Origin of the sequence: Pelomonas sp. Root1444, from assembly GCF_001426885.1 — a bacterium.
In the GTDB taxonomy this organism is placed as follows: Bacteria; Pseudomonadota; Gammaproteobacteria; order Burkholderiales; family Burkholderiaceae_C; genus Pelomonas.
On the sequence record NZ_LMFP01000003.1, the window covers coordinates 280035 to 379129 of the forward strand.

At 69.0% G+C, this 99095-nt stretch carries 94 protein-coding genes and 1 riboswitch (1 of these 95 only partly in view); of the genes, 38 read left to right on the top strand and 56 right to left on the bottom strand.

All coding sequences use genetic code 11. The annotated features are described in order from the left end of the window. From ASD35_RS04095 to ureE, 3 genes are all read right to left on the bottom strand, one after another. Nucleotides 1-587: the 5' portion of an urease accessory protein UreF gene (locus tag ASD35_RS04095; protein WP_056873628.1), read on the bottom strand. Its footprint begins 100 nt before the window's first position; the window shows 587 of its 687 coding nt (coding positions 1-587); it begins with the start codon at nucleotides 585-587; its stop codon lies beyond the left edge, outside the window. Next, nucleotides 587-1180 carry an outer membrane beta-barrel protein gene (locus ASD35_RS04100; RefSeq protein ID WP_056873629.1) on the bottom strand — a complete coding sequence of 198 codons (594 nt, stop codon included), beginning with the start codon at nucleotides 1178-1180 and terminating at the stop codon, nucleotides 587-589. Before ASD35_RS04100 ends, ASD35_RS04095 begins: the two co-directional genes overlap by 1 nt. Before the next feature lie 124 nt (nucleotides 1181-1304). After that, nucleotides 1305-1931 (bottom strand): urease accessory protein UreE, encoded by a 627-nt coding sequence (gene ureE, locus ASD35_RS04105; protein ID WP_056873630.1) that lies wholly within the window; start codon nucleotides 1929-1931, stop codon nucleotides 1305-1307. A gap of 60 nt (nucleotides 1932-1991) precedes the next feature. On the opposite strand from ureE, the gene ASD35_RS04110 reads away from it, so the two are divergent. The 3 genes from ASD35_RS04110 (at nucleotide 1992) to ASD35_RS04120 (ending at nucleotide 3606) form a co-directional block, all read left to right on the top strand. Then, a complete protein-coding gene (locus ASD35_RS04110; RefSeq protein WP_056873631.1) occupies nucleotides 1992-2804 on the top strand; it encodes a crotonase/enoyl-CoA hydratase family protein in 813 nt (270 codons plus the stop codon). Nucleotides 2805-2877: 73 nt separating this feature from the next. Then, nucleotides 2878-3213, top strand: coding sequence for a GFA family protein (locus ASD35_RS04115; protein WP_056873632.1), 336 nt, complete (start codon nucleotides 2878-2880; stop codon nucleotides 3211-3213). A gap of 63 nt (nucleotides 3214-3276) precedes the next feature. Next, nucleotides 3277-3606, top strand: a complete 330-nt coding sequence (locus ASD35_RS04120) for a thioredoxin family protein (protein ID WP_056873633.1) — start codon at nucleotides 3277-3279, stop codon at nucleotides 3604-3606. 100 nt (nucleotides 3607-3706) lie between these two features. On the opposite strand, the gene ASD35_RS04125 is transcribed toward ASD35_RS04120, so the two are convergent. From ASD35_RS04125 to ASD35_RS04140, 4 genes are all read right to left on the bottom strand, one after another. Then, nucleotides 3707-5575 carry a hypothetical protein gene (locus ASD35_RS04125; RefSeq protein ID WP_056873634.1) on the bottom strand — a complete coding sequence of 623 codons (1869 nt, stop codon included), beginning with the start codon at nucleotides 5573-5575 and terminating at the stop codon, nucleotides 3707-3709. Nucleotides 5576-5667: 92 nt separating this feature from the next. Next, nucleotides 5668-7977 (bottom strand): molybdopterin cofactor-binding domain-containing protein, encoded by a 2310-nt coding sequence (locus ASD35_RS04130; protein WP_082579903.1) that lies wholly within the window; start codon nucleotides 7975-7977, stop codon nucleotides 5668-5670. After that, nucleotides 7974-8453 (bottom strand): (2Fe-2S)-binding protein, encoded by a 480-nt coding sequence (locus ASD35_RS04135; RefSeq protein WP_056873636.1) that lies wholly within the window; start codon nucleotides 8451-8453, stop codon nucleotides 7974-7976. The genes ASD35_RS04130 and ASD35_RS04135 overlap by 4 nt, the downstream gene beginning before the upstream one ends. A gap of 165 nt (nucleotides 8454-8618) precedes the next feature. After that, complete coding sequence (locus ASD35_RS04140; protein ID WP_056874587.1) at nucleotides 8619-9839, bottom strand: CaiB/BaiF CoA-transferase family protein; 1221 nt, start codon at nucleotides 9837-9839, stop codon at nucleotides 8619-8621. A gap of 243 nt (nucleotides 9840-10082) precedes the next feature. Here ASD35_RS04140 and ASD35_RS04145 point away from each other — a divergent pair, with 243 nt between their 5' ends. Together ASD35_RS04145 and ASD35_RS04150 are read left to right on the top strand one after the other, a co-directional pair. Beyond that, nucleotides 10083-13178, top strand: coding sequence for a sensor histidine kinase (locus ASD35_RS04145; RefSeq protein ID WP_157275366.1), 3096 nt, complete (start codon nucleotides 10083-10085; stop codon nucleotides 13176-13178). A 563-nt stretch (nucleotides 13179-13741) separates the two neighbouring features. After that, nucleotides 13742-14575: a spondin domain-containing protein gene (locus ASD35_RS04150; protein ID WP_056873638.1), complete on the top strand. Its 834-nt coding sequence runs from the start codon at nucleotides 13742-13744 to the stop codon at nucleotides 14573-14575. A 69-nt stretch (nucleotides 14576-14644) separates the two neighbouring features. On the opposite strand, the gene ASD35_RS04155 is transcribed toward ASD35_RS04150, so the two are convergent. From ASD35_RS04155 to ASD35_RS04165, 3 genes are all read right to left on the bottom strand, one after another. Then, a complete protein-coding gene (locus tag ASD35_RS04155) occupies nucleotides 14645-15547 on the bottom strand; it encodes a PEP-CTERM sorting domain-containing protein (RefSeq protein ID WP_157275367.1) in 903 nt (300 codons plus the stop codon). Between the two features lie 36 nt (nucleotides 15548-15583). Continuing rightward, the gene (locus ASD35_RS04160) at nucleotides 15584-16483 is read right to left on the bottom strand and encodes a PEP-CTERM sorting domain-containing protein (RefSeq protein ID WP_056873640.1); all 900 of its coding nucleotides are present in this window, start codon (nucleotides 16481-16483) and stop codon (nucleotides 15584-15586) included. A gap of 160 nt (nucleotides 16484-16643) precedes the next feature. After that, nucleotides 16644-16976: a hypothetical protein gene (locus ASD35_RS04165; RefSeq protein WP_056873641.1), complete on the bottom strand. Its 333-nt coding sequence runs from the start codon at nucleotides 16974-16976 to the stop codon at nucleotides 16644-16646. A 24-nt stretch (nucleotides 16977-17000) separates the two neighbouring features. On the opposite strand from ASD35_RS04165, the gene ASD35_RS04170 reads away from it, so the two are divergent. Next, nucleotides 17001-17834 carry a PEP-CTERM sorting domain-containing protein gene (locus tag ASD35_RS04170; RefSeq protein ID WP_056873642.1) on the top strand — a complete coding sequence of 278 codons (834 nt, stop codon included), beginning with the start codon at nucleotides 17001-17003 and terminating at the stop codon, nucleotides 17832-17834. 153 nt (nucleotides 17835-17987) lie between these two features. Further along, on the top strand, nucleotides 17988-18551 hold the full coding sequence (locus ASD35_RS04175) for a DUF1439 domain-containing protein (RefSeq protein WP_056873643.1): 564 nt from the start codon (nucleotides 17988-17990) through the stop codon (nucleotides 18549-18551). 20 nt (nucleotides 18552-18571) lie between these two features. Here the strand turns inward: ASD35_RS04175 and ASD35_RS04180 are convergent, their stop codons facing one another. From ASD35_RS04180 to apbC, 9 genes are all read right to left on the bottom strand, one after another. Next, on the bottom strand, nucleotides 18572-19096 hold the full coding sequence (locus ASD35_RS04180) for a transposase (RefSeq protein ID WP_056873644.1): 525 nt from the start codon (nucleotides 19094-19096) through the stop codon (nucleotides 18572-18574). A gap of 282 nt (nucleotides 19097-19378) precedes the next feature. Further along, nucleotides 19379-20599 (bottom strand): ATP-dependent Clp protease proteolytic subunit, encoded by a 1221-nt coding sequence (locus ASD35_RS26440; RefSeq protein WP_082579906.1) that lies wholly within the window; start codon nucleotides 20597-20599, stop codon nucleotides 19379-19381. Nucleotides 20600-20704: 105 nt separating this feature from the next. Further along, a complete protein-coding gene (ureC, locus tag ASD35_RS04185) occupies nucleotides 20705-22423 on the bottom strand; it encodes an urease subunit alpha (protein ID WP_056873645.1) in 1719 nt (572 codons plus the stop codon). After that, on the bottom strand, nucleotides 22420-22725 hold the full coding sequence (locus ASD35_RS04190; protein WP_056873646.1) for an urease subunit beta: 306 nt from the start codon (nucleotides 22723-22725) through the stop codon (nucleotides 22420-22422). The genes ureC and ASD35_RS04190 overlap by 4 nt, the downstream gene beginning before the upstream one ends. Then, nucleotides 22725-22886, bottom strand: coding sequence for a hypothetical protein (locus ASD35_RS27715; protein ID WP_164488624.1), 162 nt, complete (start codon nucleotides 22884-22886; stop codon nucleotides 22725-22727). Before ASD35_RS27715 ends, ASD35_RS04190 begins: the two co-directional genes overlap by 1 nt. 14 nt (nucleotides 22887-22900) lie before the next feature. After that, nucleotides 22901-23203: an urease subunit gamma gene (locus ASD35_RS04195; protein WP_056873647.1), complete on the bottom strand. Its 303-nt coding sequence runs from the start codon at nucleotides 23201-23203 to the stop codon at nucleotides 22901-22903. A 31-nt stretch (nucleotides 23204-23234) separates the two neighbouring features. Beyond that, a complete protein-coding gene (locus ASD35_RS04200) occupies nucleotides 23235-23903 on the bottom strand; it encodes a nitroreductase family protein (RefSeq protein ID WP_235538237.1) in 669 nt (222 codons plus the stop codon). A gap of 47 nt (nucleotides 23904-23950) precedes the next feature. Beyond that, nucleotides 23951-24802, bottom strand: a complete 852-nt coding sequence (locus tag ASD35_RS04205) for a putative selenate ABC transporter substrate-binding protein (RefSeq protein ID WP_056873648.1) — start codon at nucleotides 24800-24802, stop codon at nucleotides 23951-23953. A 6-nt stretch (nucleotides 24803-24808) separates the two neighbouring features. Next, entirely contained in the window at nucleotides 24809-25903 is a 1095-nt protein-coding gene (apbC, locus tag ASD35_RS04210; protein ID WP_056873649.1) for an iron-sulfur cluster carrier protein ApbC, read from the bottom strand. A gap of 112 nt (nucleotides 25904-26015) precedes the next feature. On the opposite strand from apbC, the gene ASD35_RS04215 reads away from it, so the two are divergent. Beyond that, a complete protein-coding gene (locus tag ASD35_RS04215) occupies nucleotides 26016-28310 on the top strand; it encodes a TonB-dependent siderophore receptor (protein ID WP_056873650.1) in 2295 nt (764 codons plus the stop codon). A gap of 4 nt (nucleotides 28311-28314) precedes the next feature. Here the strand turns inward: ASD35_RS04215 and ASD35_RS04220 are convergent, their stop codons facing one another. The 4 genes from ASD35_RS04220 to ASD35_RS04235 form a co-directional block, all read right to left on the bottom strand. Then, entirely contained in the window at nucleotides 28315-30237 is a 1923-nt protein-coding gene (locus ASD35_RS04220; RefSeq protein ID WP_056873651.1) for a LapD/MoxY N-terminal periplasmic domain-containing protein, read from the bottom strand. Nucleotides 30238-30247: 10 nt separating this feature from the next. Continuing rightward, nucleotides 30248-30922 carry a transglutaminase-like cysteine peptidase gene (locus ASD35_RS04225; protein ID WP_235538238.1) on the bottom strand — a complete coding sequence of 225 codons (675 nt, stop codon included), beginning with the start codon at nucleotides 30920-30922 and terminating at the stop codon, nucleotides 30248-30250. 82 nt (nucleotides 30923-31004) lie between these two features. Continuing rightward, on the bottom strand, nucleotides 31005-31472 hold the full coding sequence (locus ASD35_RS04230) for a DUF6152 family protein (RefSeq protein ID WP_369819190.1): 468 nt from the start codon (nucleotides 31470-31472) through the stop codon (nucleotides 31005-31007). Nucleotides 31473-31489: 17 nt separating this feature from the next. After that, a complete protein-coding gene (locus tag ASD35_RS04235; RefSeq protein ID WP_056873653.1) occupies nucleotides 31490-31909 on the bottom strand; it encodes a hypothetical protein in 420 nt (139 codons plus the stop codon). A 101-nt stretch (nucleotides 31910-32010) separates the two neighbouring features. On the opposite strand from ASD35_RS04235, the gene ASD35_RS04240 reads away from it, so the two are divergent. Both ASD35_RS04240 and ASD35_RS04245 read left to right on the top strand, forming a co-directional pair. Next, nucleotides 32011-32901, top strand: a complete 891-nt coding sequence (locus tag ASD35_RS04240) for an HDOD domain-containing protein (RefSeq protein WP_056873654.1) — start codon at nucleotides 32011-32013, stop codon at nucleotides 32899-32901. A 16-nt stretch (nucleotides 32902-32917) separates the two neighbouring features. Continuing rightward, nucleotides 32918-33463 (top strand): hypothetical protein, encoded by a 546-nt coding sequence (locus ASD35_RS04245; protein ID WP_056873655.1) that lies wholly within the window; start codon nucleotides 32918-32920, stop codon nucleotides 33461-33463. Between the two features lie 5 nt (nucleotides 33464-33468). On the opposite strand, the gene ASD35_RS04250 is transcribed toward ASD35_RS04245, so the two are convergent. The 5 genes from ASD35_RS04250 to aceE all read right to left on the bottom strand — a co-directional run bounded on the left by ASD35_RS04250 (nucleotide 33469) and on the right by aceE (nucleotide 40831). Continuing rightward, complete coding sequence (locus ASD35_RS04250; RefSeq protein WP_056873656.1) at nucleotides 33469-33681, bottom strand: hypothetical protein; 213 nt, start codon at nucleotides 33679-33681, stop codon at nucleotides 33469-33471. A gap of 72 nt (nucleotides 33682-33753) precedes the next feature. Further along, on the bottom strand, nucleotides 33754-34614 hold the full coding sequence (locus tag ASD35_RS04255; protein ID WP_056873657.1) for a hypothetical protein: 861 nt from the start codon (nucleotides 34612-34614) through the stop codon (nucleotides 33754-33756). A gap of 6 nt (nucleotides 34615-34620) precedes the next feature. After that, nucleotides 34621-36420: a dihydrolipoyl dehydrogenase gene (gene lpdA, locus ASD35_RS04260; protein ID WP_056873658.1), complete on the bottom strand. Its 1800-nt coding sequence runs from the start codon at nucleotides 36418-36420 to the stop codon at nucleotides 34621-34623. 15 nt (nucleotides 36421-36435) lie between these two features. Beyond that, nucleotides 36436-38103, bottom strand: coding sequence for a dihydrolipoyllysine-residue acetyltransferase (aceF, locus tag ASD35_RS04265; protein ID WP_056873659.1), 1668 nt, complete (start codon nucleotides 38101-38103; stop codon nucleotides 36436-36438). 19 nt (nucleotides 38104-38122) lie between these two features. Beyond that, a complete protein-coding gene (gene aceE / locus ASD35_RS04270) occupies nucleotides 38123-40831 on the bottom strand; it encodes a pyruvate dehydrogenase (acetyl-transferring), homodimeric type (protein ID WP_056873660.1) in 2709 nt (902 codons plus the stop codon). Nucleotides 40832-41014: 183 nt separating this feature from the next. Here aceE and ASD35_RS04275 point away from each other — a divergent pair, with 183 nt between their 5' ends. From ASD35_RS04275 to ASD35_RS04295, 5 genes are all read left to right on the top strand, one after another. After that, nucleotides 41015-43618 carry a PAS domain S-box protein gene (locus ASD35_RS04275; RefSeq protein ID WP_082579908.1) on the top strand — a complete coding sequence of 868 codons (2604 nt, stop codon included), beginning with the start codon at nucleotides 41015-41017 and terminating at the stop codon, nucleotides 43616-43618. Then, on the top strand, nucleotides 43615-44238 hold the full coding sequence (locus tag ASD35_RS04280; protein ID WP_056195018.1) for a response regulator transcription factor: 624 nt from the start codon (nucleotides 43615-43617) through the stop codon (nucleotides 44236-44238). Before ASD35_RS04275 ends, ASD35_RS04280 begins: the two co-directional genes overlap by 4 nt. A 79-nt stretch (nucleotides 44239-44317) precedes the next feature. Then, nucleotides 44318-45178, top strand: a complete 861-nt coding sequence (folD, locus tag ASD35_RS04285; RefSeq protein WP_056873661.1) for a bifunctional methylenetetrahydrofolate dehydrogenase/methenyltetrahydrofolate cyclohydrolase FolD — start codon at nucleotides 44318-44320, stop codon at nucleotides 45176-45178. A gap of 1 nt (nucleotide 45179) precedes the next feature. Beyond that, a complete protein-coding gene (locus ASD35_RS04290; protein WP_056873662.1) occupies nucleotides 45180-47180 on the top strand; it encodes a M3 family metallopeptidase in 2001 nt (666 codons plus the stop codon). Continuing rightward, nucleotides 47180-47698 carry a DUF1697 domain-containing protein gene (locus ASD35_RS04295; RefSeq protein WP_056873663.1) on the top strand — a complete coding sequence of 173 codons (519 nt, stop codon included), beginning with the start codon at nucleotides 47180-47182 and terminating at the stop codon, nucleotides 47696-47698. Before ASD35_RS04290 ends, ASD35_RS04295 begins: the two co-directional genes overlap by 1 nt. A 1-nt stretch (nucleotide 47699) precedes the next feature. On the opposite strand, the gene ASD35_RS04300 is transcribed toward ASD35_RS04295, so the two are convergent. From ASD35_RS04300 to ASD35_RS28295, 11 genes are all read right to left on the bottom strand, one after another. Next, entirely contained in the window at nucleotides 47700-48815 is a 1116-nt protein-coding gene (locus ASD35_RS04300) for a patatin-like phospholipase family protein (RefSeq protein ID WP_056873664.1), read from the bottom strand. 1 nt (nucleotide 48816) lies between these two features. Beyond that, nucleotides 48817-49458 carry a glutathione S-transferase family protein gene (locus ASD35_RS04305; RefSeq protein WP_056873665.1) on the bottom strand — a complete coding sequence of 214 codons (642 nt, stop codon included), beginning with the start codon at nucleotides 49456-49458 and terminating at the stop codon, nucleotides 48817-48819. Beyond that, nucleotides 49455-49949 carry a hypothetical protein gene (locus ASD35_RS04310; RefSeq protein WP_157275369.1) on the bottom strand — a complete coding sequence of 165 codons (495 nt, stop codon included), beginning with the start codon at nucleotides 49947-49949 and terminating at the stop codon, nucleotides 49455-49457. Before ASD35_RS04310 ends, ASD35_RS04305 begins: the two co-directional genes overlap by 4 nt. Then, a complete protein-coding gene (locus tag ASD35_RS04315) occupies nucleotides 49939-50229 on the bottom strand; it encodes a putative quinol monooxygenase (RefSeq protein WP_056873667.1) in 291 nt (96 codons plus the stop codon). The genes ASD35_RS04310 and ASD35_RS04315 overlap by 11 nt, the downstream gene beginning before the upstream one ends. A 4-nt stretch (nucleotides 50230-50233) precedes the next feature. Next, on the bottom strand, nucleotides 50234-50785 hold the full coding sequence (locus ASD35_RS04320) for a hypothetical protein (protein ID WP_157275370.1): 552 nt from the start codon (nucleotides 50783-50785) through the stop codon (nucleotides 50234-50236). Next, nucleotides 50782-51204, bottom strand: coding sequence for a VOC family protein (locus tag ASD35_RS04325; RefSeq protein ID WP_056873669.1), 423 nt, complete (start codon nucleotides 51202-51204; stop codon nucleotides 50782-50784). The genes ASD35_RS04320 and ASD35_RS04325 overlap by 4 nt, the downstream gene beginning before the upstream one ends. Before the next feature lie 33 nt (nucleotides 51205-51237). Then, complete coding sequence (locus ASD35_RS04330) at nucleotides 51238-54069, bottom strand: pitrilysin family protein (protein ID WP_056873670.1); 2832 nt, start codon at nucleotides 54067-54069, stop codon at nucleotides 51238-51240. Nucleotides 54070-54165: 96 nt separating this feature from the next. Beyond that, nucleotides 54166-55725 carry an ATP-binding protein gene (locus ASD35_RS04335; RefSeq protein WP_056874590.1) on the bottom strand — a complete coding sequence of 520 codons (1560 nt, stop codon included), beginning with the start codon at nucleotides 55723-55725 and terminating at the stop codon, nucleotides 54166-54168. After that, nucleotides 55706-57208, bottom strand: a complete 1503-nt coding sequence (locus ASD35_RS04340) for an ATPase domain-containing protein (RefSeq protein ID WP_056873671.1) — start codon at nucleotides 57206-57208, stop codon at nucleotides 55706-55708. The genes ASD35_RS04335 and ASD35_RS04340 overlap by 20 nt, the downstream gene beginning before the upstream one ends. Before the next feature lie 82 nt (nucleotides 57209-57290). Continuing rightward, complete coding sequence (locus ASD35_RS04345) at nucleotides 57291-58076, bottom strand: HAMP domain-containing sensor histidine kinase (RefSeq protein ID WP_162254421.1); 786 nt, start codon at nucleotides 58074-58076, stop codon at nucleotides 57291-57293. Between the two features lie 77 nt (nucleotides 58077-58153). Then, complete coding sequence (locus ASD35_RS28295; protein ID WP_255354493.1) at nucleotides 58154-58288, bottom strand: hypothetical protein; 135 nt, start codon at nucleotides 58286-58288, stop codon at nucleotides 58154-58156. Nucleotides 58289-58590: 302 nt separating this feature from the next. Between ASD35_RS28295 and ASD35_RS04350 the strand changes: the two genes are divergently transcribed. From ASD35_RS04350 to ASD35_RS04365, 4 genes are read left to right on the top strand one after another with little or no spacing between them, the layout of a single operon-like run. After that, nucleotides 58591-59256: a hypothetical protein gene (locus ASD35_RS04350; protein ID WP_157275372.1), complete on the top strand. Its 666-nt coding sequence runs from the start codon at nucleotides 58591-58593 to the stop codon at nucleotides 59254-59256. Between the two features lie 48 nt (nucleotides 59257-59304). Continuing rightward, on the top strand, nucleotides 59305-59994 hold the full coding sequence (locus ASD35_RS04355) for a hypothetical protein (protein ID WP_056873674.1): 690 nt from the start codon (nucleotides 59305-59307) through the stop codon (nucleotides 59992-59994). Between the two features lie 8 nt (nucleotides 59995-60002). Next, entirely contained in the window at nucleotides 60003-61019 is a 1017-nt protein-coding gene (locus ASD35_RS04360; RefSeq protein ID WP_056873675.1) for a sensor histidine kinase, read from the top strand. Continuing rightward, complete coding sequence (locus ASD35_RS04365; RefSeq protein WP_056873676.1) at nucleotides 61016-61780, top strand: LytTR family DNA-binding domain-containing protein; 765 nt, start codon at nucleotides 61016-61018, stop codon at nucleotides 61778-61780. The genes ASD35_RS04360 and ASD35_RS04365 overlap by 4 nt, the downstream gene beginning before the upstream one ends. A gap of 7 nt (nucleotides 61781-61787) precedes the next feature. Here the strand turns inward: ASD35_RS04365 and ASD35_RS04370 are convergent, their stop codons facing one another. From ASD35_RS04370 to ASD35_RS04410, 9 genes are all read right to left on the bottom strand, one after another. Next, nucleotides 61788-62969, bottom strand: coding sequence for an MFS transporter (locus ASD35_RS04370; protein WP_082579911.1), 1182 nt, complete (start codon nucleotides 62967-62969; stop codon nucleotides 61788-61790). Further along, nucleotides 62966-64342: a DNA recombination protein RmuC gene (locus ASD35_RS04375; RefSeq protein WP_056873677.1), complete on the bottom strand. Its 1377-nt coding sequence runs from the start codon at nucleotides 64340-64342 to the stop codon at nucleotides 62966-62968. The genes ASD35_RS04370 and ASD35_RS04375 overlap by 4 nt, the downstream gene beginning before the upstream one ends. Nucleotides 64343-64395: 53 nt before the next feature. Continuing rightward, complete coding sequence (locus ASD35_RS04380; RefSeq protein ID WP_056873678.1) at nucleotides 64396-65109, bottom strand: LytTR family DNA-binding domain-containing protein; 714 nt, start codon at nucleotides 65107-65109, stop codon at nucleotides 64396-64398. Then, a complete protein-coding gene (locus ASD35_RS04385) occupies nucleotides 65106-66383 on the bottom strand; it encodes a sensor histidine kinase (RefSeq protein ID WP_162254422.1) in 1278 nt (425 codons plus the stop codon). The genes ASD35_RS04380 and ASD35_RS04385 overlap by 4 nt, the downstream gene beginning before the upstream one ends. Before the next feature lie 112 nt (nucleotides 66384-66495). Then, entirely contained in the window at nucleotides 66496-67290 is a 795-nt protein-coding gene (locus ASD35_RS04390; RefSeq protein ID WP_056873680.1) for a hypothetical protein, read from the bottom strand. Continuing rightward, nucleotides 67287-68276, bottom strand: a complete 990-nt coding sequence (locus ASD35_RS04395) for a D-glycerate dehydrogenase (RefSeq protein WP_235538239.1) — start codon at nucleotides 68274-68276, stop codon at nucleotides 67287-67289. Before ASD35_RS04395 ends, ASD35_RS04390 begins: the two co-directional genes overlap by 4 nt. Continuing rightward, complete coding sequence (locus ASD35_RS04400; RefSeq protein ID WP_056873682.1) at nucleotides 68273-69613, bottom strand: sodium:proton antiporter; 1341 nt, start codon at nucleotides 69611-69613, stop codon at nucleotides 68273-68275. The genes ASD35_RS04395 and ASD35_RS04400 overlap by 4 nt, the downstream gene beginning before the upstream one ends. Then, nucleotides 69613-70326 (bottom strand): nitroreductase, encoded by a 714-nt coding sequence (locus ASD35_RS04405; RefSeq protein ID WP_056873683.1) that lies wholly within the window; start codon nucleotides 70324-70326, stop codon nucleotides 69613-69615. Before ASD35_RS04405 ends, ASD35_RS04400 begins: the two co-directional genes overlap by 1 nt. Further along, nucleotides 70323-70763, bottom strand: coding sequence for a thioesterase family protein (locus ASD35_RS04410; RefSeq protein WP_056873684.1), 441 nt, complete (start codon nucleotides 70761-70763; stop codon nucleotides 70323-70325). The genes ASD35_RS04405 and ASD35_RS04410 overlap by 4 nt, the downstream gene beginning before the upstream one ends. Nucleotides 70764-70915: 152 nt before the next feature. On the opposite strand from ASD35_RS04410, the gene ASD35_RS04415 reads away from it, so the two are divergent. Next, nucleotides 70916-71377, top strand: coding sequence for a cache domain-containing protein (locus ASD35_RS04415; protein WP_056873685.1), 462 nt, complete (start codon nucleotides 70916-70918; stop codon nucleotides 71375-71377). A gap of 73 nt (nucleotides 71378-71450) precedes the next feature. Continuing rightward, the gene (locus ASD35_RS28370; RefSeq protein ID WP_082580030.1) at nucleotides 71451-72986 is read left to right on the top strand and encodes a methyl-accepting chemotaxis protein; all 1536 of its coding nucleotides are present in this window, start codon (nucleotides 71451-71453) and stop codon (nucleotides 72984-72986) included. Here the strand turns inward: ASD35_RS28370 and ASD35_RS04425 are convergent. Next, nucleotides 72964-73899 (bottom strand): histone deacetylase, encoded by a 936-nt coding sequence (locus tag ASD35_RS04425; protein ID WP_056873686.1) that lies wholly within the window; start codon nucleotides 73897-73899, stop codon nucleotides 72964-72966. The two genes, ASD35_RS28370 and ASD35_RS04425, sit on opposite strands and share 23 nt — an antisense overlap. 166 nt (nucleotides 73900-74065) lie before the next feature. Between ASD35_RS04425 and ASD35_RS04430 the strand changes: the two genes are divergently transcribed. From ASD35_RS04430 to ASD35_RS04440, 3 genes are all read left to right on the top strand, one after another. Further along, nucleotides 74066-74620 carry a phasin family protein gene (locus tag ASD35_RS04430; protein ID WP_056873687.1) on the top strand — a complete coding sequence of 185 codons (555 nt, stop codon included), beginning with the start codon at nucleotides 74066-74068 and terminating at the stop codon, nucleotides 74618-74620. Nucleotides 74621-74754: 134 nt separating this feature from the next. Beyond that, nucleotides 74755-75678: a YihY/virulence factor BrkB family protein gene (locus ASD35_RS04435; protein ID WP_082579913.1), complete on the top strand. Its 924-nt coding sequence runs from the start codon at nucleotides 74755-74757 to the stop codon at nucleotides 75676-75678. Next, on the top strand, nucleotides 75675-76499 hold the full coding sequence (locus ASD35_RS04440) for an alpha/beta hydrolase (RefSeq protein WP_056873688.1): 825 nt from the start codon (nucleotides 75675-75677) through the stop codon (nucleotides 76497-76499). Before ASD35_RS04435 ends, ASD35_RS04440 begins: the two co-directional genes overlap by 4 nt. 21 nt (nucleotides 76500-76520) lie before the next feature. Here ASD35_RS04440 and ASD35_RS04445 read toward each other — a convergent pair whose 3' ends face one another. From ASD35_RS04445 to ASD35_RS04455, 3 genes are all read right to left on the bottom strand, one after another. Then, nucleotides 76521-77150: an LON peptidase substrate-binding domain-containing protein gene (locus ASD35_RS04445; RefSeq protein ID WP_056873689.1), complete on the bottom strand. Its 630-nt coding sequence runs from the start codon at nucleotides 77148-77150 to the stop codon at nucleotides 76521-76523. A gap of 7 nt (nucleotides 77151-77157) precedes the next feature. Continuing rightward, nucleotides 77158-78063: a patatin-like phospholipase family protein gene (locus ASD35_RS04450; RefSeq protein WP_157275373.1), complete on the bottom strand. Its 906-nt coding sequence runs from the start codon at nucleotides 78061-78063 to the stop codon at nucleotides 77158-77160. 182 nt (nucleotides 78064-78245) lie between these two features. After that, nucleotides 78246-78671 (bottom strand): Lrp/AsnC family transcriptional regulator, encoded by a 426-nt coding sequence (locus ASD35_RS04455; protein ID WP_056873691.1) that lies wholly within the window; start codon nucleotides 78669-78671, stop codon nucleotides 78246-78248. A gap of 118 nt (nucleotides 78672-78789) precedes the next feature. Between ASD35_RS04455 and ASD35_RS04460 the strand changes: the two genes are divergently transcribed. Further along, complete coding sequence (locus tag ASD35_RS04460; protein ID WP_235538240.1) at nucleotides 78790-79830, top strand: ornithine cyclodeaminase; 1041 nt, start codon at nucleotides 78790-78792, stop codon at nucleotides 79828-79830. A 9-nt stretch (nucleotides 79831-79839) separates the two neighbouring features. On the opposite strand, the gene ASD35_RS04465 is transcribed toward ASD35_RS04460, so the two are convergent. From ASD35_RS04465 to ASD35_RS04480, 4 genes are read right to left on the bottom strand one after another with little or no spacing between them, the layout of a single operon-like run. Beyond that, complete coding sequence (locus tag ASD35_RS04465; RefSeq protein ID WP_056873693.1) at nucleotides 79840-81312, bottom strand: hypothetical protein; 1473 nt, start codon at nucleotides 81310-81312, stop codon at nucleotides 79840-79842. Continuing rightward, nucleotides 81309-81731 (bottom strand): biopolymer transporter ExbD, encoded by a 423-nt coding sequence (locus tag ASD35_RS04470; protein WP_056873694.1) that lies wholly within the window; start codon nucleotides 81729-81731, stop codon nucleotides 81309-81311. Before ASD35_RS04470 ends, ASD35_RS04465 begins: the two co-directional genes overlap by 4 nt. Then, nucleotides 81721-82437 carry a MotA/TolQ/ExbB proton channel family protein gene (locus ASD35_RS04475; RefSeq protein WP_157275374.1) on the bottom strand — a complete coding sequence of 239 codons (717 nt, stop codon included), beginning with the start codon at nucleotides 82435-82437 and terminating at the stop codon, nucleotides 81721-81723. Before ASD35_RS04475 ends, ASD35_RS04470 begins: the two co-directional genes overlap by 11 nt. A 47-nt stretch (nucleotides 82438-82484) precedes the next feature. Then, nucleotides 82485-85313, bottom strand: coding sequence for a pitrilysin family protein (locus ASD35_RS04480; protein WP_056873696.1), 2829 nt, complete (start codon nucleotides 85311-85313; stop codon nucleotides 82485-82487). A gap of 498 nt (nucleotides 85314-85811) precedes the next feature. Between ASD35_RS04480 and ASD35_RS04485 the strand changes: the two genes are divergently transcribed. From ASD35_RS04485 to ASD35_RS04545, 13 genes are all read left to right on the top strand, one after another. Further along, the gene (locus ASD35_RS04485; protein WP_056873697.1) at nucleotides 85812-86360 is read left to right on the top strand and encodes an outer membrane beta-barrel protein; all 549 of its coding nucleotides are present in this window, start codon (nucleotides 85812-85814) and stop codon (nucleotides 86358-86360) included. Nucleotides 86361-86422: 62 nt separating this feature from the next. After that, nucleotides 86423-87346 carry a DNA-binding protein YbiB gene (gene ybiB, locus ASD35_RS04490; RefSeq protein ID WP_056873698.1) on the top strand — a complete coding sequence of 308 codons (924 nt, stop codon included), beginning with the start codon at nucleotides 86423-86425 and terminating at the stop codon, nucleotides 87344-87346. 83 nt (nucleotides 87347-87429) lie between these two features. Continuing rightward, nucleotides 87430-88416, top strand: coding sequence for a sulfite exporter TauE/SafE family protein (locus ASD35_RS04495; RefSeq protein WP_056873699.1), 987 nt, complete (start codon nucleotides 87430-87432; stop codon nucleotides 88414-88416). Nucleotides 88417-88428: 12 nt separating this feature from the next. Continuing rightward, nucleotides 88429-90144, top strand: a complete 1716-nt coding sequence (locus tag ASD35_RS04500) for a nitrite/sulfite reductase (protein ID WP_056873700.1) — start codon at nucleotides 88429-88431, stop codon at nucleotides 90142-90144. 6 nt (nucleotides 90145-90150) lie between these two features. Continuing rightward, nucleotides 90151-90645, top strand: a complete 495-nt coding sequence (locus tag ASD35_RS04505; RefSeq protein WP_056873701.1) for a DUF934 domain-containing protein — start codon at nucleotides 90151-90153, stop codon at nucleotides 90643-90645. Further along, nucleotides 90642-91397 carry a phosphoadenylyl-sulfate reductase gene (locus ASD35_RS04510; RefSeq protein WP_056873702.1) on the top strand — a complete coding sequence of 252 codons (756 nt, stop codon included), beginning with the start codon at nucleotides 90642-90644 and terminating at the stop codon, nucleotides 91395-91397. The genes ASD35_RS04505 and ASD35_RS04510 overlap by 4 nt, the downstream gene beginning before the upstream one ends. Continuing rightward, on the top strand, nucleotides 91394-92359 hold the full coding sequence (gene cysD, locus ASD35_RS04515) for a sulfate adenylyltransferase subunit CysD (RefSeq protein ID WP_056873703.1): 966 nt from the start codon (nucleotides 91394-91396) through the stop codon (nucleotides 92357-92359). The genes ASD35_RS04510 and cysD overlap by 4 nt, the downstream gene beginning before the upstream one ends. After that, nucleotides 92359-93645 (top strand): sulfate adenylyltransferase subunit 1, encoded by a 1287-nt coding sequence (locus ASD35_RS04520; protein WP_056873704.1) that lies wholly within the window; start codon nucleotides 92359-92361, stop codon nucleotides 93643-93645. The genes cysD and ASD35_RS04520 overlap by 1 nt, the downstream gene beginning before the upstream one ends. Beyond that, on the top strand, nucleotides 93645-94397 hold the full coding sequence (gene cobA / locus ASD35_RS04525) for a uroporphyrinogen-III C-methyltransferase (protein WP_056873705.1): 753 nt from the start codon (nucleotides 93645-93647) through the stop codon (nucleotides 94395-94397). Before ASD35_RS04520 ends, cobA begins: the two co-directional genes overlap by 1 nt. Further along, entirely contained in the window at nucleotides 94394-94717 is a 324-nt protein-coding gene (fdxA, locus tag ASD35_RS04530; RefSeq protein ID WP_056873706.1) for a ferredoxin FdxA, read from the top strand. Before cobA ends, fdxA begins: the two co-directional genes overlap by 4 nt. Before the next feature lie 28 nt (nucleotides 94718-94745). Continuing rightward, nucleotides 94746-95837 carry an NAD(P)/FAD-dependent oxidoreductase gene (locus ASD35_RS04535; RefSeq protein ID WP_056873707.1) on the top strand — a complete coding sequence of 364 codons (1092 nt, stop codon included), beginning with the start codon at nucleotides 94746-94748 and terminating at the stop codon, nucleotides 95835-95837. Nucleotides 95838-96034: 197 nt separating this feature from the next. Next, nucleotides 96035-96610, top strand: a complete 576-nt coding sequence (locus ASD35_RS04540; protein ID WP_056873708.1) for a hypothetical protein — start codon at nucleotides 96035-96037, stop codon at nucleotides 96608-96610. 72 nt (nucleotides 96611-96682) lie between these two features. After that, a riboswitch (TPP riboswitch) is annotated at nucleotides 96683-96788 on the top strand. Nucleotides 96789-96858: 70 nt separating this feature from the next. Then, the gene (locus ASD35_RS04545; RefSeq protein ID WP_056873709.1) at nucleotides 96859-98997 is read left to right on the top strand and encodes a TonB-dependent siderophore receptor; all 2139 of its coding nucleotides are present in this window, start codon (nucleotides 96859-96861) and stop codon (nucleotides 98995-98997) included. Nucleotides 98998-99095 lie beyond the last annotated feature (98 nt).

The following is a 99095-nucleotide window of genomic DNA, read 5'->3' on the forward strand; positions in this document are numbered from 1 at the left end:
GCCACGGCTGGCGGGATGGCGTGCACGAGGCGTGCCAGCAGGCGCTGGCCGGCCGTCTGGCCGAGCGGCACGCAGCGCACGGCAGCCTGCATCAGATTCTCGGCCCAGCCGAAGGCGATGGCCGTCAGCGCAGGATTCAGTGCGGCGCCCCGTGACGCAGCCACGGCTCCCATCACCACGGGCCAGGTGGGCGCGGGCTTGAGCTGCTGCAGCAGCGGCAGCACCGGCGCATCGGGCACCAGCCCCTGCATCCAGACCACCAGGCTGCGGCCCATCTGCTGGGCCTGCTGCAGGCTCTCGCTGGTCTCGCGGGTCTGCAGCACCCAGGCGTTGAGCGCCGTGAGCCGCGCACCGTCCAGCGCCAGCGTGGCAGCATGCGCGGCGGCGGCCACGGGCAGTTCGGCGCGGGCCTGCACGAGTTCGAGCTGGTTCAGCAGCCAGTCGCCGGCGCTGGTCTCGTCGTGCACGAGGCCCGCGTCGACCGCCGCCTCCAGGCCCTCGGAATAGCTGAAGCCGCCGACCGGCAACGCCGGGCTGGCGAGCCACAGCAGGTGCAGCAGCGTGCTGTCGGCCGGCGGCGGTTGCATCAGAAGTTGAAGGCGATGCCAGCACCCAGCGTGCGCACGGTGACCGTCTGCTTGGGGCCGCCGGAGGTTTCGCGCAGGTCGGCGCGCGTCCAATCCGCATTCAGGCTGGTGCTCCAGTGGCGCGCGAACTGCCAGGAGAGCCCGAAGCCGAGATAGGGCTTCACGGCAGTGGTCGAGATGGTCCCCGGGTTCTGGTCCAGCAGCCCGACGGCCGGCTGCAGCTTCAGCCCGTTCGACGCCCCGCCGAACCGGACCAGGGCGCCCACGCTGCCCGACAACGGCAAGGTGTAGGCCGCGCCGAGACCGAAGCTCGTGAGCTCTGCGGAATAGCTGCGCAGGAAACCCCAGTCAGCGTCGATGTGGCGGTAGGTCACCTCGAACGCCCACGACGGGTCGAACCGGTGTCCGGCACGCACGACATGGCTCACGTCCACGCGGCTGCAATCGGTGTTGGCGGGGCAGTTCAGGCTGACCTTGCCGGTGCCGCGTTCCACGCCGATGTAGTTGGCGGCCGCCAGGTTGGGCGCCTGTGCGAAGGCGTTGCTGGCCAGGCCGAGCGCGAGGCCGGCCAGCGCCGTACGGATGGTTGTCATGTCACTCCCTTGTGCAATGGATGTCGTCGATGCGCCGCGGTGCGGTCGATGACAACGCCGAACCGCAGCGGGCCGCATGCTAACCGTGGCAATCGGCGGCATCCGGCGCACGCGCCGATGCCTGTCAGTGGTCGTGGTCGTGCCCGTGGTTGCAGCCGGGGCCGTGCACATGCCCCGCGTCATGCGCCTTGACGGGGATGGGCAGCGGCTTGCGCGCCGGCGCCGCGGCGTGTTCATGCGCATGGCCGTGATCGTGGTCGTGGTGCTCATGGCCATGGTGGTGGCCGTGGCCGGCGCCCTCGCCATAGGCCCCGCCCTCGGGCTCGAAAGCCGCCTGCGCCTCGGTCACGATGAGGTGCTGGCGGCGCAGCATGTCGGCCAGCACCGGGTCGGGTTCGAACTGCAGCAGGTCGGGCTGCAGTTCGAGCGGCACATGGCGGTTGCCGAGGTGGTAGGCGGCGCGCAACAGGTCGAACGGGCTGCCATGTTCGGTGCAGTGCCGCACCTGCAGCACCGGCTGGGGCGAGGCGACGACGCGCAGCAACGAGCCGTCCTCTCCGACCAGCACGTCACCGCCGCGCAGCGCTGTCCCGCGCGGCAGCACCACGGCCACCTCTCGGCCGGTGCTGTCGGTCGCGCCGAAGCGGCTCTTGCTGCGCGTGTCCCAGTCGAGCTCCAGCGCCGGCGCGCGTTTGAGCAGTACAGCGGCAAGGCCGCCGCCCTGGGGCAGGCGTTTGGAATAGGTATTCATTGGTGGGTTCCCGAACAAGCCGGCTAGTATTACTCGACACCGCTCAACAGCGCTGACCCCATGCAACTCGAAACCCTCACCCTCTCCATCCAGAGCCACATCGCCACCGTCCGCCTGAACCGGCCGGACAAGGCCAACGCGATGAATGCGGTCATGTGGCAGGACATCCGCCGCGCCTTCGATTGGATCGACACCCAGCCCGAGGCCCGCGTGGCGGTGCTGGAGGGCGAAGGCAAGCATTTCACGGCCGGCATCGACCTGCAGATGATGATGGGCCTCGCCCCGCAGATCGAGGACCCCTGCGACGGCCGCACCCGCGAGGGCCTGCGCCGCGTCATCCTCGACATGCAGGACACGCTCACCAGCCTGGAGCGCTGCCGCAAGCCGGTGCTCGCGGCCATCCACGGCGCCTGCGTGGGCGGCGGCATCGACCTGATCTGCGCCGCCGACATGCGCTATTGCAGCGCGGACGCCTACTTCTCCATCAAGGAGATCGACATCGGCATGGTGGCCGACGTGGGCACCCTGCAGCGCCTGCCCAAGCTGATCGGCGGCCAGGGCCTGGTGCGCGAGCTGGCCTACACGGGCCGGCGCGTGGAGGCGGCCGAGGCGCGCGACATCGGCCTCGTCAACCGCGTGTTCGACAGCCGGGAGGCGCTGCAGGCCGGCGTGCGCGAGATCGCCGCCACCATCGCGGCCAAGTCGCCGCTGTCCATCCGCGGCACCAAGGAACAGCTGAACTACGCGCGCGACCACACGGTGGCCGACGGCTTGAACTACATCGCGACGTGGAACGCCGCGATGTTGATGAGCGAAGACCTGACCAAGGCCATGATGGCCGGCAAGGGCGCGGCGCCGGTGTTCCGTGATTGATCGCCGCAGCCTGATGCCGGTGTCACCCTTGACCCCAGGACCCATTGCGCGCGGCTCGTGCTATTGCGGTGACGTGTCCGTCACCGTGCCCGCACCGCTGCGCCGCCCGGTCAACTGCCATTGCGGCGAGTGCCGCCGCCTGAGCGGCGCGGCGTTCACCACCTGGATCACTGCGCTGCGCGAGCAGGTCGTCGTCGGCAACCCGGCAGGCCTGTCCACGTTCAGCCCCACGCCCAACCTGCAACGCTCGTTCTGCAAGACCTGCGGCTCGCACGTCCTCACGGCGGACGTCCGCCTGCCCAAGGTATACGGCTTCCCGGCCGGCCTCTTCGAGGGCGAAGCCATCGAGCCGCCCGCGACGGACTACTTCATCGGCGACAAGGCCAGTTGGTACGACACGCCGGTTTGAGCACCGGCACGACACAGGCACGGGGTTTGCCGCGACCGCAGACCTTGTCGACAGGAGACCCCGATGAGCGCCCCCACACCCTACACGAGCAACGAACCGACCCGCGCCGAGGTCGAGGCGATGGCGGGCAGCACCGTGCTTGAGTTCGGCGCCAACTGGTGCGGCATCTGCCAGGCGGCACAGCAGACCATCGGCAATGCGCTGGCAGCGCACGCGCCGCTGCGCCACCTGAAAGTCGAGGATGGCCGCGGACGCCCCCTCGGCCGCTCTTTCGGCATCAAGCTGTGGCCGACGCTGGTCATGCTGCAGGACGGCCGGGAGGTCGCGCGCGTGGTGCGGCCTGGCAGCACGCAGGAGATCGCTGACGCGCTGGCCCAGCTCGGCGGCGCGTAGCGCAGCATGACGATGTCCGGGCCGGCGAGGCAGCGTTGCTCGATCGGCGTCAGCGGCGCGGGCAGCCTGCTCGAAGCAGCACCCCGCTGAAGCCGCGCGGCTATTCCCGTTTCGTGTTGTCCGGCGCGGACTTGCGCCGCATCGTGGCTTCCATGCGCAACCCCTGCGCGGCAGCAGCCAGCTCGGCCCGCCGCCGCGGGTCTGACGTGTTCAGCGCCATTGTCTCGATGGCAGCGGCCCCGGCTTCCGCGTTGGAGATGAACGCCACGCTTTGCAACACGTCCTTCTTGTCCAGGGTCCACTCCTTGAACGGCGCGTCGGACGCGGGGTTGCGGCGCATCTCGGCCAGGATGTCGCCGCGGCTCACGCCCGCTTCGAGGCGGCCCTGCCACTGCCTGGCCCATCGGGCCGCGGGCTCGTCGCGCACGTTCTGCGCCAGCGAGACAAGCGTCCGGTGCGCCTCGTCCGCGTTGCCTGCATAGGCGTAGGCCAGCGCTGCGGAGCGGGCGAGCGCATCGACTTCGCGCGCGGTCTGCCATGCCGAGATGACCCCCTCCAAGGCGGCGCTGTCGGGGGCATCCGTGGCGGCAACTTCGGCCTTGAAGACCGCGAGGGCTGCTTCCGGCGATTGCGGGTTCAGGCCGCGCGCGCTTCGCAGGTGACCCAGGGCGGCCTGCAGATGGGCGCGCCGGGCATCACCCGCGGTGCGCTCGGCCAGGCGCAGGTTCGCCATGCCGAGCAGATACCGGGCTTCGAAGTTGGCGTCCTCCTCTCGCAGGACCGCATTCAGCGCTGGCATGGCGTCCTGCGGGTTGCCCCAGTCGATCTGCGCCCGGCTCAAGGTGAGGCGGGCCAGATCGTCGTTCGGAAACTGCGCCGCCAGGCCGGCGACTTTCTTCAGCAGGGCCTCCCCGCCCGGCCGGCCCGGGCAGGCCTTCAAGGCGGCATCCGCCAGCACGAATTCGCCCGCCGCGCGCGGCAGCGCCCGGAACCTCACCGAGGTGGCGGGTAGCGATGGGAGTGCCACACGCAGCGCGTCGGTGCCCTGCAGGCCATACCGCCACATCACCTGGTTGATCTCGGCCGCCTTCAGGCCGTAGGCGCTTTCGAAGGCGGTCGTCGGGGAGGTGCCCCGGTCGACGAGCCCGAGATAGCGGTTCAGGCGTTGTCGGCGGTCTTCCGACGACAGCATGTAGTGTGTCAACAGCCAGGACTTGGCCTCGAACTCCAGGCGCACGCCGCCCGGTCCGGCGTAGTTGTGCGCGTTGGCAAGGTTCTCCTGCAGGACGTCGCCATACTCCAGGCTGGACATCCGGCTGTGCGTGAGAAGCCGCAGGTAGCCGGCGATTTCCTTCGGCATCCGGCCCACCACCATCTGACTTTGCGAGAACCGCACGGCGGAGAAGTACTGCGCGAAGCCGTCGATGAACGAGGTCGGGATGCGGATGTCGGTATGGCGATAGAGGAAGTGCCGCGTATACGCCTCGAAGACATAGGACAGCGTGTCGTTCAGCGGTGACTTGTCGAGCTGCTCGTCGGCAAGGCTGGGGATGCGCTCCAGATGCACGCCGAATCCCTGAACGCCGGAAGCGCAGCTGCTGTACAGGCCGACCGCATCGATCGGCATGCTGGCGTCGATCTCGCGCAGCTGCGAAGCCCGGCTGTGGTAGTACAGCGTCAGCTTCGGCTCCTGCCGCCCAGCCTCGCGCAGGGACCGGGTGTACAGGCGCAGCACATGGTCGAGCTTCTCAAGGTTGTCGAGCAGCAGGCTGACATCTTCTTCCCGGGCGTCGGAGTAAACAACGAAGCGCTGGCTCTCGGCCCGGAACCACTTGGAGACCTCGCTCTTCCTGCCGACCACCTCCACGCGCTCCAGGTTTGCCGGGCCGACTTGCTCGGCGCTGCTCGAGAAGGCAGACAACAAACAGAAAGTGGCGGCGAGAGCGTTCACGCAGGGCACTTTGCGCATGGTGATCCTTCTTGGCGTGGCTTGGTGCGCGGTTGCGCGAGCTTCCATCCTAACGGCCAGTCACTGCCGCCTCAGAGCCGATCACGCGGCTGCTAACCCAGCGCGAACGGCAGGCTGCGCAGCCGCCTGCCGGTGGCCGCGAACACTGCATTCGCGACGGCCGCCGCCGTGCAGTGCGACGCCGGCTCGCCGATGCCGGTGGGCCGCTCCGCGCTGTCGAGCAGCAAGGTCTCGATGACCGGCATCTCGTCGATACGCAGCAGCGGGTGGTCGTGGAAATTGCTTTGCTGCACGCGGCCGTCCTCCACCGTGACGGCCGGCTTCAGCGCGGCGTTGAGCGCGAAGACGATGCTGCCCTCCACCTGCGCCCGCACAAGCTGCGGATTGACGACCAGGCCGCAGTCCACCGCGGTGATGACGCGCGCCACACGCAACCCCGTGCCCGACGGCACCACCTCGACCACCTGCGCCACGTAGGTGTCGGTGCAGGTGCTGGCCAGCCCGCGCCCGCTGCCTGGCGGCAACGGCGTGCCCCAGCCGGCGGCGCTGCATGCCGCGCGCTGCACCGCGGCCAGGCGGCCGGTGTGGATGCGCTCCACATCGCCATCGTTGTCCCAGCGCAGCTCGCGCGCCGGCGCCAGCAGCCGCTGCCGGTAGGCCAGCGGGTCCTCGCCGACGGCATGCGCGCATTCGTCCAGCAGCGTCTCGTTGACCAGCGTGTGGTTGGGCGTGTAGCCGCGCCGCCACCACAGCACGCGGATCGTCTGCTCGACCAGGCGGTGCCGCACGTGAAGCTGCGCAGCCCCGTACGGGAACTTCTCCGCGTCGATGGTCACCGTGCGGTCCAGGCCGGCGGCACCGATCGAGTCCCGCTCGATTTGCAGCCGCACGGACAGCGCGGCCACCGAATGCTCCAGCGCCGCGATGCGCCCGTCCGGCCCCAGCGCCACGCGCACGCGGTGGCGGCTGGGCGGCGAGAAGAAGCCCATGCGCAGGTCGTCCTCGCGCGTCCACAGCAGTTGCACGGGGCGCTGCACATCGCGCGACAGCAGCGCGGCCTCGATGGCGTAGTCCGGCTCCAGCCGGCGCCCGAAGCTGCCGCCGATCAGCGGCGTGTGCACCACCACGCGGTCGGCCGGCAGCCCGGTCAACAGCCGCAATTGCGCGTGCAACTTGCTCTGGAAATGGCAGCCCGTCCAGACCTCGCAGCGCTCGGCGGTCCAATGCGCCAGCGCGTTCACCGGTTCCATCGGCGCGTGCGCCAACAGCGGCAGCTCGTAGGCCAGCTCCAGCTTGTGCGCGGCGCCGGCCAGCGCCTCGTCCTTCTGCCGGGCATCGCCCTCGCGCAGCGTCGTCACCCAGCCGCGCAGGCCGTCGCGGGGGTTGTCCGGCGTGCCGTCGGCCAGGGCCTGCGCCATCTGCCCCGAAAGCGCCGTGCTCGACGCCAGCCTGCCGCCGCGCGGCCGCCGGTCCGAGCCCTGCTCGTTCCATGTCACCTCCAGCGCCTTGCGGCCCTGCATGGCCGCCCAGGTGGACGTCGCGACGACGGCGACGCCGTCCCGCACGTACAGCTGCGCGTCGGGAAAGGTGTTGCCGCGCACCGGCAGCACGGCCACCACGCCTGGCACCGCACGCGCCTTGGCGGCATCGAAGCGCGCCAGGCGGCCATTGACGACCGGGCTGCGCTCGATCACGGCGAACAGCATGTCGGGCACGCGCATGTCGATGCCGTAGCGTGCCTCGCCCCTGACGATGGCGGCCAGGTTCTTGGCCGGCAGGGGCTGGCCCACCATGCGCTGCGCCTTGCCGTCCTTCAACGGCGGCTTCTCGGGCACCGCCAGCCCGGCGGCGGCAGCCACCAGCTCGCCATAGGGCAGGCGCCGGCCGCTGTCCGTGTGCACCACCGCGTGCGCCTCGGTGCGGCAGGCCTCGGGCGCCACGCCCATGGCGGCCGCGCCGGCCTGGATCAACATCGCGCGCGCCTGGGCACCGGCCTTGCGCGCCGGCTCCCAGGCCGTGCTGATGCTGTAGGAGCCGCCGGTGATCATGAAGCGCTTGCCGTCCGGCACGACGGTCGACACGGTGACGCGCGACCAGTCGGCATCCAGCTCGTCCGCAACGATCATTGCGACGCCGGTTTCCGTGCCCTGGCCCATCTCCGTGAAGACGATGCTCACGTGCACCGCACCGTCCGGCCGGATCGCCAGCCAGGCATTGGGCTGCCATGGCGCGGCGGCGGCCGGCTGCGACGCCGCGGCGCCGCCGATGCGAAAGGCCACGACGAGCGCCGCGCCGCCCTTCAGCGCAAGCCGGCGCGCCTGCGACTGCAGGCCGCCATCGCCGCTCACGGGCACACCTTCCGCCGCGCTGGCCCCAGCGCGCGGCCGGGCGGGCGCGCTCACGCGCCCTCCAGGATCTGCGCCGCACGGTGCACCGCGGCGCGGATGCGCGCATATGTGCCGCAGCGGCAGAGGTTGCCGCGCATCGCCTCGTCGACCTGCGCGTCACTCGGGCGCGGATGGCGGCGCAGCAGCGCGGCGGCCGACATCATCTGCCCGGCCTGGCAATAGCCGCACTGCGGCACGTTCAGCTCCGTCCACGCCTGCTGCACCGGATGCAGCCCCGGCCCCGCCCAGGCGAGGCCCTCGAGCGTCGTCACGCGCTTGCCGCGCAAGCTGCCCACCGGCACCGAGCAAGCCCGCTGCGCCTCACCGTCCACATGCACCGTGCAAGCGCCACAGGCACCGATGCCGCAGCCGTACTTCGTGCTGACCAGCCCGAGCTTGTCGCGCAACACCCAGAGCAGCGGTTCGTTCGCGTCGCCGAGGTGCCGGCGCTGGGTGCCGTTGACGACAAGGGGCAGTGAGGTGGGCTTCATGCGCGGCGTGCGTTCGTTGCAGTGCGCCGCATGCTCGGGCCGGCGCCCCGGCGTCCGCCACCGCGCTGCGACGGAACCGGCTTTTCGCACCGCGAAGTCGGGCCGCCGGCCCACCGGCACCTGCCAAACCCGCTCTTGAACCGGAGCCGGCCACCCTCCGGTTCGTCACTTGACGATGCCGCGCTCCCGCAGCTGCCCGATCTGCTCGCCGGTCAGCCCCAGCTCCCGCAGCACTGCATCGGAATGCTCGCCCAGCGCCGGCGCATTGCGGCGGTGACCGCCCGGCGTGGCCGACAGCTTGGGGCAGATGCCCGGCATGTCCAGCGCGCGGCCGTCCGGCAACTGCACCTGCTGCAGCATGCCGCGCGCGCGGTAGTGCGGGTCGGCCGCGATGTCGGCCACCGTGTAGATGCGCCCGGCCGGCACGTCGGCGCCTTCCAGCGCCTGCAGCACCTCGTCCACCGGCCGCTGCGCGGCCCAGCTGCCGATGGCCGCGTCGATTTCGGCCACACGGGCCACGCGGCCGGCGTTGTCCGCCAGCGCCGGGTCGCGGCCGAGGTCGTCGCGTTGGATCAGCGCCATCAGCCGGCGGAAGATGCTGTCGCCGTTGCCGGCGATCAGCGCATAGCCGCCATCGGCGCAGCGGTAAGCGTTGCTCGGCGCGATGCCCGGCATGGCGCTGCCGGCCGCCTCGCGCACCACGCCGAAGGCGCTGTACTCGGGCAGCAGGCTCTCCATGCAGTTGAAGACGGCCTCGTACAGCGCCACGTCGATCACCTGCCCCTGGCCAGTGGCATGCCGATGCTGCAGCGCCAGCAGGATGCCGATGACGCCGTGCAACGCGGCCAGCGTGTCGCCGATGCTCACCCCCACGCGCACCGGCACGCGGCCGGGCTCTGCGGTCAGGTGGCGCAGCCCGCCCATGGCCTCGGCCACGGCAGCGAAACCGGGCCGGTTGCGATAGGGCCCGGTCTGCCCGTAGCCGCTGACGCGCAGCACGATGAGCCGCGGATTGGCGGCCAGCAACTCGTCGGGCCCCAGGCCCCAGGCCTCCATCGCGCCGGGGCGGAAGTTCTCGATCAACACATCGGCCTCGGCGCTGAGCCGGCGCACGATGTCCTGCCCCTCGGGCGTGCGCAGGTCCAGCGCCAGCGAGCGCTTGTTGCGCGACTGCACCTGCCACCACACCGACGTGCCGTCCAGCAGCAGCCGCCACTTGCGCAGCGGGTCGCCGGTGCCGGGTGGCTCGATCTTGATGACCTCGGCGCCGAAATCCGCCAGCGTCTTGGCCGCGAACGGCCCGGCGATCAGCTGGCCCAGCTCGACGACCTTGAGGCCGGCCAGCGCGGCGGGGGTGGCGGGAGGCGTGGAAGTGACGGCAGTCATGCCGTGCAGTGTCCGGCGGCTGGCCTGCGGGAGCATCCGGATCTGGCGCGTGAAGGCTTGGTTGGCGGCGAAGACCGCCTGCCTGCCGGGTCGGGCACAGACCCATGGTTGCTGCAAGCGGCCCGGGCCGGGCTTGATCCAGCACGGCCGGCGGCCCGCCTCGGGCCCGGACGCAAGCGGTTCACCCGCTGGTCATTTCGCGCTACGCTGGCCGCTTGCCGCAAGTGGCAAAGGATGCTCCCCGTGAGTCGACTGGACGGCCAAGGTCAAGGGCGGCGCCTACCCGGCCTGCTGCTGGCGGCAGCGCTGTGGGCATGCCCGCCACCCGCCGTGGCGCTCGATCTGCCCCTGCAGGTCGCCCAGTACGCCCGCACGTCCTGGACAGCCCGCGACGGAGCCGTGCAAGGCTTGGTCTTCGCGATGGCGCAGACACCCGACGGCTACCTGTGGATCGCCGGGTCGTCGGGCCTGTTCCGCTTCGACGGCCTCCGGTTCGAACGCTGGCAGCCTCCGGGCGGCCAAGCGCTGCCCAGCGGCCCGTACAGCCTGCTGGTGTCGCGCGACGGCACGCTGTGGATCGGCACCTTCAGCGGGCTGTCAAGCTGGAATGGCCGGGAGTTCGTCTACCGGCATCCGGGCATCGGCCTGGGGCGGTTCGTCACGTCGCTGCTCGAGGACCGCGACGGCACCGTCTGGGTGGGCGTGCTCGGCGAGCGCGGCGAGCTTTGCGCCATCCGCGCGGGCAAGGTCCAGTGCGACGTGCCCGAAGGCGGCTTCGGCTCGTTCGTCTGGAGCCTGGCGCAGGACCGCTCGGGCGCCCTGTGGGTCGGGGCCGAATCCGGCCTCTGGCGCTGGCGACCCGGGGAACCGCGGCGCTATGCGATACCCGGCTCGCGCGTGGGCGACCTGACCCTGACCGCCGACGGCGAAGTCCTGGCCGGCATGCAGGGCGCCGGGTTGCACCAGTTGGACGGCGACCGGCTCGTGGCCCATCGGTTCCGGCGCGCCGGCAAGCCCCACGATTGGCTCGCCGACGCTGACATCAAGTCGAACAAGCTGCTGCGCGACCGCGATGGCGGGCTGTGGATCGGCACTGCCAGCCAGGGCATCATCCATGTGAAAGACGGTCGGGCCGACACGTTCACGCGGGCGGACGGCCTGTCCGGCAGCATCACCTGCAGTCTGTTCGAGGACCGCGAAGGCAACATCTGGTTCGGCAGCGACAAGGGACTGGACCGCTTTCGCAAGCTGCCGGTCTCCACGCTGTCGACGCGGCAGGGCTTGCCTCACGAAGTCACGAGATCCGTCGTCGCCACCCGCGACGGCAGCGTCTGGGTGGCCACCAATGATGGCCTGGCGCGGTGGAAGGCCGATGGCTCGCTGCGGGTCTACAGGCAGCGCGATGGCCTGCCCGATTCGCAGGTGCACTCCCAGTACGAAGATGCCGACGGGCGGCTCTGGGCGAGCACGGCACGCGGCCTCGCCTACTTCGCGAATGACCGCTTCGTGGCGGTCGACGACGGGCCCGACGGCGACGTCCACGCCATCACGGGCGACGCGCAGGGCAACCTCTGGCTGTTGGGCAGCAAGGGCCTGACCCGTTTGCACCGTGGCCGGCGCGTCGAGCATGTACCGTGGCCTGCCCTCGGCATCCCGAAGACGCCGCAGGGCATCGTGGCCCATCAAGGCGGGTTGTGGCTGTCCTTCTGGGACGGCGGCGTCTCGCTGCTCAAGGACGGCAGGATCCAGACCACCTACACCGCCGCCCAGGGGCTGGGCAAGGGCCAGGTCACCGGGGTGCGGTTCGACGCCGCAGGGGCGCTGTGGGCGGCGACCGGGGCCGGCGGCCTCAGCCGCATCCAGGATGGCCGCGTCACGACGCTGTCGGTCGCGAACGGCCTGCCCTGCAAAGCCGTCCACTGGTCGTTGCAGGACGACAGCGGGTCGCTCTGGATGTACGCGGAATGCGGCCTGATGCGCGTCGCTCATGACGACCTGGCCGCCTGGATCGCCGACCCGAGCCACCGGGTGGCGCCCAAGCTCTGGGGGGCCGCCGATGGCGTCACGCTCACCGTCGCACCGCCCGCCTACTACAACCCGGCCGTGGCCAAGGGGCCGGACGGCAAGCTCTGGATCGTGGGGGCGGGCGAGGTCCAGCTCGTCGACCCCCTGCATGTGCCGCACAACCCCGTGCCCCCGCCGGTTCACATCGAGCGCCTCGTCGCCGACCAGCAGTCCTACGCCGTGGCCGACGGCCTGCGCCTGCCGGCGCTGGCCCGCGACATCACGATCTCCTTCGCCGCCCTGACCCTGACCGACCCGAAGAGCACGCGCTTTCGCTACCGGCTTGAAGGGCACGACACCGATTGGCAGGAAGCCGTCGACCGGCGCCTGGCCATCTACACCAACCTGCCGCCGGGCAACTACCGCTTCCACGTGACGGCCGCCAACAACAGCGGCGTGTGGAACGAGGAAGGCGCGCAGCTCGAGTTCTCGATCCTGCCGGCGTTCTACCAGACGACCTGGTTCCGACTTGCGTGCGCCGCGGTGCTGTTCGGCCTGGCATGGGCCGGCTTCCAGTTGCGGCTGCACATGCGCATGCGCCGCCTGCAGCGCCAGTTCGAGGCGACGCTGGACGCCCGCGTGGCGGAACGCACGCGCATCGCGCGCGACCTGCACGACACCCTGCTGCAGCGCTTCCACGGGCTGCTGCTGGAGTTCCAGGCGGCATTGAACCTGCTGCCCGGCCGCCCGCACGAGTCGAAGGAGATCCTCACGCGGGCCGTCGACCACGTCGCCGAGGCCATCACCGAGGGCCGGGACACGGTGCAGGCGTTGCGGGCCTCGGTCGTCGAGACGAACAACCTGCCGGCTGCCTTGCGAGCGCTCGCGAAGGATCTCGCCAGCGAGAGCGGCCATGTGGCATCGGCGGATGTGCAAGTGCACGACACGCCGCAGCTGCTGCATCCGCTCGTGCGCGACGAGACCTTCCGCATCGCCGGCGAGGCGCTGCGCAACGCCTTCCGCCACGCCGACGCGAAGCGCATCGACGTCGAGGTCCGCTATGAACCGCAGCAGCTTTGCGTGCGGGTGCGCGACGACGGCAAGGGGATAGACCCGGAGGTGCTGAGCCGAGGCGAGAAGCAAGGGCATTTCGGCCTGGGCGGCATGCACGAGCGCGCCGCGGTGGCCGGCGGCACGCTCGCGATCCGCAACGCCGCCGGCGGTGGCACGGAAGTCGAGTTCAGTGTTCCCGGCTCGCGGGCCTATGGCAGCGCGCCACCAGCGCGTTCGCGAAGGCTGCAGCGGTGGTTCGCGCCCGGTACGGCCGAGAAATGACCTGCGGGGCTCGGCCCGTTCAACCGCGCCGCCGCAGCGCCAGCAGGCCGCCACCCAGCAGCGATCGGGAAGGCGCCACTGGCCATGCCGGCACAGCTCGACACGAGAGCGCCTGTGGCGCCAAGGTCCCGCTGGCTCAGTTCGGCCGCGAACGTGGGCGGGCTTGCCAGGCGAGGGGCGGCACTGTGAGGCAGGTGCGCATGTCGGTCTCCTTGTGGGGTGGCCGGCCATGCCTCCACCCCGGGCCCGTCAGCCCCTATAACCGGCTGATCCGCGACACCTCGGAATACGTCTGTCCACCGCAGGTGTTGCGTTCAGGGTCGCCCTCAATGTCGGTGTTCGAGGTCTCTTGTCAGCGATCGTGCCGGCACGGCCGGCGGTCGTTCTTCTGCCCCAGCTTGCGGCTTTGCCGCGGGCGCTTTGGTCGACCTTCAGCGCTGTTCCTTACAGGCGCACCCTCATCCGGGTGGTCCCTACGAAGCTAGGGAGTAATGGCAGCGGCCGAGCGACGACTGCAGCACGCAGGGTGTTGCCCTGCTGCCAACCTACAGGAGATCTCTCTTATGAACACCGCCCCTCACGCCGCCCCCGCTTCCCAACGAACAGCCCTCGCGCCGCATCGCCTCGCCGCCCTCGGGCTGGCGCTTGCAGCCGCCCTCTCGCTGCCTCAACTGGCCGCCGCGCAGGCGCCGGCTTACCAGATCACGTTCAAGAACCTCACCAGCGATGCCGCGACGACGGGCGCCGCTACGGCACAGACCGGCCAGCGTCTGTCGCCACCGGTGTTCATCACCCACAGCGCGGACTACACGGCCTTCACCGTGGGCCAGGCCGCACCGGAGACGATCTGGCGCATTGCAGAGAGCGGCAACCGCAGCTTCCTGCTCGACCAAGCCAACGCGCTGATCGGCACGAGCGTGCTCAGCGTTGCGGCGCCACTGTCGGCACCCCTGCCTCAACAGAATTCCGTGACGGTGATGGTGAATGCCGACCCGTCCCATCGCCTGCTGTCCTTTGCCAGCATGCTGGGCTGGACGAATGACGGCTTCGTCGGCGTCAGCGGCCTGGACCTGTCTGCCATCACCGGCACCGTCACGATCAACCTGTACGGCTACGACGCTGGCTCGGAGAAGAACAACGAGGCCAATGGCTTTCTCGGCGCCCTCGGGCTGGGCAACGCGCGCGACCCCGAAGGCGGCTTGATCACCACCCATCTGGGCATCCGCGGCGACGCGAACGCGCCCGCGGCCTGGAACTGGCTGCCAGGCCCCGCGGCCAGCCTGACCATCAGCGCCGTGCCCGAGCCGGGCAGTTGGGCTTTGATGCTGGCGGGCGGGCTGCCGCTGCTGCACCTGCTGCGCAGGCGTGCAGGCGCCGGGTCCGCGCGCAAGGTCTGAGAGGTCCGAGAGAGGAGAGGCCTGAGCGCGGCCGCGCAGGCCGCCAGGCCCTACCTCCTCGACAGCCCGTCAACCCGCCGACGTACCTTGACGGCGGCGAGCCCGCCACGCCAGCAGCGGCAACCCGGTCAGCAGCAGCCATGCCGCGCCCGGCTCGGGCACGGCTGAGGTGGCATAGGTGAAGCCGTTGTCGTTCTGCAGCGTGACGCCCAACGACGGGTCCAGGCCGCCCATGTAGAGGTAGACCGAGTTGCCGTAATCGGAACTGTTGTTGCGCCCATTGAGCACGTCGATGGGGCCCCAGCCGCTTGAAAACATTCGCGTGTAGGCCGTCAGCCCGTAAACGACCTGGAACTTGTCGCCCACCTTGGCGTCGTAGGTGATCTCGAAATCCTCCAGCGCGTCGCCGCCGACCGGGAAATCGTCCGACACCCCGGCCCGCTGGGCCACCCCGTTGATGCCGAAACTCATCCGCCCGCCGCCGGTCCCGCTCACGTCCATCTTCACCTTGACCGTCACGGGGCTGCCGACCGGCAACACGGACGAATGGACGGTCACCGAATCGGTCAAGTTCGCGACGGCGCGACCACCGATGGTGACGTCGTTGCCCCCGGCGCCCTGGATCTGAACGAAGGTGGAAGCATGAAGCTGGCCGAAATCGGCAAACGCGCGCGCACGGCCGTTCAGCACGAAGTTCGGCACCTGTGAGCCGTTGCCGTCGTCAAACGTTGACCGCAGGTGGGTCACCGTGCCGGTGTCGGCCGTGGGCAAGCCGTGGCCGATGAACTGTGTGAAGGACACGCACTCCGTCGTCAGGGTACTGCCCGGTGTGCAGATCGTGGAATTGGTGACGACGTTGTCCGCGTTCGTACTGACGATGAACGCCTCCACCTGGACGGCGGCTGCGATGGCTGAAAGCGAGGTTGTCAGCCACAACGCGGCCACACCCACTCGAAGGTATTTGGAAGGCATGGTGTCTCCTGCCAATGGACCAAGGAACCGATGACGTCAGGCGCGCCGACGCAGCGCCAGCGCGAGCAGGCCGCCACTCAGCAGCAGCGCCATCGAAGGCTCGGGCACCGGCGCGGAGGCCACGGTCCAGTCGGTGCCGCTCTGGCTCGTCAGCGAGTAGCTGATCGCATTGCCGTCCAGGGTCACACCGCTGATGCCCTGCCATGTCAGCGTGCTCGCAAAGTCGCTGCTGGCCTCGCTGAACCAGTTCGGCCCGGCGCCGGCGGTGCCCGCGGACGCCCGCGAGAAGACACCCAGCTCGAACGGCGTGCCCAGCGCGACCGTGACGCTGAAGGCGACGTCCTGGGCTATCACCTGGTGAAACGGAAAGCCGCCCTGCCCCTGACCCTGGGCGCGGAAGGCCTGCCCGGCCACCGGCGCGTTGTTGAGCCAGACCTGGCTGCCGATGCGGGTGTAGCTGTTGCCGATGGGCAGGCCATCGAGCACGCCGTCGAGATGGACGCTGAAGCTCACCACGGCGTTCTGCCCGATCTGCGCCGGATCGGCCGGAATCAGCGTCCACGTATCCGTCCAGCCTGCGGTGCTTTCGGCGGCTGCGAAACCGGCGCTGGCGTTGGCGCGGAAATGCGCGTACATGCCGACCGCGCCGTAGGTCGCGCTGCCGTGCGAGCTGGCCTGAACAGAAGGCGCCGCCTGCGTGTAGGCGCCACTGGCCGTCAACTGCTGCCCCGGCGTGGTGGTCATGGCGGCGTTGCAGTTGGACAGGCCCGGCTGCCAGTCGAACAGGCTGCCTTCGACCGGGAAGGAACCAGAGGCCATGCCGGCACAGCTCGACACGAGGGCGCCCGTGGCGCCGAGGTCCTGCTGGCTCAGTTCGGCCGCGAAGCTGGGCAGGCTGGCCAGGGCCAGAGGCAACACTTTGAGGCAGTTGCGCATGACGCTCTCCTTGTTTGGTGACCGAAGGCTATGCCTGCGCCCGGGCGCCGTCAGCCCCTATAACCGGCTGATCCCTGGCGGGCTCGAAATACGTCTGTACACCGCAGGTGTCGCGTTCAAGGTGCCGGGGGTGAAGCCTCTGGTCGCTTCGCCCTTGCCGCTACGTCGGCAGCCTCAGTTGCACGCCCAGCGACCCGCACAGCGATTGAACACCCGCCGCCTGCGGCGCCGCCACAGCGAACGCGAACACGCTGTCATCCACGCCGAAGCTGCAAAGCACGAGGCCAATGCCATGGAGCGCCTGCGCGAGGGATTTCAATGGCGTATCGACCGGCGCCTCATCCCGAGCCTGCCAGCCCTGCCAGACGGTGCCGGCCTCCAGGCCGTAGCCCCAGGCCAGCCCGACGCCATGCGCGGCGGCCAGGTTTCGAGCCTGCCAAGCGCGCAGATGGCGTCCCGTGCGAACGCGCGCTAGGGATCGATCGTCAAGCACGCCGAACGTATCCTGCCGAGCATCATGTTGAACACCCGATTGAGGAAGAGCGGTTTGCAAATCAACAAGTGGAGCCTTCGGGTCGCCGTTGCGGCATTGGTGGGGTTCGCGGGGTCAGGTCATGCCCAGCAAAGCCAGGTGGTGGGCGTCGTGCAGGTGGACGGCGAAGTCCGCAACTACGTGGACACGGGCCCGCAACAGGCCAGCGGGTCACTGCTGCTCGGTGGTTTCGAACTGCGCTCCTCTGCCGATCTCGCGACGGGTGCCCTGAAGGCCTATGCAGCAGGCAACAGGCCGGGCGACGGCATGGCCACCGGCTCGGCCGGGGCAACGTTCACTGACTCGCTCTGGTTCAACGGAGCGGCCGTCGGCACCTATGTCGGAGAGTTGCGGATCGCTTTTGACGCGACCCTCACATCCGATGCGTCCTACGAAGCCACGTGGGATGGAATTTCCGCGACGACGAACGTGGCTGTCAGCACCGCGCCGGGCAACACGCAAATCCGATTCGCGGCGACCGACTGCAGCAGCATCGCCCTCTCTTGCAGAGAAGGCGGCTCGGTTCAGGAGGCCTTCTCAATGCCATTGGTCATTGCCTCGACCGACTTGCAAGGTCGCGGTTCCGTCCTGTTCACTGCCAGCGTCCAGGCGACCGCAGTTGGCGGCGGCATCGCCGATGCGGGACACACCGTGCGCCTGTCCCTCGCGCTGCTTCCTGAGTACCAGGCCTATTCGTCGGCCTCGGGCGTGTTCCTGTCGGCGGTACCGGAGCCATCGACCGTGGTGATGCTGCTCGGTGGATTGCTTGTCGTCGGCGTCTTGCGCAAGGGTGGCTGCACCCCGCGAAAGCAGGCCTGACTCATCCTGGGTGGGCCGGCCAGCCGTAGGTTGGGGTGAGCCCAGCGAACCCCAACGCTCATTCGCCCGCCTTGACGCCCGTGTCACGGACGCTTGCGCATGATGCGTCGATGACGCCGTCGCGAATGAGTGGCACTCGTGTAGCCTCCTCGCATGCACCGCCGCCTCGCCCTGGTCGCCACAGCGCTCATTGCCAGCGCCGCCCTCGCCACCTGCGCCGTCGTCAGCAGCGCGCTCGCCGGTCATCTCGACATCGAGCAGTCCGAGATGCAAGCACGCATCGCGCCGCGCTTCCCGACCCACCATTGCAAGCTGCTCGTCGCCTGCCTGGACGTGTCCAATCCCATCGTCGTGTTGACCGACGGCGACGACCGCATCGGCATCACGGCCGATGCCAAGGTGACGCTGGGCACACGTGAACGCATCGGCCGGGTCGGCCTGTCGGCCCGGCCTCGCTACATGCCGGCCGAGGGCCAGCTCTTCCTGGAAGACCTGCAGGTCACGACGCTGGAGCTCAGCGGCCAGCCCGCCGAGTACGCAGAGGTGGTGAAGCTCTATGCCCCGCAACTCGCCAAGGACGCGCTGCAACGCCATCCCGTCTACACGCTGGATACCAGCACCGCCAAGGGCGCGCTGGCCAGGCTGGCGGTGCGGGACGTGAAGGTGGTGGGGGGCAAGCTGAGGGTGAGCTTCACCGAGAGCGGTAGGTTGAGGTGAGCGCAGCGAACCCCAACGCGCTATTCGCCCACATCCATCTCCGCGCCGCTCACACTTGCCCACCCTGACTCGATGACGCCTTCGCGAATGAAGCGGTGGATGCTGGAGTGCGGCCAGTCCGCCGCCCGTTCGGCCCAGCCATGCTTCACCGGATTGAAATGGATGTAGTCCACATGCCGCTCGAAGTCGACGTCGTCGCGGATGAGGTGCTCCCAGTAGCGCCGCTGCCAAAGCCCCCGCTCGCCCTTTGAGGCACGGCTGGCGCTGATGCGTTCGCCCTGAGGGACCCGCCGCGAGAACCCTTGTTTGATGAGCATGATGCGAGTGGCGAAGTCCGCGTCCTCGCGCGGCAAGGTCATCAGCACGTGCAGGTGGTCGGGCAGCACGCAAATCGCGTCCATGACGAACGGGCGTGACTTGCGTACGGTGCGGAAGCTGTCCCGCAGTGCGTCGATGTGGTTCGTCAGCAGTTGACCGCTGCGGTCGGCCGCGTTCAGCGTCAAGAAGTACGTGGCACCCGGCGTATCGGCGCGGCGATAGCGCATCGTGTTTCCGTAGGTTGGGGTGAACGCAGTGAACCCCAACGAGCTATGGCGGTCAAACGTTGGGGTTCGCAGGCTCACCCCAACCTACGGGCTGACGTCACCCCAACCTACCGGGCTGGCCCTCGCGGTCGGCTGCATTCAGCGTGAAGAAGTAGGTGGCACCCGGCGTGTTGGCGCGGCGGTAGCGCATCGCGTTTTGCGTAGGTTGGGGTGAACGCAGTGAACCCCAACGACTCGCGGCGGTCAAACGTTGGGGTTCGCAGGCTCACCCCAACCTACGGGCTACGCGCCCGCAGCGTTGAGGCTGAATTGGCGTCGACTCTCGAAAGGTGCGTCTCCTGGCACCTCGTCAACCAAACCAAGCACCATTGCCTCGGTCGGCGTTAGCTTGTGTTCCCCAGTAAAGAGCTCTCGCGCAACTTGCACACATAGCAGCCACAGCACCCGCACAATAGGTTTGGATTCCTCAGTAATTTCGCTTCGATCTTGCTCCGAAAGGCTGTCCCACTTGGACGCTACGGCATATGTAAAGAACGAAAATTTGTGCTGCAACATTAGCTTCATTGCCTCGCGCCAATGACGCTCGTCGTTCATTGAACTGAATAGTGTCATCTCGCGGGAGGCAAGAGCAATGGCATCTTTGGCGCTTCGATCAGACACCGAAGCTGCAAGCACAGTCATAAACAGATCTAAGTCACGTTCGTTTCTCTCGCCACCGAGCATTTTGGCGTCTGGCGCGAACTCTTTGAACAATTGAGCCAGTGAATCCAAAGAGCCTAGCCTCCTAGACCTAGCGCGTCGATATAGTGATCTCTTCTTGCTCCAATTTGTCACCACGCCCCATCTCACCATTCTATTGAGTGCATTCTCGAGAATGCATTCATTCGATTTGCGCAGATGCCCGGAGATAAAAAGAAGAAGCGCAACAAGGTCAAGGCGAACATGCTCGCAGGACGGCAAATGAAGCCGGCCCAGAGAAGTTTCGAACATTGTCGTCCGTTCTTGGGAGCGCTCTCGTAGAGGAGTTGCCTGCGAATGGATGTCCAAATACATCCACATCCATCGGCCATACATCTGGGCTGCGATCTCCAATGCGGCACGATCATTGCCGGCCTCAAGAGTTTCTGCAGCCTTCAACGCTGTAGTTGGTGTAACGTCCCGGACCGCTCCATAACGAACGTCGTGGAAAAGGATCTCCGAATGCGGCAGTGCAACAGCGCAATCGCCCAACGCTAGCAACATTGCTGCTGCACTATAAGCCTTGTTGGTAGCGACGGTGATGAGCTGACACCCATCCCCGTCTTGGTTCGAACTTTGCACGAGCGATTTAATGGTGGAGATTAATCCAACCATTCCGCCTGGACTATTGAGTGCGAGCGTAATAGGATCATTCGACTCTTGCCGAAATTCCAGAATTTTCGGTATCAGCTCTTTAAGCAAATCATCGTCAATCGCGCGATTGATATGCACACAGCGCTTCCAGTTAATAGTGTCTTCTTTCATAGATCCTCCCTAGTGGAACGGTAAAGCCGTTCTCAGATGTCAAAACAATGGCGAAACGAGCGCCTGTCTCAATAACGGCTTGGTTAATCGCCGTCAACTGCGCGCTCAAAACAAGAAATACCTCTGCGCCATCGGCAACTCCTTCGCCGGCTCACAGGTCAGCAGCACGCCGTCTGCCCTCACCTCATACGTCTGCGCGTCGATCTCCATCACTGGCAGGTAGTTGTTGAGCAGCATGTCGGCCTTCTTGACCGAGCGGCAGCCCTTCACCGGCACGAGCGTCTTGGCCAGGCCCAGCTTCTCGACATTGCCTTGCCCGGCCTGGCTGACGAAGGTCAGCGAGCCCTGCTGCAACGCCGCGCCGAACGAGCCGAACATCGGCCGGTAGTGCACCGGCTGCGGCGTGGGGATGGAGGCATTCGCGTCGCCCATTGCGGCGGCGGCGATGAAACCGCCTTTCAGGATCAGTGCCGGCTTCACGCCGAAGAAGGCGGGCTTCCACAGCACGAGGTCGGCCCACTTGCCGACTTCGATGCTGCCCACCTCGTGGCTGATGCCGTGGGCCAGCGCGGGGTTGATGGCGAGCTTGGCGAGGTAGCGCTTCACGCGGGCGTTGTCGTTGCCGGCACCATCTCCCGGCAAGGCGCCGCGCTGCACCTTCATCTTGTGCGCGGTCTGCCAGCAGCGCAGGCTCACCTCACCCACGCGGCCCATGGCCTGCGAGTCGGACGAGAACATGCTGATGGCGCCGAGGTCGTGCAGGATGTCTTCGGCGGCGATGGTCTCGCGGCGGATGCGGCTCTCGGCAAAGGCCAGGTCTTCGGCGATGCCGGCGTCCAGGTGGTGGCACACCATCAGCATGTCGAGGTGCTCGTCCAGCGTGTTGACGGTGAACGGGCGCGTCGGGTTGGTGGAGCTGGGCAGCACGTTGGCTTCGCCCACCACACGCATGATGTCCGGCGCATGGCCGCCGCCCGCGCCTTCGGTGTGGAAGCTGTGGATGGTGCGGCCCTTGAAAGCGGCAATCGTGTCCTCGACGAAGCCGCTTTCGTTCAGCGTGTCGGTGTGGATGGCGACCTGGGTGTCGGTCAGCTCGGCCACGTTCAGGCAGTTGTCGATGGCCGCGGGCGTGGTGCCCCAGTCCTCGTGCAGCTTCAGGCCGATGGCGCCGGCGTCGATCTGCTGCATCAGCGCCTCGGGGCGGCTGGCGTTGCCCTTGCCCATGAAGCCGAGGTTCATCGGGAAGGCCTCGGCCGCCTTCAGCATCGTGGCGATGTGGTGGGGCCCCGGCGTGCAGGTGGTGGCCAGCGTGCCGGTGGCGGGGCCGGTGCCGCCGCCGATCATGGTGGTCACGCCGCTCATCAGCGCCTCTTCGATCTGCTGCGGGCAGATGAAGTGGATGTGGGTGTCGATGGCGCCGGGCGTGACGATGAAGCCCTCGCCCGCGATGATCTCGGTGCCGGGGCCGATGACGATGTCCACGCCGGGCTGCACGTCGGGGTTGCCGGCCTTGCCGATGGCCGCGATGCGGCAGCCGCGCAGGCCGATGTCGGCCTTGACGATGCCCCAGTGGTCGACGATGACGACGTTGGTGATGACGGTGTCGACGGCGTCACCCGGGCCCGGGCCGTTGGTGCGCTGGGACTGGCCCATGCCGTCACGCACGGTCTTGCCGCCGCCGAACTTGACCTCTTCGCCGTAGCCGCCGGCACGCAGCGTCAGGTCCTGCTCGATCTCGATGACGAGGGCGGTGTCGGCGAGGCGCAGCTTGTCGCCGACGGTGGGGCCGAGCATCTCGGCATAGGCGCGTCTGCTGATCTTCATAGCTTGCCTTGAACCAAACCGCGGAAGCCGTAGACCGTGCGGTCGCCGGCCAGGTCGACCAACTCGACGGTGCGCGTTTGCCCGGGCTCGAAGCGAACGGCCGTGCCGCTGCAGATGTTCAGGCGCATGCCGCGCGCGGCCTCGCGGTCGAAGGCGAGTGCGGCGTTGGTCTCGGCGAAGTGGTAGTGCGAGCCCACCTGGATGGGGCGCTCGCCGCTGTTGGCGACCTTCAGCGTCAGCGTGCGACGGCCGGGGTTGAGTTCATGCTCGCCCTCGGCGGTGATCAGTTCGCCGGGGATCATCACTTGCGGCCCTTGGTGAACCACCAGACGGCCACGCCGGCCGCGGCCACCAGGGCCAGCGTGGCGGTGCCGTCCCAGCCGTGCATGTGCGGGCCGGCGGGGCCGTGGCCTTCATGGGCGAACGCGGGGGCGGCGATCAGGAGCAGGGCAAGTGCGCGCATGGTGGGCAGGCCGTTCAGGCAATGGGTTGGTGGACGGTGACGAGCTTGGTGCCGTCCGGGAAGGTGGCTTCGACCTGGATCTCCGGGATCATCTCGGCGATGCCGTCCATGACGTCGTCGCGGGTCAGGACCTCGCGGCCCTCGCTCATCAGCTGGGCGACGGTCTTGCCGTCACGCGCGCCTTCGAGGATGGCGGCGCTGATGAAGGCGACGGCCTCGGGGTAGTTGAGCTTCAGGCCACGGGCCTTGCGCCGTTCGGCGAGCAGCGCCGCAGTGAACAAAAGGAGTTTGTCCTTCTCACGTGGAGTTAATTCCATCTCGCTTCGCTCCTCGTTCAGCTCGGTTTGACTATGGCTTGCAAGGCGGGTGCCAGTCGATCAGCACCTGCCCGGGGTCGGGCTTGCGGGCCGGGCCGGCGGGTTGGCGGGCTGGCGTGCCCAGCGCGATCCAGCCCAGCAGCGTCTCGCCCGGCTCGCAGAAGGCCGCGGCGATGGCCGGGTTGCGCACCTTGGCGCCGCTGAGCATCATGCCGCCGAAGCCCAGCGCATGCGCCGCGGTCAGGAAGCTGCCGATGGCGCCGCCGACGGCCGCCCATTGCTCGTGGGCCGGCACCTGCGGGTGGCCGGGGTCGATGCGGGCGACGACGGCGACGGTCATCGGCGGCTTCAGCGCGCGCTCGGCATCGAGCGCCGCGCCCTCCTCGCCCTTGCCGGCCGCACGGGCCGCGTCGGCAAACAGGGCGGCCATGCCTTGCTTGGCGGCACCGCGCACCAGCTTGAACCGGTAGGGCACCAGCTCGGCGTGGTCCGGCGCCCGCAGCGCGGCCTGGGCCATCAGCGCCAGCTGCGTGTCGCTGGGGCCGGGTTCGACGAGGTGCTTGGGGCCGACCGAATAGCGCGTCAGCAGCGCGGCAAGGCTGGTCGGCGTGGCCTGCATCGGCTCTTGCGGGCCGAGCGCCGGGCCGCTCCCAAGCCGGCCCGCGCTGGCGATGTGCTTGCCGGTCGATCCGGCAAGCATCGCCGTCCCCTCGGGGGACCGGCCAAGGTGCTCCTTGGACGAGGGGCTCACTTCAACAGGCCAGCGTTCTCTGCAGCGGCCTTGATGCCGTTGTAGTTCTCGGGCTTGCTGGGGATGAAGCGCGTGGCGCGCTGCAGGCCCAGGATCTCCTTGCCCTGCGGCGTGTTCAGGTCCAGCGCCAGGAAGGCGGCCTTGATCTTGTCTTGCAGCGCCTGCGGCATGTCGGCATGGACCGACCAGTTGTAGTCGTAGTAGGCCGGCGTCGTGTAGAAGACCTTGACCGCCGCCGGGTCCACCTTCTTCTCGGCGACGAACTTCTCCCAGACGGAGATGTTCAGCGCGCCGGCATCGACCTTGCCGCTGGCCACCGCGGCGATGGTGGCGTCATGCGCGCCGCTGAAGGCCACGCGCTTGAGGTCGGCGTCCGGGTTGATCTTGGCGCCCAGCAGGAAGCTGCGCGGCATCAGATGCCCCGACGTGCTGCTCTGCGAGCCGAAGCTCAGCGTCTTGCCCTTGAGGTCTTCGAGCTTGTTGATGCCGCTTTTCGCATCGGTGATGAAGACGGAGCGGAACTTTTCGTCCTCCTCGCGCTGCACCAGCGGGATGATCTTGCCGCCCGAGCGCACGTTGGCCTGCACGAAGGTGAAGCCGCCGAACCAGGCCAGGTCGATCTTCTTGTTGACGACCGTCTCCACCGCGGCGGCGTAGTCGGTCACCGGCGTCCACTCGACCTTCATGCCCAGCTTGCTCTCCAGGTACTGGCCCAGCGGCGCGAACTTGCGGGACAGCTCGGTGGGCGACTCGTCGGGGATGGCGGTCACGCGCAGCACCTGCTGGGCGTGGGCGGCAGCGCCGACGAGTGCGAGGCTGGCGACGAGAAGGCGGGCAAGTCGGTTCATGAGGACTCAGCTGTTCTTGGAGATGGAGATGGTCGGGAACTTGGACGAGTAGTCCTTGCTCTGGGCGGCGAGCTTGGACGCGACCTTGCGGGCGAGCGCCTTGTACAGGGCCGCCACGTCGCCGTCGGGCTCGGCCGCGACGGTGGGCGTGCCCGCGTCGGCCTGCGCGCGGATGCTCATCGCCAGCGGCAGAGAGGCCAGCAGCTCGGTGCCGTACTGCGCCGCCATCTTGGCGCCGCCCTCCGAGCCGAAGATGTGCTCGGCGTGGCCGCAGTTCGAGCAGATGTGCACGGCCATGTTCTCGACGATGCCGAGGATGGGGATGCCGACCTTCTCGAACATCTTCAGGCCCTTCTTGGCATCGATGAGGGCGATGTCCTGCGGCGTGGTGACGATGACGGCGCCGGTGACCGGCACGCGCTGCGAGAGCGTCAGCTGGATATCGCCGGTGCCGGGCGGCAGGTCGATGACGAGGTAGTCCAGGTCCTTCCAGTTCGTCTGGCGCAGCAGCTGCTCCAGCGCCTGGGTGGCCATGGGGCCGCGCCAGATCATGGCCTGGTCGTCGTCAACGAGGAAGCCGATGGAGTTGACCTGCAGGCCGTGCGCGACGTGCGGCTCCATGGTCTGGCCGTCGGCGCTTTCGGGGCGGCCTCGGGCGCCCAGCATCAGCGGCTGGCTGGGGCCGTAGACGTCGGCGTCCAGCACACCGACGCGGGCGCCTTCGGCATGCAGCGCCAGGGCCAGGTTGGCGGCCGTCGTGCTCTTGCCGACGCCGCCCTTGCCGGAGGCCACGGCGATGATGTTCTTGACGCCCGACAGCAGCTGCACGCCGCGCTGCACCGCATGGGCGACGACTTGCGTCGTGATGGCGACGTCGACGGTGCCGACGCCAGGCAGTTGGCGGGCCGCGGCGGTGATGGCATCGCGCAGCGCCGGGTGCTGGCTGGCGGCGGGGTAGCCCAGCTCGATCTGGACGGCCACCTTGGCGCCGTCCACGCGCACCGACTTCAGTGCCCGGGACTCGCCCAGCGAGCGGCCGCTGCCGGGGTCGAGCACGGCTTGCAGCAGGGGTTGAAGCTGGGCTTCGGTGATCGCGGTCATGGCAGGAAACAGTTCACGGGAGACAGGGCTGGCAGTCTAGGGCCTGTAAAGAAGTCTTGCGTTAACCGACCCGCCACAAGCCTTTGCGGGCCGCATGGGAAGCTACCGCCCCATGCAGCTACTTCGCATCCCGACCGCCGCCTTGGTGGCCTGTGCCGGCCTGCCAGCCGCCTTCGCGCAGACCAGCCCGACGCCGCCCGCGGCGGCCGCATCCGCGCCCGCGCGGCCGCCGGCCAAGCCCGCCGACGCCGCCAAGGCCCAGCTCGATCGCGTCGAGGTCAGCGGCACGGCCAGCGACGAGTCCGTCCGCCGGGCCTCGACGGCCAGCAAGATCGTCATCGGCCGGGAGGAGATCGACCGGTTCGGCGACTCCACCGTCGGCGAGGTGCTCAAGCGCCTGCCCGGCGTGACGACCGGCGGCCGCCCGGGCCGCGGCGGCGACATCCGCATGCGCGGCATGGGCGGCGGCTACACGCAGATCCTCGTCAACGGCGAACGCATGCCGCCCGGGTTCTCGCTGGACCAGCTGCCGCCCGACCAGGTCGAGCGCATCGAGGTGCTGCGCGCGCCGACGGCCGAGTACGGCGCGCGCGCCATCGCCGGCACCATCAACATCGTGCTGCGCGAGGCGCTGCAAAAGCGCATCAACGACCTGCGGCTGCAGCTGACCGAGGAGCGCGGCAAGCTGCGCCCCAACCTCGGCTGGACACGCAACGACAAGCTCGGCCAGACGGGCACCTACAACATCACGCTGAACGCGACGCGCAACGAGCGCATCGACGACTTCAACAACACGACCACGACGCACCTGCCCGCCACGGGCCAGGACAGCACGGTGGTGAACCAGGGCCGCAGCAACTCGGCCAACGAATCGCTCAACCTCAACGCCCGCGTGCAGTGGCGCGAGGCGAATGGCGACAGCTTCTCGCTGCAGCCCTTCATCGTCGTCAACCGCAGCAGCGGCGCCAACGTGTTCGACCAGACGCAAAGCCTGTGCAGCAGCGACCCGGCGAGCCAGATCCGCTGCCTGAACTACGACCACGCCGACACCGAGAGCCGCAACCGCTCGACGATGGCCCGGTTGCACGGGCAGTGGCAGCACCGCCTGGGCGAGAGCACGCGGCTGGAGCTGCGCGGCGCCGTGGGCGGCATGAACGCCCACGGCCACAGCGACCGCGAGGAGCGCCTGGGCGGCGCGCTGTTCCGCACGCAGGACGACACCACCGACAGCCACCACGGCTCCTGGAGCCTGGCGGCCAAGCTGTCGCACCAGATGGCCAGCGAGCACAGCCTGGTGGCCGGCCTGGAGGCCGAAGGACAGAACCTGGACCAGACGCGCCTGACGCTGCAGAACGGCCTGCCGCTGCCGGCGCTGCAGGACTTCGGCGACAACCTGTCGGCGTCGACGCGGCGCTATGCCTACTACGCGCAGGACGAGTGGAGCGTGGGCAAGCAATGGGGCTTCTACGCCGGCCTGCGCGGCGAGGCCATCACCACCGGCAGCGGCAGCGAGAGCAACCCGGTGCGCAACCGCTCGTCGGTCTGGACCCCGCTGCTGCACGCGGTCTGGAAGTTCGACGAGAAGGGCCGCGACCAGATCCGCGCCAGCCTCACCCGCTCGTACCGCAGCCCCAACCTGCAGGACATGATCGCGCGGCCCAGCATCAACTCGCAGTACGCCTGCCCCGACAACGCGCCGTGCGGCGCCAACGTCATCAACGACCCCGACCGCATGGGCAACCCCGACCTCAAGCCCGAGGTGGCGCGCGGGCTGGAGATCGCCTACGAGAACTACCTGAGCGGGGGCGGCATCGTCAGCGTCAACGCCTTCTACCGCCGCATCCAGGACCTGATCCGCGTGGAGCCGCAGCTGGAGACCGTGTCCTGGGCCAGCGTGCCGCGCTGGGTCGCCCGACCGCGCAACATCGGCGACGCGACGACCTACGGCGTGGAGCTGGAGGCCAAGTTCCGGCTCGACCAGTTCGTCAAGGACGCACTGCCCGTCAACATCCGCTCCAACCTGAGCCTGTTCCGCTCGCACGTCGACCAGCTCCCCGGCCCGCACAACACGCTGGACCAGCAGCCCCGCGGCACGGCCAACCTCGGCTTCGACTACCGCCTGCGCAGCCTGCCGCTGACGCTGGGCGGCAACATGAACTACACGCCGGCCTACCAGATCCAGCAGACCGAGCTGCAGCTGACCGACCTGGACAAGAAGCGCGTGGCGGACGCGTTCGCGCTGTGGACGTTCAACCCGTCGCTGGGCCTGCGCGTGTCCGCCGCCAACCTGGCGCCGCTGGACTACTTCACCGGCAGCGTCATCACCACCGACAAGGCCGTCATCACGTCACGCAGCGGCGGGCCCAGCTACACGCAGTGGCAGCTGCGCCTGGAGATGAAGCTGTGACGGCTCACGCGCCGGACGTACCCGTCACCCACGGCCCCGTCAGCCCGTCCAGTTCGCAGTCCCACAGCGCCTGCGCGTCCATCTCGTCGACGACGCCTTCGCCATAGACCTTGAGCGCCAGGCTGCGCAGCATGATGACCATGCCGCGCACGAACGCCGCCCGGCCCGCCTCGCCGGCCACGCCCAGCAGCACGGACGCGTCGAGCTTCACGTAGTCCAGGCCCGCCTGGTACAGCCGGTCGACCTGCGCCAGGCCCGCGCCGGCATGCTCCAGGCCGAGCTTGACACCCAGCGGGCGCAGCTGCCGGCCCAGCTCCAGCAGGCGCTCGAAGTGCTCGGTCGCGGCGGCTTCGGCCAGGTCGAACAGCAGGGCCCGCGCCGCCTGCGGCCATTGGCTCAGCAGTTCGCGCAGTTGCGGCAGGAAGCTGGTGTCGGCCAGCGAAGCCGGCGCGATGTTGATGCAGCGGGCCTGGCCGTCGGCGGCGATGGCCTTGAGGGCCAGGCTGACGGCGAAGAGGTCCACCGCGGCGGTCATGCGGGCGCGCAGCGCCAGCGGCAGCCAGGCCGAGGCGGGCAGGTCGTCGGCCTCCAGCCGCAGCTGCAGCGGGCACTCCAGGTGCAGCAAGCGGCCGGTACGGTCGCGGACCGGGAACTCGACCAGACGGCCCTGCTCCTGGCTGACGGCCTGGCGCAGCTGCTGGCGCCACTGGCCTTCACCCTGCTCGCGGCCGATGCCGGGGTCGGCGACGATCTCGACGACGAAGCCGCCGCGCGCCTCGCCCAGGTGCTCCGCGCGCGCCAGCGCCGCGTCGGCCTCCCCCAGCCAGACGCCGCTCGGCCGCTCGCGCGGCAGCTCGATGGCGCCCAGCACCACCTGCACGCCGGGGCCGAAGGCCGGCAGGCTGGCGCGCAGCGCGTCGGCCAGCGCATGCGCGGTCTCGGCGGCCACGCCCTCGACGGGCAGCCACAGCGCGAAGTCGCCGCCGTTGAGGCGGCCGACGCGGCAGCCGGCAACCGATTCGGGATAGGCCTGCAGCGCGGTCACGACCGTCAGCAGCACGTCGTCGACGGCACCGCGGCCCAGCCGCGCGTTCAGGCCTGGCAGGTCGCGCAGGCGCACGAGCACCAGGCCGGCGCTGGCCGGGCCGTCGTCGCGCTGCAGCGCGGCGTCCAGCTCGGCAAGGAAATGCTGGCGCGTGGACACGCCCGTCAACGGGTCATGGTGCACCTGCTCGCGCAGCACCAGCAGCTGGCCGGCCTGGGCCTCGAACAGGTCGCGCACGCGCTGCACCATCGCGTTCATCGCACGCGTCAGGCGCTGCAGCTCGGGCACGCGCGGCTCGGTGACCTGGCCGTAGCTGCCGGCCAGCACGCCCTCGGCCTGGGCCACGGCGGCGTCCAGCGGGCGGCGGATGCGCTGCAGGCCCGCCCAGGCCAGCACGGCCGCGACGATGCCGACGCCCAGCAGCCAGGCCAGCAGCCGGCGCGAGGCCAGCCATAGCTCGTCATGCGCATAGCCGGCATGGCTCTTCAGCTCCACCGCACCGATGGCGTTCCAGCCACTGGACAGCTGGGCCACGCCGGGCGCGGCCTCGATGGGCACGAGGCTGCGGAACCACGCGGGCGACTGCCCCGGCCTGGCCGCGCCGGTGCGCTCGAACAGCGTCTCACCCTGTGGGCCGCGCCAACGCACGAACTCATAGGAGCCGGTGTCGAACTGGGCCGACACCAGCAGCTTGATCAGCTCCGCATCGCCCTTTTGCTGCGACAGCGCGAGCGCCAGTGACTGCGCATTGTCGGCGTTCTTCAGCGCCAGCTGCGTCTGCATCAATTGACGCAGCGACAGCGTGGACAGACCGACCGCGCCCACCAGCGCCGCCAGCACCACGCCCAGCACCAGCCAGGCGATCTGCCGCATCAAGGACATGTCTCTCCCCTCATAAGAATCCCTCTGCCCTCACCTTCGCCACCAGCTCGCGCCACAAGGACAGCCGCGCCATCGGGTCGCCCTGGGTCACCTGGCCGACGCCCTGCCACAGCCCCTCCGTGTTGAAGCTGAACACGGGGGTGAGGTCGGCGCGGGCGGAGGCCGGCAGCACTTCGGGGCGGAGGTTGTCCAAGATCAGCGGCTCGCCATCCGGCTGGGCATAGTAGGCCAGCACCATGTGGGCCAGCGACTGGCCCTGCATGCGCGCCCGCACGTAGACCATGCGCAGCTTGGCCGTCGGCACGCCGGCGGCGGCCAGGCTGAAGTACTTGGCGATCGCATAGTCCTCGCAGTCGCCGGCGCGGCGCTCCAGGCTTTCCAGCGGCGAGGCCCAATAGTCCGGCAGGCCCCAGGTCGCGGCGTCCTCGCGGAAAGCCAGGCGCTGGTTGAAGAAATCGTTGATGTCCTTGAGGCGCTGCAGCTCGTCCTGCCGGCTGCTGCGCTCGATCTGCTGCAGCAGCGACTGGGCCTGCTCGGCCACGCGCGGGCCGCGCTGGGCGGCCGCTTCCATCACCCGTGCCGCGTCATAGGCCGCCGCCACCAGGCCCGGCAAGGCCAGCAATGCGGCCAGCCACCACCTGCAAAGGCCAGAACGGAAGGCGGCGCTGGCGGTGTGGATGGACAAGGGTGGGCGACGGGCGGCGGTTGATTTCACTGTACCCGCCGTCCCGCCGATGGTCCCGACGGGCCGGGGCCGCGGCGTGAACTCAGGCCGGCGACGAGCGCAAGCCGTAGGCCTTGTCGCCCACGAACAGGTACTCCGCGCGCAGCACCGCCTCGCCCTGCTCGCCCGTGAAGGTGAAGCCCAGCACGGCCACCTCGGCCCCGGGCTTGATCTCCTCGACGCCCCAGGCCTGCATGCGCGTCAGCGGCGCCAGCTCGACCTCCCAGCGCCGGTCGCGGCGCGTGGGCAACCTCGCCTTGGCCAGCAGCGCCGCGCCGTCGACGGCCGCGCTCTGCCGGGGCAGGCTGCGCTTGGCCAGGTCGGCGGGCAGGGTCGGGTTCTCAGGCAGCTCCAGCTGCAGCTCGGCATGCGGGTTGCGCCAGGCCACCTGCGTGACACGGCCACTCAGGTAGATCGGGCGCTCCTGGTCGAAGCTGCTCCAGCCGTGGTGGGCCAAGGCCGGCACGCCAGCAAGGGCCGGCAGCGCGGCCAACAGGGAACGTCGTTGCATCATCGACAACTCCTCGGTCAGATGTAGGCGATCCAGCGGCCGCAGATGATGACAGCGATCCAAATCCACAGCGAGAGCAGGCCCTGCACGCGGGCCGCGCGGTCGGCCAGCGCCAGGCCGCCACGAGCGTGGAACCACGCGGCGTTCGCGCCGGCCAGCATCAACAGCAGCAGCTTGATGCGAAAGGCCGGGTTGGCCAGCAGCTCCTGCGGCTGGGTCGAGAACATGGCCAGGCCGGTCAGCAGGCACAGCGCAAAGCCCAGCAGCGCCATCGGCAGCACCAGCCGCCCTAGTGCGGCCAGGTCCAGCCTGCGGGCCAGGCCCAGCAGGCGCAGCTCGAACACCAGCAGGCCGCCGAACAGCAGCGCGATGCCCAGCAGGTGCACGGTTTCCAGCGCCGGGTAGGCCCAGGGGTGCGAGGCGAGACCGGTCCACATGGCTGGGCGCGATTCAGAACTGCGGCGAAGTCGGCAAGATTGACGCCGGGCGGGGATGTCTTCACTGTAGCGGTGGCCGCGCCGCCTATGATTTTTGGGTGATGCCCATCCCCACCACCGCCGCCGGCGGCAAGACGCAGCAGATCCGCGACGACCTCGACCAGTCGCGCCGCCGCGGCCCCTTGCAGCAGATCCAGATTCCGCCCTGCCCTGAGCTGCTGGCGCAGCTGCAGCAGGCGATGAGCCACGCCGAGCCGGACCTCAACCTCGTCGCCCGCATCGCCTCCAGCGACGTGGCCATGGCTGCGACGCTGCTGCGCACCGCCAACAGCCCGCTGTTCAAGCCGGTCGGCCTGCCCTGCAGCACCGTCGGGCAGGCAATGACGCGGCTGGGCCTGCGCGAAAGCGTCGCGGTGATGACGGGCTTCCTGGTGCGGCACGCCATCCCCGTCAATGCACCGCAGCTGGCCCGCTTCTGGGAACGCAGCACCAAGCGCGCCGTCGCGATGGCCACCATCGCCCGCGAGCTGCCCGGGCTGTCACCCGACCTGGCACACAGCTTCGGGCTGTTCCTGCATGTCGGCATGCCGGTGCTGCTGCAGAGCGTGCGCGGCTATGGCGCGACGATGGTCGAGGCCGGCGCGCGCATCGACCGCCCCTTCATCGCCACCGAGAACGCCAACCACCGCACCGACCACGCCGTCGTCGGCGCGCTCGTCATCCGTGCCTGGAACCTGCCGGCGCCGCTGATGGCCGGCATACGCCTGCACCACGACTATGCCGCGCTGGGCCATGGCGATATCGAGCCGGAGACCCACACGCTGATCGCCGCCGGCCTGATCGCCGAGCACCTGATGCGCCGCCACGAGGGCCTGCCCGAGGACGCCGACTGGGCGGGCCACCATGGCGATGCGATGCGATGGCTGCACATCGGCTGGGACGAGCTGGCACTGTGGGAAGAGGCGGTCAACGCGCAGTTCGATGCGGCCTAGGCTTCCCCGCCTGAGGGTGGTCGTGCTCGCCGTCATGGTGGTGGCGACGCTGGCCACGCTCGGCTGGTGGATCTTCGGGCCTGCCGGCGTTGCGGTGGAGCTGACGCGGCGCAGCTGGCGCATGGAGATCGTCGTCGAGCGGCTGCGCGCCGAGTCCGGCTCGGACTGGTGCGACGAGCTGCCGGCCGATGTGCGCGACGTGTCGCGCCGCGTGATGGCCGACCCGACCGGCAAGCACGCCGAGCCGAGCGAGCATTGCCGCTACACCCAGCTCGCCTGGCGCCGCAGCTGGATCGCCAAGACCGAGGGCGGCCCCGCCGACCGCCCGGACTGGCCGCGCCCGCCGCTGCGCGTGGCCGCGCCCGGCGAGGCCGGCAGCGAACGGCTGGGCAAGCGTGAGGCCTACTTCGAGATCGAGCTGCGCGACCGCGAGGACCATGGCTGGATCTGCCGCGTGGACCGCGAGCGCTGGGAGCAACTGCGCGTGGGCATGCGCTTTCGCATCCCGGTGGACCGCTTCGGCACGGCAGACTGCCCGCGCATGTACGCCTCGCGGCTCTGACCCTCTCAGCGCGCCAGCTCCCACAAGCCGACGACGACGTGGCCCCACAGCGTCAGGTTGAAGAACAGCAGCGTGAAGACGCGCAGGAAGTTCCAGAACTTGCGCGCCCGCTGCAGGGCTTCATCCGCACCGGTGAAAACGTAGATGCCCATGTAGAGCGCCGAGGGCAGCAAGGTGGCCACCATCACAAGCGCCATGAACCAGTAGAAAAACGTCATGCCGCGATTGTGGCCACGTGGGGCGCGGCCGAAGCTGGGCGTTAGCCCGCAGGTGCGGCGCCCGCGGGGCCGTCAGGGCGGCCGCGTCGCGTCCAGCATCTGCCGCCACAGCGGCGCATAGGCCGGGTTGCCGATGCCCTCGGCGTGCGGCGAACGCCTGATGACGGGCAGGTCGAGTGCATGCATCTGCGCCTTGGGAATACCCAGCGTCGCATACACGTTGGCCATCACATCGGCCTGTGGCTCCCGCACGTGGTAGGTCGCGTGCCAGCGCTCCGGCGGCGTCGCGCCCGGCCGCCGGTACCAGCGCGCCACGTCGCCGTCGGCATCCTTGTCCCAGCCGCCCGAGAACATCAGCACGCCGGCCACCGCGCGGGTCTTGTCCAGGTAGGCCGCCATGCCGCCGCCCTGCGACTGGCCCGCCAGCACGATGCGGTACCAGCGCGGCTCGCCGCCGTCGAGGTAGTCGGCCCATTGGCCGGCCGGGTCTTGCTCGGCGAGGTATCTCAGCAGCCGCACGAGACGGGGAACGATGGCGTCCTCGGGCCGGTCGGCAATGGGTGCACCGACGACATCGCCCCAGACGCGCTGCTGGCGGAACGTCGCCGCGCAAGTCGGATGTGCCCGCAGCCGCGGGCCGATGCAGACCTGGGACACCGCGACATCGTCCAGATAGGACAGGCCGATGAGCCGGTAGCCGTTGTCGCGCACCGCCTGGAACAGCGCCCTGGGGCCATTCGCCGGCTGGCCGTTCGTGCCCGGCAGCCAGACGAGCAGCGGCTCGGCCGCGGTGGGGTCGTAGGCCACCCAGTGAGGCGGCTCATCGGCCGCCAGGCGCGCATCGGTGGCCTGGGGCGCGATGCGCAGCGCGCGCTCCTGGGCCTGCGCGGCCAACGCCAACAGCAGCGCCGCGAGACCCAGGAGGCGGCGCATGGGCGCCTACTTCTTGCGCACCGGCGGCACGTCCGTGCAGGAGCCGTGCGCCACTTCCGCGGCCATGCCGAGCGATTCGCCCAGCGTCGGGTGCGGGTGGATGGTCTTGCCGATGTCCACCGCGTCCGCGCCCATCTCGATGGCCAGTGCAATCTCGCCAATCATGTCGCCGGCATGCGTGCCGACGATGCCGCCGCCGATGATGCGGTGGCTTTCCTCGTCGAACAGCAGCTTGGTGAAGCCCTCGTCGCGGCCGTTGGCGATCGCACGGCCCGAGGCCGTCCACGGGAACAGGCCCTTGGTGACCTTGATGCCCTTGGCCTTGGCCTCATCTTCCGTGATGCCGACCCAGGCCACCTCGGGGTCGGTGTAGGCCACGCTCGGGATCACGCGGGCGTCGAACTGGCTCTTCTTGAGCTTCTCGTCGCCCAGCAGTTCGCCGGCGATGACTTCCGCCGCGACGTGGCCTTCGTGCACCGCCTTGTGGGCCAGCATGGGCTGGCCGACGATGTCGCCGATGGCGAAGACGCTGGGCACATTGGTGCGCATCTGCACGTCGACCGGGATGAAGCCGCGGTCGGTCACGACGACACCGGCGTTCTCTGCACCGATCTTCTTGCCGTTGGGCGTGCGGCCCACGGCCTGCAGCACGAGGTCGTAGCGCTGCGGCTCCTTGGGCGCCCCCTCGCCTTCGAACGTGACCCAGATGCCGTCGGGCTTGGCTTCCGCGCCCACCGTCTTCGTGTTCAACATGATGTTGTCGAAGCGGTAAGCGTTGAACTTCTGCCAGACCTTGACGAGGTCGCGGTCCGCGCCCGTCATCAGCGTGGGCAGCATTTCGACCACGTCGAGGCGCGAACCCAGCGTGGAGTAGACCGTGCCCATTTCCAGGCCGATGATGCCGCCGCCGACGATGAGCATCTTCTCGGCTTCGACCTGCATCTCCAGCGCGCCGGTCGAGTCGACGATGCGCGGGTCGTCCGGCAGGAAGGGCAGGCGCACGGCCTGCGATCCAGCGGCGATGACGATGCGCTTGAACGCCACGGTCTGCACCGCGCCGGTCTTTGCCTGGCCCACAGCACCTTCGGTCGCTTCGACCTTGAGGTTCTGGGCGTCCAGCAGCGTGCCCACGCCGCGCAGCACCGTCACCTTGCGCATCTTGGCCATGGCGGCCAGGCCGCCGGTCAGCTTGCCGGTGACCTTGTTCTTGTGCGCGCGCAGCTTGTCGATGTCGACCTCGGGCTCGCCGAACTTCACGCCCAGATCGGCCATGTGGTTGACCTCGTCCATGACGGCCGCGACGTGCAGCAGCGCCTTGGACGGGATGCAGCCGACGTTCAGGCAGACGCCGCCGAGCGTCGCGTAGCGCTCGACGAGGGCGACCTTGAGGCCCAGGTCGGCGGCGCGGAACGCGGCCGAGTAGCCACCTGGGCCGCCGCCGAGGACGACGAGGTCGAAGGCCTGGTCGGCATTGCCGCTGTAGGTCGCGGCGGCCGGGGCTTGCACGGGCGCTGCAGCGGCCGGCACGGGCGCGGGAGCAGCCGGTGCCGGCGCCGGCGCCGTGGCGCCTTCGGACTCCAGCGACAGGATCACCGAGCCCTTGGCGACCTTGTCGCCCAGCTTGACCTTGATCTCCTTGACGACGCCCGCAGCGGACGACGGGATCTCCATCGAGGCCTTGTCGCTCTCGACGGTGATCAGGCTCTGCTCGACCTTGACGGTGTCGCCGGCCTTGACCAGCACTTCGATGACGCCGACTTCGTCGAAGTCGCCGATGTCGGGAACTTGAACTTCCACGATTGCCATGTGTTCAGCTCCCGATCAGAGTGCGATCCGACGGAAGTCGGACAGCAGGCTCGCGAAGTAGACGTTGAAGCGAGCCGCGGCCGCACCATCGATGACGCGGTGGTCCCAGCTCAGCGACAGCGGCAGCATCAGGCGCGGCTGGAAGGCCTTGCCGTCCCACACCGGCTCGATCGAGCTCTTGCAGACGCCCATGATGGCCACTTCCGGCGCGTTGATGATGGGCGTGAAGTACTTGCCGCCGATGCCGCCCAGCGACGAGATCGAGAAACAGCCGCCACTCATGTCGGCCGGGCCCAGCTTGCCGTCGCGGGCCTTCTTGGCCAGCTCGCCCATTTCCTGGGTGATCTGGAAGATGCCCTTCTTGTCGGCGTCCTTGATGACGGGCACGACCAGGCCATTGGGCGTGTCGGCCGCGAAGCCGATGTGGAAGTAGTTCTTCAGGACCAGCGTGTCGCCGTCCAGGGAGCTGTTGAACTCGGGGAACTTCTTCAGCGCCGCGACGGCCGCCTTGATCATGAAGGCGAGCATCGTGACCTTGATGCCGGCCTTCTCGTTTTCCTTGTTCAGCTGGACGCGGAAGGCTTCGAGCTCGGTGATGTCCGCGTCGTCGTGGTTCGTCACATGCGGGATGACAACCCAGTTGCGGTGCAGGTTGGCGCCCGAGATCTTCTTGATGCGGGACAGTTCCTTGCGCTCGACCGGGCCGAACTTCTCGAAGTCGACCTTGGGCCAGGCGAGCACGTTCAAGCCCGTGCCACCGCCGGCGGACGCGGCGGGCGCCGCAGCCTTTTGCGCTGCGGTCTGCACCGCGCCGGACATGACGGCCTTGACGAAGCCCTGCACGTCGGCCTCGACGATGCGGCCCTTGGCACCGCTGCCCTTCACCTCCGCCAACGGCACGCCCAACTCGCGGGCGAGCTTGCGGATGCTGGGCGACGCGTGCGGCAGCTTGCCGGTCGGCGCGGTCGGCTGGTGCGGCGGCAGCGCGGCCGTGGGGACGGCCTTGGCTTCGGCGGGGGCCGGCGCGGCAGCGGCCTGAGCCGGCGCGGCAGCCGGTGTCGCAGCAGCCGGCGCGGGCGCTGCGGCGGCGCCACCGCCCGCAGCCTTCACGCGAGCCAGGGCCGAGCCCTTGCTGACCTTGTCGCCGATCTTGACCAGCAGTTCCTCGACGAGGCCGGCGGTCGACGACGGAATCTCCATCGAGGCCTTGTCGCTCTCGACGGTGATGAGGCTCTGCTCGACCTTGACGGTGTCGCCGACCTTGACGAGCAGCTCGATGACGGCCACCTCGTCGAAGTCGCCGATGTCCGGCACTTCGACGGTGACCGAGCCGCCCGCGGCAGCAGGTGCCAGTGCAGCGGGCTCGGCGGCGGGGGCCGGTGCGGGGGCTGAGGGCGCCGGCGCCGGGGCGGCAGCTGGGGCGGCCGGCGCAGGCGCCGCAGCACCCTCGCCTTCGACCAGCACCAGCACGCTGCCTTCCTTGACCTTGTCGCCCACGGCGACCTTGATCTCCTTGACGACGCCGGCCTGCGACGACGGGATCTCCATCGACGCCTTGTCGCTCTCGACGGTCACGAGGCTCTGCTCCACCTTGACGGTGTCGCCGACCTTGACCAGCACCTCGATGACGCCGACCTCGTCGAAATCGCCGATGTCGGGAACCTTGACTTCAACCAATGCCATGCTCTTGTCTCCCTCGGCTTTACGCGTAGAGCGGGTTGATCTTGTTCGCGTCGATGCCGTACTTGGCGATGGCCTCGGCGACGCGCTCGACAGGGATCGCGCCGTCATCGGCCAGCGCCTTCAGCGCGGCAACGACGATGTAGTGGCGGTTGACCTCGAAGTGCGCACGCAGCTTGGAGCGGAAGTCCGAACGGCCGAAGCCGTCGGTGCCCAGCACCTTGTACGAGCGGCCCTTGGGGATGAAGGCGCGGATCTGCTCCGCATAGTTCTTCATGTAGTCGGTCGACGCGATGACCGGGCCTTGCGTGCGGCCGAGCTGCTGCGTCACGAAGGGCACGCAGGCGAGTTCGGTCGGGTGCAGCAGGTTCCAGCGCTCGGCGTTCTGGCCGTCGCGGGCCAGTTCGTTGAAGCTCGGGCAGCTCCACACGTTGGCGCCGACGCCCCACTCTTCCTCCAGCAGCATCTTGGCGACCTGGCTCTCGCGCAGGATGGTGCCCGAGCCCAGCAGGTTGACGCTGACGGTCTTGCTGGCATCGGCCTCTTCCAGCAGGTACATGCCCTTGAGGATCTGGTCCTCGGTGCCGGGCTTCAGGCCGGGCATCGGGTAGTTCTCGTTCAGCAGGGTGATGTAGTAGAAGACGTTTTCCTGGTCCTCCACCATGCGCTTCAAGCCGCGCTGCATGATGACCGCGACTTCGTGTGCGAAGGTCGGGTCATAGGACACGCAGTTGGGGATGGTGCCGGCCAGGATGTGGCTGTGGCCGTCCTCGTGCTGCAGGCCTTCGCCGTTCAGCGTCGTGCGGCCGGACGTGCCGCCCAGCAGGAAGCCTCTCGCCTGCATGTCACCGGCGGCCCAGGCCAGGTCGCCGATGCGCTGGAAGCCAAACATCGAGTAGTAGACGTAGAACGGGATCATCACGCGGTTGTTCGTCGAGTACGACGTCGCCGCAGCGATCCACGAGGCCATGCCGCCCGCTTCGTTGATGCCTTCCTGCAGGATCTGGCCGGCCTTGTCCTCGCGGTAGTACATCACCTGGTCCTTGTCGACCGGGGTGTAGAGCTGACCCTTGGGGTTGTAGATGCCGATCTGGCGGAACAGGCCTTCCATGCCGAAGGTGCGCGCCTCGTCGACGAGGATGGGCACCGTGCGCGGGCCCAGTTCCTTGTCGCGCAGCAGCGTGGTCAAGAAGCGGACATAGGCCTGGGTCGTCGAGATCTCGCGGCCTTCGGCGGTCGGGTCCAGCACGGCCTGGAAAGTGGCCAGGTCGGGCACCTTCAGCGACTCATCGGTCTTGGGGCGGCGCTTGGGCAGGTAGCCGCCCAGAGCCTGGCGGCGCTCGTGCAGGTACTTCAGCTCCTGCGAGCCTTCCGGCGGCTGATAGAACGGAATCTTGGGCAGGTCTTCATCCGACACCGGGATGTTGAAGCGGTCGCGCATCGCACGGATGTCGTCGTCCTGCAGCTTCTTGGTCTGGTGGGCGGTGTTCTTGCCTTCACCGATCTTGCCCATGCCGAAGCCCTTGACGGTCTTCACCAGCAGCACGCTGGGCTGGCCGACGGTGTTGACGGCCTTGTGATAAGCCGCGTAGACCTTCTGCGGATCATGGCCGCCGCGCTGCAGGCGCCAGATGTCCTCGTCGCTCATCTTCGCGACGAGCTCCAGCAGCTTGGGGTGCTTGCCGAAGAAGTTCTTGCGCACGAAGGCGCCGTCGTTGGCCTTCATGGCCTGGTAGTCGCCGTCGACGGTCTCCATCATGACCTTGCGCAGCAACTCGTCCTTGTCGCGCGCCAGCAGCGGGTCCCAGTAGCCGCCCCAGATCAGCTTGATGACGTTCCAGCCCGCGCCGCGGAACTCGCCTTCGAGCTCCTGGATGATCTTGCCGTTGCCGCGCACCGGGCCGTCCAGGCGCTGCAGGTTGCAGTTGACGACGAAGATCAGGTTGTCCAGCTTCTCGCGAGCGGCCAGGCCGATGGCGCCCAGGCTTTCCGGCTCGTCCATCTCGCCGTCGCCCAGGAACACCCAGACCTTGCGCTTGCTCGTGTCGGCAATGCCGCGCGCGTGCAGGTACTTCAGGAAGCGGGCCTGGTAGATGGCCATCAAGGGGCCCAGGCCCATCGACACCGTCGGGAACTGCCAGAACTCGGGCATCAGCTTCGGGTGCGGATAGCTGGACAGACCCTTGCCGTCGACTTCCTGGCGGAAGTTGATCAGCTGCTCCTCAGAGATGCGGCCTTCCATGAAGGCGCGGGCGTAGATGCCGGGGGCGCTGTGGCCCTGGATGTAGAGCAGGTCGCCACCATGCACGCCGTCGTCGGCATGCCAGAAGTGGTTGAAGCCGCAGCCCAGCATGGTCGCCAGCGACGCGAAGGAGCTGATGTGACCGCCCAGGTCGCCGCCGTCCTCGGGGTTGTGCTTGTTGGCACGCACCACCATGGCCATCGCGTTCCAGCGCATGTAGGCGCGCAGGCGCTCTTCGATCTCGATGTTGCCGGGGAAGCGCTCTTCCTGGTCCGTCGGGATGGTGTTGACGTAGGCCGTCGTGGCCGAGAACGGCACGTCGATGCCGGCCTGGCGGGCGTGGTCGATCAGGGTCTCGAGCAGGAAGTGGGCGCGGTCGCCGCCCTCCTCGCCAATGACGGCCGAGAGGGCATCCAGCCACTCACGGGTTTCCGTCGGATCGTTGTCGTTCGCGGCGGCGCCGAGAAACTCTTGCGGCTGGGCGGACATGGCCGGTCTCCTTCATGAGCCACCTCTGCGGGCGGCGGTGGGGGGTGTTCTGAAAGGGCGAGCAGGCGCCAGGCGCCGCGAGCGGGGCGGAGTGTCTCACAAGCTTTTGCATTTCCCAAATGGCGCGAGCACGTTTCATATTGCGGAACAAACGCAACCTTGACCGCCCCGGATAATTTGCCGATGTCCCTAGATTCGCACGCTTCCGAGACCCGTACACGCCGACAGCGCCTGTTGGCGCCCTGGCGCCGCTTGGTCGCCACCTGGTGGTTCCGGCAGTCGCCGTCGCGCCAGGACCGGCTGGCCACGCTGGGCCCGCTGATTTCGGTGCTGCTGTTCCTGGCGGCCATCATTTCGGCCTTCTGGTACCTGCGCAACGAGGAAATCGAGCGCGAGACGGAATCGGTCAAGCGCGACACCGAGATCGCCCAGCAGCAGATCCGCCTGCGCCTGATCGAGAACCAGGAGCAGCTGGTGCGCATCGCGCGCGAGGTCGTCACGCGGCAGATCGATGCCCATGAGTTCGCGGCCCAGGCGCAGGCCTTTGCGCGCGAGCGGCCGGAGCTGACCCATGTGACCTGGCTGAGCGCCAAGCGCGAGCGGCGCAGCAGCGTCGGCGCCGCGGGCTTCCAGGCCGATGGCCTGATGACATCGGACGGCACCGACCCGTCCATGCCGCTGCCCAACCAGACCAACGCCGCGTCGCAGGCTTTCGAGGCGGCCAAGGGGGCCCGCCAGCCGGTCTATTCGCCCCCGTTCACCGACAGCAACGGCATCGCCGTCTTCCAGCTCCACATCCCGCTCATCGACCGCGGCGGGTTTGCCGGCGTGCTGATTGCCGAGTACACGATCGAGGCGCTGCTGCGCTACTACGTGCCGAGCGAGGTCTCCACCCGGCACAGCATCGCCGTGCTGGACGTACCGCGCGACCGCGTCGTTGCCAGCACCGTCATGCTCATGCCGGGCCAGACCTTGCGCCGGGCCTCGCTGCTGCACGACGTGCCGCTGGCGCCGGCGCTCAACGGCCTGGTGTTGCGCGGCCAGGGCTGGCGCACCTCCATCGGCCTGATCAGCAATGCGCTGTTCTGGCTGGTGCTGGCACTGGCCGGCCTGACGGTCTGGATGCTGCTGGGCACCTGGCGCCACATGCGCCGGCGCACGCAGATCCAGAACGCGCTCACGCTGGAGACCAACTTCCGCCGCGCCATGGAGAACTCCATGCTGACCGGCATGCGCGCCATGGACATGGACACGCGCATCACCTACGTGAACCCCGCCTTCTGCGCGATGACCGGGTTCTCCGAGACCGACCTCATCGGCCGCACGCCGCCCTACCCCTTCTGGCCCAACGACCGGCGCGAGGAGAACGCGCGCCTGCTGCAACAGGAGCTGCAGGGCCGCAGCCCGTCGGGCGGCGTGGAGGTGAGGATCCAGCGCAAGGACGGCTCGACCTTCGACGCCCGCGTCTACGTGTCGCCGCTGGTCGACACCAAAGGCAAGCAGACCGGCTGGATGACCTCGATGACCAACATCACCGAGGCCAAGCGGGTGCGCGACCAGCTGTCGGCGTCGCACGAACGCTTCACCACCGTGCTGGAAGGGCTGGATGCCGCCGTGTCGGTGCTGTCCGTGCAGCCGCCGGAGCTGCTGTTCGCCAACCGCAGCTACCGCCTCTGGTTCGGCGCCGACCCGGCCGGCCACGCGCTGCTGGCCGGCGGCCACCTGATGGGCACGACGAGCCGGCGCGGCGCGCTGGACGGCGACAGCGACGAGGTCGACGACTACTCCGGCCTGCCCGCCGAGGCGCTGACGGACATCGGCTCCGACCCGCGCGAGGTGTACGTCGAGTCGCTGGCCATGTGGTTCGACGTGCGAGCGCGCTATCTGCAGTGGACCGACGGGCGCCTGGCGCAGATGCTGATCGCGACCGACATCACGATGCGCCGCCATGCCGAGGCCCAGGCCGCACTGCAGGCCGAAAAGGCCCAGGTGACGAGCCGCCTGATGACGATGGGCGAGATGGCCTCCAGCGTGGCGCATGAGCTGAACCAGCCGCTGACCGCCATCACCAACTACTGCAACGGCATGGTCAGCCGCGTGCGCGCCGACAGCATCGACAAGGAAGCGCTGATGGCCGCGCTGACCAAGACGGCCAAGCAGGCGGAACGGGCGGGTCAGATCATTCACCGCATCCGCAACTTCGTGAAGCGCAGCGAGCCGCAGCGGCAGCCGGCCCATGCGGCCGACATCGTCGAGGACGCGGTGGAACTGGCCGGCATCGAGCTGCGCCGCCGCAACGTGGCGATCCACACCTACGTGGCGCAGCGCCTGCCGCAGCTGATGGTGGACCCCATCCTCATCGAGCAGGTGCTGATGAACCTGCTGAAGAACGCCGCCGAGGCCATCGACAACGCGTCGCTGCCGACGTCGCGCCGCCACATCGAGCTGCGCGTCGTGCCCAAGCACAGCGCCGAGCTGGGCGGGCAGATCGAGTTCTCGGTCACCGACATGGGCCCCGGCCTGCCCGACGAAGTGCTGGCGCGCATGTACGAGGCCTTCTTCTCGACCAAGGCCGACGGCATGGGCATCGGATTAGGGTTATGCCGGTCTATCGTCGAGTCCCACCAGGGCCGGATAAAAGCCGAGAACCTCTACAATGGCTCCTTGGTCGTTGGCTGCCGATTCGCCTTCACGATTCCGGTCACGATCACCTCAGAACACCTGCGTGCGGATACCCTTCCGGGTAGCGCCGGCAGCGCTCAGAGAACCGAACCCACCACACCATGAGCTTGATCCCGAAGAAGGGCAACGTCTACGTTGTCGATGACGACGAAGCGGTCCGCGACTCCCTGCAATGGCTGCTCGAAGGCAAGGACTACCGGGTCAAGTGCTTTGACTCCGCCGAATCCTTCCTGGCCCGCTACGACCCACGCGAAGTCGCCTGCCTCATCGCAGACATCCGCATGGACGGCATGACCGGCCTGGAACTGCAGGACCGCCTCATCGAGCGCAAGAGCCCGCTGCCCATCGTCTTCATCACTGGCCACGGCGACGTGCCGATGGCCGTGCAGACGATGAAGAAGGGGGCGATGGACTTCATCGAGAAGCCCTTCAAGGAAGAAGAGCTGCTGGCCCTGGTGGAGCGCATGCTCGACCAGGCCCGCGAGGCCTTCTCCAGCCACCAGGAAGCCGCCAGCCGCGATGCCCTGCTGGCGCGGCTCACGACGCGCGAGGCCCAGGTGCTGGAGCGCATCGTCGCCGGCCGCCTGAACAAGCAGATCGCCGACGACCTGGGCATCAGCATCAAGACGGTGGAGGCGCACCGCGCCAACATCATGGAAAAACTCAACGCCAACACGGTGGCGGACCTGCTCAAGATTGCCTTGGGCGCGACCGCCAAGGCTTGACCCCCCTTCCCTACCGAAAGGCCGCTGAACCCTCAGCGGCTTTTTGCTTTTTGACTTTTCAAATGCGCTGGAGCCTCACATGACCGCCCAACTGATCGACGGCCTCGCCCTCTCCAAGCAACTGCGCACCGAAGCCGCCACCCGCGCCGCCGCGCTGACCGCAAAAGGCAAGCAACCCGGCCTCGCCGTCGTCCTCGTCGGCGACAACCCGGCCAGCCAGGTCTATGTGCGCAACAAGGTCAAGGCCTGCGAGGAGGCCGGCATCCACTCGCGGCTGGAGAAGTACGACGCGGCCATGACCGAGGCCGAATTGCTGGCCCGCGTCGACGCGCTGAACAACGATCCCACCATCCACGGCATCCTCGTCCAGCTGCCGCTGCCCAAGCACATCGACGACCACAAGGTCATCGAGTCCATCTCGCCGGCCAAGGACGTGGACGGCTTTCACGTCGCCAGCGCCGGTGCGCTGGTCGTCGGTGAACCGGGCTTCAAAGCCTGCACGCCTTACGGCTGCATGAAGATGCTGGAAAGCATCGGCATGAAGGACTTGAAGGGCAAGCATGCGGTGGTCATCGGCCGTAGCAACATCGTCGGCAAGCCCATGGCGTTGATGCTGCTGGCCGCCAACGCCACCGTCACCGTCTGCCACAGCGGCACCGCCGACCTGGGCGCCATGACGCGCCAGGCCGACGTCATCGTCGCGGCGGTGGGCAAGCGCAACGTGCTGACGGCCGGCATGGTCAAGCCCGGCGCGGTCGTCATCGACGTGGGCATGAACCGCAACGACGAGGGCAAGCTCTGCGGCGACGTGGACTTCGACGGCGTGAAGGAAGTGGCCGGCTGGATTACCCCGGTCCCCGGTGGGGTCGGCCCGATGACCATTGCCATGTTGCTGGTCAACACGCTTGAATCCGCAGAACGCGCCGCCAAGTCCACCTGATATGACGAATCCCCTGCTTTCCACCGCCGCCCTGCCCGAGTTCGCGGCCATCCAACCGGAGCATGTGCAGCCGGCCATCACCGAGCTGCTGGCCGCTGCCCAGGTCGCGCTGGATGAAGCCACGCGGCCCGAGACCCCGGCCGACTACGACACGCTGTCGCGCATCCTGGACACGGCCACCGAACGCCTGGGCACCGCCTGGGGCGCCGTGGGCCACTTGAACGCCGTGGCCGACACGCCCGCGCTGCGCGAGGCCTACAACGCCATGCTGCCGGCCGTGACCGAGTTCAGCACCGCGATGGGCGCCAACGAGGCACTGTTCGCCAAGTACAAGGCCGTCGTGGTAGCACAGGGGCCGGCCCTCAGCCGGCCGCGCCAGCAGGTGCTGAAGCACGCCATCCGCAACTTCGTGCTGTCCGGCGCCGAGCTGCAGGGCGAAGCCCGCGAGCGCTACGCCGCCATCCAGGAGCGCAGTGCCGAGCTGCAGCAGCAGTTCAGCGAACACGTGCTGGACGCCACCGACGGCTGGAGCTACATCGCCACCGCCGAGGAGCTGGCCGGCGTGCCGCAGGACGTGCTGGATGCGACCAGGCTCGACGACGGCGGCTACAAACTCACGCTGCACTTCCCGGTCTACCTGCCCGTCATGCAGTACGCCGAAAGCCGCGCGCTGCGCGAGAAGCTCTACCGCGCCTACGTGACGCGCGCCAGCGACATCCAGGAATCCGGCGGCAAGCCCGAATGGGACAACACCGCCGCGATGCGCGAGATCGTCGCGCTGCGCCAGGAAGAGGCCAAGCTGCTGGGCTACGCCAGCTTCGCCGAGGTCTCGCTGACGCCCAAGATGGCCTCATCGCCGGCCGAGGTGATGACCTTTCTGCGCGACCTGGCCCAACGCGCCCGCCCCTTCGCCGAGAAGGACCTCGCCGAGCTGCGCGAGTTCGCCAAGGGTCAGCCTCTTGAATCCTGGGACGTCTCCTACTGGAGCGAGAAGCTCAAGGAGGCCCGCTACGCCTTCAGCGACCAGACGGTCAAGCAGTACTTCACCGCGCCCAAGGTCGTCGCCGGCCTGTTCTCCATCATCGAGCGGCTGTTCGACGTGTCCATCGCCGAGGCCCAGGCCTCGGTCTGGCACGAGACCGTCAAGTTCTACGAGATGAAGCGCGGCGGCCAGCTCATCGCGCAGTTCTACCTAGACCTCTACGCCCGCAACGGCAAACGCCCCGGTGCGTGGATGGACGAAGTGCGCAGCCGCTGGCTCAAGCCCACCGGTGAACAGCAGACGCCGGTCGCGCTGCTGACCTGCAACTTCGCGTCACCGGTGGGTGACAAGCCGGCCCTGCTGACGCACGACGACGTCATCACGCTGTTCCACGAGTTCGGCCACGGCCTGCACCACATGCTGACGCAGGTGAACGACCTGGGCGTGTCGGGCATCTCGGGCGTCGAGTGGGACGCCGTCGAACTGCCCAGCCAGTTCATGGAGAACTTCTGCTGGGAGTGGGACGTGCTGCAGCAGTTGAGCGGCCATGTCGACAGCGGCGCGCCGCTCCCGCGCGACCTTTTCGACAAGATGACCGCGGCCAAGAACTTCCAGAGCGGCCTGATGACGCTGCGCCAGATCGAGTTCGCGCTGTTCGACATGCGCCTGCATGGCGAGCCCGGCTCGGAAGCCGACGTGCAGAAGGTGCTGGACGAGGTGCGCGCCGAAGTCGCGGTGCTGATCCCGCCCGCCTTCAACCGCTTCCAGCACAGCTTCTCGCACGTCTTCGCGGGCGGCTACGCGGCCGGCTACTACAGCTACAAATGGGCCGAGCTGCTGAGCGCCGACGCCTGGAGCGCCTTCGAGGAAGAAGGCGTGTTCAACGCCGCCACCGGCAGGCGCTTCCTGACCGAAGTGCTGGAGCAAGGCGGCGCCCGCGACGCCATCGACAACTTCAGGGCGTTCCGTGGCCGCGAGCCCAGGATCGATGCGCTGCTGCGTCATCAGGGCATGAGCTGATGCGGTATGTCGCGCTCTGGCGCGGCATCAACGTCGGCAAGGCCAAGCGGCTGGCCATGGCCGATCTCAAGCTGCTGCTCACCGAGCTCGGCGCGACCCAGGTCGCCACGCTGCTGAACAGCGGCAACGCGGTCTTCGACACCGGCAAGAAGATCAGCGGCGACAAGATCCGTGCGGCCGTGGCCGACAGGCTTGGCGTCGACGCGGCCGTCATCCTGAAGACTGCGGCCGAGTGGCAGGCCATCGCGGCCGAGCAGCCGATCGCCGAAGCCGACGACCCCAGCCGCCTGCTGGTGGCCGTCCCGGCGAGCGCCGCGGCGCTGCAGGCGGCGGCCGGCATCATGGCCGACAGCGGCGAGCGCTTCGTCGTCACTGAGCACGCCGCCTACCTGTGGTGTGGCAACGGCATCCTCGAAAGCAAGGCCGCCGTGCTGCTGCTCAAGCGGCTCGGCGAACAGGGCACGACGCGCAACTGGGCGACGGTCCAGAAGCTGAGCGCATTGGCCCGCCAGGGCTGAATCAGCCGGCATCCTCCAGCGTGTGCACGCGCAGGCCGACAGGGTCGCGCGCCGGCGCCTTCCACGGCGCGCGGGCCAGCATGCGGCGCCCGTCCTTCAAGCCGGTGCTCCAGCGGGCGCGCAGGCGCTCGTCGCTGAAGTCGATGTCGCGCCACGAGTCTTCGCCGGCCAGCGCACGCATGACGAGATGGACGACGTCGATGCGCGCATCGCAGCCCAGCGCGAGCAGTTCCTTCACGGCCGGGTCGGCACTGGTCCTGGCGTCGAGCTTGCGGCCGACGAGGCGCAGCGCGCGGCGCAGGTTCTGCAGCCGCTCATGGTCGCCCAGGTGCTCCAGGATGCGGCTGGCGTACTGGATGTCCTTGTAGCGCGTCAGCGCCTGCGCCATGGTCTGCGGCGCGGCCTCACTGGCGTCCCACAGGTCCACCATGAAGCACAGCGTGTCGCGGCGCTCGCTGTCGTCCAGCACCACGTCCAGCGGCGTGTTGCTGTAGATGCCGCCGTCCCAGAACGCTTCCTTGCCGATCTGCACCGGCGCAAAGCCGGGCGGCAGCGCGCCGCTGGCCATCACATGCTCGGGGCCGATGCGGGTGTGGCCGTCACGGTTGTCGAACAGCGCCAGCCCGCCGCTGCGCACGTTCACGGCGCACAGCGTCAGCCGCGTCTCGGCCGCGGCGATGCGCTCGAAGTCGACCAGCTCGCGCAGCGTGTCGGCCAGCGGCGCGGTGTCGTAGAAGCCCAGCTCCGCCAGCGGCGCGCGCCGGTTCATGTCCCAGGCCTGCGGGCCGCGCGGCTTGAAGAAGCCGGGGATGCCGCTGGTCAGCGTCTGCCAGGTCTGCAGGCCCTGCTGCCACAGCGCCGTCCAGGGGCTGGGTGGCAACCTGGGTGCAAAGCCGGACCGTGTGACGCGGTCCCAGAAGCTGCGCAGCGCCTTGACCCGGTCGCCCGGCGCGTTGCCGGCGATCAGCGCGGCGTTGATGGCGCCGATGGACGTGCCCACCAGCCAGTCGGGCGGCAGCTCTGCGTCCTCCAGCGCCTCGACGAAGCCGGCCTGGTAGGCCCCCAGCGCACCGCCGCCCTGGAAGACATAGACGGTCTGCGACGCGCGCTTGGCCATGTCAGCCGCGCGCCAGCGTCGCGGTGTCGTCGCAGGGCACGGCCCGGAACACCGGCAGCGCCTCCGCCGCCGCCGCATGCGCGGCCAGGTGCGGGAACTCCGTCACCGGTGCGGCCTCGGGCAGCACGAACTGCGTGAAGCCCCACGCCACGGCCACGCTGATGCCGGATTGGCGGATGCCACCTTCGCTGACTTCCAGCGGCTGCGAAGCCAACTCGGCGTCGAGGGCCGTGAACGCCGCGTGCAACTGCCCGCTGACGCGCTGGATCCACGGCTCGTGGCGCTTCTCCGCGGGCCGCAGGCCGCGTTCGTAGATGATCTGCGCGGTCTTCTCGCACGCCGCCAGTGCCAGACCGATGAGGCGCAGCTCGTGCACCAGCGCGGCGGGGTCGGTGGGCGACAGGCTGCGGCCGGCCAGCGCCTCGGCGTACTGCAGGATCAGCGTGGAATCCATCAGCACGCCGCCGCCATCTTCTTCCCGGCAGATCAGCGTGGGCGCCTTGACCACCGGGTTGATCTGCTCGAAGGCATCGAAGCCTCGGAACACCGAGATCGCCGCATGCTCGAAGGGCAGGCCCAGCAGCCGCAGCGAGATCGCGACGCGGCGCACGAAGGGGGAGTCGAGCATGCCGATCAGCTTCATGGTGCGTCTGCCGGTTCTTCGCCGCGCAGCAGGCGGTCCAGGAATTCGGGCCCGTGGCGGCGTTCGATCTCGGCCTGCACCACGTGGTTGTAGCCCGCGGCATAAGCGGACGACTGCGGCGTCGACTTGCCCCGGTCGACCCAGACGATGCCGTGCCGGCGCTTGAGACGCTCGGCCTTGGCCGTGTCTGCCTTGCTGGGTGGCTTGGCAGCGTCGAGTCTGAACAGCTTCAGCGGGCCGTCCGACTCGACGTCCTTGCGGGCCTCGGCCTCGCCCTTGGCGAACGACTCGGCCGGGTTGGCGATGCGCAGGTCGACGGAGGCGATCAACTGCCGCTCCGTCTTCAGCACACTGCCGTCCGAAGCGCCGAACTGGTTGAACATCCCGAGCACGACCGCGACGGCCAGCAGCGCGGCCAGCACTGCCACCACATGCACCTTGCGCACGCCACGGCGGCGATACCACTGCGGTTCCACCCACTCAGAGACCATGGCCACCCACCGGTCGGGTTTCGCGGTGTTCGCCGAAGGCGGCGATCAGCGGCATGGCCTGCGCGATGACGGCCTTGACGGCCGGCAGTTGCAGCGAGGCCTTGTGCGCGTCGGCACCGGTCCAGACCTCGGTGACCCAGATCGTCTCGTCGTCCGCCGGGTCCTCGGCCACCACATAGCTCACGCAACCCGGCAGCGCGCCGGCCTCGGCCAGCAGCAGCTTGACCAGGTCGCCACGCCGCCCTGGCGCGGCCTTGAAACTGCCAATCAATCCGTACATCCCATCAACTCCTTGATTTCCGCTGGCCGGCAAGCGGCGCCAATGCCAGCTGAACGCGCGCTTGCCAGGTCGCCTGCTCGGCCGCGCTCCAGTCCGGCCAGTGCGGCGCCTGGCCTTCCAGTTCGTCCGCCAGCGCCTGCAAGCCGGTCGAGCCGGACACCTTGGCAGCAAGGCTGAGCCGGGCCAGCCATTCCTGCACCTGCCGCATGCGCGGATAGGCGGCAAACAGCCATCGTGCCACGTCCGGCCGCGTGCGCCAGTCGGCATCGCCGAAACGGGCCACCGCCAAGGCCGTCAGCCGCTGCCCGGCGCCCAGGCAGTCGAACGCCACGCAGCCGGCAAAACTCCGCTCGATCAGCGCGTCATGGATGCCGCAGCGGTGGTCTGGGCAGAGGTGGTGGCAGGGCGTCTCGGCTGCCTTGTCGAAGCCGAACCCCTGCGCCGCATCGAAGGGCGGGATCACGCAGCACAGCGCCACGCAGGCCGAGCAGTCGGCCTTCAGGTGCGCTGGCAGCCGGGCCTCGGTCACGCTCCCGGGTGGCGCGGCAACGCTCACTCAGCGTCGGGGGACACGCCCACCATCCAGCCCACGCCGAAGCGGTCGTTGACCATGCCGAACAGCGGCGCCCAGAAAGTCTTGCCCAGCGGCATGGTCACCTGCCCGCCGTCGGCCAGCGCGGCGAAGGCCTCGCGGGCAACGTCCTGGTCGGGGCAGTCCAGCGACAACGAGAAGCCCTTGAAGCCGCCTTCACCATTGCACATGCCGTCGGACATCATGACCAGCGCGCCGCCGATGTGCACCGAGGCATGCATGATCTTGTTCTCCGAGCCCGGCGGCAGCATGCCCTCGGGCGGCGGCTCCGGGCTTTCGGAGTTGCGCATCATGAACTCCACCTTGGCGCCGAGCGCCTGCTGGTAGAACTCGATGGCCTCTTCGCAGCGGCCGTCGAAAAACAAGTAGGGGTCGATTTTCATCGCGGTCTCTCCTTTGACAGGGATTGGCTGACTCTACGGACTCTTGAAGTCGCCGGCGGTCGAAATGATGAAGTTCTTCGCGTCAATGTGTTTGCGCCAAGCCGCGTTGGCCTGCTCGACCGTCACCGCCGCCAGCGCCTCGTCGCGCTTCTGGGCGATGGCCCAGGTCTCGCCGCGCTCGGCCAGGCTGGTGAGGCCGCCGGCCAAGGCGCCGGGGTCGGCGCGGCCCTGCTTGCGGCCCTCCAGGATGTCCTTCTTGGCGCGCGCCAGCTCGGCCGCCGTCACGCCCTGGGTGCCCATGCGGGCCACTTCTTCCTGCACGACGGCGATGACGCGCTCGCGCTTGTCCGGCGCGTAGCTGGCCTGGATGGCGAAGCTGCCCGCATTGCCCCAGTAGCCGGCAGACAGGCTGGCGCCGATGCCGTAGGTCAGCCCTTCCTTCTGGCGCACGCGCTCGGACAGCCGGCTCTCCAGCCCGCCGCCGCCGAAGATGTGCACGGCCAGTTCCAGGGCCGGGTAGTCCGGGTCCTCGCTGTTCAGCGGCAGCGTCTCGTGCAGGCGCACGATGGCGTTGGCCTTGTCGCGCGCGATGGCGTCGAAGCGCGCCGGCGGCACGGTGACATGCTGCTGGATGTGGCGCACGTACTTGGGCGCGGCCGGCTTCTTCCAGTCGCCGAAGAGCTTGTCGATCTCGGCGGCCAGGCCGTCCGGCAATGCGCCGACCGCGCTGACATGGGCGTCGTTGGCGCTCCAGTAATCGGCATAGAAGCGCTTCACGTCGTCCAGCGTCGTCGCCTTCAGGTTGGCGATGCGCTCGTCCACGCTCATCACGTAGTCGGGGTGGCCCAGGCTGACGCCGCGCGCCTTGTTGTAGTGGGCGCGCGTGGCCTCCTGGCGCAGCACGCCGGGCTCCTGGCGCGAGGCCTCGATGCCCGCGACGGCCGCCTTGATCTCGCGGTCGAACGCGTCCTGCGGCAGCAGCGGCTTGCGCAGCGCATCGGCGGCCACGCGCAGGGCCGGCAACAGCGTGTCGCGTTCGGCGCTGATGAAGATGCTGGCGCCTTGGTCGTAGCTCGTGACGTTGAAGCTGGCGCGCAGCTTGATGAGCGCGTCCTGCAACTGCTGGCGCGTGTAGCTGGCGCTGCCTTCGTCCATCAGCTGGCCGACCAGGCCGGTGCCGTTGCGAGCGAAGGTCGCGTCGCGCTCGCCCCAGCGCAGCTGCATCTGCACCACCACCGTGTTGCCGCGCGTCTGCTTCTGCAGGGTGTGCAGCGCGATGCCGCTGGGCAACGTGGTGCGCTTCGTGCGCGACTCCAGCACGGCGGGCACCGGCTCGAGCTGCTCACCCTCCTCCACCTTGGGCGGGCCTTGGAGGGAGGCCAGCCGTGCGCTGAGCGACGGCGCGGCGGGGATGTCGACGCGCTCGATCTTGTCGGCCGGCAGGTAGCGGCCCAGCGTGCGGTTGGCCGGGCGGAAGTAGGCGGCGCGCACGCGCTCGACGTCGGCCAGCGTGACCTTGGGGATGTCTTCCATCAGCTGGAACAGCAGCCGCCAGTCGCCCGCGGCGATCAGCCCGGAGATCTGCTGGATCAGCGCCTCGGGGTTCTTCATCTGCTGGCGGTAGCTGTTGACGGCGATGTCACGCACGCGCGCCAGCTCGCTCTCGTCGAACGGCTTGACCGTGCGGCCATCACCTCGACCTTCAGCCAGGTCCAGCAGCTGCGTCTCGATCTTGGCCACATCTGCATCCGGCGGCAGCACTGCAAAGGCGCTGACCGTCCCCGGGTCGGCCCCGCCGGCGCCGCCGATGCCGGCGGCCACCGCCAGCTTGGGTTCCACCAGCTGCTTGAAGAGCTGGCCGCTGGGCTGCAGGCTCATCAGCAGGCCGTAGACGATCAGCGGCGCCGTGTCCGGGTGGGTGATGGCCGGCACGTGATAACTGGCCAACAGGATGGGCTGGCCACCGACGCGGCGCACGACGACCGTGCGCTCGCCGTCCTGGGCCGGCTCCACCGTGTACGGCTGAGGCACCGGTGTGGCCGGCTTGGCCACTGCGCCGAAATGCCGGCTGATGAGCGCGAGCGTCGCGGCCTTGTCGAACTGCCCGGCGATCAGCAGCGTCGCGTTGTCGGGCCGGTAGTAGCGCTTGTAGAACGCCTGCAGCTTCTCGATGGGCACGTTCTCGATGTCACTGCGCGGGCCGATGGTGGCGTGGCCATAGGGGTGCCAGGCGAACGCCGCCGCGTTGACGCGCTGCGACAGCACGGCGAACGGCTGGTTCTCGCCGCGCTCGAACTCGTTGCGCACCACCGTCATCTCGGTGTCCAGGTCGGCCTTGGCGACCCGGCTGTTGGCCATGCGGTCGGCCTCCAGGTCGAGCAGGAAGGCCAGCGTGTCGGCATTCGCGTTGAAGCTGGCGAAGTAGTTGGTGCGGTCCACCGTCGTCGTGCCGTTGAAGCGCACGCCGCGCTGGGCCATCTGGCCGGGGATGTCCTTCTGCCGCTCGGTGCCCTTGAACAGCATGTGCTCCAGCAGGTGGGCCATGCCGTACTCGCCGGGTGCCTCGTGGCGGCTGCCGACGCGGTAGGTGATGTTGACCGTGGTGGTGGTCTGCGTCGCATCCGGGAAGAGCAGGACCTGCAGGCCGTTGGGCAGGCGGTACTCCTCGATGCCGCCGAGCTCACGCACCCGCTCCGGCTGCGCGACGACGGCCGCAGGGGCTGGCGCCACCGCGCGGGCCGCGGCCGGCTTGGCCTTGGCGGCCGCGGGCGGCGGCAAGGGCTGCGCCTGACCCACAGCCAGGGCCAGGCCCAACAGCGCGACGCCCAGGCCCCGGGCCATGCGCCCATCCAGCTTGATCCTCATCTTGTCTCTCTCCAGGATTGCCGCCATCGGGTCGGCCGACGGCATTCTGCGCGGTTTCGCGGCCGCGGCCCTTCGCCAAGCCGTGGCGGCAACCGGCTAAAGCCGTGCCAGCAGCGCCGTGAGCACTTCTTCGCTGGCCGGCTTGGTCAGGTGCTCGTCGAAACCTGCGGCGCGCGAGCGCTTCTTGTCCTCCTCCGAGCCCCAGCCGGTCAGCGCCACCAGCAGCGTCTTGGCGAAGTTCGGGTCCTGCCGCAGCCGCGCGGCGAACTCATAGCCGCCCATGCCGGGCATGCCCACGTCGCAGAAGATCGCCTGCGGCTTGAAGGCCGGCGCCACGTTGAGCGCCGCCTGCCCGCTGTGCTCGACCCGCACCTCATGACCGCCCAGCGACAGCAGCAGGCCCAGCACCGTGGCTGCGTCCTCGTTGTCGTCGACGACGAGGATGCGCAAGGCCTTGGCCGCCGCCGCCGCGGGCGGCGCGGCGGGCTGCTGCGGCGGGAGCGACTCCTGCAGCAGCGGCAGGCGGATGGTGAAGGTGCTGCCCTGCGCCGGCCCCGGGCTGCTGGCGTCGACCTCGCCGCCATGCATCTGCACCAGGCTGCGCACCAGGGCCAGGCCGATGCCCAGGCCGCCCTGCGAGCGCTCCAGCGAACGGTTCACCTGCGCGAACATGTCGAAGACGCGCGCGATCATGTCCGCCGGCAGCCCGATGCCACTGTCGCGCACCGTCAGCACGGCCTCCTGGCCAATGCTCGTCAGCATGACCTCGATGCGGCCGCCGTCGGGCGTGTACTTGGCCGCGTTGTTCACCAGGTTGCTGACGGACTGCGCCAGGCGTGTCAGGTCGCCGTCCACCAGCACCTCGTGGTCGGGCAGGTTGACGGTGAGCTGGTGGCCGCCGCGGGCGATCAGCGGCTGGCAGGACTCCAGCGCCGTGTCGACGACGCTGCGCATGTCCAGCCGCTCGCGCTGCAGCTTGAGCTTGCCGGTCGAGATGCGCGACACCTCCAGCAGATCGTCGATGAGGTGCAGCAGCTGGTTCATCTGCCGCTCCATCATGTCGGTCACGCTTTTCATCCGCGCCGGGTTGTCCGGCTGCCGGGCCAGCAGTTGCAGGCCGGTACGGATGGGCGCCAGCGGGTTGCGCAGCTCATGCGCCAGCGTCGCCAGGAACTCATCCTTGCGCTGGTCGGCCAGGCGCAGCGCCCGGTCGGCACGCAGCAGCGAGTCGATCTGGTCGCGGATCTGGTACTGCCAACGGCGGCCGCGCAGCGCAGTCATGACGGCGCTGAGCATGGACCGCGTGGATGACGGCCGGTCCAGCACCGTCAGGTTGCGCAGCCGCGCCTCGCGCAGCGCCGGCGTGTCCAGCCCCTGGCGGCACAGCGCCAGCACAGGCAGGTTGGACCAGGCCGGCTGCGCGTCCAGCGCACGCAGCAGCTGCCCGAAGCCGGGGTCGGTCAGGGTCAGGTCGGTCACCATCAGGGCGCCGGCACCGTCGGCGATCAGCGACTCGGCATGCCCCCAGCCATGGCCGACAACCCCCTCGATGCCGGCCGCGCTCAGCAGGCGGCCGGTGACCTCGGCATCCCGCGCCGTCGGCGCCAGCACGACGACCCGCTCGCTGTACGAATGATCACGTTCGTGGAGCGTCATCATCACCTGGGGCAGAGCGGGCCAGCGAATCGACCTCGACGGGAACGCCGCTCAGCACGCCGCGCAGATGCTCCAGCGGCGGTCCGAGGTGCACGCCATCCCGGTTGAACCAGAGCTGGCGGATGGTGTCTTCATGCGGGCCGCTGCGCTTCTTGACCACCGAAATGGCCTTGCGCACGCTGCCCTGGTGCTCGTACATGCGCAGCAGCATGACGCTGTCGGCCAGGTAGCTGGCATCGACGACATTGCGCATGCCCGCACCGAACATGCCCGACTGCGCCGCGACAAGAAAGGTCGCCACACCATGGTTGTTCAAATAGGTGAGCAGCTCGTGCAACTGCACGGTCAGCGCCCGTTCGCCGGGCATGGCGTTCATGTAGCCGTTCAGGCTGTCGATGACGATCACCGTCGCGCCGTGCACCTCGACCGACTCGCGCACGAGGTTGGCGAACTGGCCCGGCAGCACCTCGGCGGCGTCGAGCTGGCGCACCATCAGCTTGCCCGGCCCCACGCCTTCGTCGACCGTCATGCCCAGGCCCTTCAGCCGTGCCAGCAGCAGCGCGCGCGATTCCTCGAAGGTGAACACGGCGGCATGGCCGCCGCGCCGCGCGGTTGCGACCGCGTACTGCGCCGCGATCGTGGACTTGCCCGAACCCGCCGGGCCGATCAACAACGTCGCGGTGCCGCGCTCGATGCCGCCGCCGAGCAGGTCGTCCAGCGCCTGCGCGCCGCTGGGCACCACGTCGCGGTCGAAGGGCCTGCCGTGCTCCTTGGCCGTCAGGCGCGGAAAGACTTGCAGGCCGCCGCGCCGGATCAGCATGTCCTGCTGGCCGCTGATGAAATCGCTGCCGCGGAACTTGGTGATGCGCACTTGGCGCAGTGCCGGGCCATAGGCGGGGATGCTGCGGTCCAGCGCGATGACGCCGTGGGCGATGCTGTGCACCTGGGTGTCGATGTCCCGGCCGGAGCGGTCGTCCAGGAACAGCACCGTGCAGCCGCGGCCGATGAAGAACTGCTTGAACGCCAGGATCTGGCGGCGGTAGCGCAGCGAGCTCTGGGCCAGCAGGCGCAGTTCGGACAGCGAGTCCAGCACCATGCGCGTGGGCTTGAAGCGCTCGACCGCTTCCAGGATGCGCTTGGTCGTCTCGTTGAGCTCCACCTCCGACGGGTGGTACATCGTCAGCTCGGAGTCGCCGAACAGGTCGTGCTCGCTGACGATGAACTCGACGATCTCGATGCCGTCGAGCGACCAGCCGTGCGATGCCGCGCCCGAACGCAGCTCACCGGCCGTCTCGCCCAGCGTCACATACAGCGTGCGCTCGCCGTCGCGCACGCCCTGCATCAGGTATTGCAAGGCCAACGTGGTCTTGCCGGCACCAGGTTCACCGTCGATCAGATAAAGCTGTCCCGCGATCAGTCCGCCGTGCAGGACCTCATCCAGGCCGGGGACGCCGCTCGCGGAACGGGTTGTGCGCCCAGTCATCGCAATGCTCCAGTCAGGGTGGATTGACGGAGCAGTTTAGGACCTATGGCGACGTCCGGCCGCCGTCGACCGCGTCGATGCGTCAGGCCGGTGCGGTTGGCGCGTGCAAGCAAGGGCTTGAGATGACGCGGCCGGCCGCTGAGGCAAGCCGCGGGAACTCCAGCCCGACACCGTGGCGCACCGGCAGATCGATGCGGGTGATCCTGCCGCTGCCCGCGGTGCTTTCGATCCGCATCGTGCCGCCCAGTTGCTGGCAGAGCCGCCGGACGATGGACAAGCCGATGCCTTCGCCCGGCGTCGGCGCCGCCACCGCCATGCCGGGTCCGCAAAGGGATGCGAGGGCGCTGTCCGTGCCCGGGTCACCGCCGGCGTCCACGACCTCGATATACCAGCGGCCGGCGTCGGCATCACACAGCCCGTACGACAGCATCACGTCGGCACCGCGTGTGTACTGAATGGCGTTGAGCATGAGGTTCTGCGTGATGCGCCCGAGCATCAACGGGTCGCTCTCGGCCATCAGGCTCGCCGGGCCGCTGATACGCAGCCGCAGCCCCCGCGAACTGGCCATGATGCGCAGGCTGTCACACATGTCGCGCAGCGCCGTGGCCATGTCGATGCGGCAGAGAACCACGGCTTCATGCCCGGCACTGAGCCGTGCCTGATCGGCCGCGACATTCAACAGCGCCCGCAGGCCGGCGACGTTGCGATCCAGCACACCCAGCAGCTCCAGCCGGCGGGCCTCGGTGACCGGCTTGTGCAACTGCGCCGTCACCAACGTGACCACGGCGAGCCTGCCGCGCAGGTCGTGCACGGCCTGCCGCCACAGCTCGGCGGTCGGCGCGCCGGGCACGGCGAATTGCGAATCCATGATGGAACCTTGATGCATCGACGGAAGGCTCCGGGTTTGCTGAAGACGACACCGGCGGTGCAGCCGCCGGCGATTGGCTACTTGGCGCGCGGCGCGACCGAGACCACGACGGCGGCCTTCGCAGCCCCCGTGGCGGGCAGCTCCGGCGCTGCCGGCGCAGGCGCCTTCTTGGGCTTCTTCAGTTCCTTGTTGCCACGTTGACCTTTGGACATGAGTGCTTTCGTTGATTCGGACCGCGTGCAAGCAAAGCGCGTCGCACAAGCTCTTTTAGACGTTCCCTCGCGCCGCAACCGTGCGTTGGCGCACGCAGCAAGCCCGGCGCCTGCCGGTACCTGGCCGCCCGCCGATCGGGCGCGTCTGGTCACGCAGAATGGCGCCCCGGCCATGGACGAGCCTGCTGGTCGCGCCGTGCCCTGCCCCGTCGGCGCCGGGCCTGGCTGGTCGCATCGGCCGGGCGGCGCGGGCGACCGCGGGTCACATTGCGGCCATCCCGACCACGCAGCAAGGACGAAGCATGGACTACCGAGCCCTTTTGAGCATCCCGCTGGCGGCCTTGGCCCTCACCGCCAGTGGTGGCGACGCGCTGCGCCAGCCTGCAGGCTGGATAGCGGGCGCCAGCCACCCCTGGCCGGGCAACACGCATGAGGCGGGCGTCGCCGCCGAGACGGAGAACAGCGGCCAGCGCGCCCTCACCATCAAGGCGCTCGGCGAGCGCAAGGCCGATGAGATCGGCAGCATCAGCCAGCCGCTCTGGGGCTATGCCAATCAGCGCATACGCTTTTCCGCACAGGTGAAGGCGACCGGCGTGGACGGCTGGGCCGGGATCGCCGTCGCCGCGGACGGCATGCCGCTCTTTCTCCTGCCAAGTTCTCCGGAGGCCGCGGCCGACGCCACGGCCCCGCGCGGCGCCGCCGGCTGCCCCGACTGGTGCGAAGTGAGCGTCGTGGCTGACATCCCCGCAGCAGGCAACGGCATGGCCACTGTCGGCCTGGCCCTGATCGGCAACGGCCAGGTCTGGGCACGCGGCTTCAAGCTGGAGACCGTCGGGCCCGAGGTGCCGGTCACTTCGCACCGCTTCGGCGCCGAGGCCGCTGCGGTCATCAAAGCCGACAGGGAGTGGAACGAGTGGCAGATGCGCAACCGGAACCCCACGCCACCGCAAAACCTGTCGTTGCAGTAAGGCGGCCGAGCCGCCCTTGCATCAGAACCCCCTTCAAGGCAAGCCCATATGGACTACCGCACCCTCCTCCTCGCACCGCTGGCCGCCCTCGTGCTCAGCGTCAGCGCCACCACCCCGCTGCGCCTGCCCTCAGGCTGGCTCGAGCACAACACTTTCCTCTTTTCCGAAGCCACGCTGTCGGCCTCGAAGGGCTACGAAATCGGCATCGATCCCGCCAGCGACGCAGCCGGCAGCCCCAGTCTGACGGTCCGCTTCGTGACGCCCACGAAGCCCTGGGTCGTTGACATGGGCGCGGCGCACCAACTCCTGTCCGGCTACGCGGGCCAACGGCTGCGCTTGAGCGGCCAGCTGCGGGCCGACGCCGTGAAGGGATGGGCCGGACTCTTTCTCGGCCGGGGCGCCTGGGGCCAGCTGGACCGGATCGTGGCAGCCGGGCCGGGTGCCGAGGCGCTGCTGCCCGCTGGCACCGCCGTCGCGCCCGACGGGGACTGGCATGAGGTCAGTGTCGTGTTCGACGTGCCAGCCGACGCGGCGCAAACAATCCTCGGCCTCGCCCTGGTCGGGGAGGGCCAGGTCTGGGCGCGGAACCTTCAGTTCCAGGTCGTCGGCGCCGAGGTACCGACAACCCCCACGACGATAGGCGTCGACCTGCAATCGGCGCGGCGCGCCGATGCTGAACACATGGCGCAGATGGCGAAGAAACCACCCTCGCCGCTGCTGAACGCGGCGCTGGATTGAGCCCGGCCATGCCGCGCCCGCCGCTGCACCGCGCCCTCCTACCCGCCTTGCTGTTCTGGGCGACGTTGGCCCTGTTGCACTGGGTCTGGCCCCATGCCCGCTGGCTGGCCCCGGCCGCACAGCTCTGGCTGGCCTACAGCGCCGCGTGGTTCACGCTCAACTGGCGCTGGTGGCCGCTGGCCGTGCCGCTGGCCGCGGCGCTGGGCGCGGCGGCGGGGACGCTGCTGCTGCCGGCCATCGACCTGGTGCATTGGCAGAGCCCGCTGTCGCTGTGGCGGCCCTGGCTGCCGGCCTTCGCCTTCGCGCTGCTGATGCATCTGCCGCTGCGCTGGTGGCGCTGGCGCGAGGAGCAGGCCATTGCGCTGCGGCTGGCCCGCGCCGAGCACACGGCCGCCATGGCCGAGCTGTCGCGCCAGGTCAGCCTGACCGAACTGAAGGCGCTGCAGGCGCAGGTGGAGCCGCACTTCCTGTTCAACGCGCTGGCCAGCCTGCAGCAGCTGATCCGCAGCCAACCGGCCACGGCCGAGCGCTTTCTCGGCGCGCTGCATGACTACCTGCGGCTGGCCCTGCCCTCGCTGCGCGAGCCCATGAGCACGCTGGACCGCGAGTTCGAACTGGCGCGCGCCTACCTCACGGTCATGGCCACGCGGCTGGGCGAGCGCCTGCGCTTCGACCTGCACGCCCAGCCCGGCTGCAATGACCACCCGCTGCCGCCGCTGATGCTGCTGACGCTGGTGGAGAACGCGGTGCGACATGGCATCGAGCCCAAGCCGCAGGGCGGGCGCATCGACCTGGACGCGCGCCGCGAGGGCGAACGCTTCGTGCTCGAGGTGCGCGACGACGGCGTCGGCCTGCAGGCGGCCCCGGCATCGCCCACTCCAGACCAAGGCCTTGGCCTGGCCAACCTGCGTGACCGACTGGCCGGCCTGTACTGCGGATCGGCACGCCTGAGCATCCAGCAGCCCGCCGCCGGCGGCGTCTGCGCGCGCATCGAACTGCCTTGGGAAGAAAAACGGAACGAATGAAGCACCCCACCGCCCTGCTGATCGAAGACGAAACCCTGCCGCGCCAGCGCCTGCGCGAAGGCCTGGCCGAGCTGTGGCCGCAGCTGCGAGTCCTCGGCGAGGCCGAGGACGGCGACCACGGTTTGGCTCTCGTGCTGGAGCTGCGGCCCGACATCGTCTTCGTCGACATCCGCCTGCCCGGGCTGGACGGGCTGCAGCTGGCGCGGCGCATCAAGGGCCTCTGCCACGTGGTCTTCGTCACCGCCTACGACGCGCATGCGCTGACCGCCTTCGACCAGGGCGCGGTGGACTACCTGCTCAAGCCCCTTGCCACGGAACGCCTGCGCGAGACGGTGCAGCGGCTGCAGCAGCGCCTGCAGCTGCCCCCGGTCGAGCTGGCGCGCTGGCTGCAGCAATGGGCGCCGCCCGAGCTGCCGGCCGCCCCAGCGGCCCCGGCCGCGCCGCTGCGCTGGCTGCAGGCCTCGCAGGGCGAGCGGCTGCACCTGGTGATGGTGGCCGACGTGAGCCACTTCCGCAGCGACAACAAGTACACCTGCGCCGTCACGGCCGAGGGCGAGTTCCTGCTGCGCCTGTCGCTGCGCGAACTGCTCGCCCAGCTCGACGCCGAGCAGTTCTGGCAGATCCATCGCGCGGTCGTCGTCAACCTGGCGCAGGTGGCGCGCGTGGAGCGCAGCCTGGGCGGCATGGACGTGCTGCTCAAGGACGGCCGCACACGGCTGCCGGTGAGCCAGAGCTTCCAGCCGCGCTTCAAGCCGATGTGACGGGCGCTCAGCCCGTCTTGTCGCCGCGCAGCCTCTGGGCCGGCCACTGCGCCACCAGCAGCGCTGCGGCCATCAGCCACATCGGCGCGGCCAGCGCGGTGGCAGCGGCCAGCATGCCGAAGCCGGCCGGCATGGCGACCGTGGCGCTGTTGACCGTCAGCATGCGCAGGCCCAGCGCCTGGCCGTGGCGCTCGGACGGCGTCACGCGGTGCAGCATCGCCATGACCATGGGCTGCACCGAGCCGAGCGCGATGCCGAGCAGCGCCGAGCCGCACATCAGCCCTGCGGTGCCCGGCAGCCAGGCGTAGGCGATGAAAGTGAGCATGGCCAGCAGCATGGCCGAGCGCAGTGCCTTGACCTCGTCGATGTCGTCCGCGAAGCGCACGATGGCCAGGCGCACCACGGTGGCAGCCGCCGCGAAGCAGCCCAGCACCAGCCCGATGCTGGCCGCCGACAGTCCGCGCGAATGGCCCACGACGGGCACGACGAAGCTGTGTGCGTCCCAGCAGGCCGACATCACCAGGTTGACCAGGATGAGGCGCCGGAACGCCGGCAGGCGGAACAGCCGCCAGGCCGCCGGCTCGCGGAAGCTCTTGGTGAAGACGGCCGGCGGATGGCGCGGCACCTTCTGCGCCAGCGCCCAGGCCAGCAGGGGCAACCCGGCGGCCAACGCGAAGGCGGCCGTCATGCTGACGTAGTCGATCAGCAGGCCGGCCAGGATGGGCGCGAGCGCGTTGGACATGGCCGGCCCGAGCGCCATCCAGCTGAAGATGCGCTTGAGCTCGCCCGGCTCGTCGGCCATCAGCCCGGCCTCGCGCTGCAGTGCCACCGCCGCCACCGCGACCGCGCCGCCGCACAGCAGGCAGCCGGTGGCGATGGCCCACAGCTGCTGCACGCTCAAGGCCAGCAGCGCGCCGATGCCGGCCATCAGCACGCCGACGCCGACCGGGCGGTGAAAGCCATGCCGGTCCGCCAGCCGGCCGGCCCACAGTGACAGCGCAATGGGCGCCACGGCGAACAGGCTGAGCAGCAACCCCACCGAGGCCTCGCCATAACCGCGGTCCAGCACCCACAGGCTGGCGGTGACGCGGGTGACCGCCATGCAGGCGTGCACGCAGATCATCGTGGCGATCAGCCACGGGAAGACATGGCGCAGGCTCTTGCTCTGGCCTGGCGCCGCGTCGCTCACTCGCTGTCCTCGACGCTCTCGGCCAGGCCCAGCTGCAGCATGCGCTGCGCGGCATCGTCCGGCAGCGCCTCGACGCCCTTGAGCTTGCGCGTCATCGCGCGTGTGCGCACCTCGGCGGCGTCCAGCGTGTTGCCGGCTTCCTCGAGCTTCTTCTTGGCCTTGGCCAGCACGTCGCCGAACTTGCCGAACTCGGTCTTGACGGCGCCCAGCACCTCCCAGACCTCGGCGCTGCGCTTCTCCAGCGCCAGCGTGCGAAAACCCATCTGCAGGCTGGTCAAGGTCGCCAGCAGCGTGGTTGGCCCGCACAGCATGACCTTGAACTCACGCTGCAGGCCCTCCAGCAGGCCGGGGCGGCGCAGCGCCTCCGCATAGAGGCCCTCGGTCGGCACGAAGAGGATGCCGAAGTCGGTGGTGTGCGGCGGGGCGATGTACTTGTCGCGGATGGACCGTGCCTCCAGCCGCAGGCGCGCCTCGATGGCCTTGCCCGCCGCGTCGGCCGCGGGCGCGTCGGCGCGCTCCTGGGCGTCGAGCAGGCGCTCGTAGTCCTCGCGCGGGAACTTGGCGTCGATGGGCAGCCACAGCGGCTTGCCGTCGTCGCGCTGGCCAGGCAGCGAGATCGCGAACTCCACGCGCTCGTTGGAGCCCGGCAGCGTCGCCACGTTGCAGGCGTACTGCTCGGGCGTGAAGACCTGCTCCAGCAGGCCCGCCAGCTGCACCTCGCCGAACACGCCGCGCGTCTTCACGTTGGTCAGCACGCGGTTCAGCGAGCCGACGTCACGCGCCAGGTTCTGCATCTCGCCCAGGCCCTTGTGCACCTGCTCCAGCCGCTCGGCCACCTGCTTGAAGCTCTCGCCCAGGCGCTGCTCCAGCGTCGCGTGCAGCTTCTCGTCGACGGTGGCGCGCATCTGCTCCAGCTTCTTCTCGTTGTCATGCTGGATGCTGGTGAGGCGCTGCTCCACCGTCAGGCGCAGCTCGGCCAGGCGGTGCTCGTTGCTGGTGGACATGGCCTGCAGCTGCTCGCGCATGCCGTCGGCCAGGCGCTGCATGGACTCGGCCTGCGCCTGCATGCTGCGCAGCGCGGCGGCGTCCTGGGCCTCACGCGCGGCCAGCGCCTGCTGCGCGAGGGACTGGTTGCTGCCCTGCAGTCCCTGCGTCAGCACCTGCTGGAACTGAGCCAGGCCCTGCAGCAATTCCTGCCGGGTGGAACTGCCGCTGCGGCCCAGTTCATCGCGGAGTTCGCGCTCCATGCGCTCGTTGCTCTGCAACAGCTCCGGCGGCACGCGGTGCGCTGCCTTTTGGCGAGCCCAGATCAGCAACAGCAGGACAAGGATCAGGGCCAGCAGGCCCAGCAGCAACACGTCGAACAGGCTCATGCGGACGATTGTCGCCGCGGCAGCAATCCCCGCGCCGCCACTGCGCCACTGATTCAGAGCGCCTTGAACAGGTGGTGATACGGCGTCGACACCTTCAATCGCTCAGGCCGCCCCTTGATCTCCAACGCCAGCGATTCGCCCGCACGGTGCACGCCGTGCACATGGCGACGGTTGACCACCACGCTGCGGTGGACCTGCATGAAGCGCGCCGGGCCCAGCCGCTCCAGCAACTCCTTCAGTGACAGACGGACCAGCCCGTCGCAGTCCGCGGCCACGACGCGCGTGTACTTGCTGTCGGACTCGAAGTACTGCACGTCGTCCACGTGCAGCAACCGCACCTGGCTGCCCACGGCCACCTGCAGCCAGTCGTCGCCCGGGCTCGTGGGTGAAGAGGTCAGCGCCTCGCGCAGCCGCGCCACCGTCTTGGCCAGCCGTGGCAGCTCGACGGGCTTGAGCACATAGTCCACCGCCTGCGCCTCGAAGGCCTCCACCGCATGCGCGTCATAGGCCGTCACGAAGACGACGCGTGTGTTGACACCCTGCAGCGCGTCGGCCACCTGCAGGCCGGTCAAGCCCGGCATGCGGATGTCCAGGAAGGCCAGCTGCGGCCGCAGCCGCTGGATGGCCTGCAGCGCCTGGATGCCGTCCGCGCATTCCTGCAGCAGCCGCAGCTCCGGCCACAGCTGCGTCAGGCGCTCGCGCAACGCCGCACGCATGAAGGGCTCGTCGTCGGCCAGGATGGCGGTCGGGGCGCCGTCGTCGGTCATGGCTTCTCCAGCGGCACGACCACGCTGGCGAGCACGCCGCCGTCCGTCATTGGTGAGACGGACAGCCGTGCGCGCCCGCCATGGATGCCCTGCAGGCGCTCACGGATGTTGTGCAGGCCCGTGCCGCCGCCCTGCGTCGCCGCGCCGCCCAGGCCCACGCCGTTGTCCTGCACGCTGACGTGCAGCTCAGCACCCACCTGCCGCGCGAACACGCGGATGCGCACCGGCCCGGGCTTGGGTTCCACGCCATGCTTGATGGCGTTCTCCACCAGCGTCTGCACCACCAGCGGCGGGAACTCGATGTCCGCCAGCGCCTGCGGCAGGTCGACATCCACATCCAGCCGACCGCCCATGCGCAGCCGAGCGATCTGCAGGTAGGCATCGGTCAGCTCGAACTCGCGGCCCAGCGTGGACGAGAACTGCCGCATCGACGGCATGGCCAGCCGCAGGTAGCGGGTCAGCTGGTTGAGCAGGAAGTCCGCCGCTGCCGGGTCGCTCTTCAGCAGGTACTGCACCGTGGCCAGGGTGTTGAACAGGAAGTGCGGCTCGATCTGAGCCTGCAGCACGGCCAGCCGGGCTTCGGCCAGGCACCGGGCCATGTCGGAGGTTTCGGCGCGCTGGTCGGCCTGCTCTACGCGCGATTGCCATTTCAGCGTCGTGCGATGACGGTGCACCAGGGACAGCAGATACAACGGACCTGCGCCCAGGGCAACGGCAAAGTGCAGTGGACGCAGCAGGCCCGGATGACGATGTTCGAGCGCCCACAACACGACTCCACATGCCATCTCCGCCACCAGAAGTGCGGGCAGCCACTGGGCCAGCGCCCGCCGAACGCTCGGCCTGTCGCCCTCAGTTCGCGCAAGCCACCAGCTCGCAGCCTCGATAGGCAAGGTGGCCGACACGACAAATACGGCCATCAGTTGGAAATTCGGCTTGCCGGGGGCCAGTCCAGGCTGGCCCAGCGGCCACAAGCCAGCCAGCAACGCACCGGCGTACACGACCAACAGCGCGATCAGGTTGCTCGGCCGTCGGTAGGCGACGAACAACGACGCATTGGCATTGGTCCAGTTGAAGGCAGTCGACGCATACGCGGCGAACGCCGCCAAAAAGAACAGGCCCGCTTCGCTCCAGCGCGGATCGATCCTCCCCAACAGGGCGTTGGCCAGCGCCAGCACCACGAAGATCGGAACCAGGAACCAGCCCGGGTTACGGCGGCGAGCCTGTTCATGGCTTCGATCAGGCCCCTGGCTGCTTATTGCGTCCTGCACAGTCATTTCTCCAGCAGCGCAGCCGCCCATTGCGGCTCACTGGGACGCAGCATCCCGGTTCGACCGCGCTGCCGCTGCACTGGCGTGACGAATGAAGCCCCTCTGCGACGAACGCCGCTCAGGGAGCGACCAGCCCCGCCACCGCCTTGGGCAGTTCGGCTTCGATCAAGGCCTCCAGCGCCTTGACGCGCTGTTCGGCGGTCGTCGCGGCCCAGGGGTTGGCGCCGGCCTCGGCGGCCACGGGCAGGCGGCTGGCGACAGCGAGGGACTGCTCGCGCCGGAGCTTGAGGTCGCTCAGGTCGATCAGCGCCACGCGGATGGACACATAGGGCGCGAACACCGGCTGGCCCTGCTGGCCGTCGAAGCCGATCTGCGCGCTGGGGCGCTGGTCGAGCACGAAGCCCGGGCCTTCCAGCGTGGTGAGGATGCGCGCGGGCAGCGCGTTAGCCAAGGCCGGCTCCTGGCGGCTGCGCGTGACGAGCAGCAGCTTGGCTGCACCGCTCTGGCGCACCGCGTCGCCGAGCTTGCCGGGCAGCGCCAGCCGGCCGTCGACGAAGAGGTTGGCCGGGTCTCCGAAAAGGCTGCGCGTGGATGAGGTGTAGAGCTTGACCTCGCGCTTGTCGCCGCCTGCCTTGACGGCCTCGTTGAGCGCCTGCAGCACCGCGTTGTCCAGCCCGCCGGCCGGCGTGGCGGTCCACTCGCCGCTTTGCGGTGTGTCGCCGCGCGCCGGCGTCAGGTGGATGAGCTGCACGCTGTCACCGAGCAGGGACAGGGCCGCGAACTTGTTGGGGTCGCGGGGCGTCTTGTCCTCCGCGGCGGGCGTCGGCGCGGGCGGCGGCGGCGGCTTGTTCTTGACGGACTGGCCGAGGGCCAGGGCGGGCAGCAGGGCCAGGACGTACAGCAGGGGCTTCATTGCAGGGGCAGGATTTCCGGGTTCAGCGGGGTCGGGGGCGTCGCGCCGGTCAGTGCAGCAACGAGGTTATCGGCGGCCAGGTCGGCCATGGCCAGGCGGGTCGGCATGGTGGCGCTGGCGATGTGCGGCGTCAGCACGACGTTGGGCAGCGGCAGCAGCGCCGGGTTGACGCGCGGCTCGCCTTCGAAGACGTCCAGGCCCGCGGCGGCGATGCGGTGCTCGCGCAGCGCCGCGGCCAGTGCGTCCTCGTCGACGATGCCGCCGCGGGCGATGTTGACCAGCGTCGCGGTCGGCTTCATCAGCGCGATCTCGGCGGCGCCGATGCAGTGGTGCGAGGCGGCCGAGTACGGCAGCACGAGGATGAGGTGGTCGGCCTCGCGCAGCAGTTCGTCCTTGGACAGGTAGCGCGCAGCCAGCTGGCTCTCGGTCTCGGCCGGCAGCCGCGAGCGGTTGTGATAGATCACCTTCATGCCGAAGCCGGAGTGGCCGCGGCGCGCGATGGCTTGGCCGATGCGGCCCATGCCGAGGATGCCGAGCGTCGTGCCGTGCACGTCAGCGCCGGCCAGGAAGTCCCAGGACCAGCTCTCCCAGCGACCGTCGCGCAGTAGGCGTTCGCCTTCACTCATGCGCCGCGCGGTGGCCATCAGCAGCGCGAAGCCGAAGTCCGCCGTCGTCTCGGTCAGCACGTCAGGCGTGTTGGTGACAAGCACGCGGCGCGCGGTGCAGGCGGGCAGGTCGATGTGGTTGTAGCCCACGCTCATCGTGGAGATGACACGCAGCTCGGGGCAGGCATCGAGCAGTTCGCCGGTGATGCGCACGGTGCCGGTGATGTAGGCGCCGGCCTTGCCCTGTAGGCGGGCGCGCAGTTCGTCGGGCGTCAGCACGGTGTCGCCCGGCACGGTGTCCAGCTCGAAATGCCGCGAGAGCTTGTCGATCACCGCCGCCGGCACGCGGCGCGCCACGAGAACCTTGGGTCTTTTCGTCACATCCATATCCACGTCACCAACAGCAAAAGCGGCAGCATCACCGCGGACGACCACAGCAGGTAGCCACCGAAGCTGGGCATCTTCACGCCGCGCTCCTCGGCAATCGCCTTGACCATGAAGTTGGGCGCGTTGCCGATATAGGTCATCGCGCCCATGAAGACACTGCCGCCGGAGATGGCCGCCAGCACCAGGGCGCCCTCGCCCATCAGCTGCTGCGCGTTGCCGCCGGCGAGGTTGAAGAAGGCAAGGTAGGTGGGCGCGTTGTCGAGCACCGCCGACAGGCCGCCCGTCAGCCAGAAGTAGGCCGCCGGCGACGGCTGCCCGTCCGGGCCGGTGAGCAGGGCCGCCACCGGCGCGAACACGCCGGCCGGGCCGGCCTTGAGCATCGCGATGACGGGCACCATCGTCAGGAAGATGGCGATGAAGAGCTTGGCGACCTCCTGCATCGGCGCCCAGGAGAACTGGTTCTTCTCGCGCACGCCGGCCGGCGTGAGCCACAGCGAGGCGGCGGTCACGCCGACGAGGCCGATGTCGCGCACCAGGGCCTGCAGCGGCAGCGGCGTGCCCCAGAGGTCGAAGACGATGCCGGGCTTCCAGGTGCCGCTCATCAGCACCAGGCCGATGGCCACCGCCAGCGGCAGCAGGTTGATGGCGCCCTCCAGGCCCAGCCGCGGCGCGTCGGGCGTCGGGTCGGCGGGCGTGATGCCTTCCTTGCGATACAGCCAGCTGTCGACGACCCAGAAGACCGCCAGCAGTGCGGCGATCAGGAACAGCGTCTCGCCCCACAGCTGGCCGGCCGTCCAGAAGAAGCTGACGCCTTGCAGGAAGCCGAGGAACAGTGGCGGGTCGCCCAGCGGCGTCAGCGACCCGCCGACGTTGCTGACGATGAAGATGAAGAAGACGACGACGTGCGCGTTGTGGCGGCGGTTGTCGTTGGCGCGGATCAGCGGGCGGATCAGCAGCATGGACGCGCCGGTCGTGCCCATGAGGCTGGCCAGCGCCGCGCCCAGCAGCATCAGGCCGGCGTTCAGCGCCGGGCTGCCGTGCAGGTTGCCGCGGATGAAGATGCCGCCGGCGGTCGTGTACAGCGCGCCGAGCAGGATGGTGAACGGCAGGTATTCCTCGACCAGCGTGTGCACCAGCATGTGGCCGGTCTCCCCGGCGCCGAAGGCCAGCGTGAAAGGCACCAGCAACGCCACCGTCCAGGCCGCGGCGATCTTGCCGAAATGGTGGTGCCAGAAGGCCGGTGCCGCCAGCGGCATTACGGCGATGGACAGCAGCAGCCCGGCGAACGGCGCCGCCCAGGCCAGGTCCAATGCAGACCCCTGCAGCGCCATCAGTCCTCCAGGAAGCGGGTGAACTCGGCCACGGGCGCACGCTCGGTGACGAGGCTGTTCTCGACCGCCGCCGGGTCGGCGTAACCCAGCGACATGCCGCACACCAGCATCTGCTCGGGCGCCAGCTGCAGCTCATCGGCGATCAGCCGGTGGAACTGCGTGAACGCGGCCTGCGGGCAGGTGTGCAGGCCGCGCGCGCGGGCGGCGACCATGATGTTCTGCAGGAACATGCCGTAATCCAGCCAGGAGCCCTGCTGCATGACGCGGTCGATGGTGAAGAACATCCCCACCGGCGCGTCGAAAAAGATGAAGTTGCGCCCATGCTGGTGCTGCATGCGCGCCTTGTCGGTCTTGGCGATGCCCAGCAGGCCGTACAGGTCCCAGCCGACCTTGCGGCGGCGGTCGATGTAGGGGCTGCGCCATTCGGTGGGGTAGTAGGCGTACTCCTCCTTGTGGGCGGCGTTCTGCTCGGGGTCGAGGTAGGCGGCCTGGATGCGCCCGCCGATGCGCTGGAGCGCGGCACCGGTCAGCACATGGACCTGCCAGGGCTGGGTGTTGGTGCCCGACGGCGCGTGGGAGGCGACTTCGAGGATGTCCTCAATGGTCTGGCGCGGCACGGGCGTGGGCAGGAAGGCGCGCAGCGAGTGCCGGGTCTTGATGGCGGCGTCGACGGCGGCGGTCTGCTCGAGTGTGGGCATGTCGAAACGGCTCATGGCGTGAGGCCCTTCAGGGCTTGGAGGTAGGCGGACGGCAGCTCCGCCACCGGGCGGCGGCTGTGCCGGTCGACGTAGACATGCACGAAATGACCTCGCGCCGCGCAGCCGGCGGCGCCTTCGGCGAACAGGCCGATCTCGTAGCGCACGCTGGAGCGGCCCTGTTGTGCGACGCGCACGCCGGCCTCGATGCGCTGCGGGAAGGCCAGCGACTCGAAGAAGTTGCAGTGGGTCTCCACGACCAGGCCGATGACTTCGCCGCCGTGGATGTCCAGCGCGCCGGCCTCGATCAGCAGGCTGTTCACGGCGGTGTCGAAGAGGCTGTAGTAGACGACGTTGTTCAGGTGCCCGTATGCATCGTTGTCCATCCACCGGGTGGTCAGCGGCACGAAGCGGGCGTAGGCTTCGCGGGTATCGGGCTGGGGGCGGGTCGTCATGCGGCCATTCTTCCATGCGCCCCGGCGCCCCCCGGCTTTACGAGGCGAATGCGGCATATGCACTTGCCCAATCAGAGATTCCGGAGAAAACTGCCCCGCGGCCTTGAGTTTCGTCTGAGGCTTGTTTCCCAACGTCCCCAAGGAGCATTCGCATGAACCGATTCCCAGTGGCAGGTCTTGCCATCGCCCTGGCCGCCCTCGTCGGCACGCCGCTTGCGCTGGCCGACAACGCGACCAAGGAAGACGCGGTCGCGACCGTCAAGAAGGGCGTGGCCTACATCAAGGCCAACGGCCGCGACAAGGCCTATGCCGAGATCACGGCCAAGAACCCGATGTTCGTCAAGAGCGACCTCTACCTCGTCGTCTACGGCATGGACGGCAAATGCCTGGCCCATGGCGCCAACGAGAAGCAGGTCGGCCGCGACCTGATCGACCTGAAGGACATCGATGGCAAGGCCTTCGTGCGCGAGCGCGTCGAGCTGGGCAAGACCAAGCCCAACGGCTTCTGGCAGGACTACAAGTTCACCAACCCGGCAACGAAGAAGATCGAACCCAAGCAGATGTACTGCGAGCGGCTGGACGACACGCTCGTCTGCGGCGGCATCTACAAGTAGTCATCCGGCGGATGACGGGCCACCTTCCATGCCGCCGACTGGCTTCGCCAGCGGCCTCTTCCGGAGTGCGACCATGAAGCTGGCCGCGAAGATGCTGTTGCCGCCGATGGCGGCGCTGGCGGTCGTCCTGGCGATCGGGCTGGGCGGCAACATGCTGTCGCTGCGCGAGGTCGTCAAGGCCAACGAGGCCGACCAGCAGCGCAACGAAGTCTTCATGACCATGGTGTCGGTGCAGACCCAGGTGGGCGAGATGCACGGCGGCGTCTTTCGCACCATCGCGCTGATCGCCTCGCTGGATGAGGCCAAGGTCAAGTCGCTGCGCGGCCAGTTGAAGGCCCAGGTCGACGGCCTGTCGCGCACGCTGGGCACGCTGTCCGACATGCCCGGCACGCCGGCCGGCACCGAGGCTCTCGTCAAATCCGCCCTGCCCTTGCTGCAGGCCTACCTCAACAAGGCCGACGGCGCCATCGACCTGGCCTCGGTGGACCCCAACACCGGCGTCGCCGCGATGCAGGACGCCGAGGCGCGCTACAAGGAGTTGGCGGCGCTGATCGGCAAGGTCGTGCAAGGCATGGGCGGCGAGCAGCAGGCCGCCGCGGCGGCGCAGCAGGCCGAGGCGCGCCGACGTGCCTGGATCATTGCCCTGGTCTCGCTGCTGGCTGCCGGCGCTGGCATGGGCATGCTGCTGGTCAACCAGCGCAAGATCACCGCGGACGTGAACGCCTCGCTGTCGCTGGCCGAATCGGTGGCCGCGGGCGACTTGACGCAGCGCGCCGCGCCGCGGGGCGAAGACGAGCTGGCCGGCCTGATGCGCTCGCTCAACCAGATGTGCGAGCAGCTCGGCCAGTCGGTCGGCGACGTCATGCTGGTGGCCGACTCCATCCGCACCGCGTCGGCCGAGATCGCCTCGGGCAACCAGGACCTGAGCACCCGCACGGAGCAGACGGCCTCCAGCCTGGAGATCACCAGCTCGTCGATGGGGCAGCTGACCGGCACCGTGCGCCAGAGCGCCGACAACGCGCAGACGGCAAACCAACTCGCCAGCAATGCGGCCACCGTGGCCCACCGCGGCGGCAGCGTGGTGCAGCAGGTGGTGGACACGATGACCGACATCGCGGCCTCCAGCAAGCGCATCGCCGACATCATCGGCGTCATCGACGACATCGCCTTCCAGACCAACATCCTGGCGCTCAACGCCGCGGTCGAGGCGGCGCGCGCCGGTGAGCAGGGCCGCGGCTTCGCGGTCGTGGCCGGCGAGGTGCGCAGCCTCGCCGGGCGCAGCGCGGCGGCGGCCAAGGAGATCAAGACGCTGATCGGCGCCAGCGTCGAGCGCGTCGAATCCGGCACCCGCCTCGTGCGCGATGCCGGCTCGACCATGGGCGAGATCGTCGGCGCCGTGCAGCGCGTGACCGACATCATGGGCGAGATCAGCACCAGCGCCGCAGCTCAGAGCCGCGGCATCGACGAGGTCACCCAGGCGGTGACCCAGGTCGACGACATGACGCAGCAGAACGCCGCCCTCGTCGAGGAAAGCGCCGCGGCGGCCGAGTCGCTGCGCGAACAGGCCCAGCGCCTGGCCCAGGTCGTCAGCCAGTTCCGCGTTCGCTGACCCAGCTCGCCCAGCTTTCGGCGGCCAGGTTCAGCGTGTTGACCTGCACGGCGACCGTCGTCGCCAGGTCGTGGCCATAGCCGCCGGCCATGCTGAGCGCGACGGGAACGCGGTGCTCGCGCAGTGCCGCCAGCACGCGGCGGTCGCGCTCGGCCAGGCCGTCGTAAGTGAGCTTCAGCCGCCCGAGGCGGTCGGCCTCGTGCGGGTCGGCCCCCGCCAGGTAGAAGGCCAGGCCTGGCTCGCAGCGCTGCCAGACTTCGGCCAGCGCCCGGTCCAGCGCAGCCAGATAGTCGGCATCGCCGCAGCCGTCGGGCAGTTCCACGTCCAGGTCGCTCGCCTCCTTGCGGAACGGGAAGTTGCGTGCGCCATGCATGGAGAAGGTGAACACCGTGTCGTCGTCACGGAAGATGGCCGCCGTGCCGTTGCCCTGGTGCACGTCGAGGTCGATGACGAGGATGCGCAGCAGGCTGCGGCGGGTCCTGGCCCATTCGGCCTGCATCAGCCGTGCGGCCACGGCCACGTCGTTGAAGACGCAATAGCCCGAGCCCTTGTCGGCATAGGCGTGGTGGGTGCCGCCGGCCATGTTGGCGGCCACGCCTTCCTGCAGCGCGGCGCGGGCGGCGGCGATGCTGGCGCCAACGGAGTGCCTGGAGCGGGCTGCCATCGACGGGCTCCACGGGAAGCCGATCTCGCGCTGCTGGGCGGCGCCGAGATGGCCATGGGTAACGGCGTCGACATAGTCCGGCGTGTGCGCCAGCGCCAGCTCGCCCTCGGTCGCGGCGGGCGCCGCTGCCATCCTGAGCAGCCCCGGCTCGCGCTCGAAGTGCTCGCGCAGCAGCCGGTACTTGGACTGCGGGAAACGGTGCCCCGGCGGCAGCGCCAGGCTGTGGGCGTCGGAATGAAAGGCGAGCATGGCACGACGATATCCGCCCGCCTGTCACATCCCGATACCCCCTAGTTTTGCTGCGCTGCACAAAAAGCTCTTGCAATCCCTGGGTAAGCCCCTATCATTCAGGTCATGTTGCAGTGCAGCAAAAGAAGCACAGCAAACGGTTCAACCATCAATCGGAGTCCTACCTATGCTGACCGCTGAACAAGTCCTCGCCGCCCACAAGGCCAACCTCGAAACCCTCTTCGGCCTGACGAACAAGGCGTTTGAAGGCGTTGAAAAGCTCGTCGAGCTGAACCTGCAAGTCGCCAAGACGGCGCTGAGCGAAGCCGCTGACACGACCGCCGCCGCGCTGTCCGTCAAGGACGCCCAGGAACTGCTGGCCCTGCAAGCCGCGCTGCTGCAGCCGACCGCCGAGAAGGCCGCTTCCTACAGCCGCCACCTCTACGACATCGCCTCCAGCACCGGCGCCGAAGTGGCCAAGGCCGCTGAAAGCCAGTTCGCCGACGCGCAGCAGAAGTTCTCGGCCCTGGTGGACAACGCCGCCAAGAACGCCCCGGCCGGCACCGAGAACGCCGTCGCGCTGGTGAAGTCCGCCGTCGCCACCGCGAACAACGCGTTCGAGTCGGTGCAGAAGGCCACCAAGCAAGCCGTCGAAGTGGCCGAAGCCAACTTCCAGGCTGCCACCACGCAGGCCGTCAAGGCCTCGCAGACGGCGACCCGCGCCGGCAAGCGCGCGGCCTGATCCTCGGATCCCCGCTGAACAAGGCCCGGTGCACCGCACCGGGCCTTTTTTCATGGGCGCCGCCAGGGCCGGCGAGCGAGCCGCTGCGTTCCCGTCCTACAGCGGCACGCCGCGCCCGCGGCCAGACTCGCCGCATGCTAGACCGCGTTCTCACAGCCCTTGCCCCGCTGGGCCGGGTGCTGAAGTTGACGGCCGATGGCTTCATCGACAACCGCGGCCCGCGCATGGGCGCGGCGCTCGCCTACTACACGCTGTTCTCGTTGGCGCCGCTGCTGCTGATCGTGGTCTCGGTGGCCGGCCTGGTGTGGGGCGGCGACGCGGTGCGCGGCGAGTTGGTCGAGCAGTTGCAAGCCCTGCTCGGCGCCACGGCCGCCACCACCATCGAGCAGATGCTCAGGAGCGTCGCCTGGCCGGCGGGCGGCTGGCTCAGCACGCTGGTCGGCCTGGCGCTGATGTTGATCGGCGCCACCACCGTGTTCGCCGAACTCCAGGACGCGCTGGACACCATCTGGCAGGTGCCGGCCCGGCCGGTGCAGGGCTGGTGGGCCTGGCTGCGCGCGCGGCTGCTGAGCTTCGGCCTCATCCTGGGTCTGAGCTTCCTGCTGCTCGTGTCGCTGCTGCTTGGCGCCGTGCTGTCGGCCGCCGAGATCTGGTGGAAGCCCTGGTTCGGCGACTGGCTCTATGTCGCGGCCGTCGCCAACACGGTCATCAGCCAGGGCCTGGTCGTCGCCGTGTTCGCGCTGATCTTCAAGTGGATGCCGCGCGCCCGCATCGCCTGGCGGGACGTGCTGCTGGGCGCCCTCGTCACCGCCGGGCTGTTCGAACTCGGCCGGCGCGTCATCGGCGCTTACCTGCAGGGCAGCGGCGTGGCCTCGGGCTTCGGTGCGGCGGCGTCGGTCGTGGCGCTGCTGGTGTGGGTCTATTTCTCCGCGCAGATCCTGCTGATCGGCGCGGAATTCACCTGGGCCTATGCGCGCGTGCTGGGGTCCCGCCGAGAGCCGACGGCCTCGGCGGCTCGGGCACACTTGCAGCCCGAATACGCCCACCCGACGCGATGATGACGACCACCGACGACGGCCTCCAGCTCCACACGCGCCACTGGCCCGCCACCGCGGCCGGGCGCGGCCAGCTCCTCATCGTGCACGGCCTGGGCGAGCACAGCGAGCGCTATGCCCATGTCGCCGCCGCGCTGAACGCCAAGGGCTGGGACGTGCACGGCTGGGACCACCGCGGCCATGGCCGCAGCGAAGGCCCGCGCGGCGACATCCCTGACCACGGCGCGCTGCTGCGCGACACCGCCCGCGTCATCGACGCCGTGCGGCGGCCCGGCGGCCCCTTCGTGCTGCTGGGCCACAGCCTGGGCGGCGTCATTGCGGGGCGCTTCGCCGCGGAGGCGCTGTCCGCCCGCCCGGCTGCCTGGAGCCGGCCGCTGGACGGCCTGGTGCTGTCATCGCCTGCATTCAACCCCGGCCTGTCGGGCCTGCAGACGCTGGCGCTGGCCGTCGCCGAGAAGCTGGCGCCGGGTCTGGCCGTGGGCAACGGCCTCAAGCCCGAGTGGATCAGCCGCGACCCTGCCGTCGTCAGCGCGTATGCCAGCGACCCGCTGGTGCACGACCGCATCACGGCTCGGTTGACGCGCTTCATCGTCGATGCGGGCGAGCGTGTCATCGCCGATGCGCCGCGCTGGCGGCTGCGCACCCTGCTGATGTGGGCCGCCGATGACCGCTGCGTCGCGCCGCGTGGCAGCGAGGCCTTCGCGGCTGCGGCGCCAGCAAACGTCGTCGCGACCCGGCCCTGGCCGGGGCTGTATCACGAGATCTTCAACGAGCCCGAGAAGGCCAACGTCCTCGGCGTGCTGACGGACTGGTTGAACCGCTGACCCGCTGCAAGGCGGCATCGGCTAACGCGCCGAGATGATCTCGTCCAGCCGGTCGACCACCAGTTCCAGCCGCAGCAGCGGGTTGTCCATCTCCATCAGCCGCTGGCGGTCGTCAAGCGGCATGGGCAGCAGCTCGGCCCAGCGGTTGGCCAGCCAGCCGGCGTCGTCCCATTGATAGGGCGGCTGTACGGGCAGGTCGTCCGCCGGCGCGCGTTCGCGCCAGCCCGCCAGCAGGTCTTGCAGCTCATCAGCGGCCAGCTCCAGGTCCTCTGGCACCGGCACGCCGGCCGGGTCGTCGGGCAGCAGTTCCAGCTTGCCGACCCACAGGCCGTGGCTCAGGCAGCGCGAGGACTGCAGCCTGAAGCGCTGCGTGCCGCGCGCTCGGAGGTGGATCAGGCCGGGCTGGTCCTGCTCGAAATGCTCGATGCGGGCGAGCGTGCCGATGTCGTGGAAGGCCTCGCGCAGGAAGCCCTCGCCCTCGCGCTGCCGCACCTCCTGGCCCTCGGTCAGCGCCACGACGCCGAAGGCCTGGCCCTGCGCAAGGCAGCGCTGCACCATGTCGAGGTAGCGCGGCTCGAAGATCCGCAGCGGCAGGCGGCCGCCGGGGAAGAGCACCGAGCTCAGCGGGAAGAGCGGGATCTCGGTTTCCATGCCGAGGCTACCTGGTCTTCTCGGCGACGCGCTGGCGCAGCAGCGGCAGCATGGCCTGCGCGGCGTCGCGGCCGGCCTGGATGGCGCGGCGGCGGGCAGTGAAGTCGGCGCTGCTGACGCCGTCCAGCCGCGGGCGGATGACCGCATCGGCCTCGCGCAGCTCGAAGGTGTTGATGCTGCGGCCCATAATGGCAAAGGTCTGCATCAGCATGCGGAATGCGTCGCCCGGCGGGTCCTTCTCGGGCGGCGAGGTGATGTCGACCGCGATGACCAGCTGCGCGCCCATCTCGCGCGCGAAGCGCACCGGCACCGGCGACACCAGGCCGCCGTCGACGTATTCGCGCTGGCCGATGCGCACCGGCTGGAACACGGCGGGCACGGCGCTGGAGGCACGCACCGCCGTGCCGGTGTCGCCGCTGCGGAACAGGATGGCCGAGCCGTCCGACAGGTCCGTGGCGACGATGCCCAGCGGCAGCGCCATCTGCTCGATGCCCTTGCCGCCGGTCTTGTCGCGGATGAAGCGCGCCAGCGCCTCGCCGCGGATCAGCCCGCGCAGCGGGAACGACCAGTCGGTGATGCCGCCTTCGTCCATGCCTTCGGCCAGCGTCTGCATCTCCTTGCCGCCCTTGCCCGAGGCATAGAGCGCAGCGACCAGGCTGCCGGCCGAGGTGCCGGCGACGAGGTCGACCTTGATGCCGTTCTCCTCCAGCACCTGGATGACGCCGATGTGCGCAAAGCCCCGCGCCGCGCCGCCGCCCAGCGCCAGCCCGATGCGCGGCGGCTTGGGCGGGGGCTTGACGACGGCGATGGGGTCAGGCGTCGGCACGACGATCGGCGCAGGTGGCTGCGTCGGGCCGAAGGCACAGGCCGACAGGGCCAGCACGAGAGCAAGGGAAGCGAGGCGGCGGAACATAGCGCGCATCATCTCAGCAGCGCGCATACATCTTGCGGGCCGAGCGCCGGGCCGCTCCCAAGCCGGCCTGCCTTCGGCGATGTGATCGCGGCTCAATGCCGAGGGCATCGCCGTCCCCGCGGGGGACCGGCTGGGCTCGCCCGCGTCCAGCGAGCGAGACTGGACGAGGGACTCCCACACTTTCAGCCGAGTTTGTAGCTCTGCAAGTGGATGCTGGTCTCGGTGCCGGCGATGCCCTTGATGAGGCGCACCCGCTCCAGCACGTCGGCCAGCTCCTGCAGGCTGGAACTGCGGATCTCGGCCAGCAGGTCCCAGCGGCCATTGGTGTCGAACAGGCCGGTGATGCCGGGCTCGCCCAGCAGCATGGCCACGACCTCGCGCGTGCGGTTGCCTTCGACGGTGATGCTCATCCAGGCGGTGATCTGGTCCGGCATCGAGTCGGGCCGCAGCCGCACCGTGTAGCCGGTGATGACGCCGCTGTCCTCGAGCCTGGCGATGCGGTTGGTGACGGTGCCGCGCGAGACCTGGAGCTTGGCGGCCAGCGTCGCGACGCTGGCCCGGGCGTTGGCGCGCAACAGCGCGAGAAGTTGTTGATCCAGGGCATCCATTGAGCAGATCGTCAATTTCCATTGCCATTTTGTCAAATGGCCGTGCATTTCTGGTCAGGAGTTGATCTTCTGTTTTGCAAGCCGGCTCGCAAGAATGGCCCAACCCCAGGAGACCGACATGACCACCACCCTGCTGACCACCCAGGACGTCGCCCGCCTCGTGCAGCGCGTGGGACTTCCCGATTTACTACGCCGCCTCGTCGCCTATCTCGAAGCCGACTACCTGCGCTGGGCCGAGTTCGACAAGACGCCCCGCGTCGCGGCCCATTCGCCGGACGGCGTGATCGAGCTGATGCCCATCGCCGACGCCAGCCTCTACAGCTTCAAGTACGTCAACGGCCACCCTAGAAACTTCCGCCACGGCCTGCCCACCGTCATGGCTTTCGGCGTGCTGGCCGACGTGGCCACCGGCGCCCCCGCGCTGCTCTCCGAGCTGACGCTGACCACCGCGATGCGCACCGCCGCCACCTCCGTCATGGTCGCCAAGCGCCTGGCCCGCCCGGACAGCCGCGTGATGGCCTTGATCGGCAACGGCGCGCAGAGCGAGTTCCAGGCCCTGGCCTTCCATCACCTGCTAGGCATCCGCGAGCTGCGCCTGTACGACATCGACCGCGCCGCGACGGCCAAGCTGGTGGCCCACCTCAAAGACACGCCGGGCCTGACGCTGACCGTCTGCGCGTCCACCGCCGAGGCCGTGAAGGGCGCCGACATCATCACCACCGTGACGGCCGACAAGACCAACGCGACCATCCTCACGCCCGACATGATCGAGCCGGGCCAGCACATCAATGGCGTGGGCGGCGACTGCCCCGGCAAGACCGAGCTGCACCGCGACGTGCTGGCCCAGGCCCGCGTCGTCGTCGAGTACGAGCCGCAGAGCCGCATCGAAGGCGACGTGCAACAGATGCCGGCCGACTTCCCCGTCACCGAGTTCTGGCGCATGCTGGCCGGCCAAGCGCCTGGCCGCGAGTCCCGCGAGCAGGTCACGGTGTTCGACTCGGTCGGCTTCGCATTGGAGGACTTCTCCGCGCTGCGCTTGCTGGCCGACCTGAGCCAGCAGCTGGGGCTGGGCTCGCCGCTGGACCTGATCCCGCGCATGGCCGACCCCAAGGACTTGTTCGGCGAACTGCACCTGAGCCACCAACTTCAGGTGGCCTGAGGCTGCGGCTTAGCGCGTCAACACCATCGACAGGAACGCGCGGTTGGGGCCGTTGGACAGCTTGAAGAAGAGCTTGTTGCGGCCTTTGTTGAAGTGCAGCACACGCTTGCCCTCGGTGCGGTTGTAGTCGCGCAGGTAGCCCGCGTCCCGGTTGAAGATGGCGTCGAAGTACGTCGCCTTGTTGACATTGCCACCCTTCCACACCATGCGGTCGTTCAGGTAGACCTGGACGTCATCGTCGGCGCCGATCCACGCCGTCAAGTCGCAGGCCTCGTCGACGAAGACCTCGGTGTAGCCGTAATAGACCGAATCCTCGACCTGATCGGGCGGCTCGAACGGATAGCGTGGCTCCGTCACGTAGCGCCACTTGAGCAGACGCTTGTCCTTGCCGTAGTACACGGCGTCCAGCAGCACCGCCTTCTCGGGCGGGTAGGCGGGGTTGTCGAACATGCCGGCCGCGTGCCGGCCGGCAAACGGTCCGATCACATACCAGCTGTTCAGGTAGACACGGTTGGCGTACTCCCCGCCCGCGCCGAGCATGCGCCCGTGTCCGCGCACCAGGCTGCCGGCATCGACCGGCGGGATCTGGCCCTGACCGCGGTCGAAGATCTGGGTGCTCCCGCCGGCGTAGGACCTCGATCGCATCGCCTTGTCCTTGCGCTCATCGCCGCCGATGAAGTCGGCGATCTCGGCTTGCACTGAAGCGTCCGTGCCGCGTTCCTTGCCGGGCCGTGCTGCCGGCTTGCCGGCCGCGCCTTCGCCGCTTTCGCCTGCGCCTGCATTCTTGCCTTCGACCGGCACGCCGTTCGCCTTGGCTTCCAGGCGTTGCTGGCGCTTGGCCAGCGTGGCCCGCGCCTTGGCTTCGAGCGCGGCGACTTCGCTGTCCGCCATATCCTGGGTGATGGACACCTGCGCACTGCCGTCCGCCTTGCCTGCGGCGGCTTGCGCCTCGCTCGCCTTCGCCCCAACGTCCTGCATGGGTTTGGCCGGCATGCCGCCCTCGTTGGGTTCAGGCGCCTGGGGCGCGGCAACCGGTGGCGGCTCGGTCGCTGGCGGCGGCTTGGGCACACCGGTCAGTTGCGCCAATTCGTCGGCTTTGATCTCCTTGTCGAGCGCGTCGATGGCCTTGGACAGTTCACGCGCCTGCTCCACCATCTCCTGCGGCGTCTGCGGGGTCGCCATGGCCGGGCCCGGCTCGAGCTCCATATCCGCGGATTTCTCCATCAGCTGCTTGATGGTCTGCAGATCCTGCAGGCGCTTGGCCGTGCTGACCGCGCCGGTCGCACGCAAGCTGGATGCAACCTCCATCTCCTCGGCCGCCCGCTGGCGCGAGTCCTGCTCATAACTGCCGAAGCCGTACAGGAGTACCAGCACCGCGGCGTGGACGAGCACGGACATCGACAGGTAGGGCCGGCGCCCGATCTGTGTGGCCGCTGCGGTGAACAGCAACAGCAGCGGGGAGCGTTGTGCTGGCAGGCTCATTGCCGGGTGTGCATCGAGATCTTGGTGAAGCCCTCGAACTGGCACAGATCCAGCACGTGCACGATGGACTGGTAACGCGCCATCTCATCGCCATCGATGCGGATCGGGCGGCCGGGGTTGCTGGCGGCCTCCTGCTTGAGGCGGTCATGCAGGCCCTGCACCGAGACCTTGCTGCCGTCGACATACAACTTGCCCTGCTTGTCGACGCCGATCGTCAGCGGCGGTGCGCCGGCGCCCACGCGGTCCAGGCTCATCTGCGCAGCGGGCAAGGTGACCGGCAATTCCTTCTGCGGCTTCTCCCCGGCCTGCTGCTTGAACGAGGTCGCCACCATGAAGAACATCAGCAGGAAGAAGATGCAGTCGATCAGCGCGATCAGGCCGATCTCCGGCTGCTCGTCCTCGCCCAGGTCAATGCGCATGCTGCACCATCCGCAGGGCAGGCGCTTCCGGCTGAGGCAGAAAACGCTGGTTGATCAGCGCGTTGATCTCCCTTTCAAGCGCCAAGCCGAGCGTCGCCAGGCAATGCTTGAAATAGTGGTGCATGCCCAAGGCCGGCAAGGCCACCGTCAAACCGGCGGCGGTGTTGACCAGCGCCTTCGAGATGCCGCCCGCCAGCAGCGCCGGGTTGCCCATGCCCTCGGCGTAGGCGATCACATGGAAGGCCTCGATCATGCCCACCACCGTACCGAGCAGGCCGACGATAGGCGCGACGGTGGCGACGATGGCCAGCGCATAGGCCTTCTGCTGGTGCTGGCGCAGTTCCATCGACGCCATGTCGCCCGCGGCGCTGCTGACGACCTCATAGGGCTGATGGCGGTGCGCCACTAGCCATGCGACCACGCGCGCCAGTGTGCTGCCGTCTTCAGCCAGCAGCTTGTCGATCTCCGCGAAGCGATGCGCCGTCCACAGTGGCTCGATGCGCGCCACCAAGCCGGACGGCACCACGGCACGGGCGCGCAGGTGCAGGAAGCGCTCGATGGTCACTGCGAGGAACAGGATGGACAGGCCGAGCGTGACCAGCACCGCAGCGCCGCCCTCGGCGAGCTGATCGACCAGGTTGATCTCGGCTGCCGAGGCGAGGCCGGGGAGGCTTGCCGCCAGAAGGGCGGCGGCGATGCGTTTCATGCGGGTCATCCTGCTGTGGGTCGATTGCGACGATGCTTGGGCGGCACTCACTTGGCCGGCGTGCCGGCTTGTCCACCGGCATCGGCGGCCCGTGCCACCACCTCGATGGGCTGGCGGCCGGCGATGCGGTCACGGAAGAAGGCCTGCACCTGCTCGGCCGTCACGGCCTCGAGGTTGGTCGTCTCGCCCTGCATCATGGCCTTCATGCGCGGCTCGATGAGTATGCGCTGCAGCCAATAGCCCCAGTGGCCGTTGTGCTCGGGCGCCTTGCGGCTTTGCTCGACCATGGGCTGCTTGGCGCGCTGCAGTTCGTCGGCGCTGACCGGCTCTGCGGCCAGGGCCTTGAGTTGAGCCTGCAGCACTTCGCGGAAGGCGTCGAACTTCGCCGGCGGCGTCTCGAGCTCGGCGCTGAAACGGCCTTGGCCGGCCACGTCCAGGCTGCCGCCGCCGCTGGCGCGCGGCGAGTAGGTCATGCCCAGCTTCTCGCGCACGATGTCGACCAGCCGCGTCTGCAGCAGCGTCGCCGCCACGCGACCTGTGTTGGACAGCGCCACGTCGGCCCACTGGTCGGGCATGGGCCAATGCCAGCCCAGCAGGGCCTGGTCGGCACGCCCCTTGTGCAGCGCGACGTTCGGCGCACCGCCATCGGCCGGCGGCGTGGCCTTGAGCGGCACCGCAGGCAAGCGCGGGAGCGCCGGCCCTGCGCCGAAGGTGGCCTGCACGGCGGCGATGGCCGCCTCCTCGCTCACGTCACCAATCACCACCACGTCGGCCGCGCCGGCGAATGCTGGGCGCAGGATGGCCGCGGCGTCGTCGGCCTTGGCCGCCAGCAGTTCGGCCGCCGTGGGAACGCCGCCCAGCCGCGGCTCGCCGTTGTTCATCACCTTGGACAGCTCGCGGCCATAGACGATGCCGGGGAGCGTCTCGAACTGGTTGGCCATCATCGGCGCCACGCCGGCCAGCTTCTCGCCCATCTCGGGGCGGAAGCCGGGATCGCGCACGAAGGCAGCCAGCAGTTGCAGCTGGGGCTTGAGGTCGGCGGGCCGGGTGTCGCCCACCAGCAGGATGCGCCGGCTGTCCAGTTGCAGATTCAGGCCGGCCAGCACGCCGCTGGCCTGCTGCCACTGCGCCACCTCGCCCAGCGAGAGCTTGCCGGTGCCGCCCAGCGGGAACATGTTCAAGGTCCAGGTTGCCGACACCTGCTCGGGCTTGAGGCCGGCCATGCCCTGGCCCAGCAGGACCTGCACGATGACCTTGTCCTTCTCCTGCGCCGTGGGCTTGATGACCAGGCGCGTGCCGTTGGCGAAGGCCAGCGTGGTGCTGCCCAGCTCGGCATCGGTCGTCTTGCCGACGATGGCGCTGGGCGTGCCGAAGTCGGCGTAGGGCCAGGTCACCGCCGTGGGCGCGGCCTGGGCCTGCAAGGGCTTGGCCAGGCTTTGGGCCAGTTGGGCCGACAGCGCCGGCACACCGGCCGCGCCGGCCTTGGCGCTGCGGAAGATGAGCGGCTGGCCGCCGAAGTCACGGCGCAGCACGGCGGTCAGTTCCTCGGGCTTGACGGACGCCAGCATCGGTTCCCCCTCGGCCAAGCCTTGCTCGGCGCTCTGGTAGACGCCCCCGTAGTGGGCGTTCATGACCAGCATGTCGGCGATGGCCGCGCTCTGGCGCGTGGGGGCCTGGGCCACCATGGCCTGCATGGAGCTGCGGATCAGCGGCAGCAGGCGCGCCAGGTCGGCCGGCTGCACGCCCTGAGCCTGCAGCTGGCGCAGCTCGGTGGTGGCCGCGTCCAGCGCCTCGGCCCATTTCTCGGGCGGCGCCATCACGTTGAGCTGGGCCTGGCCCGTCACGTTGTAGAGGCGCGGCAGCCTCATGCCGAAGGCGCCGAGGAAGGGGCTGCCCGGCTTGAGGGCCCGATCCGCCAGGCGCAGGTTGAGCACGCCGGCCGCCAGTTGCTGCACCAGCACGTCGCGACCGACGGCCAGGGTCGGCGGGCGCATGTCGGGCGGCGTCGGCCAGGTCAACGAGAGCTTGTCCGGCGCGCCATCGGCGATGAACTCGGCCGCGGCCGCCGTCGGCTTGGGGGCGCCCAGGTCCAGCGCATCCCGCTTGCCCGCCGGCTTCCAGTCGGCGAAGCGCTCGCGGATCTGCTTCTCCACCGCGTCGACGTCGATGTTGCCGACGACGATCAGCGTGGCGTTGTCGGGCCGGTAGTTGGCCTGGTAGTAGCGGCGCAGCTTCTCGGCCGTGGCGGCCTGGACGGTGTCGATGCGGCCGATGGGCAGGCGCCGGGCCACGCGGGTGCCGGCCAGCGTCAGCGCCTGCTCGGCGATGAAGGCACGCATGCCGGGCACGTCGCGGGTGCGCTCCTCGGACAGCACGACGCCCTTCTCCTGCTCGATCAGCTCGGCGTCCAGCTTCAGGTGCTCGCCGATCTCGCGGAACAGCATCAGGCCGGTGTCCAGCGCCGCGGCGTCGGCCTTGGGGAAATTGAAGTGGTAGACGGTCTGGTCGAAATCGGTGAAGGCGTTGGTGTCCGCACCGAAGCTCAGGCCCAGGCGCTGCAGCATGTGCACGACCTCGCCGTCGGCCACCTTGGCGCTGCCGCGAAAGGCCATGTGCTCCAGGAAGTGGGCCAGGCCCTGCTCCCCGTCGCGCTCCTGCAGTGAGCCCGCGCCGATGCGCATGCGCATCGCGACCCCGTCCTTGGGCGTTTCGTTGTGCTGCAGCGCGTAGCGCAGGCCGTTGGGCAGGCGGCCGAAGCGCACGGCGGGGTCGGGTGCGCGCTGGACCAGTTCATGGCCCCAGGCGGGCGATGCGGCGGCGGCGGCCGGCGTTTCGGCGCGGGCAGGCGGCGTCAGGGCCAGGCCGCCGCCCAGCACGAGAGCAACCGCCAGCGGTGGCGCGCAGGGCGGACGGGGCGTGCGACGAAAGTCGCTGAAAAGGCAGAGCGAGGGGCATGCGCAAGGGTCAAAGAGCCGGGGTTGCGGGCCATCGGAGAGCCGCGCGGTCACCCAGCGAAAGGTGGTGGGTCACCAGCGCCGTTGCCGGGACCACGAATGAAGAGAGCGGCCCGTCGTCTGCGGGCTTGGCGGCATGGCGCGTCGCGATTGTTCCGGCCCAGCCCTCTTTTTTTGGTAAGACCAATTATCAAAAGAAGCCCCAAATCTAGGGATAGGGAGGCACCCTTGGGGTAAATATTCCCGGAATAGGTCAAACCAATCACTTGAGGCCGGCGCCTGCGGATGCCGTCGCATCGCCGCGACAGCGGCTCAGCGCCCGCTCGTGCGCCACCGTTAGCATCGCGCCCGCCTTTGAAAGGCATACCGAGCGCGGGCCGATGGACCCGCGCCACAACGATGAAACGAGGGAGATTTCTCATGATGAAGAAGCACGCAATCGTCCTGGCCGCGCTGATCGGCGCCGCCTCCGCCCAGGCGCAGGTCTATGGCACCGTCGCCGGCGGCGCGACGCACCTTGGCATGGACTGCACGGGCGCCACGTCCTGCGACACCAGCGGCACCGGCGTCAAGCTGGTCGGCGGCTACGAGTTCGGCAATGGCTTCAGCCTGGAAGCCGGCTACATCGGCTTCGGCAAGTTCCGCGCTGCGGACGGCACCGTGGGTCTGACCGTCAAGCCCACTGCCATCACGCTGGGCGGCGCATTCGCGCTGCCGCTGGGCAGCGACTGGGGCGTGAACGTGCGCCTGGGCGTCGCGCAGGTGAAGACCAAGGCGAGCGCCACCGTCGGCGCGCTGAGCGGCTCGGACTCCGAGAGCAAGGCCAAGGTCTATGCCGGCGTGGGCGTGACCTACGCGATCAGCAAGACCGTCAAGTTCGAGCTGGGCGTCGACTCGACCCAGGCCGAGTTCGCCGGTGAAAAGGGCACGCTGCGCCTGATCTCGCTGGGCGCGACCTTCGCCTTCTAATCGGCTTCGAGCCGCATCCAAGGGCCGCCGCGTGCGGCCCTTGTCGTTCCTACACTGGCGCCATGGACTACGCAGCACTGATCAAGGAAATGGGCCGTGGCGCCCGCGGCGCGCGCGACCTGCCGCGCGAGCAGGCGCAAGCCCTGTTCGGCGCCATGCTGGACGGCCAGGTGCCCGACATGGAGCTGGGCGCGATGCTGATCGCGCTGCGCGTGAAGGGCGAAAGCGCCGACGAGGTTGCCGGCTTCCTGGCCGCGATGGGCGCCCGCACGGCCGCCATGCAGGCCCCCGCAGGCCCGCGCACCGTGCTCCTGCCCAGCTTCAACGGCGCGCGCAAGCAAGCCAACCTGATGCCGCTGGTGGCGCTGCTGCTGGCCCGCGAGGGCGTGCCGGTGCTGGTCTTCGGCCGGCATGACTTCGACAGCCGGCACAGCCCTTTCGAGCTGCTCGACGCGCTGGGCCTGCCGCAGAGCGCCACGCTTGCCGACGCCGAACGGCGCCTGGCGGTTGAGCGGCTGGCCGTCCTGCCTTTGCAAACGCTGAACCCAGGCTTGAACAGTTTGATGGCCTTGCGCCCGCGCCTGGGCGTGCGCAACAGCTCGCACAGCCTGGCCAAGCTGCTCGACCCCTTCCCCGCCGGCCGCGCCGTGCGCGTCGTCGCCGTGACGCACCCGGAGTACCTGGACAGCATGGCGGCGGCCTTGCCCGGCCTGACGGCGGGCGGTGGCCGGGCATTGCTGATGCGCGCCAGCGAGGGTGAGGCCTACGCCCACCTGCGCCGCAAGGCCCATTTGATCGGCTTCCAGGACGGCGCGGCGGCACCGCTGCATGCGCCGGACACGACCGACCTGGACTGGCCGCTGTCGCCCGCCTGCGCGCCGGCGGAGAACGCGGCACTGATCCGCGCCATGCTGGCCGGCACTGAGACGGTGCCACCACGCGTTGCCGAGCAGGTCGCCGTGTTGAAGTTGCTCGCCACAAACTGAAGTTGCTTATTCAGCTTGGGCATATGGCCCCAAGAATTAAATAGTTCTGCCGCGCTGCAACATTCCCTAGAGTCGCGCCCTCAATGAAAGTCCGCGACCTCGACCTCAGCTACAGCCCCGTCAACGCCGAGCACGCCCAGCTCGGCCTGCCGCCCCTGGAAAACGCCGTCACGCATGCCGGCGACCCGGGCCACCCGGTGCTGCGCGTGGCGATGTGGTCCGTCGTCGGGCTGCTGATGGCCTTGTCCATCGCCCTGGCGTCGCGACTGTTCAGCCAGCCGGCCGGTCACACCAGCGGCTTCCAGCTGATCGGGGCCGCGGTGGCCAGCCACGAGTTCTGGGCCGCCGTGGTGGTCGGCCTGCTGGCGCAGACCGTGGACGGCGCCCTCGGCATGGCCTACGGCATCACCAGCACGTCCTTCCTGATGGCCACCGGCAGCAGCCCGGTGGTGGCGAGCGCCTCGGTGCACATCGCCGAGGTGTTCACCACCGGCGTCTCGGGCATCGCGCATCTCAAGCTCGGCAACGTCGACCGCAAGCTGTTCACACGGCTGCTGGTGCCCGGCATGCTGGGCGCCTGCACCGGCGCGTGGGTGCTGTCCAGCATCGACGGCAAAGCCATCAAGCCCTTCATCTCCGCCTATCTTCTGTTGATGGGCCTGTACGTCATCAGCAAGATCTTCCGCAAGATCAAGCCGCGCGGTGGCGAGCCCCGTCATGTCGCCAAGCTGGGCCTGTTCGGCGGCTTCGTCGACGCCGTCGGCGGCGGTGGCTGGGGCCCGATCGTCACAACCACGCTGGTCGGGACCGGCAACGACCCGCGCACCACCATCGGCTCGGTCAATCTGGCCGAATTCTTCCTGACCTTCATCAGTGCCGGCGTGTTCGCGCTGCTGGTGGGCGATCAAAGCCCCTGGACCACCGTCGCCGGCCTGGTGCTGGGCGGCCTGTTCGCTGCCCCGATCGCCGCGCTGCTGACCAAGCGCCTGCACACCAAGGCCCTGCTGGCATTGGTGGGAACGACCATCGTCCTTGTCAGCGCCTTCAACATCTACCGTTCCCTGGCGTGATCTCCTGAACCTATGTATCAGTACACCGACTTCGACCGCCGCTTCGTCCACGCCCGCGCTGCGCAGTACCGCGACCAGCTCGAACGCCACCTCGCCGGCACGCTCGGCACCGACGAGTTCCGCGCGCTGCGGCTGCAAAACGGCTGGTACATCCAGCGCCATGCGCCCATGCTGCGCGTGGCCGTGCCCTATGGCGAGCTGTCCACGCGCCAGCTGCGCCAGCTGGCCCGCATCGCCCGCGAGTACGACGTGGTGCAGGACGGCCCCTTCAAGGGCCAGGGCGGCTACGGCCACTTCACGACGCGCCAGAACCTGCAATACAACTGGATCCCGCTCGACCGGAGCGCCGAGGTGATGGAGCTGCTGGCCGAGGTCGACATGCACGGCATCCAGACCAGCGGCAACTGCATCCGCAACATCACCAGCGACGCCTTCGTGGGCATCGCGCCGGACGAGATCGTCGACGCCCGCCCCTACTGCGAGATCCTGCGCCAGTGGAGCACGCTGCACCCCGAGTTCGCCCACCTGCCGCGCAAGTTCAAGATCGCCGTCTCCGGCGCCGCCGAGGACCGCGCGGCCATCGGCTGGCATGACATCGGCCTGCAGCTGAAGAAGAACGCGGCCGGCGAGGTCGGCTTCCAGGTCTTCGTCGGCGGCGGCATGGGCCGCACGCCCATCCCGGGCGTGGAGATCAACGCCTTCGTGCCCTGGCAGCAGATCCTCGTCTACATCGAGGCCATCGTGCGCTGCTACAACCTGGCCGGCCGGCGCGACAACCTCTACAAGGCGCGCATCAAGATCCTCGTCAAGGCCGAAGGCCAAAAGTTCTTCGACGCCGTCAACGCCGAGTTCGCCCGCATCCTGGCCGACGACACCGGCGGCCACGAGCACATCATTCCGCAGGCCGAACTGGACCGCGTGGCTGCCTGCTTCGTGGACCCGGTCGCCGTCGTCCCGACGGCCGAGCCCACGCTCGACACCAGCGACCCCGCCTTCGCACGCTGGCTGCAGCGCAACGTGCACGGCCATCGCGTGGCTGGCTACCGCGCCGTCACGCTGAGCCTCAAGCGCGTCGGCATCCCACCGGGCGACACCTCGGCCGACGTGATGGACACCGCCGCCGCGCTGGCCGACCAGTTCAGCCACGGCGAGCTGCGCGTCACGCACCGCCAGAACCTCGTGCTGCCCTGGGTCAAGGCCGCGGACCTGCCCGAGCTGTTCCAGGCCGCGCGCGCCGCCGGCTTCGCGACACCCAACGCCGGCCTGCTGACCGACCAGATCGCCTGCCCCGGCGGCGACTACTGCGCGCTGGCCAACGCCCGCTCGCTGCCACTGGCCGCCGAGATCGCCGAGCGCTACCAGGACCAGGACGAGCTCGAAGACCTCGGTGAGATCGACCTGCACATCAGCGGCTGCATCAACAGCTGCGGCCACCACCACAGCGGCCACATCGGCATCCTGGGCGTCGACAAGGACGGCACCGAGTGGTACCAGCTGACGCTGGGCGGCGGCGACGGCACCCAGCTGGCCGGCGGCACCGTGGCCGGCAAGGTCATCGGCCCGAGCTTCGCGGCCGATGAGATCGCCGACGCGATCGACGCCGTCATCGACACCTTCAAGCGCGAGCGCCTGGCCGGCGAGCACTTCATCGACGCGGTGAAGCGCCTGGGGCTCGATCCGTTCAAGACCGCCGCGAATGCCGTTCGCGTCTCGACCGCGAAGGCCTGATTCGATATGAAGTTCATCAACGCCACCACCTGCGCCTGGAAGCACGCCGTCGGCGAAGACGGCCCCAAGCCCGATCCCGATCCGGCGCCCAACCGCCTGCTCACGCTGGAGCAATGGCATGCCGTGAAGGACCACTGGCCGCACGACGTCAAGGTCGCGATCGAGTTCCCTAACGACCGCGACATCAACGAGCTGGCGCCGGACCTGCACCGCATCGCCCTGGTCGTGCTCGAGTTCCCGAAGTGGACCGACGGCCGCGCCTACAGCCAGGCCCACATCCTGCGCAGCCGCCACAAGTTCAAGGGCGCCATCCGCGCGCGCGGCGAGGTGCTTGTCGACATGATGCAGCTGCTGGCCCGCACCGGCTTCGATGAAGTCATCCTGCGCGGCGACCAGAACCCTGCGTTCGCGCAGAAGGCGCTGGATCTCTTCGCGCCGGTCGGCTTCTACCAGGGCGACGTCAGCGAGACGCGGCCTTGGTTCCTGAGGACCGCGGCATGAGCGAAGTCAGCAGCCTTCCCTGGGCCGCCGCGCCTGCGGCAGGCAATGCCATCGGTCTCTACGCCAAGTGGACGCCCACGCTCGACGCCAAGATCGCTGCCGCCTTGCAGCGCCTGACCGACGCCAGCATCGAGCATGGCGACGGCCTGGTGCAGAGCAGCAGCCTGGGCGTGGAAGACATGGTCATCACCGACCTGATCGCCCGCACGCAGCTGCCCATCGCCATCTCGACGCTGGACACCGGCAAGCTGCACCCCGAGACGCTGGCGCTGCTGCCGCGCATCCAGGAGCGCTACGGGCGCACGGTCGACGTCTTCAAGCCGGTGGCCGACGCCGTCATCCAGTTCGTCCGCAAGGAGGGCGACGACGCGATGTACAAGAGCATCGAGCTGCGCAAGGCCTGCTGCGGCATCCGCAAGATGGAGCCGCTGGGCCGCATGCTGAAGGGCCGTTCGGCCTGGATTACCGGCCTGCGCCGGGAGCAGAGCGGCGCACGCGGCGACGTGGCCTTCGATGAAGACGACGGCAACGGCCGCCGCAAGATCAGCCCCATCGCCGACTGGACCTGGGCCGAGGTCTGGGCCTATGTCGACAAATACGACGTCCCCTACAACCCACTGCATGACCAGTTCATGCCCAGCATCGGCTGCGCGCCGTGCACCCGGGCGATTGCCGTCGGCGAGGACTTCCGCGCCGGGCGCTGGTGGTGGGAGGACTCCACGAAAGAGTGCGGACTGCACGCCAAATCATGAACGCCGCTGTGAAACCCGAACAACTCATCGCCGACGTCGACCATGCGCACCTGGATGCGCTGGAAGAAGAAGCCATCTTCATCCTGCGCGAGGTCGCGGCCAGCTTCGAGCGCCCCGCCCTGCTCTTCTCCGGCGGCAAGGACAGCTGCGTGGTGCTGCGCCTGGCCGAGAAAGCCTTCAAGATGAAGAATGCCGCTCACCCGAGCGGTTATTCCGGCAGCCTACCCTTCCCGCTGGTGCATATCGACACGGGCCACAACTTCCCCGAGGTCATCACCTTCCGTGACCAGCGCGTGGCCGACATGGGCGAACGCCTGATCGTCGGCCATCTGGAAGACAGCATGGCCCGCGGCACCATCCGCCTCGCCCACCCGCTGGAAAGCCGCAACGGCCACCAGACGGTGACGCTGCTGGAAACCATCGAAGAGCACAAGTTCGACTGCCTGATCGGTGGCGCCCGCCGCGACGAGGAGAAGGCGCGCGCCAAGGAGCGCATCTTCAGCCACCGGGATTCCTTCGGCCAATGGCAGCCCAAAGAGCAGCGCCCCGAGCTGTGGACGCTGTTCAACACGCGCATCCGCCCGGGCGAGCACTTCCGCTGCTTCCCGATCAGCAACTGGACCGAGCTGGACGTGTGGCTCTACATCGCCCGCGAGAACATCCCGCTGCCGCAGATGTACTTCGCGCACCAACGCCAGGTCATCCGCCGCAAGGGCCTGCTGGTGCCGCTGACCGACGTGACGCCGCCCGAGCCGGGCGAGACCGTCGAGACGGCGCAGGTGCGTTTCCGCACCGTGGGCGACATGACCTGCACCTGCCCGGTCGAGAGCCCCGCCGCCAACGCGAGCGAGGTCGTGGCCGAGACGCTGACCGTGACGGTGAGCGAGCGCGGCGCCACGCGCATGGACGACCGCACCAGTGAAGCTTCCATGGAGAAGCGCAAGAAAGAGGGCTACTTCTGATGAAGGCTTTGCGATTCCTGACGGCCGGGTCCGTCGATGACGGCAAGAGCACGCTGATCGGCCGCCTGCTGTTCGACGGCCAGGCCATCCTCGCGGACCAGCTCGACACGCTGGAGCGCCGCGCCGCCGGCCGCCCCATCGACCTGAGCCTGCTGACCGACGGCCTGGAGGCCGAACGCGAGCAGGGCATCACCATCGACGTGGCCTACCGCTACTTCGCCACCAAGACGCGCAAGTTCATCATTGCCGATGCCCCCGGCCATGAGCAGTACACGCGCAACATGGTCACAGCCGCGGCCGGCAGCGACGCCGCCGTCGTGCTGGTGGACATCACCAAGCTGGACCTCACGCAGGACGAGGTCGTGCTGCTGCCGCAGACGCGCCGCCACTCGCTGCTGGCGCAGCTGCTGCGCGTGCCCAGCATCGTGTTCGCGATCAACAAGATCGACGCGCTGGACGACCCCGGCGCCGGCTTCGCCAAGGTCAAGGCCGCGCTGGACAAGTTCGCCGCCGCCGCGGGCCTCAACGTCGAGGCCACCGTGCCGGTCAGTGCGCTGCGCGGCGACAACGTCACGCAGCCGCTGGACGCGCCCTGGTGGAACGGCGAGTCCCTGCTGCAGGTGCTGGAGCGCCTGCCCACGCTGAGCGAGCGCGCCGACGCGCCGCTGTCTCTGCCGGTGCAATACGTGCAGAAGGACGCCTACCAGTCCGCAGGCACCGGCTTCCAGCCGCGCGTGCTGTGGGGCCGCATCGCCCACGGCGCGGTGAAGGCGGGCGACACCATCGAGGTGCTGCCCTCCAGGCAGACCGCCGTCGTCGCCGAAGTGCGCCTGGCCGGCGAGACCGTCCACAGCGCCGAAGCCGGCGACTCCGCCGGCCTGGTGCTCGACCGCCAGCTCGACGTCAGCCGTGGCGACTGGATCGTGACGCCCGGCAGCGCCGCGGTCACCAAGAACTTTTCGGCGACGCTCGCCTGGCTGGACACCGAAGCCGCCAAGCCCGGCCGCAAGTACTGGGTGCGCCACGGCAACCGCTGGGTGCAGGCGCGCATCTCGGCCATCGACTCGGTGCTGGACATCAACACGCTGATGCCGCAGGACGCGCACGAGCTCCCCGTCAACGCCATCGGCCGCGTGCAGATGGAGGTGCAGCACGAGTTGCCCGTCGAGCCCTTCGCGGACAACCGCGTCGGCGGCGCGCTGATCGTCGTCGACCCCGCCAGCCACCGCACCAGCGGCGCGCTGCTGGTGGACGCGCAGCCGGCTGCCACGGAAGAGGCCTGGTAATGCACGGCCGTGTGATCTTCGTCAGCGCCGGCCCAGGCGCCGCTGACCTGATCACGCTGCGTGGCGCTCGCGCGCTGGCCAAGGCCGACATCGTGCTGGCCGATGCGCTGGCCGATCCGGCCCTGCAAGACCTGGCCCCGCAGGCCCGCTGGACCTACGTCGGCAAGCGCGGCTTCGAGCATTCGGCCAAGCAGGCCGAGATCAACGCAATGCTCGTCCAGGCGGCGCGGCAGCACGCCGTCGTCGTGCGCTTGAAGGGCGGCGACGCCAGCGTCTTCGGCCGCCTGGAAGAAGAACTGCAGGCACTGGCCGCAGCCGGCATCGCCAGCGAAGTCATCCCCGGCGTCACGGCGGCTTCGGCGGCGGCCGCGCAAACCCAACGCCCGCTGACCCGGCGCGGCCGCGGCCGCAACGTCAGCCTCACCACCGCCATGACGGCCGACGGCGAGCTGCGCGCCGCCCGCTCTGCCGACACCGAAGTCTTCTACATGGCGGGCCGCCAGCTCGCCACGCTGGCCCCGCAATTGCTGGCCTGCGGCTGGGCGCCGGACACGCCGGCACTCGTCGTCAGCCGCGCCGGTTGTGCCGACGCGCTGAGCAGCGAACACGCGCTGGCCGACCTCGCCGATGCAGCGCCACTGCATGGTGGTCGGCCGGCCGTTCTCATCGTCGGCACGGGCGCCTTGCCGGCCTCCAATAAAATCATCGTTTCGCCCGAACAGGCGCCCCTTACTTCTCAGAGCCGCTCATGACCCACGTCGTCACCGAAGCCTGCATCCGCTGCAAATACACCGACTGCGTCGACGTCTGCCCGGTCGATTGCTTCCGCGAAGGCCCGAACTTCCTCACCATCGACCCCGATGAGTGCATCGACTGCGCGGTCTGCATCCCCGAATGCCCGGTCAACGCCATCCTGCCGGAGGAGGACGTGCCCGGGGATCAGATCCACATGATCAAGATCAATGCGGATCTGGCCAAGTCCTGGCCCAGTATCACCAAGCGCAAGCCCGCCCTGCCCGACGCCGAGGAGTGGAAGGACAAGACGGGCAAGCTGCCCGAACTGATCCGCTGAACCCGGCCGGCACGCACCGGCGTTGCCCATGCAAGCACAAGCACTGAACCACCCCGCTGACGCCATCGAAACCGACGCCGTCATCGTCGGCGCCGGCCCGGTCGGCCTGTTCCAGGTCTTCGAGCTGGGCTTGCTGGAGATCAAGGCCCACATCATCGACAGCCTGGCCTACCCCGGTGGCCAGTGCATCGAGCTCTATCCCGACAAGCCCATCTACGACATCCCGGCCGTGCCCGTGTGCACCGGCAAGGAGCTGACCGACAACCTGCTCAAGCAGATCGAGCCGTTCGGCGCGACCTTTCACCTGGGCCAGGAAGTGACGCTCGTCGAGAAGCAGGACGATGGCCGCTTCCGCATCGAGACCAGCAAGGGCACGCGGCTCCTAGCCAAGACCGTCTTCGTCGCCGGTGGAGTCGGCAGCTTCCAACCGCGCACGCTGAAGGTCGAGGGCGTCGAGAAGTACGAAGGCACGCAGGTCCACTACCGCGTCAAGAGCCCCAACCAGTTCGCCGGCAAGAACCTGCTCATCATCGGCGGCGGCGACTCGGCGCTGGACTGGGCACTGAACTTCTGCGCCGCCCACGCCGACAGCAACCCGCACAAGGCCGAGAGCGTCATCCTCGTGCACCGCCGCGACGGCTTCCGCGCGGCGCCGGCCAGCGTGGCCAAGCTCAAGGAACTCTGCGACGCGCAGGAGATGCAGTTCATCGTCGGCCAGGCCACCGGCATCGACGAGCGCGACGGCCAGCTGACCGGCCTCAAGATCACCGGCAACGACGGCATCACACGCATCGTGCCCTGCGACCAGGTGCTGGCCTTCTTCGGCCTGTCCCCTAAGCTCGGCCCCATCGCCGACTGGGGCCTGGCGCTGGAGCGCAAGCAGATCGTCGTCGACACCGAGAAGTTCGAGACCAGCGTGCCGGGCATCTTCGCCATCGGCGACGTGAACACCTACCCGGGCAAGAAGAAGCTCATCCTCAGCGGCTTCCACGAGGCCGCGCTGGCCGCGTTCGGCGCCGCGCCGTATGTGTTCCCGGACAAGCGCGTGCACCTGCAGTACACGACCACCAGCCCCAAGCTGCACAAGGTGCTGGGCGTGGAGTCGCCGGTCTTCGACTGAATCCGCTTCGTCGCAACGGCAGCCCGAGGCGTCTTTCTCTGTGCCTGTTCGAAATCGCTGAGCGCAAAGGCTCTAACTGATCTTTTGCGCGGAGAATGCCCCAACGGTTAGGGGCCAAGTCGATGGGCAAATGCAACACGGTCGACACAGGATGCGACCAGACTTCCGGCGGTACTCAACACACAGGAAGTTCCAACATGAAGGTTTTGCAGATGCTTGGGGCGTCTTGCCTCGTCGTGATTTCGATGTGCGCGAACGCCACCTCCCCCGCGTACCCAATCATCTTCGAGGGCTGGGAAGATTTCGATGATCCCTCGGCACCGTCGTCCTATGAACTGGTCAGCAACCCAGAAGCAGACCTGGCCGGACAGTTCTACGGCAGCGTTGGCGGGCCTGGCGATGCCAGCGACACGATCCGCTTTCACTGGGAATCCTGGCCGGGCGCAAGCTTGTTTGCTGCAGACCTACGTGCGGCGACTCCCAATCCAGGACCAGGTGTCAAGCTGCAACTCTTCGACGTTCAAACCGGCGGCAGCATACTGTCCGTCGACGTCACTTATCAGGGGGCGGTGCATATCCCCTCGATTGCGTTCCCCTATGGTCACGAGTACCGCATGACCCTCACGCGTCTCGGCACCTCTGAAGTCGCTACGCCGTATTCGGTGAGCTTCCAGTTGGCGCCGGTACCCGAACCGGACTCCGCCCTTTTGCTGGCAACCGGAGTGAGTGCGCTTGTTCTTCGCAACGTTGCGCGCCGCCGGCCGCGCGGCTAGGCTGGTCAAACCTCGTACGGCAACGGTCGTCAGTCCTTAGAATGGCTGCGCCGCCGTCGCGTACTTGACGGCGGTATTCGCTAGGGGTGTTGCGCCTGCTTCGGCAAGGCGCGACTGAGACAGTCCCTTTGAACCTGATTGAGGTAATCCTCGCGCAGGGAAGCAGCCGACCAGCAGGCCCCTTGTCCTCCCGTCTCCCAAGGGCCGCCGCGTTCTCGTTTGCCGACCTGCCATCGCTTCGCATCCCGATGGCAAAACTCTCTCTTTCTTTCGTCGCAGCCGCCACGGCGCTGCTCGCCGCCCAGCTCGCCGCCGCCCAGTCCCTGCCCCAGGTCAGCGTGACCGGCAAGGCCACCGAGGCCGTGCCAAGCCTGTCCGGCTTCAACGAGCCGCCGGCCAAGTTGCCGATGCAGGCGCTGAGCCTGTCCGCCGAACGGCTGGACGACCTGGGCATCGGCCAGCTCTCCGGCATCACCAAGCTCGACGCCTCCATCTCCGACGCCTACAACGCCGTCGGCTACTGGTCGCAGCTCAAGATCCGCGGCTTCGACCTGGACGGCCGCTTCAACCTGCGCCGCGACGGCCTGCCCATCAGCGGCGAGACGGCGCTGTCGCTGGTCAACAAGGCCGGCATCGAGGTGCTCAAGGGCAGCTCCGGCATGCAGGCCGGCACCAGCTCGCCGGCCGGCCTCGTCAACTTCGTCGTCAAGCGGCCGCTGGCCGAGGACGCCACCGCCTTCGTGCTGGGCGCCGTCGAAAGCGGCACCGTGCAAGCCGGCGTGGACCACTCGCAGCGCCTGGGCGCCAACCGTGAGTTCGGCCTGCGTGTGAACCTGGCCGTCGCACGCCTGGACCCGCAGTTGCGCGACAGCAAGGGTCGCAGCCACACGGCTGCGCTGGCCACCGACTGGCGCGTCAGCCCCGACACCCTCGTCGAAGCCGAGATCGAGTTCAACCGCCAGAGCCAGCCCAGCCAGCAAGGCTTCAGCCTGCTGGGCGACCGGCTGCCCGATGCGAAGAACGTCGACCCCAAGCTCAACCTGAACAACCAGCCCTGGAGCCTGCCCGTCGTCTTCGACAACACGCACGCCTCGCTGCGCGTGCAGCACAAGCTCGGCGGCGACTGGCGCGCCCAGGCGGCGCTGGGCATCCAGCGCCTGCGCACCGACGACCGCCTCGCCTATGCCTTCGGCTGCACCGCCGCCGATGGCGAGACCTACTACGCCGACCGTTTCTGCCCCGATGGCACCTACGACCGCTGGGACTTCCGCAGCGAGAACGAGCACCGCGACACGACGGCGCTGGATGTCTCCGCCAGCGGCCCCGTGCAGCTCGCCGGCCTGCGCCACGACGTCACCGTCGGCGGCCTGAGCAGCAAGTTCAAGAGCCGCTTCCAGCGCCAGGCCTACAACTGGTCCGGCACCGGCAACGTCGACGGCAGCGCCGTCACGCCCGCGGCGCCCGAGCTGACCGACGAGAACACCAACCGCGACGAGCGCAGCAACGAGCTCTACCTGCGCGACCGCGTCGCGTTGGGCGCGGACACCAGCGTGTGGCTGGGCCTGCGCCAAACTCGCCTGCACCGCGAAAGCGTGCGCACCGATGGCTCGCGCGCGACCGACTACTCGCAAAGCGTCACCACGCCCTGGATCGCCGTCAGCCACGCCATCGCCAGCGACTGGCTGGTCTACGCCAGCTGGGGCCAGGGCATCGAAAGCGAGGTCGCGCCCAACCGCCCACGCTTCATGAACCGCGGCCAGGCTCTGCCCGCGCTGAAGAGCCGCCAGACCGAGATCGGCGTGAAAACAGGCACCCAGCGCGTCGAAGGCTCGCTGACCGTCTTCGACATCCACCGCCCCGCATGGCGCGACGTCATCCAGCCCGGCTTCACGGGATGCAGCGACGGCGACAGCTGCGAGCGCCGCGCCGACGGCTTCAGCCGCCACCGCGGCGTCGAAGCCAGCGCCGACCTGAAGTGGAGCGGTGGCGGCCTGTTCGCTAGCGCCATGCGCCTGCAGGCGCGCCGCTACGCCAGCACCGAAGCCAGCATCAACGGCCTGCGCCCGCCGAACGTGCCGGAGACGACCCTCAACCTCCACCTGCGCCAGGACTTGCTGCCCGGCCTGCAGGCGCAGTTCGGCGTGCAACACGAAGGCCGCCGCTTTGCGACGCTCGACAACAGCATCGCCGTGCCCGCCTGGACGGTGGCCGACGCCGGCCTGCGCTACACGCAAGGCGTGGGCAACCAGACCTGGGTCTGGCGCGCCGCCGTGGACAACCTCACCAACCGCCGCGCCTGGCGCGAGTCGCCCTGGCAGTTCGACCACAGCTACCTCTACCCGCTTGCGCCGAGAACTTTGCGCGCGAGTCTCGAGGTGCGCCTGTGAGCGCCGCCAAAAACAGGCTATAGTCACGGGCTCTGTTCCTCGATAGCTCAGTCGGTAGAGCGCCGGACTGTTAATCCGTAGGTCCCTGGTTCGAGCCC

What these genes read in the sequence shown, in the direction of transcription:
- ASD35_RS04215 (WP_056873650.1), top strand. Translation starts at nt 26,016, where the DNA reads ATGCAGCTACTTCGCATCCCGACCGCCGCCTTGGTGGCCTGTGCCGGC.
- ASD35_RS04135 (WP_056873636.1), bottom strand. Translation starts at nt 8,453, where the DNA reads ATGAAGCCCACCTCACTGCCCCTTGTCGTCAACGGCACCCAGCGCCGG.
- ASD35_RS04175 (WP_056873643.1), top strand. Translation starts at nt 17,988, where the DNA reads ATGCACCGCCGCCTCGCCCTGGTCGCCACAGCGCTCATTGCCAGCGCC.
- ASD35_RS04535 (WP_056873707.1), top strand. Translation starts at nt 94,746, where the DNA reads ATGCAAGCACAAGCACTGAACCACCCCGCTGACGCCATCGAAACCGAC.
- ASD35_RS04455 (WP_056873691.1), bottom strand. Translation starts at nt 78,671, where the DNA reads ATGGATGCCCTGGATCAACAACTTCTCGCGCTGTTGCGCGCCAACGCC.
- ASD35_RS04460 (WP_235538240.1), top strand. Translation starts at nt 78,790, where the DNA reads ATGACCACCACCCTGCTGACCACCCAGGACGTCGCCCGCCTCGTGCAG.
- aceF (WP_056873659.1), bottom strand. Translation starts at nt 38,103, where the DNA reads ATGGCATTGGTTGAAGTCAAGGTTCCCGACATCGGCGATTTCGACGAG.
- ASD35_RS04495 (WP_056873699.1), top strand. Translation starts at nt 87,430, where the DNA reads ATGAAAGTCCGCGACCTCGACCTCAGCTACAGCCCCGTCAACGCCGAG.
- ASD35_RS04350 (WP_157275372.1), top strand. Translation starts at nt 58,591, where the DNA reads ATGGACTACCGAGCCCTTTTGAGCATCCCGCTGGCGGCCTTGGCCCTC.
- ASD35_RS04355 (WP_056873674.1), top strand. Translation starts at nt 59,305, where the DNA reads ATGGACTACCGCACCCTCCTCCTCGCACCGCTGGCCGCCCTCGTGCTC.
- ASD35_RS04375 (WP_056873677.1), bottom strand. Translation starts at nt 64,342, where the DNA reads ATGAGCCTGTTCGACGTGTTGCTGCTGGGCCTGCTGGCCCTGATCCTT.
- ASD35_RS28295 (WP_255354493.1), bottom strand. Translation starts at nt 58,288, where the DNA reads ATGTCCAAAGGTCAACGTGGCAACAAGGAACTGAAGAAGCCCAAGAAG.
- ASD35_RS04440 (WP_056873688.1), top strand. Translation starts at nt 75,675, where the DNA reads ATGATGACGACCACCGACGACGGCCTCCAGCTCCACACGCGCCACTGG.
- ASD35_RS28370 (WP_082580030.1), top strand. Translation starts at nt 71,451, where the DNA reads ATGAAGCTGGCCGCGAAGATGCTGTTGCCGCCGATGGCGGCGCTGGCG.
- ASD35_RS04315 (WP_056873667.1), bottom strand. Translation starts at nt 50,229, where the DNA reads ATGTACGGATTGATTGGCAGTTTCAAGGCCGCGCCAGGGCGGCGTGGC.
- ASD35_RS04380 (WP_056873678.1), bottom strand. Translation starts at nt 65,109, where the DNA reads ATGACCGACGACGGCGCCCCGACCGCCATCCTGGCCGACGACGAGCCC.
- ASD35_RS04445 (WP_056873689.1), bottom strand. Translation starts at nt 77,150, where the DNA reads ATGGAAACCGAGATCCCGCTCTTCCCGCTGAGCTCGGTGCTCTTCCCC.
- ASD35_RS04195 (WP_056873647.1), bottom strand. Translation starts at nt 23,203, where the DNA reads ATGGAATTAACTCCACGTGAGAAGGACAAACTCCTTTTGTTCACTGCG.
- ASD35_RS04520 (WP_056873704.1), top strand. Translation starts at nt 92,359, where the DNA reads ATGAAGGCTTTGCGATTCCTGACGGCCGGGTCCGTCGATGACGGCAAG.
- fdxA (WP_056873706.1), top strand. Translation starts at nt 94,394, where the DNA reads ATGACCCACGTCGTCACCGAAGCCTGCATCCGCTGCAAATACACCGAC.
- ASD35_RS04190 (WP_056873646.1), bottom strand. Translation starts at nt 22,725, where the DNA reads ATGATCCCCGGCGAACTGATCACCGCCGAGGGCGAGCATGAACTCAAC.
- folD (WP_056873661.1), top strand. Translation starts at nt 44,318, where the DNA reads ATGACCGCCCAACTGATCGACGGCCTCGCCCTCTCCAAGCAACTGCGC.
- ASD35_RS04235 (WP_056873653.1), bottom strand. Translation starts at nt 31,909, where the DNA reads ATGTGGACCGGTCTCGCCTCGCACCCCTGGGCCTACCCGGCGCTGGAA.
- ASD35_RS04140 (WP_056874587.1), bottom strand. Translation starts at nt 9,839, where the DNA reads ATGACTGCCGTCACTTCCACGCCTCCCGCCACCCCCGCCGCGCTGGCC.
- cysD (WP_056873703.1), top strand. Translation starts at nt 91,394, where the DNA reads ATGAACGCCGCTGTGAAACCCGAACAACTCATCGCCGACGTCGACCAT.
- aceE (WP_056873660.1), bottom strand. Translation starts at nt 40,831, where the DNA reads ATGTCCGCCCAGCCGCAAGAGTTTCTCGGCGCCGCCGCGAACGACAAC.
- ASD35_RS04310 (WP_157275369.1), bottom strand. Translation starts at nt 49,949, where the DNA reads ATGGTCTCTGAGTGGGTGGAACCGCAGTGGTATCGCCGCCGTGGCGTG.
- ureE (WP_056873630.1), bottom strand. Translation starts at nt 1,931, where the DNA reads ATGAATACCTATTCCAAACGCCTGCCCCAGGGCGGCGGCCTTGCCGCT.
- lpdA (WP_056873658.1), bottom strand. Translation starts at nt 36,420, where the DNA reads ATGGCAATCGTGGAAGTTCAAGTTCCCGACATCGGCGACTTCGACGAA.
- ASD35_RS04405 (WP_056873683.1), bottom strand. Translation starts at nt 70,326, where the DNA reads ATGAGCCGTTTCGACATGCCCACACTCGAGCAGACCGCCGCCGTCGAC.
- ASD35_RS04110 (WP_056873631.1), top strand. Translation starts at nt 1,992, where the DNA reads ATGCAACTCGAAACCCTCACCCTCTCCATCCAGAGCCACATCGCCACC.
- ASD35_RS04250 (WP_056873656.1), bottom strand. Translation starts at nt 33,681, where the DNA reads ATGACGTTTTTCTACTGGTTCATGGCGCTTGTGATGGTGGCCACCTTG.
- ureC (WP_056873645.1), bottom strand. Translation starts at nt 22,423, where the DNA reads ATGAAGATCAGCAGACGCGCCTATGCCGAGATGCTCGGCCCCACCGTC.
- ASD35_RS04120 (WP_056873633.1), top strand. Translation starts at nt 3,277, where the DNA reads ATGAGCGCCCCCACACCCTACACGAGCAACGAACCGACCCGCGCCGAG.
- ASD35_RS04470 (WP_056873694.1), bottom strand. Translation starts at nt 81,731, where the DNA reads ATGCGCATTGACCTGGGCGAGGACGAGCAGCCGGAGATCGGCCTGATC.
- ASD35_RS04125 (WP_056873634.1), bottom strand. Translation starts at nt 5,575, where the DNA reads ATGCGCAAAGTGCCCTGCGTGAACGCTCTCGCCGCCACTTTCTGTTTG.
- ASD35_RS04345 (WP_162254421.1), bottom strand. Translation starts at nt 58,076, where the DNA reads ATGGATTCGCAATTCGCCGTGCCCGGCGCGCCGACCGCCGAGCTGTGG.
- ASD35_RS04400 (WP_056873682.1), bottom strand. Translation starts at nt 69,613, where the DNA reads ATGGCGCTGCAGGGGTCTGCATTGGACCTGGCCTGGGCGGCGCCGTTC.
- ASD35_RS04255 (WP_056873657.1), bottom strand. Translation starts at nt 34,614, where the DNA reads ATGCGCCGCCTCCTGGGTCTCGCGGCGCTGCTGTTGGCGTTGGCCGCG.
- ASD35_RS04475 (WP_157275374.1), bottom strand. Translation starts at nt 82,437, where the DNA reads ATGAAACGCATCGCCGCCGCCCTTCTGGCGGCAAGCCTCCCCGGCCTC.
- ybiB (WP_056873698.1), top strand. Translation starts at nt 86,423, where the DNA reads ATGGACTACGCAGCACTGATCAAGGAAATGGGCCGTGGCGCCCGCGGC.
- ASD35_RS04330 (WP_056873670.1), bottom strand. Translation starts at nt 54,069, where the DNA reads ATGAGGATCAAGCTGGATGGGCGCATGGCCCGGGGCCTGGGCGTCGCG.
- ASD35_RS04540 (WP_056873708.1), top strand. Translation starts at nt 96,035, where the DNA reads ATGAAGGTTTTGCAGATGCTTGGGGCGTCTTGCCTCGTCGTGATTTCG.
- ASD35_RS04510 (WP_056873702.1), top strand. Translation starts at nt 90,642, where the DNA reads ATGAGCGAAGTCAGCAGCCTTCCCTGGGCCGCCGCGCCTGCGGCAGGC.
- ASD35_RS04300 (WP_056873664.1), bottom strand. Translation starts at nt 48,815, where the DNA reads ATGGCCAAGCGCGCGTCGCAGACCGTCTATGTCTTCCAGGGCGGCGGT.
- ASD35_RS04545 (WP_056873709.1), top strand. Translation starts at nt 96,859, where the DNA reads ATGGCAAAACTCTCTCTTTCTTTCGTCGCAGCCGCCACGGCGCTGCTC.
- ASD35_RS04505 (WP_056873701.1), top strand. Translation starts at nt 90,151, where the DNA reads ATGAAGTTCATCAACGCCACCACCTGCGCCTGGAAGCACGCCGTCGGC.
- ASD35_RS04435 (WP_082579913.1), top strand. Translation starts at nt 74,755, where the DNA reads ATGCTAGACCGCGTTCTCACAGCCCTTGCCCCGCTGGGCCGGGTGCTG.
- ASD35_RS04220 (WP_056873651.1), bottom strand. Translation starts at nt 30,237, where the DNA reads ATGTCCTTGATGCGGCAGATCGCCTGGCTGGTGCTGGGCGTGGTGCTG.
- ASD35_RS04365 (WP_056873676.1), top strand. Translation starts at nt 61,016, where the DNA reads ATGAAGCACCCCACCGCCCTGCTGATCGAAGACGAAACCCTGCCGCGC.
- ASD35_RS04485 (WP_056873697.1), top strand. Translation starts at nt 85,812, where the DNA reads ATGATGAAGAAGCACGCAATCGTCCTGGCCGCGCTGATCGGCGCCGCC.
- ASD35_RS04335 (WP_056874590.1), bottom strand. Translation starts at nt 55,725, where the DNA reads ATGACGCTCCACGAACGTGATCATTCGTACAGCGAGCGGGTCGTCGTG.
- ASD35_RS04465 (WP_056873693.1), bottom strand. Translation starts at nt 81,312, where the DNA reads ATGAGCCTGCCAGCACAACGCTCCCCGCTGCTGTTGCTGTTCACCGCA.
- ASD35_RS04390 (WP_056873680.1), bottom strand. Translation starts at nt 67,290, where the DNA reads ATGAAGCCCCTGCTGTACGTCCTGGCCCTGCTGCCCGCCCTGGCCCTC.
- cobA (WP_056873705.1), top strand. Translation starts at nt 93,645, where the DNA reads ATGCACGGCCGTGTGATCTTCGTCAGCGCCGGCCCAGGCGCCGCTGAC.
- ASD35_RS04430 (WP_056873687.1), top strand. Translation starts at nt 74,066, where the DNA reads ATGCTGACCGCTGAACAAGTCCTCGCCGCCCACAAGGCCAACCTCGAA.
- ASD35_RS04295 (WP_056873663.1), top strand. Translation starts at nt 47,180, where the DNA reads ATGCGGTATGTCGCGCTCTGGCGCGGCATCAACGTCGGCAAGGCCAAG.
- ASD35_RS04305 (WP_056873665.1), bottom strand. Translation starts at nt 49,458, where the DNA reads ATGAAGCTGATCGGCATGCTCGACTCCCCCTTCGTGCGCCGCGTCGCG.
- ASD35_RS04415 (WP_056873685.1), top strand. Translation starts at nt 70,916, where the DNA reads ATGAACCGATTCCCAGTGGCAGGTCTTGCCATCGCCCTGGCCGCCCTC.
- ASD35_RS26440 (WP_082579906.1), bottom strand. Translation starts at nt 20,599, where the DNA reads ATGAAAGAAGACACTATTAACTGGAAGCGCTGTGTGCATATCAATCGC.
- ASD35_RS04275 (WP_082579908.1), top strand. Translation starts at nt 41,015, where the DNA reads ATGTCCCTAGATTCGCACGCTTCCGAGACCCGTACACGCCGACAGCGC.
- ASD35_RS04150 (WP_056873638.1), top strand. Translation starts at nt 13,742, where the DNA reads ATGAACACCGCCCCTCACGCCGCCCCCGCTTCCCAACGAACAGCCCTC.
- ASD35_RS04180 (WP_056873644.1), bottom strand. Translation starts at nt 19,096, where the DNA reads ATGCGCTATCGCCGCGCCGATACGCCGGGTGCCACGTACTTCTTGACG.
- ASD35_RS04385 (WP_162254422.1), bottom strand. Translation starts at nt 66,383, where the DNA reads ATGACTGTGCAGGACGCAATAAGCAGCCAGGGGCCTGATCGAAGCCAT.
- ASD35_RS04160 (WP_056873640.1), bottom strand. Translation starts at nt 16,483, where the DNA reads ATGCGCAACTGCCTCAAAGTGTTGCCTCTGGCCCTGGCCAGCCTGCCC.
- ASD35_RS04200 (WP_235538237.1), bottom strand. Translation starts at nt 23,903, where the DNA reads ATGCTTGCCGGATCGACCGGCAAGCACATCGCCAGCGCGGGCCGGCTT.
- apbC (WP_056873649.1), bottom strand. Translation starts at nt 25,903, where the DNA reads ATGACCGCGATCACCGAAGCCCAGCTTCAACCCCTGCTGCAAGCCGTG.
- ASD35_RS04360 (WP_056873675.1), top strand. Translation starts at nt 60,003, where the DNA reads ATGCCGCGCCCGCCGCTGCACCGCGCCCTCCTACCCGCCTTGCTGTTC.
- ASD35_RS04100 (WP_056873629.1), bottom strand. Translation starts at nt 1,180, where the DNA reads ATGACAACCATCCGTACGGCGCTGGCCGGCCTCGCGCTCGGCCTGGCC.
- ASD35_RS04290 (WP_056873662.1), top strand. Translation starts at nt 45,180, where the DNA reads ATGACGAATCCCCTGCTTTCCACCGCCGCCCTGCCCGAGTTCGCGGCC.
- ASD35_RS04205 (WP_056873648.1), bottom strand. Translation starts at nt 24,802, where the DNA reads ATGAACCGACTTGCCCGCCTTCTCGTCGCCAGCCTCGCACTCGTCGGC.
- ASD35_RS04450 (WP_157275373.1), bottom strand. Translation starts at nt 78,063, where the DNA reads ATGTTCCGCCGCCTCGCTTCCCTTGCTCTCGTGCTGGCCCTGTCGGCC.
- ASD35_RS27715 (WP_164488624.1), bottom strand. Translation starts at nt 22,886, where the DNA reads ATGCGCGCACTTGCCCTGCTCCTGATCGCCGCCCCCGCGTTCGCCCAT.
- ASD35_RS04325 (WP_056873669.1), bottom strand. Translation starts at nt 51,204, where the DNA reads ATGAAAATCGACCCCTACTTGTTTTTCGACGGCCGCTGCGAAGAGGCC.
- ASD35_RS04500 (WP_056873700.1), top strand. Translation starts at nt 88,429, where the DNA reads ATGTATCAGTACACCGACTTCGACCGCCGCTTCGTCCACGCCCGCGCT.
- ASD35_RS04425 (WP_056873686.1), bottom strand. Translation starts at nt 73,899, where the DNA reads ATGCTCGCCTTTCATTCCGACGCCCACAGCCTGGCGCTGCCGCCGGGG.
- ASD35_RS04230 (WP_369819190.1), bottom strand. Translation starts at nt 31,472, where the DNA reads ATGCAACGACGTTCCCTGTTGGCCGCGCTGCCGGCCCTTGCTGGCGTG.
- ASD35_RS04410 (WP_056873684.1), bottom strand. Translation starts at nt 70,763, where the DNA reads ATGACGACCCGCCCCCAGCCCGATACCCGCGAAGCCTACGCCCGCTTC.
- ASD35_RS04240 (WP_056873654.1), top strand. Translation starts at nt 32,011, where the DNA reads ATGCCCATCCCCACCACCGCCGCCGGCGGCAAGACGCAGCAGATCCGC.
- ASD35_RS04155 (WP_157275367.1), bottom strand. Translation starts at nt 15,547, where the DNA reads ATGCCTTCCAAATACCTTCGAGTGGGTGTGGCCGCGTTGTGGCTGACA.
- ASD35_RS04170 (WP_056873642.1), top strand. Translation starts at nt 17,001, where the DNA reads ATGTTGAACACCCGATTGAGGAAGAGCGGTTTGCAAATCAACAAGTGG.
- ASD35_RS04340 (WP_056873671.1), bottom strand. Translation starts at nt 57,208, where the DNA reads ATGACTGGGCGCACAACCCGTTCCGCGAGCGGCGTCCCCGGCCTGGAT.
- ASD35_RS04280 (WP_056195018.1), top strand. Translation starts at nt 43,615, where the DNA reads ATGAGCTTGATCCCGAAGAAGGGCAACGTCTACGTTGTCGATGACGAC.